Below are 115,343 nucleotides of genomic sequence, written 5' to 3' on the forward strand. Positions count from 1 at the left end.
CAACCCCTTCGTATCATGCAGATTGAAAACGATTTTATGCTTGGTGTCGCTGCGCGACTTCCTGAATTAACTAGTCAAGACTTGGAGATGATGCGGTCCGTCGGCATTCGCTGGTTACGCTTTGGGGACTTTCAATTTGATGCAGCTGCATTTATGAAGAATGCGCCACAGTCTTCAGGTTTTGAGGAAGCTTGTCAGCGGGTGCAGGATTTGAGAGATTCGGGTTTTCAATTAATGGGGCTGTCACCCGGGCCGCGCGAGATGGCTAAGCTTGGACTGACTCCCGGTAGTGATGAATATTATGAGGCTTATGCGGCGGTGAGTCGTTTTTTTGCTCTGAAGTTTGAAGGTTTAATCGAGTGGTGGCAGGTCGCGAATGAATTGGATATCTGGATCTTTCGCGATAACCTGGACATGGATCAATCGGTCGAGTTTCTGAAGGTAGGGATTCGTGCGATGAAGGAGGCAGTTCCCTCGTTGAAGGTGGGCATCAATATCACTTTGTTTCCTTCTTTACCCGGTGAGGTCGACGGGAATACAGATGCGCATGAGGGCTTGATTCTAGCGAAAGGCATTTATGGGGACCCCTCTTTGCCAGTCGATTATGCGGGTTTTGATAGTTATCCGGGCACTTGGCGCAAAGGCGGTCCGGAAAGCTGGCACGAATATTTGGACGGATTTTACGCACTCACAGGCAAGCCGATTTTTATTCAAGAGTTTGGCTATGCCTCAGCGGGTGGAAATATGACCCCAGCGAACATTGATGCAGGTGCCTATCCTTGCGATGTGAAGCGTTGGAAGTTCAACTGGAGAGGCGAGCATAGTGAGGCGGTGCAAGCTGAGTATATCAAGGAGTCGATGAAGATATTTATCGAGAAGCCCTTTGTGATTGGAGCAACCTACTATAATTGGCGGGATGCTGCGAATTGCTGGCAATGTCAGGAGCCGGATTGCCCCGCAGAGACCGCCTGGGGGCTGCTTAATCAGCAGGGATTACCCAAGCCTTCATTTTATGCATTGGAATCCTGCGCGCGAGCGATTGAGTTGACTTAATCGCTTTGCAGGCGCGTCGCAATCTTTGATATGATTGATTGTCAAAGCGTGTGCAATAGATTGCGCTTAAGGGTTGATTTCTCACTGAAGTGAGTCAGTATTGGGCATGTTCATACCCTCATTATAATTCGTGGTAATTTATACCGCACACCTCGGATTCAACCCTTAGAATATTTTGCCTGTGTCGACTTCAACTAAGCATTCAATGGACGGTGGTCGCGTGACGATGAAGGAAGTGGCGGAGGCGGCTGGTGTGTCTGCGTCCACCGTCTGTCGCGCTTTAAATTCGAATCCACAAATCCCCGAAGCGACCCGTCAGCGTATTCAGGCAGTTGCGGATCAGTTAGGATATCGGCCCGATCCCTTGCTTTCTGCTTTTGCGGCACGTCGTCGTGGTAGCTCAACAGGTTCTAGTGTTACGACGATCGCCTATATAACCAATTTTAAGAGCCGTGACATCTGGCTGAAGAATCCGTTTTATCTGCGTTGCTATGAAGGGGCGAAAAGGAGATTGGAGGGGCAGGGGTATAAATTAGAGCACTTTTGGTTGGGGGAACCCAACATGACGCCGGGGCGCCTCAGTCGAATACTATATGCCCGAGGTATTTTGGGTCTCTTTCTTGCGCCGACGCCGAATGTGCATAAACCACTCGATTTAGATTGGGATAAGTTCAGTTGTGCGACGGTCGGGTACTCACACATGTCGCCTATATTGCATCGTAGCACGCCGCACCATTTTCACGCGATGCAGGAAGCGCTTAAACGTTTGTATTCCTTGGGGTACAAACGTGTGGGCTTGTGTGTGTTTACAGATACCAGTCGACGGGTGGATGAATTGTGGTTGTCCGCAGTGCTCTTGGCACAGTATGATCGGTTGAAGGGCATTGGTAAAAAGGATAGAGAGTTTAATATTAGCACTTTTCTATTTAACGATACGACATTGAAGGACACGCCAGCCTGGTGTCGTAAAGAAAAGTTGGATGTGGTGATTAGCGACAATTTGGAAGTGATGGAAGAGCTGACTGGTGCAGGTATCCATATGCCCGGTGAAGTAGACTTTGTCAGTTTAGGCTGGTTCGATGGGCAGTCTGATATTGCAGGAGTGGATCAACGCCCTTCCGATATCGGCGCGGCCGCGACGGACTTGATTGTGGGGGCCTTGCAGCGTGGGGAACGCGGGGTGCCGGCCGTTCCTTTGACCACCATGGTGGAAGGTGTGTGGGTGGATGGTCCGAGCCTGACTCGAACGATGCCTGTCGCATCATCACCTGTGAATTCGCATTGAGTTCCTGTTTGGGTGAAGACGGGGACGTGTGGCTTATCTGTCATGGCTAGGCTCGGTGCCAGGGGTCCAATTTGCCCACGAAGCTGTTGTCTCGTGCGCTATCCGCTTTTTAGTTAAGTTACGCAATGATTGCGTGGTTGGTTGCTTGTTTTGTGCGGTGATACTCTACTTACTGAAGTCGTTTGGATTTCTTATAGGCACTGGCAGCGCTCCATGTCTCTAATTTCTCGAAATACCATTGTTTAAGATTGTCTATCCATATCATATGAAACGCCTCACTCTAGTTTTACTCTCCTTGGTCTTTGTTCAAATTTTAACGGCTCAATCCGCTTCCATTGAATTGGAATCCGATGCCGTGGGCACCATTGACTGGGTGGCCGAAGTGCTTAAAGGCGGGGCGACTTCGATCGTCTTGTTGCTGGTGGGCTTCGTTGGACTGGTCTTTTTTATTGAGCGTATGATCGTGGTGCGGCGTGCGAACTTTATTCCCAAGGACTTGGAGCGGCAATTGAGGGAGTGCGCGGAGCGCTCGGATTTTGATGGAATGAGCGCTGCCTGTCAGGAAAATATGAGTGTGCTTTCATCGGTGGGAAACTACATTGCCTCGCACAAACATATACCCTTTGAGATCTTGGCGTTAGGGGGATCTGATCTGATTTCCAGAGCGGTCAGTCGCCAGCAGTTGCGTAATTATCCTCTGGCAGTTGTTGCGACGATTTCGCCTTTGCTGGGCTTGTTGGGGACGATTATCGGGATGATTGAGTCTTTTCAAAAAGTGGCGCTGATGGGGGATACGGGGGATGCTTCGGTCTTGGCTGATTCGATTGGTAAAGCACTGATTACGACCGCGCTGGGCTTGATTATTGCGATACCCTCGCTGGCTTCCTACCATTTCTTTAAGTCTAAAATCAACAGCTTCGGCATACGCATGGAAGAGACTATGGATAGCCTGATGTCGCCCTGGTTACATTCGGAGGATGCGCAAACCCCAGAGTCGAAAGAATGATCGAATGCTTAACGTGTCATTCGTTGCCCAATTCTGATGTCTTCTAAAACCCCAAAGCTGAGCCTGACAGTTTCCTCCACATCCCGGGTGGCGGTGATGCGGCGCCTGCGTAATCGGCATCGAAAGGATGATAATGTGGAGGTCGATTTGTCGCCTTTGATCGATTGTGTGTTTTTGCTACTGATTTTCTTTTTGGTAACCACTATGTTGAAGAAGTTGGAAAAGCAGATCCCGGTGGTTTTGCCGGATTATACTTCCGCGCTGGCGCCGATTGCGGAATCGGAGGTGATTATTTATGCGATGGATGATCGTGGACAAATTGAGCGCGCCAATGGAGCATCACGCACCATACAAGGGCTCAGTTATAGTCCGGTGGCGTCCTTTGTTGAGGATCTTAAGTCGGTTGCGCAAACGCATGGAACCGGTGTCGGAATCCGTCTGGATGCGGACAGCGAAGTGCCTGTGCAGCGTGTGATCGATGCCCTGGATACTTTGGCCCTGCAGGGCTTTGAGCAAGTGGGCGTGCGTTTGCGGTATCACGGCTCGGAGGATTTTGAAATGAAGGGCTATCGGAAATGAGTCGCCGCCCCTATGAAGAGGAAGACGAGGATGTGGCACTCAGCATGTCGCCCTTAATTGACTGTGTCTTCTTGCTGCTAATTTTCTTTCTGGTCACTACGATGTTGAAAAAGGACCTTAAAGAGGTGGAGCATCTTAACTTACCGATTTCACGTTCGTCGCTGGAGGTGCCGCCGGATGACAGCGTCGTGGCGATCGCAATCGATGCCGAGGGCAAAATTTATTATGAGGGAGAGTCGGTGACAATCATGGTATTGCTAGACGAGCTGCGGAGCATTGAACAGGAGGACGCTGAACGTCGTATTCGCTTGGATACGGATGAGAATACACCTTTCTATCGTTTCGTCGAAGTTCTCGATGCGCTGAGCTTTCGAAATTTACGTAATGTCGGGGTGCGCACCTATCACGAGAAATACGATAAATGATACACTTGATACAGAAGTTCCCATTGCTGGCTGCGCTGCTACTTTCATTGCTGCTGGCTGCTGCGGTGTCACTAGCGCTGTATTTCAACGACGATTGGCGGCAGACCACCTTTGCCATGCTCGAGACGGAAGTCGATGAAGCGGGCGAGATCGTCAAGAAGGTCAAAGTCGAGCGGCCTGAGCCAAACCGGGAACAAGTGCGTGAAATCGCGCGTAACCAGGAACTAAAGAAACGGGAAAAACTAAAGGAAAATGCCAGCAAATTGCGCAAGACCGTCTTATCGCTGGAAGAGGTCGTTGAAGCCCGAAAGGAATCTCTGAGCACGCCTGATATTTGGGATGAGCTGGCTGCTCGTGCCAGTCGTCTGATACAGCAGGCAGAAGAACTTCGATATTGGCAGAGCAAGAGCCGTTTTCTTACACAGCAAAAAGATGTCGCGAAAAGTCTGATACGATTGAGGGATTTAACCGATGCGCATGCTAAACAGATGCGGGTGCTCGCCTTGCAGCATGAGGTGGAGGATGAGGCGGCATGGTCGGCTTTGGAACAAGCGAGGGGAGCGGTCGAAGCGATGGCTCCAGTGCAGGCGTTGATCATGGCCGCCTATGATGTTGCGGTGGCCATGCCCGTGGATCGAGATCAGGAGAAAATTGTGCGCTTTATGACTGAGCGTGTGGAGGCTTCGAATCAATTGGCCGGGGAGGCAGTTGCTTATTTGAAAGATTTTGAAAGCCTTTTGATGCCAGACCAAGCAAGGTCGTCCTTGCCGCCGGTGGATGCGCTAGCGGAAATTTCGGCTGAAACTGGGGAGGGAGTGGTGGATTCAGAGCCAGCCGAATTGGATACTAAAGCGATGGATTTGGCTGTAAAAGATCCCGTTCCCAGTGAAGCTGATTTTGAAGAGATGGAGACCGCGGAACTCTATGAAACGATCCAAAAAATGACCGAGCGGTTGGACGAAGTGTTTGCGGAAAACAAAGCGGCGGAACTCGCTGAGTTTAAGCAGATCCCACTGGATCAGGCGAAAGAGCAAGTCTATGCACCCAAGACGGATCGGGGGCCGGATTTGGCAGAGTCATTGAAGCATAATCAGCCAAATAGTAGTGAAGAATTTCAATCCTTCAACGAAGCCCTCAATCAAGCTGTGCAGTCGAGTGAGCGTATTGCACGTCAAGCCGAGAGCCGCTTGAGTTCGGCCAGTGGGGCTGAGTCATCGGAGGGCAAAGCTTCCCAGACCGCGGATCAATTGAAGCAGGCATTGAGTCAAACGGCGACAGTCAAAGCGAAAATGGCTATGGCTGGTTCCAATATGGGGCGTGCGGATGGTAACATACAGGACCTGCGCAGTTTGATGCAGCAAAGCTATGCTAATGAATCCCGATTAGGTGGTAGTGATGATCGGGGGCGGGCGGGGCTGAACACTTCGTATGACAGTGCTTCCTTTTCCGGGCCCGATGGCAGTCAAAACAACCCTTCAGGTATTCGTTTGGACAGTCGTAAAACCTTCGCTCAGGCCTTGCCAGGACGGCGCTTTGATCGGGACTCCAGTCGCAAAGGATGGATATTTGTGGATACATGGTATATCATCGGGCCGTGGGATTTACCGCGGGGGCGGGAGTTTGAGCAGTCATTCCCCCCGGAAACAATGGTGGATCTGGATGCGACTTATGAGGGAAAGCAGCACCCCGCGACCAAGCAAGCCATGCATTTACGCTGGCGCTTTGTGCAGTCAGGCAGCCTGCGGATCAAGCCACCCGATGAGTTGAGTTCGACCGTCTATTATGCCTACACAGAAGTTTTCTGTGAGAGCGCCATGGATGTTGTGGTTGCGGTGGCCAGTGATGATCGGGCCAAGCTGTGGATTAACGATTTGGTGGTCTTTCAAGATGTGGGCCTTTCGGGCTGGCAATTGGATGAAGGCTTCCGCCGTGTGTGGTTGAAGCCGGGGTATAATACTTTGCTTTTGCGTCTGGAGAATGGTCCGGCTGTCGCTAATTTCTCGGTGCTGATGTGTCCTGCCGATGAGGTTTTAACTGCCAAGTAGGCTTCGATTGTCGGGCTTAGTTACTGTGCGTATTTCGGCGTATGCGCAACTAGTTGCATGCTGTACTTATTGCCGTTAAGTAGCTGTAGTATCATTGATATGTTCTCGTAGTAACTATAACCCACACAACATATGTATAGCAAATACCCATCGAAACGTTATTTTTCACTCTTAATCTTAATGCCTACGAGTGCGCTGCTCGCGGCGACGAGCTATTGGGATTCCAATGGTGTGACTTCTGGCCTGGGAGGCGCTGGCACCTGGCAGGATACTACAGGTAATTGGAGTTCGGATCTCGCAGGTGAAACGACCACAGTCTGGACGAACGCCGCTCGCGATACGGCGGATTTTCGCGGGACCGCGGGTGCGGTTACTTTGAGTGGAACGGTTAGCGCGGGACAGCTACTCTTTAACTCTGGAGGCTATTCACTATCGGGGGGAGGGCTGACTATCGGGCGGAGCAGCGGTAGCGGAAACTTTACTCTGATCGATGTGCAATCTGGAACCGGAACGACTACGCTGAATTCTGGCATCACAATTGATGATGCGGGCTCAGTGGCTTCGAATGCCATCTACACGATTAATGTGTCTGCGGCTTCCAGTGGCTTGATTTTGGACGGGGACCTTACTTTGGACCATGCATCCGGAACGCCAGGAGGGACCAAGACGTTCAGTTTTCTGACAGAGTCCAATACGGCTTCGATCTATGTGAACGGAGCGATTCTTGGTGGTGCGAATAGTGGGACGATGGCATTTGAATTTGGCTCTGGAGGAGCCAACCAATCGCAGGCGCTCGCATTGAACGGAACGTTCTACGTCAATGGTGATAATTCGGATGTAACGGGGAATTCCCGGATCCATGGAGGCACTGTCTATCTGGGGCATGACAACGCTTTGGGGAGTAGCGCACTTTCATTTGGATCTTCGGGGTCGCGCGGCGATATGAAGCTACTGACAAATGGTGCAGTTACCATTTCAAATGCCCTGAGCATGTCTGGTGGTGCGACTTCGCAAACTTACATTGGTGGTGTCACCGCCGAAGACTCGACCTTTAGTGGTGATTTTAATATGAATGCATTTGGTAGTAATGGCAGTCCTGGTACGATATCGACACCGAATGCGATTTTTACTGCGGCGGCAGGTGGACGTGTCAATTTTAGTGGTAACCTGAGGACGACCGCTCAAATTCCTCGTGGCCTGAAAGTCGAAGGTGATGGAGTGATTGCTTTCACTCGCGCGGCTGGAAACGAATACAAAGGGGTGACTGAAATTAACTCCGGCACGCTTTTACTCATGAATACCAGTGGCTCGGCGACTGGGGATGCTTCGCAGCTGGGAGTCGGTGAGTCCGGCGTGTTTATTGCCAGCGGTGCACGATTGGGCGGAACTGGTATCACGACAGTATTGGTTGAGGCCAATGCGGCAGGAAGTATAATTTCAGCAGGTGATATGACTAAAGAAGGCACACGTTCGATCGGCACCTTGCATCTCGACGGTGGTATGAAAGCAACTGTGGGTGCCACCTTTGAAGTGGATATCAATGGCGCTTCAATCGACGTGGTTGATTTTGGCGCGGCTGATGTGGATTTGGATGGTTTGTTGACCTTCGATTTCGAAAGCCTGGGCACTGTCAACGTGGGCATGGCCTATAGTCTTTTTGCCGGTAGCGGTGATTGGACGGGCAGCGATGCCACATTTGCATTTAATGGCCCTGATGGATATGTTCTGGATACTGGCTACGGCAGTGGTGAGGGGTATATTTGGGATGCTGCGGGTAACTCTTTGACTGTTCAGTTTGCCGCGATACCGGAGCCGGGGGCCTATGCACTCTTAGCTGGTTGGCTTGGTTTGATTGCGGTGATGCTTCGCCGCCGTGGCTAATTAATTCAAGCGATTCCTACGCTTCTTCATTCTGCCCGACGCCGCAATGGCGTCGGGCATTTTTCTTTCTGAATGGAGTCTCAGTTGGAGACGGCTGTCATGTGTAAGCATAACTAGGCAGAGCTCATATTTGAATTATTCAGACAAAGGCGAGACACCTTAATCCGTGAACAGTTCATTGAGTCAGTTCCTGTGGCAGAGCATGGAATCCGTGGATTGTTCTAGTCTCCTGATGTTGCGCAACTTATTGCGTAACGTGGTGCTTGTCAGTATAGTAACATTGAGCTTAGTTGAATACTAGTTACTTCAACTACTAACCCCTCCTCAAAATGAATATGAAAATGCTGAAAATCTCATCTACAATCAGTGCTACCTCAATTGTGTTGTGTGGCGCATTACACGCCCAAGTTTATTGGGATATTAACGGCACCAACGCAGGTGCAACGAATTCCACAGATGCATCTGGCACTTGGGATATCGCGACGACTTCCAATTGGAATACCGCATCCGATGGCACCGCGGCGGTGACGACTTTTACGGATACGGATAGTGTGGTCTTTTCAGCGGGAAATAACGTGTCGACAGCTGCAATTACGGCAACTGGCACACCTACCGCGACCAATCTGACCATAGAGGAAGGGACTTATACTTTCGATGGAAATTTAAAACTAGGCGCTGCGGCGACTTACACGGTATCCAGTGGGGCTTCGGCGACTTTTAATGATGCCGTATCACTTACAGATAACGCCGACTTCGTCATCGAGGGGGCATCTTCCATCAAGCTCTCGGGGGCTGGTAAAACATTTACGAAGACGGGGAGCGGTACTCTGACGCTAATCGATTCGGCGAATAGCGATTATGCTATCAACGTGAATGAAGGTTTGGTCGTTATCAATCGCACTGCGACCAAACTGCTTAAAAGTATCGTCGTAGGGGCTTCTGGAACATTGCAACTGTCTACCAGTGACCAGCTCAATCCTTTAACTGTAAACGGTCTCTTCATTATGGACTCGGGCGTTTCCGATTCGCTGGGGCAACTCTATGGCACTGGTAGCATTCAAGCCGGAGATAACACTTCGCTTAATATTGATAAGGGCAATTTTTCAGGGGATATTAGCGGTGATTTGGATATCTCCATTAGTAAGACCAACGGTTTTACATTTAATGATGGTTCCTCCGTTGAGTTTATCATCGGGGCAGATGGCGTGAGTAATTCCATCACCAGTGGCGATGCGAACATGAGCGAATTGAATCTGAATGGTGAATTAACATTCGACCTCACCGGTGCGGATCTGACCGAGGGGAATTCTTGGTTGATTGTTGATGTCAGTGCATTGAGCGTCACCTATGGAGCCACTTTCAGCATTGCGGACTTTAGTGAGTCAGGTGGCACTTGGACCTATGATTCTAACGCCTTGCTCCAGTTTTCGGAAACGACTGGTTATTTGACCGTGGTTCCAGAGTCGTCCAGCTATGCTTTGCTTGCTGGTTGCTTGGGCTTGACTTTCGTCATGCAGCGACGCCGGAAGTAAGCGTTTGTGAGATTGCTCAAAATATTTCAAATCCCGGCACTGTAGTGGCGGGATTTTTTGTGTGAACTAATCAGTCTTTGTTACTGTCGGTGATGATCGGGAAATATTAATATGAAACGAGAAGAATTATTAGCGCTCCCCAGTGCTTGCGTCCGTGCGGTCTTGGATACGGACGCTTACAATGAAATTGATGATCAGTTTGCGATTGTCTATGCCATGCTGGCGCCGGAGCGTATCGAACTTGAAGCGATCTACGCAGCACCCTTTCTCAATAAACGCTCGTCCAGTGCGGCAGATGGCATGGAGAAAAGCTATGACGAAATTCAGCGTGTGCTTGGCTTGCTGTGTGCGGCTGATCAGGTGCCGACCTTTCGTGGGGCTGAAGCGTTTTTAGTGGATCACCCTGCACCGCTTGCGACTGACGCGACTGAGGATTTGATTACCCGTGCGCGCCAGCGGGACAAAGGACCTTTGTATGTGATGGCGATTGCTGCGATTACTAACGTCGCGACTGCCATACTACTGGCACCGGACATTATTGATAATATTGTGGTGGTCTGGCTGGGGGGGCATGCTGACTATTGGGCACATAATGGAGAATTCAATTTTCAGCAGGACGTGCCCGCGGTCAAAGCAGTGCTTGAATCCGGGGTAGTCATATTTCGTATGCCCTGCGTGCCAGTTGCCGACCACTTGCAATTGACGATCTATGAGCTGGAGCATTACTTATCGGGTAAAGGGCCCCTGGCGGATTATCTCTGTCAAATCTTCCGAAATTATCGTGAGCATGAGGGCGCTTGGACTAAGGTCATCTGGGACATTGCTGTCGTGGCATGGCTGGTCAACCACGATTGGGTGCCTAGTAAGCTGGCACCTGCTCCATTTATGCAGGCAGACAATAGCTGGTCGATTTCTTCCATAAATTCTATTATTCGTACCGCTATACAAGTCTACAGAGATCCAGTTTACACGGATTTATTTAAGCGGATTATAACGTATTCAGCTCGTTGAGTAGAATCAAAATAAAAACATTAGTTTTTTCTGTAACTTTATGCAGATTAGGATGCAGTATAGGTTTATATATGTCTTCAAAAACTGTAAAACTCCTTTTGGTCGGTATTGGTGGCTATGGCCATTTCTATATTGATGGAATCGAAGCACTCGCAGATCAAGTCGAGCTTGTTGCGATTGTGGATCCATTTCCTGCTCAGGCTCTTGATTGGCCTACTCTCCAAGCACAGGATATTCCATGCTTTGATACTTTGGATGCGTTTTTGGCAACTGGTATAACAGTGGATCTGGCTGTGTTGGCTTCGCCAATTTCATTTCATGCAGATCAAAGTTGTGCTTTGATGGAGGCGGGAGTCCATGTCCTGTGTGAGAAACCAATTGCTGCGACGATTCCAGAAGTTGAGCGCATGCGCGAAGTGCGTGATAGCACGGGTAAATTTTTGGAAATCGGATATCAATGGTCTTTCAGTGAGGCGGTCCAAAATCTGAAGACAGATATTCTGAGCGGTCATTATGGAATGGCGCAGTGTCTCTCTACACATGTGGCATGGCCGCGAACCAGTGCTTACTATGCGCGCAATAGTTGGGCTGGTAAAATCCATAATGCTCAAGGGGCTCCTGTGTATGATAGCCCTGTGGCTAATGCAACTGCTCATTTTTTACATAATATGCTCTTCGTTTTGGGAGAGACTCAGCAATCGTCTGCGTTGCCGCGGAAAATTCGTGCAGAATGTTACCGAGTGAATCCGATCGAAAATTATGACACTGCGTGTCTTGAGGTGGAGACTGAGAAAGGTGATCGTATTTTGTTTTATACTACACACGCCGCTGACGCGAATGATGGTCCAAGTTTCTTGTATCGCTTTGAAGGGGCGGAGATTCGCTATGAGATCGGCGGTGATATCGTGGCCTATCTAGCTGATGGATCGATCAAGAATTACGGTAACCCCGAGGGCACTCACATGCGTAAGCTGGATGTATGTGTGGCTAAGGTATTGGATGCTGACGGGGCGACTACTCCCATTTGCAGTATTGAGGCGGCCAGCTCGCATACATATTGTGTGAATGCACTGCAGCAGATACCAGTTTATACGGTTGACCCAGCGTATCTGCAAGTGAAGGAGATTAAGCCCGGGGAGCAGCTAACTTTTATTCCTAATATGGGTGTGCACTTAAGGGAGGCGTTTGAACAACAAAAGCTTTTTTCTGAAATGAATTTTCCGTGGGCGACACCGATGGGGGCGGCTGTAGTTGTTTGCCCGATTCATTCGTAGAGAGCACGATCTTAGGGATTTCTTAGCAGGCGGGTTTTCGGGCATCAGTCGGAATTCACCGCGTGGTTTAAAACACACACACGGCTGAATGTCCGAGTGCCTATCGACTTGCGCACTCAAGTGTAAGCCGTGATTAGTCGCGTGGTTTGTAGGCTTTGGCGACTAAATGTTGTAGGCGCTCGATTTCTGCACTGGATGTTTTTGCGATAAATCCGCGTGCGTGCGTGAAGTGAACGTCATCTTCGGTGTCGAGTTGAGTGAATTCCATGCGAGTGTCGTCGTTAAAGCGGCGCATACCATAGCCGGTGCCCCGACTGTCGGGGTAAATGAGTGCGAGGACTTCCTCTTGTAAGCCGAGCTTTTCCACATGATAGCCTAGGCCCGCGGAAGCTTCGTCTGGCATCGGATCGGTGCGTGGCATGAAGAGTGCCTTGTAACCGTCGAATTCCCAGATTTCAGCATGCTCTGCCACGAAGTCTAGCCGGCTGCGCAAATTTGTAATATAATCGACCGTATCTTGACCGATCATGCGCATGATTTCCCAGATCGGCTCACCAGGCTTATGCTCAGTCTTACTGGCGAAGCGACGTAGAATTGTGATGTCGAGCGGAGAATTGAGCTTGCCGAGGGTGTCGCGATCCATGCCTAACCATTCGGCAGTATCGACTGGGCCGCGGCAATCGAACCACTCTGCGACTTCGAGCCAGCTACAAAACTCGCGTGCATCTTCGTAAATTCCCAAATGTTGGAGTACCAGCGAGAGGGCGCAGGTGGGCACATGATCGCGGGGGAATTGGTGGTGGTCGAAATTATGTAGCTTCGAATTATTTTGGTGCCCGATATCGAGCACCGCCACGGACGGGTCGTTGAGGTCGGCCTCTGTCGGGTCACGACGCTCGATGGTGACGGGGGCTTGCGTGAGTAATACTGCGCAGGCTAAAAAGTCGTCTTTGTGGGCACCGCCCGGATGTGTGATAATCTTTGATAACATGCGCGGAGGTTTTCAGTTCCAGCTCAGGTGTCGAACGTAAATGTCGTGTGCACTTGTGAATCGCGAGTTGGGTGTGCTTCGTGACCGTGTGTGTGGCCGCGCATAACTTCGGCTGCGGGAATCTGAGAGAAAGGGGCCCGGGTTATGAGAGCCGAAGATACCGCGTGCTTTTTATGCTCGGTATGATCTAATGCAGCTCGAGAATGAAGGATACGATAGCAACTATATTAATTAAATGCACTCAGGCGCGCGAAGTGAAAGCGATGGGTGTTTTGCAAAAACTATGGAGCGGTTATGGCTCGATTGTGCGCTATCGCTTAGTGGGGGCTGAGCTTTCGAGTGTGATTGTAAAACATGTGTCGCCTCCAACTGCATCTGCGCATCCACGCGGCTGGAATACTGATATCTCGCATCAACGTAAATTGAGGTCCTATGCGGTGGAAACGGCCTGGTATCGAGATTTTGCCGATCAGTGTGATGTGAACTGTCGGGTGCCCCGTTGCCTCGACCTCTTTTGCGCCGGTGAAGAGGTGGTGATGGTGCTGGAAGATTTGGATGCGGCGGGCTTTCCGATCCGCAAGCAGTCGGTTTCAGGCACAGAGCTTGTTGCATGTTTATCGTGGTTGGCTCATTTTCACGCGACCTTTTTGGGCGTATCGGAGGCTGGTCTGTGGCCGAGTGGGTGCTATTGGCATTTGGAAACTCGACCTGATGAATTGCAGGTGTTGGCACGCGAAGATCCTGCTTTGTATGCAGCCGCGCAAGCAATTGACTTAAAGCTCAAAGCGAGTCGGTATCAAACTTTGGTCCATGGGGATGCGAAGTTAGCGAATTTTTGCTTTTCAGAGGATGGTCGTTCGGTCGCAGCAGTGGATTTTCAATACGTGGGGCGTGGTTGCGGGATGAAGGATGTGGTTTATTTTATAGGAAGTTGCTTGTCCGAAGATGAGTGTGAACGCGAGGAAGCGCCACTGTTAGAGCAGTATTTTGAGGCGCTGCGTCGGGCCTTCGTTAGTCAGGGCAAGGATGTGGATGTCGACGCCTTAGAGGCTGATTGGCGTGCTTTGTATCCGGTCGCGTGGACCGATTTTCATCGTTTCCTCAAAGGCTGGAGCCCCGGGCATTGGAAAATTAACACATATAGCGAACAGTTAGCCGCTTCGGTGTTAGCTGAGATACAATTGGAGGGTCGATGCAAATAGATACGAACAAATTCAACACACTAGCGGATGTCGCGTGTGAGGCAGCACTACGCGCGGGGGCATTGATACGCACTTTCACTGCTGGTGAGGTGACGGTCTTTCGTAAAGAGGGTGGGGATAGTCTCGCCTCGCAAGTTGTGACTGAGGTTGATGAGCGCAGTCAATCAGTGATTCTCGGGCATTTAGAGTCCACTTTCTTGAAATACGATCTGGCCTTGTTGAGTGAGGAGCGAAGTGATGATGGGAGTCGCTTTGATAAAGAATATTTTTGGTGCATTGATCCGCTGGACGGGACGCTACCTTTCACGCAAGGTAAGGCTGGTTATGCAGTCTCGATTGCTTTGGTGCGCCGTGATGGCTTGCCGGTGATCGGAGTGGTTTACGATCCCGTGCAGGATCGTTTATATCGTGCTGTTGCGGGACTAGGGCTGTGTATCAACGGGCAGCCTTATCAAGCTGCCCGTGTGGTCCGCACTGGAGAGACACGGCTTAAGTTTTGTATGGATTGCACCTTTGAGAGTGATCCGCGCCGTGAGGCTCTGAGTCTGCGTATGCATGCCTTAGCGCAACGAGCGGGGTATTCCGAGGCGGTGATTGATATGCATGGAGGGGCTGTATGTAATGCTTGTTATGTGTTAGAGCATCCACAGGCGGTTTATCTCAAAGAGCCCAAAACCGAATTGGGAGGCGGCTCCTTTTGGGATTTCGCTGCGACTGCGTGCATCTTTGAAGAAGCCGGGGGCTCGGTGAGTGATTACTTTGGTCAGCGGCTAGATTTGAATAGTTCGACGCATACGTTTTTTAATCACTGTGGCGTGTTTTTTTGTTCGGATCCTGCGTTGGCAGAATTACTGCAGGCTGCGCGAGAATTAGGGTAATTGAAGATTCGTCTCTCACCCATTCAGGATACCAAGTTCGCTTTAATGTAATCGAAGCTCAACTTGAGTGAATCAAAAGGATCGCCCGGGCAGGTGTCTTGTTCGACAATGTACCATTCACAGCCGGATTCTTCCGCAGCTGCGATGATGGACTTGAAGTCAAGGTTGCCATAACCGATCTCGTGCATGATGGGCTCGTTGCCTTTACGCACACCCACATCTTTGAGGTGAAGTAGAGGCATGCGTCCTTGCAGTAGTTTGCACCAATCTACTGGATTATAGCCGCCGAGTTGCACCCAGTAGGTGTCTGGCTCGAAAAGCAGGTTTTCGGGGGAGGTTTGCTCGATCAGGTGCTGGAGAGCTGGCTTACCATCCCATTTATAGAATTCGTTGGCGTGATTGTGATAAGTCAGTACCAGGCCTGCTTCACGTAGCACGGAACCCGCGTGGTCAAGTTGCTGAATCAATTTTTCGCGTGACTGTGCATTGGAGAAGTCAACGTCACTGGGAAATGGATACGCAGTATATTTTGTGCCTAGCTGCTGGAGACGTTCAACCACCTTCTCCGGTTCGTTCAGAATCATGAGGCTGGGCTCGTGTGTCGCGCAAATGGTGAGTCCATTTTCCGCGCAGACCGCGGCTATCTCTGTGGCTGGCATCACATCGTGGGGCATGCCTGAAATCTGCACTGCCTGATAGCCAATCTCGGCGATTTTCTGCATGCTCTGCCGGAAGTCATCCGGAGTCTGGATGAAGTCTCGAATGGTGTATGTAATGAGAGCGACTTGTTCGATTTTCATAAGAGTATAAAGTTTTTGAGATATTTAGCGTGCTTGATCGGCAAGGGCTTGGGCTTGTAGGGAGAGACGCGATGCCGCGAAGGCATGTTCTTGAGTCATCGCGTTTTCAGTGCGGTTGAGACAATCAAGGATCAGCTGACCGAAGAAAGGAAAGCCCACTTGGCCCTTAACCTTTAATACTTGTTCGCCTTCATGATTCGCCAGGATGATGGTGTCGGAGTCGTTGCTTCGCCCGAAATCGAAGTATTTACGAATCTCTATCGTGCCTTTGGTGCCTGTGATAAAGCTGCGGCCATCGCCCCAGCCACGCATGCCGTCGGGGGTAAACCAGTTGACGCGTGAGAAACATTGGACGCCGTTTTCCAGAATCATAACAGCTTGACCGACGTCTTCGAGACCCGGTTTGTCTGGATTGGCGCGATTGTCGACGGCGGCGTGAGCGATGGTGCCTTGGCTGCAACGTGTATAATGCAGGAATTGATCGAATTGGTGCGATGCGATATCGGTGAGGATGCCCCCATATTGCTCTTTATCGAAGAACCAGTCCGGACGTCCCGCTTTACCTAAACGGTGTGGCCCAAAGATCTCCATATGCACGATGTCGCCGATGACGCCGTCTTGGATTAGTTGGTCGACGTACCATGCGGACTCTACGTGGACACGTTCAGAGTAGTAAACCATGTATTTTTGTCCTGTCGCTGCGACCACATTTTCCGCTTCTTGCAATTGCTCCAGACTCGTCAACGGACATTTGTCGGTGAAGTAATCCTTGCCTGCTTGCATCACTTGGCAACCGATGGGCCCGCGTCGATTCGGGATCGCAGCCGCGGCGACCATTTGAACGTCGGAGGCCAGCACCTCTTCGAAACTTTGTGCGATCGCGACGCCCGGAAATTTTTCTTTCAGGGCTGCAAGCCGCTCGGCGTTAGGGTCAAAAATCATTGCGAGCTCTGCACCGGCTTCCCTTAGGCCATTGATCATTCCGTATAGATGACCATGATCGAAGAAAGCAGCTGCAAATTTGAACTGACCTGGTTCGACGACTGGCTGCGGTTTAGCGGCTGTCGGTGCGTAGTTCATTCCGTCGTTAGCGTTTGTCATAAGAGTGTATTTTGCTGAGTGGGGGATTGGAGGGGGGGAGTGTTTTGTCGTTTACCAAGTGAGGTCCTCGACTTTGCCGGTTTTAACTTCAGGTTTCACATAGGTGGATTGCTCAATTTTAGTTTGCAGCACGCTGGCGTATGCGGCGCCATCCAATGGTAATTCGACGGGACGGTTTTCGAAGGCAGAAAAGAGCATTGCATTTGCTAGTTCGACAGAGTGAATGCCTTCGCCGGCAGGAGCAATGAGTGTTTCGCCTGTTAAAATCGCATTGGTGAAGTTTTTGAGAATTCCATTGTGCTGTTCCCCATTCCCATCGGGAAGCGGTACTTCGATGTTCCAAACAGGAGGCTTTTCGAAACCAGTATTTGCGGTTTTGCTGTGCTCGCTGACCAGTTGCTCTGTGCGTGTAAAGTTGAGTTTGCCCTTTTCAACGACGATCTTACCGCGTTCACATGCGACCTCGAGCCGGTTGGTGCCAGGCGCCTCTCCGGTGGTGGTGATGAAGACTCCAGTTGCACCGTTGGGGTATTCTAACATGGCAGTGACGGCGTCTTCGACTTCAATATTATGGAAACGACCAAATTGGCAATTGGCTGTGATCTTGGAGGGCATGCCGAAAATCCACTGTAGCAAGTCCAGATTATGAGGGCATTGGTTGAGCAAGACACCGCCACCTTCACCGCCCCATGTGGCACGCCATCCGCCGGATGCGTAATAGTTTTCGGTGCGGTACCAGTCGGTGATGATCCAGTTGATGCGTTGTATCGCCCCGAGTTCACCGGATTCGATGAGTGACTTGACCTTGCGGTAGGCGGGGTCGGTGCGTTGATTAAACATGGCACTAAAGACCAGGTTTTCATCCTTCCAAGCGGCGATTAGGCGCTCGCAATCTTCCTTATGCACGGAAATCGGCTTCTCCACCAGAGTGTGGAGGCCCGCTTCTAGCGAGGCGATTCCAAGGGTGGTATGTGAGTAGTGTGGGGTGGCAATCAGCACGGCATCGACTGTGCCGGACTGGATCAAGTCAATGCCTTCATTGAAGTGTGTGACTTCCTGAAATTTCTCCAGGCGTTCCGGCATCTGATCTGCAATTGCAGCGAGTTCCAAATTCGGGATTTTCCCTGCGAGGATACTCTTTGCATGGATCGTGCCCATGTTTCCCATACCAATGATTCCGAGGCGAACAGTCTTGTTTGTAGTCATGCCGTATAATACTAATTGGCGATCCATTTTTCAATGGACTCATGAAGCAAATATTTGCACTATTGAAACATCTATGGAATTCCCCGATTTACATGATCGATCAATTGGCATTGTTTCGTTGCCCTTTGTTTATGAGACCGAAGATGGGTGGAGTTGGCAGGCGAATTCGGAGGGTTATTGGAACATTTGGATTTGCCTTGAAGGGAATGCGATCGTTGAGTGTGACGGTATTGAGTATGCTGTGCAGCCGTGGACGGCCTTTCTTTTCAGTGATGATTCGAAGATTGTAGGGCATTCGAGGGCCGATACCAAGCGGATGCGTAACTTCGGCATGCATATCAGCCTCGGGGCAAAGAATGCTCAATTGCTGAGAGGGCGTTTGCTTGGGATACAGTTGCACGAAGTGGATGTTGTGAATAGCTGTATTAATTCAGCGATACGTCTCTCGACTTATCGTGATACATTTGCGGAATTGCAATTACAGGCTCTAACGGTGAATATGCTGGGGCTATTATGGCGCGAGTCGATTCAGCCGGTTCAGACAGATGCAGCATGGTTGATCTATCGCCAATTGGACCGAATACACTCTGGGCAAGATATGTTTCGCACAGTTGAGGAGCTTGCTGCGGAGGCGAATCTATCACGTATTCACTACGGGCGTTGTTTCCGGGAGTTGACCAATGAGTCGCCAAATCGCTATTTGATTTTGAAGCGAGTGGAGCGGGCTTGTGTGTTGTTAGCGCAAACGGATTGGGCTGTGGATGCGGTGGCACAATCGATCGGCTATAACGACATCTACTTTTTTAGTCGGCAATTCCGTAAAGTGATGGGCTGTACGCCTACCCAATACCGTGAGCACAGGTGTCAGGCTGACTAGTATATGCGCGCTCTGACTCGCTCATTTGAGTCAGAGGATCACTTATTGGTGGTCGCGCTGGCGCTGGCGGCACTCTTGATTTCGTTCAAGCCGCGAATGATTCGGTATTTGCCATCGAAGAAGCGAGTGTAGTCTTTGAGAGCGTCTTCTTTATCTTTGGAGAATTTTTCGTCGCCGGCTAGGAATAATACGACGTTGATGGATGGGGGAGTGCTACCTTGGTCATCGTATAAAACTTTGGTTAGTTCGCGGAAGTAGCGCCGGATTTTGTCTCCATCGATGTGGTAGACTGGTTGTCGTCCGGGGTGTCTGTTTTCCATCCTAATCTTCATGTGGCCGACAATATCGCCGCCGTCCAGGATACGCGGTGGTAGGCCTTTCTTTTTTCTTTCAGCATTCTCTTTGGCTAGAGCTTCCTGAGCCTTTTTTACAGCTTGTGGACGCTCTTCCTTATACTTAGCTAGAGCTTTTTGGTAGCCTGCCTTCGAAGTGTGACGTGCCCATTCCTCGTTCTCGCGTTGTGTGGGCGAACGGCGTATACTTTGGAATCCGGTGTGGCGCCCTGTGATGATGAAAATTGCATCGATGGACTGCTCTAGAAATACTTGTGCGAGATAAGCGTTCTCATTGCCAGAGTGCCATTGGTGGCGGGGAATTTGATCTTGGATCAAATTATCTTCCGGAAATGTCGTCAATTTTTGACTTTTGGCACCGGGGAGTCCCAATTTGTTAAAATCCGCATTGATGGGAGCGATCCATGTAATGAGTTCCTGAGTGACTTCGTCACCTGCGGGGACTGGGCGTGGCTTGAAAAACTTTAGTTTACCATCATTAAAGAAAACGACATTAAACAGGGTGCCAGTGGATAAGTTACTGACCATAGTGGAGATTTCATCTTTGATGACCCGATAGCTATTGAGGCCGCCCTTGGCATCCGTGAGCATGGTCTTACTGGCATCGATTGCGAAGAGGATTCTTTCGGCGCGAGTTTTGAGTCCGAAGATGCTGACGTCTGACATGCCAATGCCAATGGAGCCACGGGTGCCGCCAAGCAGGGAGCCACCGCCGAGGCTACCTAGACCGGCACTGACAGTGAAAGATTCTTCCATCGAGGGGAGGTCGACGTCAATGTTGGCTACCGAGATATTGCCCACCTGCTTCATCCGCAGTTTATTGAGCGGTTGATTTTGAGGCGCTGCTTGTTGTTTGATCTCTACTTTAACCTCTTTGGGAGGTTCGACTTGTTCCACGACTGCTGGTTCTTCGAACTGTGCTTCATCGGGAATTATGTATTTATACACTGTAATAGAGCCTAGAATAAAGAGTGCGACCGCATGAACCCCACCGCTGATGAGCAGCACGTTCAGCAGCATTGGGTTCATTTTACGTTTTTTAGGCTTAGAAATCATGTGGGATCTTACAGGTTGAGCGAAATAGATAGAAATTTCGCGTGTATTTTGCCTAACCCAAGTGAGAAAGCACGGTTTGGCCAGCGTTTCTTTTTCTGTAAATAAAAAAGAGCCGTTGCTGGCGTGTGCAAGGCACGGTGCTAGAGAGCCTTCGTCCTGATCTGGACGAAGGGGACACGCATAAATCCGCGGCTGTTGCAGTGAATTAGCGCTCTAGGGAGACCTTAAATTCTTGTAGGTAAAGAATTTTGGGCTGTTTCGAACGTTTTGTCGTATCGATCGCGACTAGCGAGATGAAGTTCTCGTCGAGTTCCACTGTCTGATCATCCAGGATGAGCATGTCGTCGATTGTGATAGAGGCTGTATTGTCTGGACGTAAATCGATCACAACTCGACTGCCTTCGTCGATTGTAGTGGGTAGATTGCCCGAAGTGTCTTTGTCGTCGACGCTAAAGCTGCAAGAGGTGTCCCCATAAATGAGAGAGAGAGCGTAATCGCCTTCATAGTCTTTGCGGGATCGTGCGCTGGCACCAAATCTAAAGCGGCAGAGTACGCCAGGAGTTGATTTCCCAAATGTGTAGCTAAAGCGGAGCGTTCTTCCGTTTGTTGCAACGTTGGCCCAGTCACCATTGTAGCTCAACCAGAGCTTTGAGGTTTCGTCAGAATCAGGGCGGTCCCATTCTCCTGTTTTGAGTGCGATCTTAAGTGCGCCGTTCTGATTTTGAAGAACGCTTCGCCATTCGTTTTGCTGATGGCTGACACTGCTAGTAAAATCGCTGGGTTCTAAATTGCTGTTGAAGCGTTTCAGTTGAAAGCTGTTCTCTTCTACTTTGTGAGGCTTGATACCTGGTATGCTCATTTCGCTGGCATGTGCACTTGTGACAATCAGGTTGAGGCACAGCAGAAGAAAGCAGGCGAGCTTAGGGGTGTGGCGTTTCATATTTGCGAGATATAGCATGTTTGAATTACAATTTATAGTTCAATTTTGGATACTATCTTTAGATGGGGGATCCTTGATTCGTCAACTAGTATACATCCGAAGTCGAATTTGAAGAACAATTTTACTTCGTTTTATGGAGCGATGAGTTGGTTTTACTGTTATTAGGATACGTTATTTGTGGAATTAATTACGCATTTCTTATATTTTTTTTACCATGTTCAGTGTCGTCATTTTTAGTCGATAAACATAATCATATTTAACCCTAGCACTGGGGCTATTTATGATGAATTACATTCCCTCTCTACTGCGTCGTTTTTTCTCAAAATCATCAATTTCGACCGGAATCGTGTTTTCTGGTATCTTACTGACATCTTGTATGCAGGCAGATGAGCTTCTTTTGTGGAATGGGGAGATCGCATCAGAGATCGATGAGGCACATTTGGTTTACGGTGCCGCGGCCGCGGCAGAGGCACCTGAGACGGGATGGTATTTCAAAGGGACTCCGGATCTTTGGCACGCGCCGGGGATTCAACTACAGGATGAAGTTTGGAGAGTGGACCTCTCTGAGTTTGATGAGATACGTTTTTGGGTGCGTACGTCGGTCGCTGGGTATTCGCATGGGTTTTCAGTGCATGGTTGGCATATGGGCGGTAGTGTGACGGTGCCGATTGAGGACTATGTCGCTGGGGGTGTGTTGGATACCGAGTGGCGTGAAGCGGTGATTCCCACTGCAGATTTGATGGCTAATGGCTGTTCACTCGGCTCTGTGGAGTATTTGTATTTTGGTACCAGCGAGTCGAACCACACTATAGATATTGATGAAGTGTGGGCGGTAACTTCGGATGCGTCGGGAGCTGGGGATGCCTTGAGTCTAATCGGTGAAGTGTTGTGGGATGGATCACGGGCCGGCGAAACCGACCTCGCTCATGTGAAGTATGGAATTACAGTCGCGGATAGCAGTCTGGCAAGTGGCTGGTATTTTGAAGGTTCTCCCGATCCCTGGCATTCGCCCGGCATTGAATTGCAAGGCGATTATTGGCGGACGGATTTATCGAATGCGGAGGAGATACGATTTTGGGTGCGCTCCTCATTGGCCGGTGTGGAGCATAGCTTCTCGGCCTATGGCTGGCATATGGGGGGCAGCGCTTCGGTGCCGATTGCCAATTATGTGAGTGGGGGAGTGATCGGCACTGAGTGGACTGAAGCCGTGGTGCCAGTTGCAGATTTAAAGGCCAATGGTTGTTTACTGGATGCGGTAGAATATTTGTATCTTGGCAAAGGAGCGTCCGACCACACCATCGAGATCGCGAATGTGCGTGTGGTGGAAGCAGGTTGGGTGCCGCCAGTGGATGACGGTGGTTCCGACAATGGTGGTTCCACTGAACCGCCCGTCCCCTATACTTCGGAGGCTTGGTTGCAAGATTTGGAAGGGAATGCGCCGATTGAGCGTCCTCTTTTCAGTGGCGTGGAGCAGTTGTTGGTGCTTTCCAATAAGTGGGTGATTGTGGTGGTGGACCCCTTTGAGGATTTTGTAGCCCAGATGGACCTGTTAACCCAAGGAGACTATTCGGAAACCATGGCTGAGGTCGACGATGCCATCGCACGTGAGCATCAGACGGATGTTTGGGTGCATCGTGCGACTTTAGAACAAATGCGCTGGGAGCACCTGGTCACCGCACGCCAAAACAGCAGCGAGTCACTGATGGCAAATGCGGATTTTTATAGCGTATCCAGTTTGGATGATAGTGCGTATGCGTCCGATTTGGAGCCCAGTCGCGTGACGACGGCTTTGATCTCGAATGATGATGGAGTGAGTGCCGGCTATGATGCGGTGCGTTATGGTATTTATGCCTATATCGAAATGCCTGTAGCGATGGAGGATGGTAAGTCCTATACCATTAGTCTGGATGATGGGAAGTATGTCAGTTTCGTATTCGACGACGATGCCACTGTGGCGCGCAGTATTAAGATCAATCAGGTGGGTTACCAAGAGGGAAAATCAACGAATTATGCGTATGTCGGTGCTTATTTGCAGGAGTTTGGCCCATTGCCACTGGAGCAACTTACGAGCTTCGATGTCGTCGATTCGGGGACTGGTGCGGTCGTATATCAAGGCAGTTTGGCTGATGGCAAGATCACACTACGTGATGATGCTTCACTGATGGATGGCGAGGTGGCTGATGGAGACGATCCACGCCCTTCCATGAACGGTGAGAAACTCTATCAACTTGACTTGAGTGGTCTGAATACCCCGGGAAACTATTACATCCGCGTGCCAGGCGTCGGGCGCTCATGGCCATTCCGCATCAACGATGATGTGTATGGGGAGGCCTTCTATACTGCCATGCGCGGACTTTACCACCAGCGTGCATCCTTTGCATTGGAAGCGCAATACACCGCCTGGACGCGGCCACGCTATCATACGGCACCGATTTACGAGTCTCAAATGTTGCCTTATTGGGCGGACATGACCCGGGCTGTGCTCGATAGCACGCAGAAAGAGGTCGCCTGGCCACGATTCGATATCATTGGGGCCACCACGGTGACCAGCCAAGCCACGACCGAAGTCGATGGTGGTTGGTATGATGCCGCTGATTATGACCGCAATCTGTATCATTACGTTTTGATTTTTGACCTGCTCAAACTCTACGAATTTGCCCCTGCGAAATACACCGACGGGCAACTCAACATACCTGAATCTGGAAATGGCATCCCCGATTTGCTGGACGAGGTTGAATATGGCCTTCGTATTTGGAAGCATAGTCAGCGTGCGGATGGCGGGGTCTCAGGAATGGTGGAAACATGGACGCATCCTGGAATTACCGACCAGACTATGCTGTGGAGCTTTGCTCAGCGCACTCGTTGGTCCAGTTTGATCTATGCTGCCGCGGCGGCTGAGTTGGCCCGTGCTCTGGAGCCCTTTGATGCGGTGCTCGCTCAGACTTATGCGAGCTCTGCACTCGCTGCCTATGCGTTTGGCGTCGATCCAGCAAATACATTGACTAACTTGAGTATCGATGCCGCCAGCAATCGCGGGGCAGGCGATGCTTACTCGCTGACGTTTACCGAGCAAGCGAACTTTAACGATAAGTTTGAGCTCATGGCTCGGGTGCAACTCTATTTGCTGACCGAAGATGTCTACTATCTGGACGGAGTGGAGGCCTTGTATGCAAATTCACCCGCGCCTTACTCCTGGCCCTACACGGACCGCGACTTTTCACCCTGGCTCTATTTCGATCTCGCCTACAATCCACTGGTGACCGCGCAAACCGCTTATGTGTCTGAAGCCACGCAAGCAGACGTTGTCGCTAATTTAATGAGTGCGGCCAATCGCTATGCGGCGATGAATGACAGCATGCCCTATCGGATGTCCTGGCCACGTCACCAGGATTATTGGATGAGCTGGGGAGCGAGTGATATGACCAATCGCGCGAAAGTCATGTTGATCGGAAATCAACTGGCTCCCAATAGCAGCTTGGTGGAGTCATCTGAATTGAACCTCGCATATATGTTGGGTGCCAACCCGATGGGCATGAGCTGGACGACAGGTATCGGATTTGCCTATCCGGTCGCCATTCAGCATGAGAGTAGCATGAATGATGACATTCTCGACCCATATCCGGGAATTACTATCTATGGCAACACCTCCTCGCACGTATTTCCTGAATTGAGGAACCGTGTTTGGAACTATCCGACTGCTAAAGATAGTGGTGGCAAGCCGCTCTTCAACAGCGGGGATGCGACAGACTTTGCGAATTTCTATGAAATGCCGGAGCAATACCCTGTCTTTCGTCGTTGGTCGGCGCATCCATCGCTGAATGTCACTCAAAACGAGTTTACCATCCACGAGACCAATAGTTCGACGATCTTCGTGCTCGGTATGTTGATGGAGGAGGGCTGGATGCCCAGTGAAAGTCTCAAGCAGCGCGGACCGCGCAACGAAGAAGATCTCTTCGGGTATTGGTATCTGCCTTAGTATTCACCCGATGAGCATCCGCCAAATTTGATGTCTCACTGCGTCTTGTTGGCCTTTCTGTTTTCTGAACTCTGACTTCTGAATTAAGGTTCATTCGCACTTTTCTCTTTCTATTTGCGTCGCATGAGAAAGGCGAGGATACCATGGTATGACTTTCCTGTGAAGTGTGTGGAATAAATCGCTGCGCTTTGCATTCGTAGTTCTATGTCCAGCATTACACAGTCCATTCCAGATTTTCAAGAGACGCTTGCAGCTAATCGGCTCAAGCTGACTCGTCAGGCACCACGTGTTCTACAGATTAATACTGGTAAAATGTGTAATTTGACCTGCGTGCATTGTCACGTCAATGCGGGGCCGCACCGTAAGGAGATCATGAGCTTGGATACGGTCGAGCGCATTCTGGATTGGTTACAGCATACTGAGATTGAAATCATCGATTTGACTGGAGGCACGCCTGAGATGATGCCGCACTTTCGCTATTTAGTGGAGCGCCTACGCGGTATGGGGCGTGAGGTGATGGATCGTTGCAACTTAACGATTCTCAATGAGCCGGGCTATGAATGGGTGGCTGATTTCCATGCAAAGCATGGGGTGCATATCGTGGCATCGATGCCGTGTTATTGTCCGGATAATGTCAATGCACAGCGAGGTGATGGCGTGTTTGATTCCAGCATTCAAGCCTTGCAAACATTGAACGCACTCGGTTATGGCTCCGATCCCAATTTGATTTTGGACTTAGTGTTTAATCCAGTTGGGGCGAGTTTGCCACCGGAGCAAGCGGACTTGGAAGCTGATTATAAACGTGAGTTAAAGACCCACTTCGGCATAGTTTTCGATCAGCTCTATGCGATTACCAATATGCCGATCGCACGGTTTACGTCCTATTTGAAACGACAGGGTCGCTATCAAGAATATATGCAATTGCTGTTGGATCATTTCAATCCTGCTTCGATCGATGGACTGATGTGTCGTGACACCATTAGCGTGGGGTGGCAGGGGGAGCTGTATGATTGTGATTTTAATCAGCAACTGGGGATGCGACATGGTGATTTGGCCGTTCCAGAGCGTGTCTGGGAGCTGGATCTCTGTGATTGGCAGGGGCGGCCGATTCAAATGGGGCAGCACTGTTATGGTTGCACCGCAGGTCAGGGCTCCAGTTGTGGCGGTGCTACGGTGTGAGTGCGCGATTGATGAAGTTTGAAGGGGTTGTGATGCGATTGGCAGGATAGACGAGTTGACCTGTTGCTTTGGGTTGTGTAAGTTGTCGTTTGTGTTGAAAAACGAAGTGCAGGAAATTCAGGGACTTTATGGGCCGTTTAGTCTTTCGGAGCGGGTCTTGCAAAAGATTTGGTTGCGAGGTGATTTTGATGCCCATGGCTTGAGAACAGTGTCGGGGAAGTCTTTGCGGGTGATCGATCCCGGGCGCTGGAACTTGCTCGAAGGGCCAGACTTTTTGGAGGCGCAACTGGAGCTGGACGGCGAATTGATTGTCGGCGATGTTGAGGTGCATTTTCACGCGTCGGACTGGCAGCTACATGCGCATGATTCGAATCCAAATTTTAACGATGTGCGTCTGCATGTGGTGCTGTATGCCGATGAGTCACCAGTTCAGGTGACGACGAACTTGGGCAGGCAACCAGAGTTAATGTATTTATTGCCGTTGTTGGAGCGCGATCTGGAAGATTTTGCGGTGGATGATGCGCTGCTGGAATTAGAACAGGTGGAAGATACCGAGTGGATGTTAAAGTTTATGCAGCAATCGCTGGAGCGGCGGCGTGAGATCCTGAATGCGGGTGCTGAGGCGCGTTGGTCACGCAAGTTGGGCTTTGCGGAGAAGCGCTTGGCCGGGGCCAGTTGGGCCGAGGTGTGTCATCAGTATTGTTTAGAGGTGTTGGGCTATGCGCGTAATCGTGCGCCGATGTCACGCTTGGCGCTGAGTCATTCGATCGAGGATTTTGCGACCGGTCGAGTCGAGGCAGAGGGACTTTTTGAAGAAGAGCGTGACTGCTGGCGCCTCAGTGGTCTGCGTCCGGCGAATCATCCGAAGCATCGCTTGGCGCAGTATGTGGGGATTTGCCAAGCACAGCCAGACTGGCCGGAAGGCTTACGACAGGTCTTGGGCACCTGCACGACGAGTGATGGCGACTGCTCGGGCTTGGCTTTTCGCAAAGCGCAAAATGTGCCGCGTTTGGTTGCGCGGATCTCGGATGAAGTGTTTTCTGATACGATCAGTGCGAAGCGGCTGAATACTTTGATTTGTGATGCCTTGCTACCGCTGGCGCATGCGGCAGGCGTAGCGGATCTGGCAGCTTATTGGATGCATTGGCCTGCGGGCGATGCGCCGGATGCCTTATATCGATTTTTAAAACAGGCACAAGTGATCGACCGTGCACAACCCTTTTCTAATGGGCAACTGCAAGGTGGTTTGCATTGGTTGATCCGCCGCGCTTATGATTAGGGATCAACGTGTACGGTGGTGCCGACTTCGACCAAGCCGATGAGTGTCTGTGCGTTCCAGTTGGCCAGTCGGAAGCAGCCGCTGGATTCGGTGCGTCCCACCTTTTCCGGTTCGGGAGTGCCATGGATGCCGTAGCTGGGCAGGTTGAGGCCGATCCAAATGCTGCCGACCGGGTTGTTGGGGCCGGGTTGTATGACAAACTTTTGACTGATGCCCTCACGCGCGGCCGCGCTGCTGAGGATCGCAGGATTGAAGGTGTAATTGGGGTTTTCGACACGGACTTCGACGCGTAGGGCGCCACTGGGACGTTTGTCCACGCGTCGCGCGATACTGACGGGGCAATGAAAGACAATGCGACCGTGAGGACTGATGGCTTGTAGCGTGCGGGCGGACAGTGAGATTTGTAGATGGCTGACCGGGTGATGCAGTCGCACTGGGGGCATATGCGGAACCACGACCACTTGCCCCGGTTGTAAGCTATTGAAATCGAGCTCAGGGTTGAGTTGTTGAATGAGGTCGGGATCACTCATACAGGTTTCTGCCAGCATTTCCAAGATCGAGTGGTAGGCCATGCGGGTACGATTGCCGCGTTCTCGCCAGCTGACGGGGGGCGGGTCGATGGCGGCGAAGTCGGATGCTGTGAGTGTGACTCTTGCATAAATGGGCTCTGTGATTTTGAGTGTCGCCTGTGTCGCGTGGTCAAACTCGCCACTCGGGTGGAGCTGGTGGGCCAATTGATAGGCACTGAGAGCTTGGCGTGTTTGCGTGCCGATGGAGCCATCAATGGAGCCAGGGGAGAAGCCAGGGCGGGCCAATGCCATTTGCAGCTCCAGCGTATTGACGATGGGGCGGCCAACTGGCTGCTCGGGGCTGTGGTGCACCGTCTTGGTTGGTGCGAGCTTTGTCGCTGAAATCTCCTGAGCTTTGGCGGAGCTATCCGGGGCGCTGGCTGCGGGCTCGGCAGGTAGCTGTGTGTGTGCTGCAGTGGATGCGCTGGCTGCTGCAGGCCAGGCGGGTAGCCAGCGATAGGCGGCGTAGCCTAAGATGGCGAGGCAGCTAAGGCTAAGCAGCAGCCGAAGCACAGAGTGTAAGGCGTGGCGAGATGTGCTCAGAGTGATGTTGAGTCGTTGGGGTGCAGGTTCAGTGGCGGTTTCCGTCGCATCGGGCCAGGCGCGCTATATATGATACTCTGTCAGTGGCTCGGGATCCACGATTGTGCTCTCAGGCATACGTGCAGTCAGCTCTTGTGAAAACCAGTCGCGGGCGTTCTGGTCACCGTGGGTGAGCACGATGGCTCTGGCAACGGATTGTTCGGCGTAGGCGAGTAGTTCGCTGCGGTCGGCGTGACCGCTGAGGTCGAACTGGTCGATGCTGGCGCGTATGGGTGCGTTGTAATCCAGTGCATCGAAAAAGAAAGTCGCTTCGTCGCGTGCGGCTAACAATTGGCCGCCGGGCGAGTCGGGGTCGCAGTAGCCGACGAAGCAGAGTCCATTATTAGGATGGGGCAATAATGACGCCGCGACTTTATAAGAGGGCGTGTGCTCGACCATCATGCCGCTGCTGACCAGGTAGATGCCCTTGCGCGGAAGGTCGCGGCCAGGGCGCATGTTTAAGTCAATATTACGTACATCCATGGTTTCCAGCATCTTGATGTCAAAATCGACCAGCTGTGTCTGCTTACGAATTTTATCGAAGTATTCACAGATGGCCATGCCGAGACCGGCTGCATGAATGGGGCTTTGGGGAAGACGGCCTGATTGGCGTGCTTCATAAATGATGCGAAATAGCTCTTGCATGCGGCCGAGAGCAAAGACGGGGATCAGGCAACTACCGCCACGCTCCAGGATCGCAGCAATCTGGTCAATTAGGCGTTCGATTTCCTCATTGCGGCTGTTTTTTAATTCGCGGCCTTGGGCCCCGCGGGTGGTTTCGAGGACCAGCGTGTCGACGGGCCCTGTGGGAAGTTCTGCACCGGGGAGCGTGCGTTGTGCATCGAAGAGTACATCGCCGGAAAATACGACCCGGCGATCTTGGTGGATGAGTTCGACCGCGGCCGCTCCGGCGACGTGTCCGGAGCAGTGTAGGACGACTTCGACCTTGTCTTTGCCCTTGGTGTAGATCTCTCCGCGACCATAGCGTTGGATTGTCAGCTGCTTGGTGAATTGTGCGACATCTCGATGGAGAAAGAGTGGATACTCGGCGATGCCATGCTCTTCGCGCTGACGCTTCATCACGTTGATCGAGTTGCGTAGCATACGCGGTGCCAGTGTGACGTTGGGGGCGGCTGTGATGACGGGAGTCTTAGGATTATGCGCGGTCACGATGGGCATGGAGCCGAGGTGATCGAGGTGGCAATGAGTGAGTACAATCAGATCGAGGTGGAGGTTCTCGATGGGCTCGAAATCGGGCAGGGCATCGTAACCAAGCTTTTTGGGGTGCAAGCCGGAGTCGATCAAAATATTGAAGTCACCCAATTGCACAAACATCGAGTTCGCGCCAATCTCGCCGTGTCGGTTTAGGTCGGTCAACTTCATGATTCGTTGGAAGGCGTTATTTTCATATCAAATTCAGGTATGCGGCAATGAATGGCTCGTCCCTCGCTGTCAACCCCATGGAAGGAGCCCTGAGCGCTGCAGTCGCAATGTGTCATGTGGTAACTGTTATAGCTGAAGCTCTCGCCGGGGGCAAGTGTGGGCTCTTTACCTATAATGCCTTCACCTTCGATCACCTGTTGATGGCCGCTGACCTCGCGCAAAATCCATCTTCGTCCGCGTAAGGAGACTTTGAAGTCGGAGAGATTCGTGATGGTTATAAAATAAATGAAGGCGTGCGGGGCATCGCTGGGCAGTTGCGCGCTGTCGTTGTAGTAAACCAGTCGATCAAGCTTGGCTCGTAGGCCGGGCAGTTCGAGGCTATTGGGAATATTGTTATTCTTTAAATTATCGGAATTATCAGGCATGGGACTGGAGAACGAACACTGCTTTATGTTGGTGTTCGATATACATTGATCCAATGTTAAGAACATCCATTAACTTTCAGGGTAACAAATAAACTGTAATCTCCAAGAGCGAAAATTCTGATGTCAAAACGCAGCTCAGCTACGAAAATCACCTGGATCGGCCTGTTGCTGAATCTGTTGCTCGGCTGTGTCAAAGTCGCTGGCGGCTGGATCTTGCAGTCGAAAGCCTTGTTGGCCGACGGGGCGCATAGTTTACTGGACTTGTTGACCGATGTCGCAGTGCTGGTGGGGCTTTCGCTGGCGAGTAAGCCGGAGGATGCCAATCATCTCTATGGGCATCACAAGTTTGCCAGTTTCGCCAAGTTCTGCGTGGGAGGTATGTTGCTGCTGTTCTCGCTGGGCTTGGTGGTGACGGCCCTATTTGATTATCGTAGTGGCGGTGGCCGAGGGCCGCAGGCAGGGGAAGCCGTGGTGCTGGCCCTGATATCGCTGGTGCTTAAGGAGGCGCTCTTTTGGTGGACTCGTGGGGTGGCGCGGCGCTTGAAGTCCGATCTATTGATGGCCAATGCCTGGCATCACCGCATGGACAGTATTTCCTCGCTGGGTGTGGCGGCGGCCTTGGTGGGCGTCTGGCTGGGGGGCGAAAGCTGGGCCTTTCTCGATGGGGTAGTCACACTGGTGCTTGGTTGCTATTTAATTTTTGAGTCGACGAAGATTTTTCTACGCGCTTGTTCAGATCTCTTGGATGCGGCCCCTGAGCGGGAGATTATTGAAGATTTGCGTGAGCACATTCTGCCGACTCCCGGAGCGGTTGCCTATCATGACTTTAGAGTGCGTCGCGTGGGGGATCTGTATGAGGTCGATCTGCATTTACAGGTCGATCCAGAGATTACAGTCGAGGCGGGACATGCCATTGCGCGGGCGGTTAAGCGCCGATTACTAGAAAAACATCCAGAGGTTTCAAAGGTTTTGGTGCATGTGGAACCCGCGAATAGAGAACATATTATGAATCGTGGTCTCTCAGGTTTGGACGGTTCGGAACATAAAAGCACGCAGGTTTGGGAAATATAGCTTGTCTGTGCATGCGTAACCGAATTGAAACTTAGCCCTCGCCAACCTCTCAACAAGCCACTTTTAGCGACTGTCTTTTTTCCTCTTATGAGCGATTTTTTGAAGCACGAATGCGGGATCGCAATGATCCGCCTTTTGAAGCCTATTTCTTATTACCAAGAGAAATATAACACATCTCTCTACGGTTTTAATCAGCTGTTTTTGTTGATGGAGAAGCAGCACAATCGCGGCCAAGACGGCGCTGGGATTGGCTGTGTGAAGCTCGATGTCGCTCCAGGCCAGCAGTATATGGCTCGTGATCGCACGATTAAGCAAAATTCCTTGGCACGCATTTTTAAGGGACAATTGAAGGCCTATCAAAAAATGGTCGATAAGGGCGTGATTCACCCCGAATTTCCGCAAACGGTAAAAGACAATTTTGATTATGGGGGTGAAATTCTGCTGGGTCACCTACGATATGGCACTTCTGGGGTGTATTCATCGAATAGTTGCCATCCGTATGTGCGCCAGTCGAACTGGCCGACTAAGAATTTGATGTTGGCCGGTAATTTCACCATTACCAATGAAAAGGACCTCAATGCAGATCTGATCAACCGCGGCCAGCATCCGATCTTCGGTACTGATACACAGGCTGTGTTGGAGGAGATCGGTTTCCACCTCGACGAAGCGCATGATGCCATCTACCACAAGATGCGTGATCAAAATGTCGAAGGCACCCAGATTCCGAGCATTATTAGCGAGCAACTGGACCCGATCCGTATCTTAAGAAATGCCGCGTCCAACTGGGATGGTGGCTATGCGATCGCAGGGCTCATTGGTAATGGCGACAGTTTCGTGATGCGTGACCCACAGGGCATCCGCCCCTGCTTCTATTTCCAGAACGACGAAGTCATCGCGTTCGCTTCGGAGCGGGTCGCGTTGATGACGATTTTTGATCAACCGATCGAGAATGTGTGCGAAGTCGAGCCCGGCTGTGCGATCGTGGTTAAAAATGATGGCAAGATTTATAGCGAGCGCTTCACCGAGCCACGCCCGATCACACCTTGTTCCTTCGAGCGCATTTATTTCTCACGCGGCAACGATGCGGATATCTATTCTGAACGTAAAGCCTTGGGGGGCGCGCTATTGGAGCAAGTTGTCAAAGCAATCGATAATAATTTTGCAGACAGCGTGTTTAGCTTTGTTCCCAACACGGCCGAGGTTGCGTATTACGGTTTGCTGGATGCGGTCCGTTTGCATCGCCGTAAAGAAGTGCGCGATGCGCTGTTGGCTGCACAATCGAGTGGTACCTTGGATGCCGCACTGATCGATGAGTTAATCATGGGCAATTGGCCACGAGGCGAGAAAATTGCGCACAAGGACATCAAGCTGCGCACCTTCATTTCGCAAGAAGAAGGACGTGCTAAGCTGGTCTCACACGTTTACGACATCACTTATGGCATCGTTAAAGAGCAGGATTGTCTCGTCTGTATCGACGATTCGATCGTGCGTGGCACGACCCTCAAAGAGTCGATTCTGAAAATTCTAAGTCGTACCAACCCACGCAAGATCGTCGTCGCGTCCACGGCACCGCAGATTCGCTACCCAGACTGCTACGGTATCGATATGTCCGAACTGGGGAAGTTTATCGCGTTCAAGGCGACAGTCGAATTACTAAAAGACGAGGGATGCTCCTATTTACTGCAAGAGGTGTATGTCGATTGCTTGGCTCAGGCCGACAAACCATCCCGCGAAATGGTCAATCACGTGAAACGCATCTATGACCGCTATAGCGACGAACAAATCTCAGCGAAGATCGCAGAACTAGTGTATCCGAAGAATGTGCCTTGGCAGGGGGAGCTTGAAATCGTCTTTTTGCCGGTGGATAAAATGCGCGAAGCACTGCCCAATAACAATGGGGATTGGTATTTTACCGGCGACTATCCGACTCCTGGGGGCACGGCGACCGTGAATAAAGCATTTATTAACTACTTCGAAAACAAATCTGGCCGCGCTTACTAAGGATCAACTGCAGATTTGGTATACCTGGCGCAGAGCCTCCCAGTCGGGATCGTCCTGCACGTGTAATTCGATCGGCAACTTTGGCATGGATTTGAGTGCTTGATTGATGCGCAGGGCGACTTCGTCGGTGTCGGACAGATAGAAGTTCCACTCTCTCAGGCCAGTGGTCGTGTATACGAAGGCGAGAATTGCTAAACGGTCTGAGTCTAGCACATCCAGTAGTAATTCTTCAAAGTCCTTCATATCGGCGCTTTGGGTGTCGGTCGGCATGCCGCTGTCGTCTGCAGGGGCAAATTTCCAGATGATCGTGAGTTTGCGCGGGTAGTTTTCATCCGCTAGAAATTTCTGTAAGCTGGGGCGATAGCGTAACACAGTCGGTTGCTGCGGATTTTTGCTTTTGGCGATGTTCCAAGCGTCGGAATTGGCGGCTGCAATTTTCATAAAATGATAGAAGTTCTACGGTTTCGTTTGAATGCGATTCGATCAATGAGTGGATCGTTTTGAATGGTGCGTGACAAGATTTTGAATCTATTTATCAGTCATTTGGATGATGAACGCTGATATTAAAATCATATTTCAAGATGTAGATGGTTGTCTGAATCCAGAGGACGGTGAAGCGTTCGGGGTCGCGGTTGATTGGGAGCCGTCGTCGGCTCAGGTGACGATGCTAGAGGCGATTGATGCGGCAGTGGATGCGTCGACACTCGAGCATTTCGTAATCAATACGGGGCGGCCTTGGCCTCTGGTGCGAAATTTGGTGAAGCACTTCAAATCGCCCAAGTTGCGTTACCTGTTACTGGAACACGCCTGCGTGCTCTACGATCGAGAGCAAGATCTCTTCGTCAATTGCGCGGAACTGGCGGAGCATTATGGATTATCCGAGCTATCCACTCGTTATCGTCAGATTGAAGTGATTCAGACTCTTTTTGACTGGTATCAAAGTCGTGGGCAGGCGCAACTGGAAGCACATTACGCTACCGACCTCACGCCAGTGGAGAAGCTCGGGAATTTATCGATTGTGATTCCTGAAGGTGTCGATGGCGAAGAAATGCTAGCACGCATCGAGGCGCTGGCACGAGCGCAGTTGGATGAGCGTGAGATGGATCAATTAGATTTTTTACGTTCAGATCGATACCTCGATATCTTGCCAGGCATCCACAAATTAGATGGCATTCACCTGCTGAGCGCTCATTTTGGCTTAAGTTTGGATGCAGCCATGGCGGTGGGGGATTATCTCAACGATCTCTCAGTTTTTGAATCCTTTAGTCGTGTGATGTGCCCTGCAAATGCCCATCCAGAGATTAAAGAGCTGGCGCAATCGAAAGCTGAGTCTGGGCATGTGAGTCACTTGTCCTACGGAGCGGCCTTGCTGGAGTTGCTCGGGGCTGGCTGTGTGGACGCGGGATAACCCTGAAAGTGTGTCCCCTCACGTATACTGTGGATACACAATGGGGTATCGAGCTGCTATATTAGGAATCTGCTTTGCATCAACGACAAGCTGTTGAGCTGGCACTCCAATTCTTCCCAAGACTCGGGCACATCTGCGCGCTGGTGTCTAAAAAGCATAAAGTTATGAAATCTAAGCATTTGATTCTATGTCTGTGCGGCCTTTGGCTCGCGCTTTTGACGACAACGCTAACTGCCGCGCCGCGGCCTAATATCATCATCTTTTATGTGGATGACCTGGGCTGGCAGGATGTGCAGCTCAATGATGTGGATGACCCTTGCGCTTTTGAAACGCCCAATATTGTGAAGCTGGCTGAAGCCGGTATGAACTTCACGCAGGGTTATTCGCCCGCACCGACTTGTTCGCCCTCGCGTGCGGGGATTATTACTGGACAGCATCCCGCTAAGATTGGTCTGACGCATGTCAGCTTGGGCGCATTAACCAGCGGTAAAAAGAGCGATCCCTTGCTGGAGCCTTATCTGCAGGGGCATTTGGACCTCAACATTTTAACTTTGGCGGACGCATTGAAGGCCAACGGCTACCGCACGGGGCACTCCGGCAAATGGCACGTCGGACTGAACGCTGCCAGCTACGGCTTTGATGTGGTCAATCAGGACCGTGGTCCCCATCGCGGCATGGGGGATCGCACCAAGGATTTTGCGACGGCCAAGGATAAGCAGTATCCACTCAGCAAGGAGAAATATCCCCCGTTCAGTGATAAGAAGCCCGAAGGCATTTCCTATCCCTACGATGAAGTAACCGAGTCGGCCTTAAAATTCATCGACGAGAGCGGCGAGCAACCATTCTTCCTGAATCTCTGCCATTGGATGGTTCACTGGCCGGTCTTAACCCGCAACGGTGAGCTGCTCGAATATTACTGCGACAAATTTGGTCAGCCCTTTCCGCCCAAACCCGGTGACATGACCTTGCCAGGGCAGCAGAACCCTTATTTCGCCGCCATGGTGACCACAGTCGACTGGAGTCTCGGGCGTATCGTGGACTACCTCGAAAAGACTGACGATCCTCGCAATCCAGGAAAGAAGTTGATCGAGACGACATATATCTTTTTCTCGTCGGATAATGGTGGCGTGGAAACGCACGGCAAAGAAATTATTTCTGATAACGCGCCCTTGAAATATGGTAAAAAGCATTCCGAAGAGGGCGGCGTGCGGGTGCCCATGGTGATTGCCGGGCCCGGGATTCCACAAGGCAGTCAATTTGACGGCCTCATCAATCAACTCGATTATTTCCCCACCATCCTGAATTTGACGGATGCAAAAATCGCAGCAAAAGACGCGAAAGAACTCAGCGGGCTCGATATTACGCCGGTCCTGCAAGGCAAATCCAGGCAGGTGCTCGATGCATCGGGGAAGGCGCGCGATTATTTGTTCTGGCACTTCCCGCACAACAGCATGAGGAGCATGAAATCTGCGATTCGCAGCGGTGATTTTAAATTGTATAAGCGGTATTTCACCAACGACTACGAGCTGTATCAATTAGAGGAAAATGGTCAGCGCAAGGACTACGAAGAGATGAACGATCTGGCGCAGAATCCGGAATACAGTTCAGTCGTCGAGCGTCTGGGGGCCATCTTGGAAGTCGAACTCGCTGCCAATCATGCGGAGGGGCCTTATTTGAATCCGGATTACACAGATAAAAAGACGCCCTCTGCGGACTTAGGGGATTCCAAATTTGACCGTGGTAGTCGTCAAGCGACACTCTCAACCAAGTCTTCCGGGCCAGCCATTGAAAAAGCCTATGTGATATATCGGCCGGAAAATCCGGGGCAGAAGCATCGGGACCGGAATTTCGAAAGTAAGCCCAGCGATATCGAACTTCCAGGTATGCGCGAACCCGCCAGCATCAGTGCCGACGGCTACAGCGTGCGTGCGAATATTCCTGAGGGGATCAAGGCTTACTGCTTTATGATCATCGATGTGAATGGCTATTTGCACTACAGTCCAACCGTGGCTGTTAAATAGTTGTTCTACTTTGTAAATTGATGAACATAAAATCTACAATAGTTCGGACTCTGTCCTTTGTATCCCTTTTGCTCGTTGCTCAGGCTGAGGAGACAAAGCCAAACGTCCTGTTTATTTTTTCAGACGATCAAGTGTATGAGGCGATCGGAGCCTATGGTCTGATTGATATCGATACGCCGAATCTGGATCGCCTGGCAAATGAGGGCACGAGCTTTAGCAAGGCCTACAATATGGGTGCCTGGACGGGCGCCATCTGTCGCGCCAGTCGCTCATCCATGAATTCAGGTCGATTTATTTGGCAGGCAGAAGCGGCCAGCCAAGCCATTGGGAAGGGAGAGCTTCAAAGCTGGTCTCAGCTGATGGCTGAACGAGGCTACGAAACCTACATGTCGGGCAAGTGGCATGTGCCGGAGGTGAGTGTGCCGAAGGTCTTTGATCACACAGGCACTGTGCGCGCTGGTATGCCGAAGCAAACCCCCAGCGGTTATAACCGCCCTAAGAATGCCGCGGATTATGAGCAGGGCTGGAAGCCTTGGGATACCAGCAAGGGTGGCTATTGGCAGGGGGGCAAGCACTGGAGCGAGGTCTTGGCGGATGAAGGTGTCGGTTTCATCGAAATGGCAGCCAAGAAAGAGCGTCCGTTCTTTATGTATTTGGCCTTTAATGCGCCGCATGATCCGCGCCAAGCACCGAAGGAATATATCGAGCGCTACCCATTGGAACGGATCCAAGTGCCCGAGAACTTTGTGCCTCAATATGCGGATCAAGGTAATAAGGGAGTGCCAATTATTCGTGACGAGAAATTGATGCCCTTTCCGCGAACGGAGTATGCGGTGAAAGTGAATCGTCAGGAGTATTATGCGCTGATTACGCATATGGATGAGCAGATCGGGCGAATTCTTGCTGCGCTGGATGCATCCGGTAAGGCGGATAATACCTGGATTATCTTTACATCAGACCATGGACTGTCGCTGGGCCATCATGGCCTGGTGGGGAAGCAGAACATGTATGAGGATGCCATGGCCGCACCGTTTATCGTGTGGGGGCCGGGGGTGAAATCCGGTCAAAAATTGGACACCCCCATTTACATACAGGATGCGATGGCGACTGCCTTAGACATCGGCGGAGAGGTGCCCGAAGATATCGATTTCAAGAGCGTGCTTCCCTTGTTGGATGGTAGCGTCGAACAAATTCACGATTCGATCTACGGTGCTTACATTGATACCCAACGCATGTTGCTGCAGGATGACTGGAAGCTGATTGCCTATCCTAAGTTGAAGAAGGTGAAACTCTTCAATCTAGAGAAAGATCCGCAGGAGATGCATGATTTGTCTCAGAATCCTGAATACGCTGAACAACTGCAGATGATGATTCAATCACTCGAGGATCGCATGGACAGCCTAGGCGATCCGATGGAGTCACTTTCAAAGGCAAACTACCCTAAAAAGCTGAAGAAGAAGGTCGAGGACCATTAGTTATTTTGCCAACTAGGGGGAAATGAAGAGCGAAGAACTGACCTTGGCGGAACTGTTGCAGCAATTGGATTTGACCACGTATCAGTATAAATTGTATAGCCAAAATGCTGGGGCGACCTGGGAGTTGTAGAACCTTCTGAATGGGGTTTCGATGAAGCTTAAGTCAGAGGTCAGAAAACGGAAAACGGAAGCCAGTCAGTGTTAATCAGTTAGTTATGAAAATCACGGCATCCGTCATTTTGACGAGGCACATTCTTTGGTCGCGATGTGACGTTAGTCACGTCTGTCGTCGACGGGCTTCGAGCTTTGGTGGACCTTGCTAGCGCAAGTTCGCTACGATTTATGTTCTCTTGTAGCGATGTGACGCTGGTCACGTCTGTCGTCGACGGGCTTCGAGCTTTGGTGGACCTTGCTGGCGCAAGTTCGCTACGATTTAGATTCTCTGGTAGCGATGTGACGCCAGTCACGTCTGTCGTCGACGGGCTTCGAGCTTTGGTGGACCTTGCTAGCGCAAGTTCGCTACGATTTATGTTCTCTTGTAGCGATGTGACGCTGGTCACGTCTGTCGTCGACGGGCTTCGAGCTTTGGTGGACCTTGCTGGCGCAAGTTCGCTACGATTTAGATTCTCTGGTAGCGATGTGACGCCAGTCACGTCTGTCGTCGACGGGCTTCGAGCTTTGGTGGACCTTGCTAGCGCAAGTTCGCTACGATTTATGTTCTCTTGTAGCGATGTGACGCTGGTCACGTCTGTCGTCGATGGCTACGGGCTTCGGTGGACCTTGCTAGCGCAAGTTCGCTACGATTCATATTCTCTTGTAGCGATGTGACGCCAGTCACGTCTGTCGTCGACGGGCTCCGAGCTTCGGTGGACCTTGCTGGCGCAGGTTCGCTACGATTCATGTTCTCTAGTCACGGCGTGTCTTGGCGTAGTCTTCACACACGTCTTCGAACCAGGCGAGTAGCTCGGATTCCATTTTTTGCACGCGTTGGGGGCGGTAGAAGGCGAGGTTGTTTGCTTCGTTGGGATCGTCTTTTAAATTGTAGAGCTCGACCGGGGGCGGCGTGGGGAGGGCGACCTCGGGATCGGGATCGGTGATGATGCCGTTTTTAATAAAGTGCTCGGGCTCATACATGGAGACGTTGAGCCATTTGATGTCGGGCACTTCGAAGGCTTCGGGCACGAAGGGGCGCACGAGTTTCCAGTCGCCGTCGCGGATGGCGGCATTGTATTCGATGAGCGGGGTGTAACGGTTCCACTGCCAGCAACGTTGAGGATTGTGGGCGGGCACTTCGCCACGCAGCACGGCGCTTTGATCGACGCCGTCGAGTTTGACGCCTTTGGGATTGTCGATTCCGGCCAGGCTCAGGATGGTCGGCAGCCAATCCGTCATGTGGAAAAAGGCGTCGCCGCAGGTTTCTTTGGGATCGAGTCCGGCGGGCCAGCGCATGATGGCGGGCACGCGAATGCCGCCTTCGTAGGTGGAGCCTTTGGAGCCGTGGAGCTGGCAATTGAAGCGGTCCAACGAGCTGCCGGCTTCGTTGCCGAATTGCGGGCCGTTGTCGCTGGAAAAAATGATGAGGGTGTTTTCACGCAGCCCGAGCTTGTCGACATTTTCCAGCAGTCGCCCGATGTTGCGGTCGAGACGGCGGATCATGGCGTAGAGCGTTTTGACCGCTTCGCTGAGGTCGTTGCGGTCGCGGAAAACGGCCATGTCTTCCTCTGGCGCCTGCAGGGGAGTGTGCGGCGCGTTGTAGGTGAGGTGTAAGTAAAAGGGATCGTTCTTGGGGGCGCGTTGGAGAAAGTCGACGGCCTCGTCGGTCCAGTAATCGGTCAAATAGCGACCGTCGGTGCGGATGACGCGGTTGCCGGATTCGAGGCGCCAGTCGTAGTAGTCGTGCATGCCACCACGGAAGCAGATGGCTTCGTCGAAGCCGCGCTTTTCCGGCTTGTAGCGCGGGTCGAATGCGCCGAGGTGCCATTTCCCGATCAGGCCAGTGCGGTAGCCGGCATTGCGCAACATGTCGGCGATGGTGACTTCATTGAGGTCGAGCCGTTCCAGGCCGCGCCATTCCAGCGTGTCAATCGAGCCCGTGCGGTGCGGGTAGCGACCGGTGAGCAGGGAGGCCCGCGAGGGATTGCAGACTGGGGAGCTGGTATAGTGCTGCGTGAGGCAGAGGCTCTCTTGCAGGAATTGATCCAGGAAAGGGGTCTCGCTGAGGCCTTTGTTGAAGAAGCTGAAGTCGCCGTAGCCGAGGTCGTCGACCAGGATGTGAATGATGTTTGGGCGTGTCATGACTTAAAGGGAATCGAGATATTCAACACTGACATAGAAGGCACCATGCGCAGGGCGCTTGTTGCCGGCGTATTCGAAGAGACTTTCCAGTGTGGTGATGCCTGCCTCGATGGGGAGTTCAAAGTGGACCGCGCGTTGACCGGCGGGAATCGCTTGTGTCCATGTTTGCTCGCCCAGTTGCAGCGTCGCTTGATTGGCCAGAATGCGTGCTTCACTGGCCGGCGCTTCGGGAGGCAGATTGCGCAAAGTGATACGATAGTTACCCGAACGCAGGAACTGCAGCTGCCAAGCGCCGACGGGCGTGATGTTTTTCAACGGCTCCGCGGCAAGAATGCTGCGAACGTAGCCCTGATTCCAGGGGGGATAATAACCGTGGCTGTCTTTAAGTCGAGAGGCGCCCCAGTCCATGCAGGTCAAATCAGCGACTGGCTGCTCGGGACTGCCGACCATGATCGGGGGCACGGTTTCCAGCTCGGATTGCAGGGAGTCCCACCATTGGTCATACTGTTTTTGCAGGGGGGCATACACCTCCGGATACTCTTTGGAGACGTCGTTTTCTTGGCCACGGTCGTTTTCCAGATCGTAGAGCGCCCGGCCCTCAACCAGCGCAAAGCGTTCATTGCGGATGGCGCTGCCGGGATATTTGCACTCGTCGAGTGGGCTGTGGTTGGCCCAGCGACCGACGTGGGTGACGATGCTGCGGTCGGGCCAATTCTTGAGTGACTTGTTTTGCAACAAGGGCTGAAGAGAGCGTCCGTCGACTGCGGTGCTGTCCGGCAGCGGGAAGCCTGTCAGCTCAGCCAGGGTGGGGAAGAGATCGCTGATACCCGTTAATTGCTCCACCGCGCGACCACCCTCGATGCCACCAGCGGGCCAGCGAATGAAACAGGGCACGCGCACGCCGCCTTGGTAGGGGCTCGCCTTGGTGCCGCGTAAACCGGCGTTGTATTCCATCTCTTGCGGGCGACCACCTTTGGCGCTGCCGTTGTCGCCCATGAAGATGACGATGGTATTATCTGCCAAGCCCTCGTCGTCCAATTTCTGCAGCAGTTCGCCGACCTCGCGGTCGAGGTCATCGATCATGGCGTAGAAACGCGCCTGGGATTCGGGCAGCCCTTTATCCAGATATTTTTGGGCCAGCTCTTCGTGGATTTGTAGTGGTGTGTGTGGTGCATTGTAGGCGATGTATGCAAACCAAGGCTCTGGCTCGGATGACTGGATCCACTGCCAGGCGGCGTTGGTAAAGATGCCCGTGCAGTAGCCTGTTGTCGGCACCCACTTGCCATTGTGTTGGATCATGGGGTCGAAGTATTGATTGCCCCAATAATCCGGGGTTTGTCCGATGCCGCCACCTAGGTGGATAAAGACTTCATCAAAGCCGCGGTCTTCGGGGCGACTGGGAAAGGTTTCTCCCAGATGCCATTTTCCAAAGATTCCTGTGCGATAGCCGGATGCTTGCAGGTGAGCGGACAGTGTGGGCACGTCAGGCTTGAGCAGGCTGCGGCCGCTGATGGTGTGGGTGATCCCGACTTTAAATTCGTGTTGTCCGCTCATCAATGCCGCCCGGGTCGGGGAGCAAGTCGGCGAGGCCATGAAGTCCTCCAAGCGCACGCTACTGTGCGCAAAGGCGTCCAAGTTTGGCGTTTCGAGGGAGGGATTGCCATAGAAGCCCAGGTCCGAGAGGCCTTGGTCGTCGGTCAGAATAATGAGCACATTGGGGGCTTGTCTCAGGGGGGCGGATTCGACGGCTCGCTTGACCGTCGCGTTGCCGAGAGCTGGGCCGCTTGCGGCGAATAGGAACACAAGGGCACTGAGTGCGGTCTTTAGTTTGAAGTCGATGTGCATGAATAAGCAGAGGTTCTGTCTTGACTGTATGAATTGCAAGTTGATAGTATTAACATTTATCCCGTATTTTCAAATGAAATTTATGTCATCCAAAAGAATACTTCTGGCGACCGCCTTTTTATTAACTCTGTGTGCACGCGTCACGGTCTTTGCTGCTAGTGAGGCACCGAAAAGCCCGAACATCATATTTATCCTGACCGATGATCAGGGCTATGGTGACTTGCAGCGTCACGGGCATCCGTATTTACAAACGCCAAATACCAATCGTTTGCATGATGAAAGTGTGCGCTTTGATCGTTTTTATGTGAGTCCTTCCTGTTCGCCGACACGTGCGGCCTTGATGACTGGGATGCATGAGTTTCGTAATGGTGTGACGCATACACTGATCCCGCGTGAGCATTTGAATATTGAAGCGACGACCTTGCCGCAGCTTTTGAAGACGGCGGGTTACAAGACCGGGTTTATCGGTAAATGGCACTTGGGGGGGAGTCGGGGCTATGCGCCCGATGCGCGTGGTTTTGACTGGACGGCGACCAATCCGATGGGGCCGCGCAAGCACTTCGATCCCGAGATCATTCGCAACGGCGAGCGCACGCAGCGCGAAGGCTTCCGCGAGGATATCTTTTTCGATGAGGCGATGACCTTTATCGAGGAGAGTGGGGATCAGCCCTTCTTCTGCTACTTGGCAACCTATTCGCCGCACACTCCATTGGGCGCGCCTGAGAAATTTATCGCCCCTTTTCGTGAGCAAGGTCTGAGTGAGAAGCATGCGACCTATCTTGCGATGATTGAGAACGTGGACTATAATGTCGGCCGACTGCTGGCCTTCATGGAAGAGCGCGGCTTGGATGAGAACACCATTGTGATTTTCATGAACGACAACGGCGTGACTGAGGGTCTGGATGTTTACAATGCAGGTATGCGCGGCTGCAAAGCGACGACCTGGGAGGGGGGCTCGCGTGCGATGTCTTTCTGGCGCTGGCCGAATCATTGGAAGCCACAAACACATGACAATTTGACTGCGCACGTGGATGTCTTGCCGACGCTTTGTGAGCTGGCCGGGGTGGACGTGCCTGAGGATTTACAGTCTGAGTTGGAAGGCTACAGCTTGCTGCCATTACTGGAGTCGGACGAGGCGATGAGCTGGCATGATGACCGCAGCCTGTTTCACCATGTCGGTCGCTGGCCCAGTGGCCTCGCGGAGTCGCACAAATATGCGATGGTGAGTGTGCACAAGGGAGACTATTTACTGGTGCGTAGCGCGCCTTGTGGCGATCCCGCTTGTGAGGATTTCCAGAGCCAGTGCACGACGATGCGTGCGGTTTATAATGGGCTGACCAAGACGACTTATGCCGACGGCACCGCGCAAATGCACTGGGGCACCACGCCGATGGGGCATTGGGCTTTGTATAACGTAGTGGAAGACCCTGCCTGTCAGAACGACCTTTCGCGCACACACCCGGAGCTCGTCGCGAGCATGGCTGCATCTTACGATGTCTGGTGGGATGAGCTCTATCCGACCATGATTGAACGTGGTGGTGATTTGGGCGATCCATTGGCGAGTGCGCATGCTTCCGCCCGTGCGAAGCAGTGGAAAGGTCCGACTTCGGATGCTCAGTTGAAGGGCCAGGCGGCCGCGACAGCAGCGGCGGATTCGATGTCACGCTTTGATCGTATCGATGCCAATGGTGATAGCAAAATTACACTGGCAGAATATGTCGGCCCCTTTTTGAAGCAGATGTCCATAAAGGATGCGAATCATGATGGCATGCTGAGTGTCGCAGAGTTCGATGTGCCACACTTTAAGTCGGTGGATACGGATAAAAACGGTCAACTTTCCGAGGCCGAGATTCGTCAATTTTATGCGGAGCAATTCGAGCAGATCGATCGCGACCAGAGCGGTTCGATTAGCGCCGACGAAATGTAAAATCGCACCCCAATGATACCCCTTTTGAGATTCTGCCTAGCGGCCACGTTTGTCGGCTTTTTGTCGGCAAATGCGGCCTCGGGGGATGCGCATGTAAAGAAGTTACATCAGCGCTTGGACGTCAATCAGGACGGCTTGATTTCGCCGCAGGAATATCAGAACTACTGGAAGGAGCGTTTTCAGCGGCGCGATAAAGACAAGAATGGTCTGATTAATGACGCCGAGTTAGGTCGTGGTAGTATCAAGCCCTTGGATCGTAATCGGGACGGGGTGATATCGCTTGCGGAGGAGGTTCATTTTAGACAGAAGCTTTTTGACCTTATGGATAAAGACCGAGATGCCTTGCTGACTCTGTCCGAAATGAACGATCGTAGTCAGTCGGAATCTGCGTCTGAAAACTCGAATGCAGTGCCGAGCGCTCCGCTTGATTTTGTGGCACTACGCGCAAGCGTGGAGGCATTGTCTGAGTTGACGGATACGCCAAAAATGTGGCTGGCAGAAGGCTTCGATTCTACAGACGATTTAGCGGCCGTGTATTTCGATGCCTTGGATTGGAAAGGTCAGGCGACCAAAGTATTTGCCTGGCTTGGCTTTCCCAAGGAGCGCAAGGAGAAGATGCCAGCGATTGTGCTGGTGCATGGAGGCGGAGGCACCGCTTTTAAAGAATGGGTGGAGCTTTGGAATGCCCGTGGGTACGTTGCCATCTCGATTGGGGTCGAGGGGCAAACGAGTCGTCGGGCTGGGAAAGGATGGGCTCCGCACGAGTGGGCGGGACCTCAGCGTCAGGGCATCTATGGCGACTCGTCTGAAGCGCTGACGGATCAGTGGATGTATCATGCTGTGGCGGATACGATACTGGCGCATTCACTGCTGCGTTCTTTGCCGGAAGTGGATACCGACCAGGTAGGCATTATGGGCATCTCCTGGGGCGGCGTGATTACCAGCACTGTGATCGGTATCGATGCTCGTTTTGTCTTTGCCATACCAACCTATGGCTGTGGCGGTTTGGCTACTGCGGCGAACCAATACGGGCGGGCATTGGGAAATAATCAGGTTTATCAGCAAGTTTGGGATCCGATCTTGCGCTTGAATCAGGCCTCAATGCCGACCTTGTGGTATTCATGGCCGGGCGATCAGCATTTTCCGCTGGATATACAGGCTGCCAATTATGCGGCGACTCCCGGGCCTTATATGGTTTCGCTGGTTCCGAATATGGGGCATAGTCATAATGCCGCATGGGATCGACCCGAGAGTTATGCCTTCGCCGATAGTGTGACGCGTGAGGGCGGTATGTGGTGTCGACAAGTGAAGAGTTCGTTACGTAAAGATACATGTCGGGCGACTTTTAGGTCGAGTAAGCCGCTGGATGCGGCTGTGTTGGTTTCCACTGTGGATGGAGGCGTTACGGGAGATCGGCAATGGGTGGAAACGCCCCTAGCGCGCCCGGAGCCACGTGGTGTGAACTGGATCGTGCAGGCAGAAGTCCCCGAGGGCAGCACCGCATGGTTTATTAACGTCAAGTCTGGCGATTTGGTCGCTAGTTCAGGCTTCTTTGAGGCAGAGTAAGCTGTAAATTTACTTCGAATTCTAGTTCTTGTATCATTCGTCTCGGTTCGGAGTGACGGCTTTAGCCCAATGTCTTTAAGGATTGGTGACTTCTATAGTTTTAACAACTCGTTTTGACTGGGCAACTTTAGTTTTTGGCCAGTCTTTTGTGGGTTGTCGTAGGGTTCTGGGGCAAGTTCTAGGTCTTCGTTTTTTAATAACGGCATCATATATAAGATCATCTAAGAGTCGCTGTATCCACTGAGCCAGCGCTTGCGGGGTGATCAAGTCTGCACCGACTTGCAGTAGCTCGCACAGTGCGGCTGTCTTGTGCAAAACCTTGGCAAAGCTGATGCGCAAGGGCTCAACGCCTGCGGCAGAAGCGACGCTTTGGCGCTGCTTGGCGATCAGCGCGGCCGCTAAGAGCATCGCGAGCACTTCTTGGGCGGCGGTTTGCGGAGTGAGTGCGTCAAGTAGTTCTCCGCGGGCGTGCAGGTGGCTTTTGAGTTCTCGGAAGAATAACTCTTCCTCCCAGCGTGCGGCGTAAAGGGCGATCAGTTCTGTGGCTGGGCTGGTGGTGTCATCGAGCAGACTCGTCCACAAGCGTATTTGAAGACACGAACGGTGACCATTCTGGTCTTCATAGCAGACTCGACCATAGATCTCACGTAGTTCGAGGACCCCCACCTTCTTGCGTGTGGATGGATCAACCGCTTTGACTTCGACTAGCCATGAACCATCCGCGAGTTGCCGCGTGCGCTTGGCTTTGAGATTAGACTTTATCCGAACCAGAACGTAACTGTGTGTGCGCCGGAGCATTGACCAGAGTCCCCAGATCAGCGAAGGATAACCGAACAGTCGGTCGGCTAAAAGCAGACTGCGCTCGGGCAGATCCTGAGCCGCAAACAGTTGCCGCGCGAGTGTCAACTCGCCCTCGCCTTGCCAGCCTAAACGGGTGCCCAAAGGTTGGTGCATACCCAATTCCACCAGGACAACTGCCAGCAAATGCGCGAAAGCAGGTTCACCGCTACCGCGGTTGCAAGCCACTTTTGAAGCCTGTTCATTAATGGTTCCGGTATTACGTAAATTGAAACGAGTCCCGTCGATGGCCACCAACCGATATGCATGATAAAAGGCCTGCACATCTCGCTCACGGTCGGCTAACGGACGTAGTGCGATAGGCAGTATCTCTTCGATCAGCTTCTCGCCAATCGACAAGGCCCGCTGGCTGAGCGCGCTGTCCGAGATGCGCACTCCGGATACCGCCTTGGTATTAGACGAGAAAGTACCCGAACGTGCCAACTCATGGTAGACCCTGGACATCAACCATTCCCAGCCATTTAACTTGGCTTGGCCACCACCGCGAGGACCGTGCTGCGCGAAAATCAGAGCGCAACTCTCACGGCTAAATAGCTCCTCAAAGGCAGCTGGAAAATTAGAAAACAACGGTAAACACAAAGAGGTGGATGCGCTCATTCATACAAAAGAAGCAATTGTCCTAAAAGTACGAGTCTTAAATGATTACGCTAACTAAAATCCAATCCTTAAAGGCGGGACTCCAAACTGAGTATATAGGAAACGCATCTTGGTCCGTATTTGTTTAGGAAATCGCCTCACAAATCCGAGACCTGATCCGGCGCATTTGCCTACGAATAAATTCTTGCGATTTGTGTCGACCGCGGTCTTTTTGTTTAGTATTAACATTTTGTCTTATTATTATGTATTCCCTTGAACTCCTAGACTATCTTGTAATCGGTGCGATCTTGCTTTCTTTGATCGGTGTCGGTTTGTATTTCACGAAGAAGGGGGGCGAAGATATGGACTCTTTCTTCGTTTCCGGTCGCTCCTTGCCCTGGTATATTGGTGGCACTTCGATGATCGCGACGAGTTTTGCTGCGGATACGCCGCTGTGGGTGAGTGCCTTGGTGCGCAGCCACGGGGTGCATTACATTTGGCAGTTTTGGGCGCCTTTGATCGGCTCCACTCTGGCAGTGGTGTATTTCGGGCGCAAGTGGCGTCGCATGGCCTTTGTCACCGATATCGAATTCATGGAGGCCCGGTATGAAGGCGCTCCCGCAAAGGCCTTGCGCGGCTGGTCGGGCGCTTGGGGGGCGATTGTGATTTGCCCCTTGATTTCGGCTTGGGTGATCAAAGCAATGGAAACCATTGGCCGCGAAGCGATGGGCTTGCCGCCGGAATCACAGTTGGCGGTAACGATTGGCGTGGTGACTGTGGCGATTTTGATGTGCGGACTTTCCGGTCTGTTCGGGGTGGTCTATACCGACTTTATTCAATTCATCTTGGCGACAGTGGGCACACTTTTACTGGCTGTGCTTTCGGTGCGCGCGGTGGGCGGGCTTGATTCAATGGTGGAGCAACTCACTGCGATGAAAGACTGGGGCGGCAACCAGCTCAGCATTGCGCCGCAGATTGGTAGTGGGGAAGGCCAGATGTCGATGTGGAATGCGATCGGGTATTTTGGTTTCCTTTGGATCGGTGTGGGCTTGAGTGGCGGCTACCAAGCGCAGCGTCTGCTGGCGAGTAAGGACTCCAAGCATGCGAGTTATGCGCAGTTGCTACACACGGTGGTCTATTTCTGCTTCATGGCTTGGCCGTGGGTCTTGGTCGCTCTGTGCTCGATGATTTTATTGCCCGATCTCGATGTCGCGGATCAGAGTGCAGCCTATCCGCGGATGATCGTGATGATTCTTCCGGTCGGCTTGCGCGGTCTACTGGTTGCGGCACTGCTGGCAGCCTTTATTTCGACGATCAGCACCTTGTTTAACTGGGGCTCTTCTTACTTGGTAAACGATATCTATCGTCGCTTCCTAAATCCGAATGCGACCGAGAAAAACTACGTAACGATCGCACGTGTTGCGACTGTGTTGATGGCGATTGCGGGGGCCTATATCTCATTTCAAGCAGAGAATATTCAGCAACTCTTGACTTTGGCCTACGTGCTGGGGTCGGCAGGCGTGGTGCCTGGTGTCTTGCGCTGGCTGTGGTGGCGGACGACGGGTAAAGCCGAGCTCGCCGCGCTGGGTGTGGGCTGGATCATGACGATTTTGTTGATCTTCGTGAAGGCCTTTGATGCGCCGGCTGTTAAGTTGTTCGGATTGGATGAAGGGGTGGCTTTGAGCAGTGATCCCAATCTAGTCGGTGCCCGGATGTTTTTGATGGTCTTCGTGGTTGGCTTGACTGCGGTGGTGGCATCTTTGCTCACTAAGCCAGAGGACATGGATCAATTGAAGCGCTTTGCAATGCGTGCCCGTCCCTTTGCCTTTGGATGGCGTCCTGTGATCAAAGAGATGACAGTTGTCTATGTCGAGCCAGAGCCGATCGGTCGGACGCTAGTTTCATGGGCGATCTCATTGGTCGGTGTGATCTCACTGCTGGTGGGCACGGGGAAACTGTTACTCGGCTCGCCCATGTTGGGCTTGGCGCTTTTAGCCATTGGGGTCATTGGCATCGTGATGACGGTTTTGCGCGCACGTAAGGATTGTGCCGGGGATGTCGACGAGGGGGATTTCCTCAAAGAGTCCGCTTAAGTCTGTCTGAAACGCATGCATATTCTAAATGAGTTTCTGCTAACATTTAAATGATAATACTATCTTATTGGGATGGCTTTAAAAAATTATAACAAAGAATGGAATGAGCGGAAGTCGCTCTTGAAAATGGCGCAGCCTGCGGGCTGGTGGCGCGATGCCTTTCCATTGGGAAATGGTCATCTCGGCGCAATGCCTTACGGGCGTTTGTGCGAAGAGCGAATTCTGATCAATCACGAGCGTCTGTGGTATGGCGGCATTGTCCCAGATCTGCCGGATATTTCCGGCTTGCTCGAAGAATGCCGTCGTTTGATGGCCCAAGGTGAAGACTTGGCGGCCAATGAACTCTACTGGGATGCCTTGAAGAAAGAGGGCAAAGAAGGGCGCTGTGCGGTCTATCATCCTGCGGCCGATATTTGCTTTAGCAGTATTTCGCAGGCGCGGTTCAAGAACTACCAGCGCTATCTGGATCTCGCGAAGGCGGAATCGATGACGTATTGGGAGTGGCAGGAGCAGCCACAGATGCGCCGCAGTTTCGTCTCGCGTGCCGATGACTGTATTGTCGTCGAGCAACAGGGCTCAGGACTCTCTTCGAATCTTTGGGAGCTTCGGCTGGAGATGCATGAATTGTTGGATGCGATTCGCTTTGGCGGCGAGTTGTTCGAGCCGGAAATTGATTTCACCGTCAGTGTCGAGGGAGAATGGATCATCGCAAAGGGCCGTTATACCGATCCCAATTACGATGGCGCGGAATACGGCGTGGTGGCACGGGTGCAGACTGATGGGGACTTGGCTGTTGCTGAGTCCGGTCAAGGGCTCGTGGTCTCGTCGGCCCAACAAGTGCTGATCGTTGCCAAAGTCTATGTTTACGAAGCCGCGGAGGCCGCGATCGAGCGATTGCAACAGGAGATTACGCAACTGGGAGGTGATTATGAAGCCCTTTTGGAAGCACATGTGGCCTTGCACCGTCCACGTTTCGAGTCCTGCCGTGTGGAGTTTGATGGGGCCGATGAAGGGCAGACCAACGAAAGCTTACTTTTGGAAGCATACAGTGGTTCGATGCCGGTGGAGTTGCTGCAAAAGATGACCGATTACGGTCGCTACCTCTTGATCAATAGCTCCGACGAGTCTTCCGTGCCTTCAAACTTGCAGGGCATATGGAATGGTGACTATGCACCGCCCTGGGATTGCTTCTTTATGATCAACGAGAACTTGCTGATGAATTATTGGCAAGCCTTGCCCGGCGGTATGAATGAGGAGGCCTTGGGGGTCTTTAACTTCTACGAGTCGAACCTGGAGGACTACCGGGAGAATGCACGCAAGCTTTACGGTTGCCGCGGTATTTTTATCCCCGCGCTGACGTCGCCGGAGACCGGTCTTTCGACTCACGGAGGCTCTTGGATTGTCAACTGGATTTCCGGAGCGGGCTGGTTGTGTCAGCTGTTTTACGACTACTATTTATTTACCAACGACGAGGCCTTTCTGAAAGAGCGTTTGCTTCCGTTCATGCGGGAAGTCGCGCTGTTCTATGAAGACTATTTCAGCTTCGATGCCGCGGGCAAAGTCATCATTGCGCCCTCGACCTCGCCGGAGAACTGGCCGAAGGAATCGTGTGCGATTGAGTCGCCGACATCGATCCACCCTCGCTTAACGGTGAACGCGACGATGGACGTGGCGATTGCCCGTGAGTTATTAGGAAATCTGCTGAAAGGCGCCCGCAACTATGCCTTGTATGACAAACAATGGGAACGTTGGGAGTGTATCTTGGAAGGGCTGCCGGAGTATGAAGTCAACGAAGACGGCGCCATCCGCGAATGGTTGGATCACCGTTATTCGGACAACTACGAACACCGCCACCTGTCGCAAATCTATCCGGTCTTTCCCGGCTACGAAGTGACCAAGGAGTCGCACCCGATGCTATTTCCGGCATTTGAGAAAGCAGTCGATATGCGTGGCACCGTCGGCTTGAAAGATCAGACCGGATGGTCGCTCGCACACATGGCCAACATCCGTGCACGAATGGGGGATGGTGCCAGTGCTTTTGACTGTTTGGAAACAATTGCGCAGACCTGCGTCGGCAAAAACTTTTTTACCTATCACAATGATTACCGTGGTTCAGGCATTTCAGTGGATTGGTATTTTGGACGGTCTACGCCCTTTCAAATTGATGCCAACATGGGGTTGACCGCGGCGGTTTATGAAATGCTGGTTCAGTCCGGACCTGATTTTATCAAGCTGCTACCTGCTTTGCCCGAGGAACTGGGTTCCGGGAAGGTCTTTGGTATGCGGACCCGTGCTGCCGTGGATGTGGACTTGGAGTGGCAACAAGAGCCCTTTCAAGTGAAGGCCACATTCCGTTCGCACCGCGATCAGACTGTTCGCTTATACTTGCCTAATTCTGAAACGTTTGTTGAGCTTGCGCTGGAAGCGGGCAATGCTTTGACACATCGTTGGGTGATGCAGAGCAGCCAGTTAGTTGAAGCCAATTAGCTATAGATATGACTAAAGATTTTCAGACTGTTGTAAGCGGGTACCTGTGTACTTCGGCGATTGGGACTGCTGGCGGCAGTCGTCGTCGCCAGCGCGTTCATCTCTGCATGTAATGTGAAATCAAATGCGGACAGCGCATCGACGGATTCGATGGGGCAGTGGCAGATGCCGCAGCAGGCCGATGAGATTCATCTCTCGTGGGTGGCGGGGCCGCCGCAGATGCAAGTCTTCCGCTCCTTCGATCTCTATTTGGAAGGCTTCCGAGAGGAAGCGGCTAGCTTGGCTTTTCGCAGTCAGCAGTGGGGCATGTTGCTCGATCCACGTCGTTTGACGATTGAGCAACTCACCTTGACGCAGGTTGGGGATCCGATTGCGGACACCTTGGACTATTCGTCGCTGGCCCAGCGTTGGTCGTCGAGTGAGTTGGCGCTGAATGTTGAAGTCGACGGCCAGATCTATCGCGCGGTCGGTGGACCACTGCCAGATCCGGCCGATAATTATAATTATTCACCGATCCATATCGTAGAGAGCGGTCCCTGGTTTCAGCATGTCGCGATTTATGATTTGGATTTAATCAATGCAGATGGGGCCAAACTGCCGGCGAAAACATGGCTGGAGATTCGCGCGTGGGGCGATCGCTGCACCTTTGAATGGTTTGTGGAACCTGAAAGTCAGCAAGCGCTGGACTTGTCCATACGCTTGAAAGCAGATGCGCTCACTGTCGATCAAAGCGCAAAGGTGAAATCGAATCGTGTCTTCTTAGCACTGTCTTTTGCGGATGAAAGCGCACAGCCGATCAATGATCCCGATCCGGTGCATATCACGGTAGCTGCCCAGAATGATTACACGCTGAGTGAACCGAGCGTGGCTTATTCGGAACTGACGGACGCTTGGGAGCTCACGATTCCGAAGCAAAATTGGGAGAATGATACCGGTGCCGCTTTTAACGAAGCTTACTTGGATCGAATGTCGCGCTTTGATTTGAAATTGGAAAATCCTACCAGTGAGCCGCTTGATTTGTCGCTACGCTTCATCCACGACTACCATCCGATTGCCGGATATGTGCCGATGCTTTTGGATGCCGATGGACAGCAGACTGGGATTCCGATTCAGAACAGTAAAAACTGGCATTCGCTGCCCAAACAGCCTTTCCCTTACGAGGGCACATGGATCAATCAAACCGCGCGTTTGACCCTCGCACCGCATACTGAAGTGGATCTGCAATATGTCGTCGTCCATGCGCAGTGGCAGGGCGTGCCCGCTTCTTCCGCGGCCCAATTGAGCTTAGTCGGCTGGGGCTATAATGGTTTTTGGACTCAAATGGCGCTTGGATCATGGGGCGAGACTTTATGCCTACAGCCCGGACGCACGATGCGCCGTGCTTTTATCACTGACGTGCGTCCATTTGAAATGCTTTCGAATCAAGGCAAGAAATACGATTGGACCACCAATGTCGGCGGTGGCGATATCGCCAAGATCGTGGATGCGGATGGCAAATACATCACTTGGGAAGGGACCGTTCGCGAGTTTGAGATGATCGGGCCCAACTTGTCGCATGTGCGTGTTAAGGAACGTTCCAGAGACGAGCGGATGCAGCTGCAAATCGATACTTATTTGCCGCGCAGTAATTCGATCAATCGTTCCTACTTTAAGGTGCAGTTGGACGTGCTCGAAGATCTTGCCTTCAATGAGCTCGCCTTGTTCCAGCTCGGCAGCGATTATTATAACGAAGTCGAGTCGCGAAAAATCGCCTGGGGGAACGCGTTGGGCATGAGCGAAGTCGCCAGCCCGAAAGCTGCCGAGTGGGGGCGCGTGATGGAAGCCGTGCCTTTGACTGGTGAGCAGCCTTGGGTGAGTCTGATCGATATGGAGCCCGAGACCAATCGCCGCGGTCGTGGCACACGCGGTATGGTGGTGCGTGATTTCACCGCAAACTTATCGGGGAAGACGATTAGCAAGCCTTGGCTGGTCGCCGAGCGCACCATGACTTTTCTCAACGCAGAGCTCTCACTAGACCCGAAAGTCAAAACACTCAAAGCCGGCGACCGAATCGAGTTTACAGTGGAGTTGGACGTCTTTCCGCTCACCGCCGACTCGTATTATGGAGCGAATGCTGACTTGAAACAGCGCCTTGAAACGCATGCCGACAGTTGGGAGTTGAGCGCCTTCGAGGCGCAGAATCAACAGCTTCAGCTCGACGGCGAGGCGCAGGTGTTTCCCGCGACGTATCCCGTCAAAGCGACTGCGGCGACGCAGCAGTTTACCGTGGAGAGTCGTTCCTCGATGGATATCGTGTGCATTACCGGTTTGTCGCAGCCCGGCACTTGGCAATTGACAGAGTTAATCGATGGCGAGCCTGTGGAACTCGGCGCGCGCTTCACGGTCGAAAAAGATCCGCAGGTGAACTACGATGTCGCCACACAGAGCTGGACCGCCGTGCTTTCGCTCGTCTTTCCAGAGGAGGCCTCGCGGCGCACTTTTTCTCTGAAACAACAGTAGTGACACGCTTCCAGCTTGTCGTGCGTGATCTACCACAAACTGGAAGTTAGTGACTATCTTTTTCGTCCCAACAACCACCCCGTTAATATGATACTAGTTAAACCTTTCTACCCGTTGACTACAATTGTTTCGCTGCTGTTCGCGTGCGTGTCGAATGTGGGGGCCTCCACAGACGTCCATAGCAGAGGTACACCGACCGATATCGAGCTTTCTGAGCGACCGAACATCATTTTCATCTTTGCCGACGACTGGGGCTATGGCGACCTCGGCATTCACGGCAGTAGTTTTTGTGAGACGCCCCGTCTCGATCAAATGGCGGAGGAGGGGATCGACTTTCAGAATTTCACGGTGAACCATTCAGTCTGTTCGCCGAGTCGCACCGCAGTGATGACAGGGCAATTTCCTGCGCGTCACAGCGTGCATCAGCACTTTGCGACGGTTGAACATCATCAGCGTGCGGGGATGCCGGATTGGCTCGACCCCGAAGCGCCGATGTTGCCACGCATGTTGAAAGAAGCCGGGTATGCGACGGCTCACTTTGGTAAGTGGCACCTTTCCAACGACCAGGTCTCCGATGCACCATTGCCGTCGGCGTATGGCTATGATGAATACGGCGCCTTCAATCTGCCGAGCAATGCCGGGGAACAAATGCCGACCACGTCGACCTGTCCGCGGGCGGTCGACTTCATCCGTCGCCATCAGGACCAGCCCTTCTTTATCAATCTGTGGATACACGAAACACACACACCGCACTATCCGCTGCCGGAGTATTTGAAGCAGTTCGAAAGCCTCGAGGAACAGCAACAAGTCTATGCCGCGGTTGTGGCGGAAGGCGATGCCGGTGTCGGATTGATTTTGGACACTCTGAAAGAACTCGGACTCGACGAGAACACCCTGGTGATTTTCTCCTCCGACAATGGTCCGGAGTGGACGGGGCAAAAACGTGAGACTGACGATGCCTCGACTGGCCCCGGACTCGGCTCTTATTTCTCTGTGGGCGAGAGCGGTGGTTTAAAAGGTAAAAAGCGCTCGCTCTATGCCGGCGGCATTCGGGTGCCGTTTATCGCACGCTGGCCGGGCGTCATCCCTGCGGGTGGAGTGGACCGCGACTCGGCCATCACCGCGGTGGATCTATTGCCGACCTTTTTATCGCTCGCCGGGGTGGAGGCCCCCGAAGACTATCAAGCGGATGGTGTAGACATCACTGCTGCATTGAAAGGTGAGGCATTCAAGCGCAACAAACCGATCTTCTGGGAGTGGGCACCGGCCCGCGAGCATCCCATTCTATGGCCGCATCGCGGCATCCGCTACGGAAAGTGGAAATTACTGTTCAACGAGAAGCTGGGCAAAGCGGAGCTCTACAACATTGAAGCCGACTGGGCGGAAGCGAACGACGTCGCCGCGGAACATCCGGAGCTGGTGGACCTGTTGTCGCAGCAGATACAAAGCTGGGCCGCAACACTCCCGACTGATCCGCCGGCTTCTTGTTTCTCTCAATCCCGACAGCCTGCCAATTAATGCTAGTACGGTTCAAATCGCCGAGTTTAAGTTACGTTCTCTGTATCGTATCCAGCTCCCGTTGAGCTCCAATTACCCTCAATTATCTCATGAAAAAGTGTCATTTGTTCAGCCTTGCTTGTGTTTTGTTGCTTTCTGCGTTTTCAGCGCGACTCAACGCCGAGTCCTCAGTCGATTTCGAGTCCTTTCTAGGACAGCACGATATGACCTGGGACCGCGTTCCGAACCGTTGGGAGGTGGCACCATACACGGGCAACGGCAACGTCGGCTTTTTGTTTTATCAAGCGCAAGGTGAGGCCAAGAATGTGATTTCAATCTACGCGGGGCGTCATGATTACTACGATCATCGGGAACCCTATGAAGGGCAGGACTTGCTGTGGATATATCGCGGGCGCTTGCCGCTCGGGCATTTCAATCTGAAGTCCGAGGGCGACATCATCGACGCCGACTTGCGGCTTGATTTGTGGAATGCGGAAATGACGGGTGTGATTACCACCACTGAGGGATCCTATCGTGTGCGTGGCCTGAGTCATGCGGAGACCGATGTGATCTATTTTGAAACCGATGCCACCGATGAATCGATTGAAATCAGCTGGCATCCTGAGGAGCCTTTTTCGTCCGTGCGCAAGACCTTGGATGCCGGTGGTGGGCCGAAGGCTGCAGGCATTTGGAAAGCCATGCGCGAGGCACCGTATCCGCCTACGCCAGAGCCGCAGTGGAGCGAATCAGATGGCATGCAATTTTGTCTGCAGCCCCTGTATCAACATCGGGGAGAAACCACGACCGGATGGGAGGTGCGTGGTGTGGCGGATGCGCGTCAAATCATGATTGCGAGCATTCATCACAGCTACCCCGAACGTAATAGTCTGGAGACTGTGAAGCAGAACTTATTGACCGCGCGCGAGTGGCTCGCCGCGCAAACATTTTTCGCGGATCATCAGCAGTGGTGGCATGCCTATTATCCGCAGAGTTTTCTCACGATCAACGATGCGGAGAAGGAAGCATTTTATTGGATACAGATGTATAAGCTCGGCTCGGCCATGCGTGAGAATGGCCCGATTCTGGACCTGATGGGACCATGGTATCACAGCACATTCTGGCCAATGGTCTGGGGCGATTTGAATGTGCAGCTGATTTATTGGACGCACCTGACTGCGAACCGTATGTCGGTGGGAGAGTCCTTGGGCAATAATATCGACAAGTATGCGGGCAATTTGGCGAGTAATGGTCCCGCTGCTTGGACTGATAGTGCCAATGTCGCGACTTTATTCCCCCAGGACATGAATGCCCAGATTAGCAAAGTGGTGCCTGATATGTTGGTTTGGATCATGCACAATTACTGGCTGCATTGCGAGTTTGCCGGAGACCGTGAGCGGATGCGTGATGGGGTGTTTCCCGTTTTGCGGCAGGCGGTGAACAGCTATTTTCATTACTTGCGTGAATTCCCTGTCGTGGGCGAGGATGGCACCATTCACATCAAGCACAGTTGGTCTCCCGAGTATCCGGGAGGGCGCGGGCAGGATATCAATTTTACGATCGGTTTGATTCGTTGGAGTTGCCAAACCTTACTTGATATCAATACCGAGCACGGTTTGAACGATCCTTTGGCTCCGCAGTGGCAACATTTGCTGGATAATTTGGTGGATTATCAAATCGATGAAAACGGTCTGCGCATTAGTAAAGACATTCCATTCGACAAGCCACATCGTCATTATTCGCACTTGCTCCCATTTTACCCGCTCAATGAGTTGAATATGGGCGATCCTGAAAACAAGCAACTCTTTCGTAAGAGTTTAGATCATTGGCTCTACGTGACTTTAAATAAGGAGAAGAAAGATGAAGCGATGTCCGTAACAGGTTACACTGCGACGGGAGCGGCCTCGATGTATGCTTGTTTGGGGGATGCGGTGCAGGCCTATTACTATCTGGATTTTCTAATTAAGCATAACCGCGTGTCACCGACCACAATGTATGCTGAGGGCAATCCCGTGATTGAAAGCCCACTGTCATTTGCGACGAGTATCCACGATATGCTGCTACAGAGTTGGGGTAGTCAGATTCGCGTTTTCCCGGCAACGCCTGATATCTGGCCAGATGCTGCATTTCGGGATTTACGAACTCAAGGTGCTTTTTTAGTCAGCGCTAAGAAGCAGGGCGGGGTGACTCAGTTCGTCACCGTTGAAAGTTTGATGGGTGCTCCCTGTTTCGTGCAAACGGATATACCAAATCCGCAAGTCTCGATCGATGGTGTCGCTGCTTCGTCCAAACAGGCGCGCCTTACTCAAGACGGCTTTTACGAAATCGATTTGAAAAAAGGGCAGATCGCCACGTTGACTGAGGGCTCACTAGCGGAGGCAGATTTCGCGATTGAGCCAATTCCAGTGAAGGCCGGGGAGCGCAATTTGTTTGGTCTCAATAAGAAGACCGAACGCCTGCCTGGCCATCAGCATTACTATAAAAAATAAGATCGCCCATTCGCTCTTTATGATCCCCCTACATCGCCTCAAATACCTTAGGCTTTCCTTTGTCGCGTTTTGTTCCGCGCTGACGATTCATGCGCATGCCGCTGAGCCGGAGACACTAGCGCCCTTGGTGGATCGTGTGGCTCCTGCCAGTGTGGCGTCACTGTGGGCGGGTTATGATCCGCGAGCCGAGTCGCTGGAGGTTGAAATTCTCAAAGAGTGGGAAGAGGCGGGCGTCGTCTTACAAATCGTTCGCTTTCGCGTAGGTGTTTTCAAGGGCGAGAAGGCGATGCTGGCGGGCGTGTTTGGTTATCCGAAGGGCGCACAGAATCTGCCGGGGCTGTTGAACATTCATGGTGGGGGGCAATACGCGGATTATAAATCAGTGCTGACCAATGCGAAGCGCGGCTATGCGACGATCTCGATCGCCTGGGCCGGACGCATCGCTGCGCCGGACTATCGGGTGAACGCTGAGGTCGTGAAAATGTATTGGGAGGGCGAGACCGAGAACCCAAACTATCGCGTGACCACGGATTGGGGCGCTGTGGATGGCTATCATGCGCCCTCCAAAAACCGAGGCACGGCCTTTCCTTCGGCCAAGGCACATCCTTGGACGCTGGATCGCGTCGAGTCGCCACGCAATAGTGGATGGTTTTTAGCCACGATGGGCGCGCGCCGTGCCTTGACCTTTTTGGAGCAACAGCCGCAAGTCGATGCCGATCGCCTCGGTGTGTATGGGCACTCCATGGGCGGAAAACTGACCGTGTTGACCACGGGCTCGGATGATCGAGTGAAAGCCGCTGTGCCGTCTTGTGGCGGGATCAGTGATCGTGACAATGACAGCGCGTTGTTTCGCGCGACCCTCGGCGACGACGCGTATTTGTCGAACATCGATTGCCCGATCTTGTTTCAAAGTCCGTCGAACGACTTTCATGGTCGCATCGACGACCTGCCGCAGGCGCTTCGCGAAATTCAATCCAAAGACTGGCGGATTGCGTCGGCGCCGCATCACAACCACCAGGACAGCGCCGAATTTGTCGTGTCGAGTCAGCTGTGGTTTGATCAATATTTGAAGGGTGAGTTCAGCTTCCCGCAGACTCCGGAACTGAAGGTGCAGCTCAAGACGAAGGACGGGAGGCCGGTGGCCGCTGTTCAGGTGGATGCGTCGAAGCCGATTCGAAGTGTGGATATTTATTACACCCAACAAGGGCAAATCGATGGGCAGAAGGACCAGCGTGATAATACGGTGAATCGTTTTTGGCGTCATGCCAAGGCCGAGCTCGCGGGGCAATCCTGGCGCGCGGCCTTGCCCTTGTTTGCGACGGATCAACCACTTTGGGTCTATGCCAATGTGAATTACGAATTGGAAACAGCGGTGACGGCAGCCAACTATTATTACCAAGTCGTGAGCTCTGATCATTTCGAGCTGTCGTCAGCGCCGCAGTTGTTCACGCCCGCTCAGTTGCAAGCCGCTGGAGCGACCGCCAGTTTGGAGCCCTCCCTGATGATCGAGAGCTTTGAGGCAGGTTGGCAAGAAGCGTGGTTTAGTTACACCCCGCAGGCCTGGGCCCGCAGCACGCATAAAGTGTATGATCCACAGTGGCAGGCGCCGGCAGGAGCAAAACTGGCACTGCAGGTTTCCGCGGTCGAAGCGAATAAGCTCGTGGTCGGCCTGGATGACTTTGCGGCCGAGGTTCAGTTGGACGGCGGTTCCGCCTGGGAGGCGATTGAACTGGCGCCTGCTGATTTTAAGAATGCTGAGGGCGCGTCGCTCGAAGATTTTTCGCAGATTCGTGAACTCAGTCTGAGCCCGTCCAAGACTTTGAAAGGCGGGCGCGGTTCCTCCGCTCGGGTTCAGTTGGGCGGTCCATGGAAAGGAGCCGATCCGGTCTTCAACGACCTGCACTGGAGCGTCCCGAATACATCCGCAATGACATCCGCAATGGCAGCGCCCGGTGAGGCCGGCGCGGCGGTTTCGCTGCAGCGTCGTCAGCCCGACACGATGTGGACTTATAAGGAAGTCGACGGCAAGGCGCTGCAACTCTCTGTCTTCTTGCCCGAAGGCTACGAAGAGGCGAAAGGTCGCTTTCCGACCTTTGTGGTGTATCATGGCGGCAGTTGGAAAACCGGCGAGGCGAGCTGGCATTATCCCGACTGCGCCTATTGGAGTGATCGCGGTATGATTGCCGTGTCGGTTGATTATCGACTCAGTTTACGCGATGGGGTTGAGGTGCCACTGGAGTGTGTGAAAGATGCCAAGTCTGCGGTGCGGTTTTTACGCAAGCATGCCAGCGAGCTAAAAGTGGATCCCGATAAAATGGTGATCGCAGGCGGCTCCGCGGGTGGTCAACTTGCGGCTGCCATGGCGACATTGACCAGTCCCGAAACGAACGATGAGTGCTATGATCTGTCGATTTCCTGCGTGCCGAATGCGGTTGTGGCTTACAATCCCTATTACAAGTGTCCGCCTTCACTTTCACCGCCGAATTTTGTGACCGAAGGTCTGCCGCCCTTTATTACTTTTCTGGGAGATCAAGACCCTGCCATCACTGTTGAGAGTCTGGTGGAGTTTCATAAAGACCTCATCTCAAAGGGGAACGTTTCGGAGTTTTACGTGGGGAAGGGCGGCAAGCATGGGCTTTGCAACGGCCGCAATCCACGCAATCCATTTTTCTATTGGTCGCTGTACTTGATCGATCAGTTTCTAGTGGAGCAAGGCATTCTGACAGGCAGCTCCCAGGTGGTGCGTCCAGAGGGCGTGGCCGAGCTTCAATTCGGGAGCGATTATCACGCTTATCGGGAATAGAACTTCTGGGTCGTTTTCTGTGCGGAGCCCGCTGACTTCATGGCAAGCGATGGTAGGGTGCGCAGTGCAGGACGGATGAGGAATATCCCTGAATACAGTCGACTGCATATGACGTAAACGTGGTAGTATTAACATTTGAGCTTGTGCTATCATCGTTTGGTGGCTTTAATGGCTGCACTTTAATCGACTGTTATCTCTGAATTTAATGAATACCTTTAGTCTTTCCTCCACGTTCGTTCTGGCGGTGGCGCTCTTTAGCAGTGCCGTGCCTTCGTTGGCATCCGCTGCACCTCGTCCTGAGCAGCCCAACGTTATTTTATTACTGACGGATGACCTCGGCTGGCAGGATGTGAAATGCTACGACATCGACGAGCCTTCGCCGATGGAAACGCCCAACATGGACGGTCTCGCGAAGGAGGGTGTTCTGTTTTGGCAGGCGTATTCGCCAGCGCCGACTTGCGCGCCGACACGTTGTGCGATCATGAGTGGCAATCACCCGGCACGTGCGCAAAAGACGCATGTGGTTGGTGGTGGGCCTCCCACTCCCTACAATAAGGAAGTACACCGCATGATGGAGCCTTGGTACAGTGGTCGCATGCCGGAGGGGGAGATGACACTGGCACGTGTGCTCCAGCAAAATGGCTATGTGACAGGTCATTGTGGCAAGTGGCACATGGCGATCAATCATCACGCCTACCCGCAGCCGGAAGACCAGGGCTTTGACTGGACGCGTCATAATCTCGGCGTGACTGAGCGTATGCGTCCCCATCGTTTGACCGGCTTTGCGACCGCTGAGGAGGGGGATCGTTTTAAGTTGGATGAGAACGGGATGCCCACTCATAAGAACAGCGAAGATGCTTTGGAGTTTATCGCCGGGCATGCTAATCAACCGTTTTTCCTCTATTATGCCACCTGGCTGGTGCACACTCCGATTCAGACGCGCAACGAAGCATTGCTGCAGAAATATGTGAAAAAGCTGGGTGTCGAGCTGCCGGAAAATCCCAATGAGTGGAGTGGGGAGGGGCAAACCAATCCATTCTATTGTGCCATGGTGGAGGAGTTGGATTATCACATCGGCCGCTTGTTGGCCTATTTGGATACGACCGAAGATCCGCGTTGGCCGGGACATACGCTGCGTGAGAATACGTATATTATTTTTACCTCTGACAATGGCGGTATGGAGCGCCACCCCGGTGAAATTATTACCGACAACTATCCGCTCGACCGCGGTAAAATTTCCGCCATGGAAGGCGGCACCCGCGTGCCTTTGATTATTCGGGGCCCCGGAATTGCTGCGGATGTGCAGTCGGATGTGATGGTGAATGGATTGGATTTCTATCCGACCATTCTATCGCTGACGGGAGTGTCGAAACCGTCGGATAAGCATTTGGACGGGGCAGACTTGAGCGCCTTGCTCTTGCAAGACCCGACCGATCCCAGCCTGGTGCGCGATGCCGACGGTAGTGTGCGCGATACCATGATGTGGCACTTTCCGAATAGCATCGCATTGGAGAGCACGATTCGCATCGGCGATTGGAAACTGGTGCGTAATTATGACCATGTGAACAATCCACATTCTCCTGAACTGGAGCTCTTCCGTCTCTATGAAACAAAGGACGGGCAGCAACATCGAGGCGATATCGAGGAGGCCAATAATTTGGTGGATGCTTTCCCTGAGAAGGCTCAGCAAATGAATGCCAAGTTGACGGAAATGCTGACGGAAATGAATGCCAGCTATCCGTATTATAATCCGAATTGCAAGTGGCCGCTTCCCCATAAGGAAAAGGTTTGCGAAGTGCTCTCGCATCAACGCCAGGGCGACCAAGTGACGTTTACCTATCGTGAAAATGGCGCCAAGGTTGTGCGTGCAAATTTGATCTACACTTTGAATGGCGGTGCGCGCTACGAAGAGTGGTTCCGTCAGCCTGCAACATTAGGGGGCGATTCGACTGTGTCCGCTCAATTGCCCGCGGGAACGACGCATTACATCATCAATCTCATCGACGAAAATAATTTCCTCGAAAGTTATCCTGAAGTCATGGACATGATGGAGCATACCAAGAAGAAGATCCCCTACTCATCACTCGCGATATCTGTCGATTAGTGTTCTAATTCATCCTCGAAAACCATGTTATCCTCTCGAACACATCAGAATCAATTGCCTATCCGATCGAACCAGGGCTTCGCACTCGTCATCGCCTTAGGTCTTATGGCCTTTGTGGTTATGTTGTTGCTAACGGTAAGCACACTAGTGAAAGTCGAAACGCAGAGTTCAGTCAATCAGCAGCAAAAAATAGAAGCCCAGCAGGCGGCTTTGCTCAGTCTTAATATCGCAATCGGTGAGTTGCAAAAAGCAGCTGGACCGGATCAGCGAATCACGGCCACTGCGGAAATTATAAATGATCCCGCGAGTTTATATACGCCCGGGGGAACCACTCCTCTGGCAGGGCAAGCTTCGTGGACTGGTGTTTGGAAGTCGGATACTGTTGCTAACGGCACTGCGAGTTATAGTCCTAAAGAACCGAATACGCGTGAGTTTGTTGGCTGGTTAGTTTCGCGTGCAAGCGCCAGCGACGAAACCGCACTGGAATTGCCGACAACGTTGGAGGCGATTGAGACGACCCCGTCCGCTAATATTGATCTTGCGACAGATTCGGACGGGATTTCATATGCCACGGTTGGTAAGGTGAAGGTGGAAACTCAAACCGCGAATGATACTTATTATGCCTTCATGGTAGAGGATGAGAGCGTGAAAGCTGACTTGTCTTGGAGTGAGCATTTGCCAAGCAGCCTTAGTTCCGCGCGCTATCAAGCTTCGCGTCTCGCGGCTGCGCCTGGGCCTGATTTCGGTGTGCTCAATGATTTGTCGGCGGGCGATGCATTTGGCACTGTCAGCTATCCGCTGACGATTGACGGGAATACACTGTTAACAGATACGATTCTCAAGATGGGTGCGACTTCCGACGTCACAACGTCGATGACAGATCGTGACACGGCCCTTGATTGGCTTAAAGACACTCGTGGCGACGTCACTTGGGGCAGTCGTGGTGTGATGGCCGATGTGAAGTGGGGCGGTTTACGCCGTGACCTGAGCCTAGCCTTTGAAATGGATGGTGATGCCGATGTGACGGCCTCCGAGCAGCCGACCAAGTTTAATCAGCAAATCGGCGAGTTTGTGGGAGGATCCGATCGCTATGCGGCCCCCGTTGCATCACCTGGCATGGGCGGGAATGTCGCGCGTCACTTGTATCGTGATTTTAGTGGTTCCGGTAGTTTGTTCGATGATAGCTTTGCTAGTTCGTCAAGTGTGATTCGCGGGCCAACCTGGTGGGCGGTGCGAGATTATGCGAATTTATATAAGCGCTTATCTCTAAGTGGAAACAAGTTCTCACTCGATGCCAGAGCCTACTACCCGAATCGGAGTGGGGGCGCGACGGAAATTACCGATCTTTATCCAGTTGGAGCTGGAGGCGGTGTTTGGCACTGGGAATACAAGAATGGAGATACCAGTAAAGACTATATCTATCGACCTGCTCGTGCCAATTATTCGCCTGTTTATTTGGGGATGACTACCTTGATTGGTATCAAGGTCATTGGCTCCGAAGTCGCATTAAGCCTCGATCCTATTTTTCACTTTTGGAATCCATACAATGTCGATCTGAATTTTGATAATATCGCGATCACAATGGATGTATATGCATTCGCTGGAAATATTACGATCTGGACGAAGAAGAGCGGTGAATCCACCGAGACAAAAACTGAATTTAAGCTTACTGAGGTGGTGAATAATAATGATAGTATCAATACAGAGACCTCTTTCTTGCTTCAAAATACGGGTGGTGGTGCGGTCACGATGACAGCCGGTGAGGTGATGGTTTTTTCGGCGACGCCGGTTACCTCCGTATCACCCAGTAAAATAAAAGGCACTGCAGAGCCTGGATACTTTGATGGAGGGTTTAATGATACGGGCATCATTGTTACGAACTTGCCCGGTGTGCCCGATGTCGAGGCTGGTGATGAGATAGGCTTTGTGTATCGGAGAGGCATCTCCGGCGATGGCAGTAATCGCAGCAAATTACAGACAAGTTTGCCTCCAATTGGTGCCAATGAGTCGAACGTGTTCGATAATCCCGGTGAAGATATGCAGGGCTATATATTAAACTTAGCACCTTTTGATAAAGGGTATAATGAATATGTCAGTTCATTAGCAGATGTGAAGCCCGAGGATGCTAAATCGGTTTCACAGGCAGGGACTTCTCTTAATGCGAATGTGCCAATAGAAGACTTGGAATTTAAACGATTCTTTGGACTTTATTCGCTCTTATCTAAACCTGCCTTTTTTACGGCCAATCCCGATGACGGATCTTCTGTGGAATCCAATCCTGTTGAGATATATTCACGTTTTAATCCGCTTTATTATACTACTAATGAGGAAATCTGGCATTCGGTCCCACCGAATATGCTTTTTAATGTAGTCAGCTCTTTTGACCCGAATGATTTAATCAATAATTATGGGATGCAATTATCGACCAGTGGTAGAAATGCCTTCTGGGGCGCTGGTTTCGATTCCTCGGGCTCCACATCGATCCCGATGTTGGACATTCCAACGTCTCCGTTAATTTCCCTGGTGTCCTTCTCCAATGCGAACCTCTCTGTCATGGCCACTGAGCCGATGCGGGCAGTGGGCAACTCCTTGTCTAATCCATTCTTCCAGCCCACGGCACCTTATGGGGGCATCCGTTGGCATCCTAATCAGGCGATCAATGAGACTGGCGGCGATACTTCATGGTTGATCAATGACTCACTATTTGATCGTTATTATCTGTCAGGCTTCGCTCCTGCGTTTACCATAGGGTCCGGGGGATACTCGGTGACGGGAACGATGGAAGCGACGCTCTCAGCTTTTTTCTCGAACGATTACTCTGCCGCGAATGCTAACCCCGTTCTGCGACCATATCTCCCCGCGAACAAAACAGTGGCCGAAGTCGTTGCAGAGTTAAAAGCCGATGACGGCTACTTGAAGACAGCCGCTTACAGCTTAATCGATGGGCAATTTAATGTAAATTCGACCTCCGTTGCCGCGTGGGAAGCATTGCTTCGTGCCAATCGGGACCTTGCCGTTACCTATGCTCAGGATTCGGCCAGCGATTCTCCTTCCAGCGATACGCCTTTTCCTAATGGCACTCGCCCCAGTAATCCTTCGGCCCCTGGAGGCTTAGAGACGAAGCCCGAGTGGGCTGGTTTATCCCGACTGACGGATAGTCAAATTGAAGATTTGGCTGAGAAGATTGTGGATCAAGTGAAATTGCGCGGTCCATTCATGAGTCTCTCGGACTTTGTCAATCACCGTGTCGGCCCGTTGAATACCTCGACATCTTACTCTGGAGCCATTCAAGCAGCCTTGGATCTGGCGACGGCCTCGAGCAATATCAATAGTGGGAGTCGCTCGGCTTTAGGTAGTGTTGATCCGGACTATTCTAGTGGCTTTTATGAGGGGGGGGCACCGGCCTCAATGAAGACGACTGCAGGGATTGCAACTGACATCACTCAAGCCAATGTCTTGCTGCCTCTTGCGCCACGTCTCAGTGCTCGTTCAGATACTTTTCGTATTCGTGCCTATGGTGAAGTGAAGGCAACTGTAGGATCGGGGACAGTCACGGCAGTATGTGAAGCCGTTGTGCAGCGTTTACCAGAATACGTGGACTCTATATCGGACGATCCTTGGGACGAAGCCATCGACCCGCTGAATGCTTCAGGTTCTTCACAACTCAGTGATCTAAATCAGCGTTTCGGGCGACAATATCAAATCGTCAGTTTTAGGTGGCTGTCGGAGAATGAAATCTAAATAGTCTATTATGCCATTATTCAAAAAAAATACCGCGCGCCCCCCTTACTTCATTACTGTTGTCCTGTTGCTTGTGTTATTCTTTGCTCGCACTGAGATGTCTGCTCAGACCGCAAAGGAGAAGCCATCAGTCGTGAACTTCACTTGTGTGTCATGGGATAAGTTGTCTTATGACGAACTCTACTACCGACAAGGTAAGGAGTATATTCCGCTTGAAGTGATTCCTTATCGACGTTCGACCGCGTATAAAGTAAAGGGCATGTCACATTTAGAGCTTTTTATCAAAGGTGTGGATGCAAAGGGAAAGCCGAATTATCAGTTGGTTGGCCAAGCCGCAATGCTTCCGGACACTAGGCGTATGCTTTTTTTCTTGGTAGAGAGGCCTGATCAGCCTGAAATGCCAATTCAGATAGTGGGGATGGATGACTCGCTTAAAGCTTTTCCGCGGGGTGCATTTCGTTTCTTCAATATGTCTAATGCAGCGTTAACGATCGGCTTCGGAGACCAGATTGAACTGATACCTGCGAGGGCGACTCGGATGCTTGAGCCGGAAATTGAAGCCAATGGTTCATTTATTCCATTTATTGTGGCGAATGACGAGAACGAGAAAATTTATGAAACGCGCTTAATCGGGCAGACTACAGGTCGCATGATGGTGTTTATTATGCCTCCGACAGCCTCTTATGATCGCGTCTCCGTGAAGTTTATTTCTCAAACTGTCCCTCGTAAACGCCAAGTGGATGATGAGTAGAAGCACTTCCTTCTACCTGCCGATGGGCTGATGAATACTAGCGAATTGTCCCCTCAGCCTGTCGTATAAAAAAACGTCAGCTATCACCAATTTGAGGGATAGGAAAGGGCTGAGACGTCGTCTAAAATTATACAAAATATCTTATTCAATTATATGCTTATATCTACCACTCTTAAAACGACTGCTCTTTCGCTGTCTTTATCTTTAATTGCCGCAACTCTGGCTACCGCAGAGACTTCCATGGACGAAATGTGGGGCGACAGCGTCGTCAAGCTACGGGCGCAAGACGCGGAACGTGGGCAATTGTTTAACGATGGGAATTACGCGATGTTTGTTCATTGGGGCTTGTATTCGACTCTGGCGAATAAAGTGGATGGTAAAACATACTATGGCATTGGCGAATGGATCATGAATCCTCGTATGGCGGACATTCCGGTGGAAGCGTATATGCAACTGCCCGCTTCGTTTAACCCGACTGAATTTGATGCGAAGGCTCTTGTGCAACTGGCCAAAGATGCGGGCATGAAGTATATCGTCATTACGGCCAAGCACCATGAAGGCTTTGCTATGTATGATTCCGCCTGTAGCGATTTCGATATCGTGGATGCGACACCTTACGGTCAAGATCCGCTGAAAGCGCTGTCGCTTGCGTGTGAGGAAGCGGGCATTGGCTTGGGTGTCTATTATTCTCACTTTCAAGACTGGACCGCACCCGGTGGTGGACGCGGGCCTAAGGTGGATGCCGAGGGAAATGCTGTCAGTTTTGAGGACTATTTTGTGAATAAATGCCTGCCGCAGATCGATGAACTCACCTCGAATTATGGTCCACTGGAACTGATCTGGTTTGATACACCGGCATCGATTTCGAAAGAGCACGTCGAGCAATTGATCGCCGTTGTCCGCAAGAACCAGCCAAAAGCATTGATCAATGGCCGGGCCGGACATGGCCTCGGAGATTATCAGGGGCTCGGCGACATGGAAGTGCCCTTGCGCAATGTCCCCGGTATGTGGGAGAGTGTGGATACCATTAACGATTCATGGGCCTATGCCTGGTATGATGAGAATTGGAAAAGCCCTAAAGAGATTCTGCGTCGATTGATCGGCACCGTGGCTCGTGGCGGCACCTATATGCTGAATGTCGGACCTCGTGGCGATGGCTCAGTTCCGGAACGTTCGGCGCGCACGCTGCGCAGCTCGGGCGAGTGGATTCAGGAATACCCACAGGTCGTGTATGATGTGGATGCCTCGCCTTGGGAGCACGCCTTGCCATGGGGCGACGCCACCGTAAAGGGGAATAAACTCTTACTCTCAGTCTTTGAGTGGCCCGACTCCGGCACGCTGTATGTGCCGGGCCTACTCACGGAAGTGAAGGGCGCGCGCTTACTGAACGGCGCAGCAAACGAGGCGATTTCATTTGCTCGCGAAGGCAATACGCTGCTTTTGGACTTGCCCGCTCAAGCGCCGGATTCGTTAGTTTCAGTGATTGAATTGGAGCTGGCCTCAACACCCAAGGCGGATCCGACCTGGGCTTTGGATCCCACCACCAAAACCACGATCGAAGCTGAATTTTGCAGCACCGAAGGTGCGACCTTGAGCAATATACGCTGGATGGAAAAATTTGGCGAATGGAAGCACATGAAACAGGTCACGGACTGGAAGCCGGGCTCTGCGGCCACTTGGGAGGTCGATGTTCTGGTGCCAGGGGATTACCAAGTCGACTTGAGTTATAAGGGGGAAGATCGTCTCGTTTGGGAGGTCGAAGTTGAAGGAGGCGAGAAGATCCGCAATCAGCAAGCCTCCTCTGAAATCTACCAAGCCCATCCGATGGGGTGGCTACATTTCCCCGAGGCGGGACGCTATCGTATCCATGTCCGCTTGCTGGAAGGGGACGTCAAAAGCTCTAGCTTGTCGGCGATCCACTTTGGACTCGTGCTGGCCGATTGAGCGACTGTAAGCGTTGGCCCCCGTCTCGTTCCTCAAAGTTATGTTTTGGGGGAGGAGGTGCGAACGGAATCTCCTTGAGTGATTGATCGTGACCTAGCGCCCGAGAGCTGGACTGAAGATAATCGAAACCTGGCTCACGTCAAGGTTCCGCAGCTCAACTCACATTTAAGGCCAAGGCATGGATATTTTGATTTTATTTATGTTCATACTAACATTCCTGCTTGGCAAGTGGCTAAAGCTAGTGTAGATTATGATACTGTTGTCTTCAGTGTTGTGTGCCTCCTCATTGCCTGAGGAAGATGGCAGGCCCATGAAAATCTGCACTGATCTAAGAATTAGAAAACACCCCAAGGAGCGCTACTTAATGAAACAAATATTATCAAAGTCCCCATTCATACAGCAAAGGACACGAAGAGCCGCATTCACTCTAATTGAATTGCTGGTTGTCTTGGCTATTATTGGAATCTTGGCTGCTATAATAATTCCAGCGGTTGGTAATGTTCGTGAACGTTCGCATGAAGCTCAATGTGTAAATAACTTAAGGCAACTGGTGATCGCAGCAAATTTATATGCGAGCGATAACCATGGCGATTATCCGGCGCTGAATGGTGAGACTGATGAAAAAAGCCAGGTGCCATGGTTCCAGCAATTGCGACCTTATATTCACGTCGAGGGTTCGAACGAGCCGATTGAGCTGATCAATTGTCCATCTTCAGAATACTATATGGAGGTGGATGGTAATAAGAAGGTCACGCATGCTTATGGTTGGCACGCTAAGTTGATTCCTGATACGCGCACCAAGTCGGATGGTTCCAAGCCTAACCCCTATAAAGCATTTAAGGTGCAGCGTCCCAGTGAGACGATTTTGCTCGCGGATGCGGGGCAACGGTATCCCAGTGGTTGGGGCTTCGGTTATTATGCGATCAGTGGGACTTATACGGCTGCAACGGCTGAACAAGCACTGGGTATATCGAGCTTTACTGGCTATGGTGCATCTGCTGACAATCTCAGTTTCAGCACGCGGCATAACGGTCGTGGGAATGCTGCCTTTGTGGATGGCCACGTAGAGTCTTTTGCTATGGGGGAAATTAAGCAAAAGCACGTCTATATTGAAGATTAATTGATGGCTGGCCTAGTCGTTTTATTTGAAATTTAAAACGTTTAGGTCGTTGGGTATCGGTGTGTTGCAACCGAGCGTGGGCTGCAGTGATCTATGGCTAAGAGGGGGCCGTTCATCGGAGCGGATCACAATTACACCGTCGCTAGTGGCAAAGTGTCGGCATTGTGCGTTTTTTTGATTCCATCCTCGGGAACAATCACGAAGATTAAATTCATTCATTTCTGCGCGTCCGAGTTCCCTTTATGCGCAAGCTCATTTACCTTCTTCGTATGTTGTATTCAATCCCCGCGTCGCTTCTATGATTCAGAGTCGTTTACTTTTACTCATTGCTTTGTCTTTGTCCGGCTCAGTTGTCGGTGAAGCCGTGGACTTGTCCGACTCAGCAAGCGCTACTTTGATTGGCGAGCGCGATTACTCATTCGGATACTGGCTCAACGGGATGCGGAAGCATGCGAGCGATCATTCGGCCGACATCCTGTGCTTGGAATCCGGATACTACGGATTTTCTTTGGATTTGGCCGATCTCACTCAGGCACGACTGGGACGCTATACCGAGAGCTTGTCCTATGAGGAGGCCCTGGAAGCGGGGGCCTCGCGACTGGAGCAATTGGCGCCGGTTGATTTCGTAATTGAATTGGAATCAAAAGGGACGGTTTTCCGTGCGCGTAGTTCTTGGGCGGGGGAGGCCTCCCATCGAGACGCCCGTCACTTACAGGATGCCTGGATGTGGGAATCAGGCAAAGTCGCCCAGCACTATGAATTGCATGGTTTACAGTTTGAGGATTCACATGGCCGTCGATTGGGCGTGGACGGCTCTTTGAGTCTTGTTGCCTGGCCGCAGACGCTGAGCATGACGGCCGAGATTGCCCCCAGCCTGATTTATGCGGATGGTTGGCATGAGGGTGTGTTGGGAAATGGGCTGTGTGTGGTGGAAAAGCCATGGCAGGTGCCGCATGATCCACGCTTGGAAGCTTCTGAGATGACGGTCGAATGCTGGGTTAAGATTCCGACTAGTTTGGCCAGCACTTCGTCTGGCTATCTTCTCGCCAAGAATGGGCATGAAGGCAAAGCAGGCCACTACAGTTTTAAAATCCGTCAAGGGCGTGTGACCGCAAGCATGAACCTTGGACCCGGTGCAGAGAAGCGCCTGGCGGTTGAGCAACGGGGCAAGAGTTTTAAGGAAAATGCCTGGAACCACTTAGCGATGACCTACGATGGGCAAGCCATGCGTTTTTATATGAATGGGGCCCTACAAGGCACGAAGCCTTTGGTAGCGGAGCGTAGTTTCGGGGATGGGGCTTTGATGTTGGGGCAGCGTGCGGATGGCAATGGAGGGGTGACTTCGGCCGTTTTTGATCAGGTGCGCATCTGGGAGCGTGCCTTATCGGCAAGGGAACTGAAGGCGCATGCGGAAGCACCTGAAAGCCTCGTTCATACGGATGGTATCAATTACAATGAAACCTTCGATACCTATGGCGCAGCTGAAGTTCGAATCCCCGTGTGGAGCGATGTGACCGTGCGTCTCCGCTTGGGTGAGGCTTTACTAGAAGAGCAGGTTGCCGGCGTCTGGGCGATTGATGAGAAGCGTCGTTTCAGTTTGGCGGCGCCTCAGGTATCCACGGCGGATTGGCCGAAAGAGGGGCTGTCGATTCAGGTGCATGCCGATGGAGAGGGAGCCTTTCCGGTGGAATACGATCCGAGCTATAACGCCTATGTGGCCGAAGTGCGTCGTGAGAAGCGTGGCTGGAAAGGGAGTGAGGTGGCGAACTACGATGAGTTTGATTTGATCGTGGAAAACTCCGGTCAAGACGGGGCAGCGATTCCCTTTTTGTTTTATTTGCGCAATCCCGCACAGATTACCGGACTGTGTCCAATCTTATGCGATGCCGAAGGCGTGCCGACCGGGCTGCCCGTGCAGTTGAGTAAAAATTGGCACTATCCCAAATTGGGGGCCTACTTGCGGGGCTATATGTTACTGCCCGCTAAGGCCGGTCGCACGACTTACAAGTTACGGATCGCCTATGGCTTCTATGGCAGCCTGCCTTCGGCCAGCCATGCGCAGCTTTCCTTAGTCGGCTATGGCGGTCATGGGCGCTGGGATCAGCTCGCCATCGGTAGCTGGGGGGAAACGTTCTGTTTTGATATGGATATGAGTCTGGTGGACGTGGCGATCACGGATGTGCGCATGTTAATGGCACGCAAGGGCAAGGATGGTAAGAAATGGGGCTGGACCGACGCGGGCTGGGGCGGCGATTGGCTCTCTGTGAACGATGATGCGGGCAAAAAATTATATTTCAGCGAGATGAAGACGGCGTATTTGGCGCATGGCCCCTGCCTGAGCGAGGTGCGCTATGATGGCAACTATGGGAGCGCTCGCGAGGTCGGGCTCGAAGCAAAGGTGCAAACTTTGCGCACGGATGACTTTGCCCGCACCTTTCAGACTTTACGCTATACCTTCGACCAAAAACTCTCGGCCGAGGATGGCTGGCTCTTTAAAATGGGGCGCTCCGGGAAGTCTGTGTCGCCTCAGATCGCCTATGGTAATGCCGGGGGCTTAGTGCGTGAAGAAGCCGTTCCGGATCACTTGCGTAAGGGCGAGCTCTATCTGGACCGCGTCGCGCTGGAAGGTGCAGCCCCTTGGTGGGTGGGATTTCCCGGTGGCTATTTAAGCGAAGACCGGGATTGGGGCACGGGGAGTCGCGCGTGGATTATTCGCTCCTATCGTGCCAGTTTGGGCGGGAAGGTTTATACGCAGCCCACGATTTCTATGCCGGTGTATCAAGTGGATCGAGCCGGGCGGGTAAATCTCGATTTGCTACTGACGCCCCCTGCCGGGGTGACGGAGTTTCTGCCCGGTGATACGATTGAAATGGAGATCGAATGGATGACATTTCACCGTGAAGCCGATGATTACTATGGTCTGAATGAAGCCTATCGCCAACATTTGGTGGAAAACCCACGCTCTTGGAAAACGATCTATCGCGAAGCCAAGGGGAATGATTTAAAGGTTCAAGTGCAAGGGGGCACACTGCTGCACAGCTATCCCATCATTGTCCAAGCGGATGCCGATGCGGTGCGCGTTAAGATCGAAGGAGGGATCGGCTATGTGCCGATTCGTTTCGAAGGTTTGGAATCGGCGACCGGCTATACCCTGTATCAAATCGTCGATGGTCGGAAGATTGCCTTGGATCAGTCTATGCATGGGAACGATTTCTGGCAGACCGATTATGACGTGGCCTCGAATACGTATAAGATCACCTATAATCTACCACTTGATTTGAAGAAGACCTCCGATTGGCTCCTGCAGCGGGATGACTGAGTGGATTCAGTCTCCGCTTTGCTATAAAAGGACTCGCATCTGCCCCATCTATTAAGAAAGACTGGTGAACCACTAGCTGCAAACGATGAGGTGCCCAGGTAGTTTGTAGATAGTCAGCTAGAACTTTGGTTGTGGCTCCTTCACTTCATCAGTTTAGTATGGATACGCCTTGACGGCCATTTCACAATTTCTGAACTCCGTCTGCCTGATTACACGAGATCTAGGTCTTTCTAGTGCGTTTAACAAGGTGGATCCGTCTTCGCTGAAGATCGGCCGAGATTGAAAATGAACTTTAGGATGAAACTTTCGCTTATGTATTTTTCTTTTGTGAAGAGGCGGAGGTTTATGACTTGTCATAAACTTTCAAAATTTACAGTAGTTCTCGATGTCATTACCTTGCCACAACGGAGACAATAAAGTCACTGCCCGCTCTAAGTTCTTTGCATCATTGCAACCGGGGCAGTTGCTGGAATCTCTTTTTGATGCCATTCCAGGCGTTTCTTATTTTGTTAAAGATAGGGAATGTCGCTTCATGGGCGGGAGTTTGAGTTTTGCCAAGGCAATGGGGGAGTCAACCGTTGAGGCATTAATTGGAAACACTGACTATAATTATAGTCCGGACTTTCTAGCGGATGCCTTCTACGCTGATGACCAATTGGTGATGAGCGAGGGAAAGGCTATCTTTGGAAAGGTTGAGCTGGTGCCGTCCGCCGATGGTTCTTTAGATTGGCTCTGCACCACAAAAATCCCTTTATTTGATATCGAGGGAGCCGTGGTTGGACTCGCTGGAGTTTCGCACATTATCCGTGACTCTGATACAGTATATTCGGACCATCCGGAGATTCGCCGCATCGTTGACTTTGTACGTAAGCACTACAGAAATAAGTTATCAATTTCAGATATGGCGAATGAAGGGGGGATTTCTGTCAGCACCCAGGAGCGTTTATTTCGTAAATTGTTTGGGTTGACGCCGCTCATGTATTTGCAGAAAACGCGTTTGAATGCTGCTTGCGTGATGCTGCGTAAGACAGATATCGGCTTGGCTCGTATCGCGGTGGAATGTGGATTTAATGATCAAACCAGTATGACGCGTCTTTTTCGCCTAGAACTAAAAATTACTCCGTTAAAATACCGTCGCCGCTTTAGTTCTGCAAAGTTGTCGCACCGTAAAAGCAGTAAGAACATTTACAATAGTTAACATCTTAACTCTCTACTATGCCGTTCGTGGATTCTTCGAAGAAACGCACCGAACTATGGAGGCCTTTGAGCGATTTTAATCGAGGAGTCAGTAGAGCAGCTGTAGAGTAAGCATCTGCTTTAGCGGCACTGGAATGGATCACCCAAACGCGGGGCCGAGAGTAATTGAGAAAGTTCGGATCGAGGGAGACGATGTGGGAGCCTTGAATCGCAGTGCCGGATGAGCTCAGTGCTTGATTTTTCAATTGAATTGTAAGCGTGCTGTTGTCGCCCCCCAGCGCAATGTCCCAGGTTCGCTCGCCAAAGGCTAGCTGCGTGCTGGCACCCGCAGCAAGTAGGGCGCATTTGATTCCTAGCTCATTCAGTGTGATTTGCAATTGGTCTAGCGCGTAGCCTTTACCAATACCGCCCAGGTCGATTTCACGGCCACGTTCAATACAGTGTACCGCTGGGCGATTAGGATCGAGCATTAGCTGCCCGCTTAGTTTGGGGCGCTCACCCGGTTGGGCCTGCTTAGTATGTTCAATCAGGCGGCCGAGGCTGCAGTCGAAGAGGCCCTGGGTTTCTTGGCCCGCTTCAAGCGCTAAGCGCAAGCAGGCGTGACAGTCTTCGCTTACAAAGAGTGACTGATCACTCTCCATTTGGTTAATTTGCCAGATGTCGCTGCCTTCAATGTAGCGGCTGAGAGAGGCTTCGATGGCATCGATCCGCGCGATACAGGCACTGGCGGCGCTGTTGGCTAGGGCTGGATCGTTTGAGATTAGACGAAGTGAGAATGTCGTCTTCATCGCTTCGTGTGTATATGTGTGTAATAGACTCATGGCTGAGGGGCTTGCTGCCATTGTTGCCATAGGTCCTTGCGGAGGTAAAGAATAACAGGAACGTTGGCCCGTAGACTGCGTGGGAGTTCGGTGTGTGTGGCTTGAAGTTGGGTCTGTGTGGCGAGCTGCTGTTCGGGCATCGCTAAGACGACTGGAAATGTTGTCATCTCCGGAATGGGTGTGGGCCAATAGCCGATCTGGCTGCCAAGCTGTTTGAGGTACCAGGGAAGTGGCCAATATTCTTTACCCACGACTGCGAGAGTGCCGAGCGGGTGCATCGCATCGAGTTGCTGTAGCCAGTGTGCGAGCTTAGGTGCATCGGCACTGGTCGGCACATAGGCATATGGGTTGCGCGTCGAGTTTGCGAGGCGACCGTTGATCAAGAGGCATTGGTTGGTCTGATGGCCGAGCCCGATAGTAAAGAGCAACAGCAGTATGCTCTTAAGTGCTTTGCCTGAGGGCTTAATTGACTGGAGTGCGAAGCCTGCCAACAGACAAACATGTGCCCATGGCAATAGCATGAGCCAAGGGGTTTTATATTGAATGCAGCTGTAGATCAGTAGGTGCACGAGAGCGCTGAGGCCAAGAAACCAGCAACATGTTGGACTTTTGCATTGTATGATGCAGCGCACGAGGCAGGTTGTTGCTAAAATTAAAATCAGGCCCTCCGGCCAGGCGATGCCTGCTTCGCGCTGGGGCCATACCAGCAGTTTTAAATAATACCCGAAGGCTTTCTCATGCCCTGCGGTTGTCTGGTATTCAAAGAATGTGCGGAAGGCATCGATGAACTGGGCGGGATTGCGTAGGTAATTGCTATAAAAAAGTCCCGCGCTGGCGAGGGCGACTAGCGTGATGATGGCGTAGCTGCGCAAGTAGGTGTGATAGGAGTGCGCGGGTGTGCCTAGGGATGTGGAGTATCTTTGAAGGATGTAGAGTAGGATCACTGCGGGGGCCCAACTGAGTATGGAGATGGCGAAAGTCTCTTTAGTGGCAAACATCAAGCCGATCGAGAGTCCTGCGGCGATGGCTCGTAGAGTATTTGGTTTGAGCGTGACTTGATAAAGACTGGCGCATGCGAGCATACCGAAGAGCGTGAGCCAGCTTTCATGAATATACATCCGACTGTAATAAACTAGTAGCGGCGACGTGGCGAGTAAGGCTGCTGCGCCCAATGCGCCCCATTTGCCCATGAATCGAAGCCATAAAAGGGGAGTGAATACGAGAAGAATGCCGGCAATAACGGTGCTGCTGCGTAAGGTTTGCGCGTTGAGCTGCGTCCATTCATGCTCGCCGCGAAGCGCTGCAATCGGCCGAGTGATTTGCGTCAGTATCGGTCCGTGAAAGTGCTGCGGATCGAAAACATAGTCATCACCTTCCAATTGCTGTGCCAGTATCCGTGCGCCCGTAGCTTCATCCGCATGCATGGGGCGCGTGCCTAAGTCATCTGTGCGTAGCCATACCGCAAAGATCAACACGACGAGCCATGCGAGGTAGATGAGTGGATCTTTCTTCATGCGCTAAGTATGCCTTGGCTTGGTGGATTGTTGCTTCCCTTTTGTTGCTTTGCTATTGAATGGCTCACTGGGCAGATTATCATCTATAAGCTAATGGTGACTTCAATACAAAGTATCGTCCTGGTGACGCCAGTGTGGAACGATTCAGCGCGACTTGAAGTCTTTGGACATGAGTTGGCCCAGACTTTCGCAGCTGCAGCGATGCCGATACGTTGGATTATAGCTGATGATGGTTCGAAGGCATCCGAGCGTATGCGCTACTCGAAGTTGCTGCGCCGTTTTCAAGCGATTTATCCGAACATCGAGCTTATGCATTTTTCGCCTAGGTCTTGTAAGGGGGGCGCGGTTTACGGCGCTTGGAATCAATGTCCAAATTCGGACTATTTGGCTTTTGTCGATGGAGATGGTGCGGTTTGCCCCGATGCCGTTATTCGCTTGTTACGTCGCGTTGTCGAAGCGGGGGGGAGCTCTGGTGTCATCGGGGTGCGTGCGCATGGTGGCCGTTTGGCTGTTCGTCGAACTCTATTGCGGGCACTTTCGTATTATTTATTTCGATTTTTAGTGCGTAAAATCGTCAAGCTAGACAGTTCGGATACACAGTGTGGTGCGAAGGCATTCCCAGCGCGGCAATATCGTGAAATTTCGGATCGGCTCTTTGAACAGGGTTTTGTCTTTGATGTTGAGTTGCTGCTGGCTTTTCAGCAGGCAGGCGTGGACATTCAGGAAATGGATATTCCATGGCAAGAGATCGCCGGGAGTCGGGTGAATCTGATGCGTGATTCGCGGCAAATGTTGGCGGGGCTATTCCGGATTCGTCGACGTTCCAAATCCGGTGTTTACGATCATGTGTGATTCGCAGGTGATCTAAAATAGGTTTGTTTTCGAGATTGGCTTCAGGTAGGTATGTATAGATGGAGCAAGCACGGCGAGAGTTTTTGAAATTGTCCGCTTTAGGCGCGGTTGGTGCATCGATGTTAGGACTTGTCTCACCCACTCATGGACAAGCACAGATGGCTCCCGCGACGAAGCGAAAGTATGGTGTCGCACTGGTTGGTTTGGGGCGCTATGCGACTGGTCAGTTGATGCCTGCGTTGCAACACACGCAAAACTGTCAGCTGGTGGCATTGGTTACTGGGACGAAGTCGAAAGCTGCGTTATATGGCGGGAGGTATCAGATTCCGGATACGCACATTTATAACTATGATAACTTCGACCGAATCGTGGAGAATGAAGATGTTGATATCGTTTACATCGTGCTTCCGAATTCAATGCATGCCGAATATTCCATACGCGCGGCCAATGCGGGCAAGCATGTGATTTGTGAAAAGCCAATGGCCCTCAGCGTGGCGGAGAGTCAGGCAATGATCGCAGCCGGCGAGGCGAATCAGGTGACGCTGAATATCGGTTATCGTTTGCATTTTCATCAGGCGCACCGGGTGGCGATCCAAGTGGGGCGCGAGCAACCCGAGGGCGCAGTTAAATACATGCAAGCCGAGTTGGCCTTTAAGGTGACGGATCCATCTGAATGGCGATTAAATAAGGCGCTCGCCGGGGGCGGGGCTCTTTATGATTTAGGCATTTACTGCATTCAAGCTGCGCGCTACAGCACCGGACAGTCACCTGTCTCGGTGATTGCTCGAGAGTATAAGACAGATGCTGAATTGTTTTCCCAGGTTGATGAGACTGTAAACTTTCAGTTGGAGTTTGCGGACGGCGCGGTGATGAGTGCCACGACTTCTTATAATTTTAAGGCAGATCGTCACTTCGTTGCTTATGCGAACAATCAATCCACCTTGGAGATTCGTGATGCCTTTAATTATAGTGGGCAGCAGTTGTTCATGAATGGTCGCCGCGTCGCATTGTCGCGTGTGGTCATGCAGAGCTTACAAATGGATGCGGTCTGTCGCAGTTTGGAAAGTGGTGCAGATACCGGCATCTCTGGTGCCGAAGGGCTCAAAGATATGTGTATCTTGGATGCGATTTATCGCTCTATTGCAGCAGATGGTCGCCGTGTCGTGATTGATTACAGCTAGCCGAAGTCTGCGTCAGAGCTTATTTTCCGTATACTTCGACTTCGATGTAGTGGTTCATGTCGTTGGCAGTGTTGCCGTTGCTGTAGAGCCGCACGTATTGTGCGTTGGTGCCCTTGGCGTCGATAAGTTTACCGTAGCGAGAGTCGACGTAAGGTTTATCGGAGCCTTTGCCGAGTCCTACGGAGTTATCGTAGTCGTTATTGAAGAGTGTGGTGACACCGCTTGCGAAGTCGGGGTCATTGGAGACTTGGACGATAACATCGTGATAGGCGCGTGCCTGCGAGTGGTAGTGCCAGACCCAGATGGCGGATAGGTCTGCAGCAGCTTCGAGGTCGATCTGGACCCATTGGGGACCGTCCATGAGTTCGACGAAGTAACCTTCGCCGGCTTCTTTGTCGCCATCGGTGATGTATGCGAGCTCACCGATGATGGGGAAGTCGTCGCTGCCGGTGACGGCTTTGCCGGCGGACAGAAGTGTGGTGCCTTCAGGGACCATCAAGAGCGGGGCGCTGCTGGGCGCAGGCACGAGATTGGGGACTTTGATGGGCTGTGGTGTGCCTTCGATCAGTTCCGGTGGGATCTCTGTGGTGAGTGCAGTCATGCCGGCTGAAGCGGGCTTGTTGTCGGTCGATGCGTCTTTTGAGGGCGCGCTCTTGTCGCCGCAGGCGGTGAAGATCAATGCGCTGGAAGCGAGTGAAAAGAGTAGGAGGTGTTTCATAATATTATGTGTGTAGATGTTCTTCGGTGAAGTTGATGATTTGCTTGGAGTTTGCGGCGGGGTTGACCCAGTAGATGGGGGCTTCGGATTCGAGGGCATGGCGGGCGTCGCAGGTTAATTTAGCTTCGCCGCGCACGGCCGCGTAGAAGTTCTCGATGTGCGGGGTGTGCGGCTGTTTGCTGAGGCCGCCTGGGAGTGCATACTCATCGGGTGGGGCGGACTCGTAGGAGGCGATGGCATCGGCGCCGCCTGCGGCCACGCCCGCGGCTTGTTTTTTGAGCAGGCCACGCTGGACGAGCTTGTCCCACTTCGCGTTGTCGGCGCCGGACTCTTTGAAGATTTTTGTATAGGCTTCGCGCTCGGAGATGTTGATGGTGCCTTCGGTGCCCATGAAGGACTCGTAGTAGCCACCGCCCGAGCTGGTGGTGGTCAGCACCTGGTAGAATGCGCGTGCATTGCCCTGCGGTGTATCGTAATCGAAGATACACATGACGTTGTCAAAGTGCTCACGGTCTTTGAAATAGCTGCGTCCTCCGGAGGCCATGACGGATTTGGGCTGTGCGCCGAGGAACCAGTTGAAAATATCGATCTGGTGTGCGCCGAGGTCGGAGATCGGTCCTCCGGACAGGGATGTGTAAAAGCGCCAGTTGAGGAACCGGTGGCGCAGTTCTTCTTCGGAGAGCTTATGGTCGGCGCCTGCGTTGAAACCGAACTCGCGCAGGACGTCGGCCTTTGGAAGGATGGATGGCTTGGATACGATGTCCTGCGAGGCGCTGAGGGCGCGGTTCCACTGGCCGTTGACGTTGATGATCTGCCCGCAGAGATTTTCCTTTTGGATTAACTCGTTGAGGGCGTAGCGGTAGCGTGGATTACTGCGGCGCTGATGGCCGATCTGGCAGAGTTTTCCGGTGCGATCCATCGCGTCGACCATACTGCGGGCCCCTTCGATGGAGTTAGACATCATTTTTTCGCAATACACGTGGCAGCCCGCTTCGAGTGCCATGATGGTGTGGGGAGCGTGCCAGAAGTCTGGAGTGGCGACAAATACGGCGTCGAGCTCTTCCTTGTCCAGCATCTCCTGGGCATTGAGATAGCGCTCGATGCCGTAGTCGAAACGCGATTTGATCGCGGAGTAGGTGCGGCCGACGCGTGCCTTCATGATGTCGCAGGCCGCGACATAGCGAATGCCGGGTATATTGACCATGGCGTTGAACAACACTTCGTGCTGCTTGCCACAGCCGATAAAGCCGACACGTATGTCGTCGGCCGGCGCGCCGGCGGCTTTTGCCTTTAAAATCGAAGGCGCGCCGAGCACGAGTCCTGCGCCCAGGGTGGACTTGGTGAGGAAGTCTCTGCGCGAGAGTTTGGGGAGGTCGAAGTTCATGGCTGACGGTTCGGGCTTACCACTTGTGGAGAATAGCAAATTTATTGTATTTCGCAAGCGCGAGGCCCATGACGATCATGACGATGTGTATGCCCAGCCATGCGACGCCCGCGTCCTGTTTGATTAAGATCAGGCCGAAGGTGAGGCTGGTGTAGACCAGCCCCATGAGGAAGAGAGAAAAGCGTGTCGCGAGTCCCAGTAGTAAAGTCAGCCCGAGGATAATGAGCACCGGCCCTAGGATGGCGTCGTAAATGCCGAGCCCCCAACCGGGGATGAGTGGCTCATTGGCAAATTTATCCATCAAAGGAGCGGGGACGCCATGATAATTGCTCAGGGCATAGACCTTGCCGGCAGTGGCCTCTGTGAGACCATAGCTGTTGGGCGCGCCGTCGATTACGACGGTTGAATCGATCGACTTCTCGCCTGCGAACTTTTCGATGCCAGTTTGGATCGCGCGGATCGCCAGCCAGAGGCGCAGAGTGAGCATGCCGAGCGTCAGCCCGAGGTCGTTGGGGTCTTTGTCGTTGGAATACATCTTAACAATGGGGTGTTGAGTCTTTTGTAAATGATATGTGTTTAGATTTAAAACCTGTAATATGCAAATATATTCTCAATAGTTGATGCCTTTTTTTTACTTTCTGATTTTCGTTTTTCTAGACTTATATTTTGTAAATTGCTTATGTGAGCATGTTTTTGCTTGTGCGTGGTATTTTTTTAGTGCAATTATCCTGAATAGATTAAATTTAATTTATTGACAAATATCATCATTTTTTACGATTCTCTTGTATTTGTGATGCGCTACTTGTCGTAGTGTATTTTTCATTAGGTAAAGCGTCTGTGCGAGCTGATCCAATTTACCCCATTCTATAACGAGATACCTCTTTGTAGGCATCTTACACCCCTGAAAGCAGAAGAGTTCTCAACGCGTGAAATGTACTAAAAATGATAAAATTGTATTCTGGGGCGCATTCATCGCCCTGATTACCACTTCAATGGCATTTATAATTCGCGCCATTTTGATTAATAGTGGTGTATGGCCTGAGCAATTTGGCTTGGATAAAGTGCAGAGTGGCGTCCTTTTCGGGGCTGGGATCTGGCCGTTTGCGATTAGTATTATCTTATTTAGTTTAGTGATTGATCGGGTCGGTTACAAGTTCGCAATGTTTTTCAGCTTTGCCTGTTATGCGACTTTTGGTGCTTTGGCATTGATTGCCTACTCCTCTGTCAACGGTCAGGTTACGGATCTGGCCATGGCGCAGGCCAAAGCATGGAACTATCTTTACTGGGGCTCTGTGATTCTCGGTTTGGGGAATGGCACGGTTGAAGCGTTTATCAATCCGGTAGTCGCCACACTTTTTAAGGATGAGAAATCGAAATGGTTGAACATGTTGCACGCAGGATGGCCCGGAGGGCTGGTGCTTGGTGGTATTTTGGCAATAGGGCTTGCTGGAATTGTCGCCGAAGACTGGCGCATTCTGGTCGCTCTGATGTTCCTGCCTGCCTTGATCTACTTGATTATGCTGGCGCGGGTTGAGTTTCCTGTGAATGAGCGGGTGGCTGCCGGCTCCAGTTATCGTGAAATGCTGGCGCAGTTAGGCACTGCTGGTGCGTTCATCGCATTTTATTTAATCTTTGCTCAGCTCGGGAGTGTGTTTGACTGGGCGACACCAGTTACCTGGGGACTCATTGCGGTTTCGGTGATCAGTTATGCCTTATATAGTCGCTCCTTTGGTAATCCTTTACTGTTGATTCTCGTGATCATTATGATGCCGCTCGCGACGACAGAGCTTGGCACGGATGGTTGGATTTCAGCGCTCATGGAGAAGCCGATGCACGCCGCGGGCTGGGATCCTACCTGGGTGTTGGTCTACACCTCTGCGATTATGATGGTGCTACGCTTTAACGCTGGTCCGGTGATTCAGAAATTTGGTCCGCTCGGCTTATTGGCTATGTGTTCTGGCTTGGCGATCCTTGGATTGTATCTGCTCTCGTTTGCGAGTGCGGTCGTTTTCATCTTCGTAGCGGCCACGGTTTATGGAGTCGCGAAGACTTACTTTTGGCCAACCATGTTGGGAGTGGTTGCCGAGCAGACGCCGAAGGGCGGGGCACTGACGCTGAATGCAATCGCGGGTATCGGTATGTTGACTGTCGGGATTCTTGGCGGCCCCTTTATCGGCTATTTACAAGAGAGCTCGGTCACTTCCGGAATTAAGCAGGAGTTGCCCGCCGTCTATGAAACCGTGACTCAGGAGAGTGATTATCTACTGGGGCATTACACCGCTTTGAATCAGGTGGCCCTCGGAGCGCAGCCGGAGGCGGTTCAAGAGCAGGTAGTCGAAATTCAAGAGCGTGAAACTCAAGGCGCACTTGCCAAGATGGCGATGTTTCCGGCATTCATGTTGGTCTGCTACATTGGCCTGATTCTTTTCTTTAAAAGCAAGGGTGGCTACCGTCCAAAAGTTTTGGGTGGCGCACATGCTGATTAAGCAAATTTCATTTTAATAACTGAGATACATGACTTCCCCAAGAACACTTAATGTTGGCCTCATCGGTGGTGGTGGCGGTGCGTTTTTTGCGCATCCTCATCAGAAAGCGATTCACTTTGATGGAACACGTCGTGTCGTCGCGGCAGCTTTGCGCAGTCGCCCGGAAGCGGCGATCGAAGATGCTGCGAACTGGGCATATCCAATTAAAGGATACGCGAGTTTCGATGAGATGATTGATGCGCAGAAAGACCTGCCTGAGACTGAGCGCTTGGATTACGTGGTCGTAGTGACTCCAAATCATGCGCATTTCAAACCTTCGTTGAAAGCTATCCGGGCAGGAATACCTGTTTTTTGTGAAAAGCCCTTAACGCTCAATCATGCCGAGGCAAAAGAACTGGCAAGCGCTGTTGAGAAGTCAAAAGTTCCGTTTGCCGTGGCGCATACCTACCTGGGGCACTGGAGCACCCGTTTGGCGCGGCATATTGTGCGGAGTGGTTTGATCGGCGATGTGCGTTGGGTTGATTCCGCTTATATACAAGGTTGGCTTGCCGGCAAAACGGAAGAAACCGGTGTGCAACAAGCCGAGTGGCGGACCGATCCGAAGAAGAGCGGTGCGTCTAATTGTGGTGGTGATATCGGCACACATGCCTTGATGCAATTGCGCTATATCACAGGCCTGGAAATCGCAAAACTATCTGCGCGTCTCGAAGTCTTCGTGGAAGGCCGTTCGCTGGACGATCACTTTACCAGCTATTGCGAGCTGTCTAATGGGGCCAAAGCTCTGGTGCGTGCGTCGCAAATTTGTATCGGCCACAAGAACGACATGAGCATCGAAGTCAATGGGAGCCTGGGCACTTTGGTTTGGCGCCAGGAAGACGCGGAAGCCGTCAAAGTCATGTTGCCGGGGCAACCGGATCGTGTTTATTGGCGTGGCGAAGTGGCCGCGAATGATGGCTTTCTCGGTGATCTTCCAGACGACTTAATGGGGCAACCCAAGCTGCCATCGGGGCATGTTGAAGGCTTTCACGATGCACTGGCACGGCTCCATCGGGATTTTGAAGTCGATGTTCGGGCCTATCTGGCCGGAGAAGCATTTACTTGCGATGGTTCTAAGTATGCCAACGTCGAAGACGGTCGTATCGGGCTCGCCTTTATTGAAGCAGCGGTTGCATCTAGTGCGCAGGATGGAGGATGGGCTGAACTCGATTAATCCCATGTTACGCTACTTAAAAGTCGCTTTCTGTTTACTCGCCATTGTCTTTACCGAAGTCGATGGGGCGAAGTATTCCACGATTGATGAGGCCATCGCACGCGGCGATTTGGTGGATGTGCAGTTGCAACTTACGGCCAATCCCAAGCTTGCTAACCAGGGGGCGCATCCAAAACTCACTCCGCTAAGTCAGGCCATCTTACGTAAGCAAGGAGCGATCGCCATACTTTTGATGAATTCAGGAGCGGATGTAAATGCCGTTGATGCGAGTCAGCGCACGCCATTGCATCTCTGTGTGGAGCGGGATCAACCAGTCATAGCCCAGGCATTGCTTTCGGCCGAGGCCAAGCCGAATCAACTGGATCAAGTCGGTTGGACGCCGCTGCATCATGCTGCGGCCAAAAATCGGCTCGCAGTCGCAGAAGTTCTGCTTGCTGGAGGTGCCAACTCGAAAGCATTGAGTGCGTGCGGTGGCACGCCCTTACATGAAGCTGCGGTCAGTGCTAGTGCGGCAATGATACAATTTTTACTCAATAACGGAGTGGATCCATCGATCGCCGCCAAAAATGGATCAACCGCGCTTTCAATTGCTCGAGCCAATCACAATGAAGCCGCCATCATTTTAATTAACGCAAATAACTAACGATCAACAACTCAAAAATATGCCACGCCCCGTTACACTCTTCACCGGCCAATGGGCCGATCTTTCACTTTCCGAACTCGCACCCAAGGTCAAAGAGATGGGCTTCGATGGTGTCGAGCTTGCTTGCTGGGGCGATCATTTCGATGTGCAGGCAGCGTTGAATGAGCCTGACTATATTGCAAAAAAATGGGCGCTACTCGAAGCGAATGGGCTTACATGCTACTCGATTTCCAGCCATCTCGTCGGACAAGCAGTTTGCGATAATATTGATGCGCGCCATGCGGCTATTCTTTCACCTGAAATTTATGGTGACGGAGAACCAGACGCGGTGCGTCAGCGTGCAGCCAAGGAAATGCAAGACACTGCGCGTGCGGCTCGCAAGTTTTTCAACGCAAGGCCTGGCGGGGCTCCCGATCGAGTGGTTGTGAATGGTTTTACTGGTTCCTCTATCTGGCATTTATTATATTCCTTTCCCCCGGTGGTGCCCGGTCAAATCGAAGCGGGCTTTCTGGACTTTGCCGACCGTTGGAAACCGATATTAGAAGTTTTTGAGGCTGAAGATGTCTATTTTGCCCTTGAAGTGCATCCGACTGAAATCGCCTTCGACATCGCGAGTGCCAGAAAAGCACTCGAAGCCATCGATTATCATCCGCGCTTCGGATTTAATTATGATCCCAGCCACCTCGGCTATCAAGGGGTCGATTATGTGAAATTCATTCGCGAGTTCGGTGACCGGATTTTCCATGCGCACGTTAAGGATGCTTGGTGGGGGCACGGCAATGGCGACGTTGGCGTATTCGGCGGTCACACCGATTTCGGTGATGCGCGCCGCTACTGGGATTTCCGATCGCCGGGGCGTGGCGATGTGAACTTTGAAGAGGTGATTGTCGCTCTGAATGATGTGAAATATAACGGTCCGCTCTCCGTTGAATGGGAAGATTCCCGAATGGATCGCTTTCATGGTGGCGCCGAAGCCTGCAGCTTTACGCGCAGTTTGGACTTTGCGCCAAGCAACGTGGCCTTTGATGCTGCCTTTGAGAAGGGGAAGCACTAAAATGTTTCATACTCACCTGTGCATGCGTATAAACGACTGAATGATGGATATTTTTTAGGAATAACAAATACAAAAAAGTAATTATTATGAAAATTCCCCTAATCTCTTTTTCTCTCTTGTTGGCTGGCTCGCTCAGTGCGGCTTCCAGTTGGGTGCCGACCTTCGATGACCGGGCTGTGCCTGCGGCACGTGTTCAGGCAATCGAAGCCGCGCTTCCGATTACGGCATTTGTTGCTCCTGAAACCGCTCGACGTGTGCTGCTTTTCAGTGCTACCGCAGGCTATCGTCATGCTTCGATTCCGACGGGCAAAGTCGCACTGGGAAAACTCGGAAGCGCAACCGGCGCCTACGAAGCAGTGGTGAGCGACGATCCTGCTAACTTCGAAGCGGACGCATTGAAAGGCTTTGATGCGGTGGTCTTACTCAGCCCTACGCAGGATTTTTTTATGCCGTCTGGCAAGCAGCGGGCGGATTTCTCAAAACAAGATTGGGCGTGGTTGCAGGCTCGGCACAATCGCTTGGTGGACAATCTACTCGCATACGTGGCGCAGGGCGGGGGACTGGTCGGCATTCATTCGGCTACGGATGCTTGTTACAATCACAAGGCCTACGGTGACGCGATGGGTGCATATTTTAACGGCCACCCATGGACGGCTCGCCATACGGTGACCATCAATGTCGAAGATCCGGAGCATGCCCTGTTGCAGCCGGTCTTTGGTGAACAAACGGATTTTCTAATCAAAGATGAAATCTACCAGTTTAAGGACGAGCCGTATTCACGCGAGAAACTGCGTATCTTGTTGAGCTTGAATGTGGCACGCAGTGACCCGCCGCATGAGAAATCGCCCATGAAAAGGACTGACGGCGACTATGCGGTCTCTTGGGTGCAGGGCGTCGGTAAAGGGCGTGTATTTTACTCCAGCCTTGGGCACAATCATGAGATCTACTCCAATCCACTCATGTTGAAGCACTACCTCGCCGGCATTCAGTTTGCCTGTGGCGATCTCAAAGCCGATGTCACTCCGAGCGCCCAATTAAAGCTGCCGAATGTCGCTGCTTGTTGCGCTCATACTGAGTAAAGGAATCAACTCAGCCAGCTGTTGTATCATCGTGTCACTTGCGATCTTTTATAGTCGCGAAGATGCCGTCTTTGTAGGCTATGGCGACGGCTGCGGAACAATTACGATACTTTAGCTCGGCATTCATTCCCAGAATTTGATGTTTGCGGGAGTTGTATTTCACAGGGGACTCTCAACGTGATCGGGACTGGTTCTACACTCACAGGATCTGGGAATTTCACCATGAATGAAAATGCGGATCTCGGATTTACTTTTGGAGCACCCCTGTATCGGTTAGCAGCGGCGATCTCGTGTTTAGCGTCATCCCCGAGCCTGGCACTTATGCATTACTCGCAGACCTCGCTGGTTTGGCTATTGTGATGGTGCGCCGTCGCGGCCCGTAGCTGTCCCTTGATCGAGGAAATCGGCGGCATGATGTTAATACTTTACAATTAGGCTAAATGTATTCACGCTAATTCCATTCTTTCTGTCGTTTCTGTCGTTGTTCTTTCTTTGCAACTATGAGCGACCACTACCCCAAAAAAACTCCATATTATAATGAAGAAAAATACTCCAATGATGAAAATGTTTTCCGCCTCGCTGTTCTGCGGTTTGGCGATTCCTGCTATCAGCTCAGCTGTCACCGTTACGCCTACAAACGTTGCCGGCACCACTGGCGACTGGTTGCAGAGCTGGAATAATGCGACCACGCTTGAAGGTGGTTTTGCTGTGCCTGATGGTTCATTGTCTGACGTTGCCGTCATCAATCAAGAGAGGGTGATCCAAGTGAACAGCGTCGTTTCAACTGTGGCTGGGACTGTGGTCCTCAATAACACGACTGACAGTGCTAGGCCGGCGGCTTTTCTGGAAGTCAACAGCGGTGGTTCGTTGACCACGGGCTCCATGATTGTGTCACAGAACAAGGACGCGGGTGATCTGAAAGTCCAGGGGGGCGCTCTGACGACTGGAGCGCTTGATGTGAAGGACAACGGCACAGTGACGGTGAGTTCAGGAACGCTAACATCGAGTTCAATTACAGTCGATGCGTTCAGGACTGTGGCTACCGGTGTGTTCAACATTAATGGCACAGGCTTCGTTACGTCCAATGGCGCGTTTACCAACTCAGGCACGACAAATGTCACTGGTGGAACACTCGCAATGGGATCGAATCAAATTTCGGTGACTGGCGGTAACTTCAACGTGAACGGCGGTGCCGTCACAGTGACTGGTGGGGCGAATGCAACGAATGGTGCCCTGAAGGCAGATGGGGGCGATATCAATCTGACTTCCGGTAGTATCACAGTTACCGATGACTCCGCAGGCGGTGGGACGACTAATGTGACAAGCACAGGTACACTCAACATCGCGGGTGGTAATTTTATCGTGACAGGGCAGACCGGAGCCTCTGATACTGTCGCATTTAACGGCGAAGTGACGATCAGTAGTGGAAGTTTTTCAGTCGCTGCGGGGCAAGTGATCACTAATAGTACGGCTGTTTTTAACATTGTAGGTGATGCAGCCACTTCGATCGAGATGAATAATCTAAATCTCGTTGGTAGTCGTACCGCGACGTTTAACTTCATTTTTGATGATGATGGTGTTGAAACGGTTACGAATGCAGGGTTTATGGGGCTGTCATCGCTGACTCTGAATGTGGATGGCTCTGCTTACGCGGGCGGGATCGCTTCCTTCGATCTATTTACTTCAACTAATCTAACATCAGGCATCGAAGCTGGAAATATCACAGTGACTGGTTTGGGGGAAGAGGGGGTCGATTGGGAAATCCTTCAGGGCCTTGGAACTGGAGGCGATGATAAAATAACCCTGAACATTTTGACTGTCCCAGAGCCAAGTGCCTACGCGCTGCTTGGTGGTCTTCTCGCTCTCGGACACGTGATGGTTCGCCGCCGTCGCTAGTCGGACTTTTGCTCAAATAAATTTATTATCAAGGCCGCGCCTCAGGGCGTGGCCTTTTGTACTTACAAGTTCTACGAGAAATGATCAGTCTCCTCCGTTTTAAATCGCAGATAAGAATTCAATGAAAGCATACATTATCCTAAGCCTCGCCTTGTCCCTTACACTGGCCAATGTGGCCGACGCTGGACTTAAAATCTATTACATCCGTCATGCTGAAGGCGGCCACAATGTGAAGAAAGCATGGGAAGCCAAGGGCATCCCAGAGTCTGAATGGCCTGCCTACGTGGGCGATCCAAATGCCTTCACGCCTAAAGGTTTAACTCAGGTCGTCAGCGCAACTGAAAAGCTGCAGAACTATCATTTCGATTTCGTCGCCACCAGCCCGATGTGGCGCGTCCATAACACGATCGCGCCCTATCTGAAACTGACGGGGCAAAAGGCTGAAGTCTGGCCGGAATTACGAGAAGGGCCGGGGATGGTGACAATTCTTTCGGAGGACATTCCAGAGGTGCACGAAGACATCTTGAATAAAGGCGAGGCCATTGTGCTGACCGAAGAAGAGTCTGCCTATTTGAAGCTGCGTCCGGGGGCAGAGAACAACTACTCAAGGTATCCGAGAGGTAGCAGCGAGAACGAGAAGGTCGCGTATATGAAGCATGTCTCTTTGCATGCGATCGACCTGATCGAGGAGCAGTTCGGTGATTCCGATAAGTCCATTCTGCTTGCTGGACATAATAGTGCCGGGGTGTCGCTCTTGAAGCTACTGCTGCAGGAAGCACCGAGCGGAGAAGCCAGACGCGGCTTGGATAATACCGGTATCTGGATGGTCGAGCGGCAAGAGGATGGTTCTTACAAGTTGATGCTGTATAACGATAAGCCCTATCAGGAGTAATTCCTAAGAATGGTCATCCGACGATTGTTGCCGAGGGTCTTTTGGCGTTGTGGGCGTGTCGCCCAGCGCGCGGTTAAGGGACTGTGACCTTTAAGCGGCCGCAATGGTGGGCATCCGCACCTCCGCTGATGGTCAACGAAGGCCTGCCCAAGGTAAAAGAACATCTATTGCATCATCGCTATGATCTGTAGAAAAAGGAAGAGGGCATCCCGGACTGGAAACCGGCTGAGCTCTAGCAGGTGGAGCGAATCAAATCTCCCCATTTCTACGTCGAGCCCGATCAGCCAGAGTCGCTCCCTGTGCGCTTCACTACGGCAGAGCGTCGACATCTCGGCCAGTGCATCGCCTTGGCAGCTCTAAGCTGTCAAGGCGGATTGGCACAATGCTGACTACTCCAGCATCGTAACGGTCCCGCACACGTTGCTTTTTACGATTTGTGAAATGCAGTTCCTGCTGTGCTCTTCAGGTGTTGTAGGGCTTTGCTTTTAAGTGCCTTATTGTCAGCTTTTTAAGGGGATTCTTCTCTTGGTTTGAATGCGATATCTGGGTTGAATGTTGACATTAACATGCTTTTGCGCTGAGTTTGCTCTTCTGTAAAGATTTCTACTCCACCCCTAATTATAACTGAAATTTCGAACTTATTTTATCCCTATGAGTCATCACACGATTAAATTTATCGCAAGCGCGGCTGTCTTACTCGCGTTCACGCAAACTACCCAAGCGGCTAATTTTAATTGGACCGGCGGTGCTGCCACAGATGACTGGAATGAGGACGCCAATTTTGGTGGAGCAGATATCTCGGCGATTACAACTGCGGATCAACTTGTTTTCGCTGGAGCGGGAGATAGTAATGCGCCAACGGCAGACTTCGTGTTTAACGCAGAGGCCGATGTGACTGCGCGCGACAATGTGGTTATTACGATTGGAACAGGTGTAAATATCAGTGGTTTTAATCAATTTCGGCTGGCAGCCAATAGTGGTCTTGATGGCGCCACATTAACAATGACGGGAGGGTCTTTATCTGGGGCGAGCATGACTGTTGCATCGAGCCCAAGCGCTACTTCCGATTCTTTCTTTAATGTTTCAGGAGGTGCTTTAGCAACCACTGGTGCCTTTCTTGTTCGTGGTTTGGGAAATGTGAATTTGAATGGCGATGACGCGAGTTTGAGTGTTGGTAGCGTGGAGTTTCAAAATGACAGTGTTTTGAATGCGACTTTCGATTCGTCTGGTATCAGCACGATTGCATCTGCGGGTGACGTTTCAATTGGAGCAAGCGCGTTATTGAATTTTGACTTTTCATCGTTTGCAGAAACTGGAGTGTTTGAATTGTTTACTGGCACAATAGTGAGCAGTTATGATCTTGCGAATGTCACAGGTCTTGGTGCCCTTTCAGGCGGTCGCACTGCTACGCTCGGCTCTGACGCTGACAGCATATTTGTGACTATTGCTGTTCCAGAGCCAAGCGCTTACGCCTTATTGGTCAGCCTAGCAGGTCTAGTCTTTGTGATGGTTCGCCGTCGCGCTTAATTCGCAGATAATTCAATTTTTCAAAAGCCCTCGGATCACTGATCCGAGGGCTTTTTTATTTTTTTTGCCAGAGGAACACATTCTTTGTCTACCCCTAAAATATTGGGATTGACGGGCTCTGCTTTATATTGTTATATATTAACATTGCTGTTCGCCTGAGATAGTAATGCCACTGAATATTAACAATAAATCTAACCTACTATTATCCCTATGAGTAATCGCACTATCAAACCATTTATATGGCTCGCAGCAGCTGGCCTCTTTTCTACTTCCGCGCAAGCAGCAACAGTCGCGGCAGGCGTCAATTGGGAGGCGGTTGACCTTGGAGCTTCTGGTGAGACGAGTCAGTTTACAGTTACGGTGGAGGCAGACGGTAACGACTGGCTCTACACATGGACCAAGACTGGCGATCTGGATGGACTTGGCACCTCTAATGATACTTTAACTTTTAAGCTTCGCAGTGCAGCTTTTACTGGTTCCAGCTATTCCTCTGAGACTGGAGCTGTCACTCTCGGGACGGCATTTGATTATAGTGTCGGTGACACAGTAACAACGCCTACGGATCAGCATTTTGGCCCAGCTTACGATCTCGATAATAATCAATCTTTTCAGCTGAGTATTGAGGAGATAGTCTTTACGCAAGGTGAAGACCTTGGCTGGGCGGCCACCTTTGATGGGTTCTCTGCCATCAGTAGATATATAGGACAAGACGATGAAACATTTTACTTTGGGACGATTGGCGCCGAAGTAGTTACGACTCCTGCTACGGAATCTGTTGCTGATATTCCCTTTTCAGGCCCCGTTCAGGTGCTGACGGTGACGGCGACGGATAATAACAACCGTTTTCGTGATCTTGATTTTTCCTTCACTGTCGCGGTTCCTGAGCCTGGCAGTTATGCATTGCTTGCAGGCTTTACGGGTATGGCTCTAGTGATGCTGCGCCGCCGCAACTAATTTTTTAGGGTTATATAGGGAAAGGCCGTCTGCACTTGTTGCAGACGGCCTTTATTGTTTTTATTAAATACGGTCAGGTGAGTCGGTATGGGAAGCCCCAAGTTTCATTTACTCGAAGAATGCTTAAGCCAGCGTGCTTGGGTGTCATAAAACTACGAGGAAACGTAGCTGGGTGCTTTAGCCCCAGTCAGGGTTTACGAGCGCTCGGGTGAATACTGTCACGGGGGGACGGCGTCTAAAGAACGCCGCTACAAAGAGAACACTCCCCGCTGTGGTTAATCACGCCCCGCGTGCTTTATCCCGTATTTGTGGGATATACTAGGGGAACTTGGATGGGTATAATTGTGTTAAGGGCTGCCTGATTACTAATGCCCACATGACCCTGATTATGATGAAATTGAAATACCTATTATCTGCCGTGCTGGCCTTGGGTTTGTTGTCCCAAGCTGCCGCGGGTGTGGAAGAGTCCAAGTTTGTAAAGTCCCTGACACCCGGGCCGTTTATTTTGCCGTCCGAGCCGGGGACATGGACATGGGGCATGGCGCCGATTTATGATGAAGCTGGCAAGGTGCACATCTTTAATTCCATCATCGATAAGAAGGGGAAATGGACGACGCATAGTAAGATTGCACACTGGGTGGCCGACCAACCGGAGGGGCCTTACACTTTGCTGGGTGATGTATTCGTGAGTGACATTGCCAGTTATCATAATCCACAAGTATCCAAAGTGGGGGGTAGCTATGTTCTAGTCTTTTTACTGAACCGTCACCAGGATGCCAATGGCTCGAAGCAAGAAGTCGGCATCGCCACGGCACAGTCGTTGATGGGGCCGTGGACCGAGAGTCCGCACAATCCGATTCTGAAAGCGACTGCGCAAAACGGCGAGCATGCCTCGAACCCGACTTTCGTCGTCGCACCGGATGGACAATACCGGATCTATTATAAAACCATGACGCAGCGTGAGGGGAAGATCTACCGTGAAATTTCTCTGGCAACGAGCGATCGAATCGAAGGGCCCTACGAGGTCTATGAGGCGAACCCTTTGATTTCTTATGCGGATCAGCAGGTTGATATCGAAGATCCCTATGCCTTTTACTACAATGGCATGTATTACATGATCCTTGAGGATCGTCAGAATGTGAAAGGCCTACTGGAAGGCACGCATACGGGCAATCCACGTCCAGGTGGTATGCGCCCGGGCCTCATCTATCAATCCCGAGATGGGATCGACTGGGGCATTCCAAAGGTCGGTTATCAGACCAACGAATTCTACTTTGGGCACAAATTGGCGCGTAGTGAGCGGCCGCATATTCTGTGGAAGGACGGTCAGCCGGACTACCTCTACCTCGCTTGTCATGACGATGATTCAACCGCCGGTTACATCCTGAAAATTAATGGCTGGGAAGGCGAGTCAGACGAGAGCGAAGACAGCGCGGCGCTCGTAGATCTAGGTACACATTAGTATGATTCAATATTTGAATGTCTATACCCCAACTTATGCCCCTCAAATTATTTAAACTTAGCAGTATTCTGACGGCCCTATGGGGGGCCTCTGTGCTGTATGCTCAGGCGCTGGATAAATCGAACCTGTATGCGAGTCATTGGGACCATGTGCCGGTCAATTTTCACTTTGGCAAAACCAAAGGCGTTTTGAGCGATGCAGAGATCGATTTTCTCGCCTCGTATAATGGTTGGATCGTTTTGGAGAAGCGGCATGGCCTGCTGGCGCACGGCAGCACGGAAGCGGGGATCGCCGCGACGGCGAAGCGCTTGAAGCGGAGTAACCGCGGTGTTAAGGTGCTTTTTTATCTGAATGCCTTTATCAATTGGCCCGGCTATGAGGCCTATGAGACCTATCAGCCTGAGTGGGATTTGCGGGACGCCAGTGGAAATATCGTTTACAAATCGACCGATGTTGCCCGGCCCGATCCGTCGAATCCGGAGTTTCGTGTGTGGTGGTCCGAGGTCATAGCGGAGCAAATGAAGGACGGCTTGATCGACGGTGTCTTCGTGGACGCTTTGCCACAAGTGCTGCATAAGCGGTTGGGCGCGCAAGTCGGCGCCGAAAAAGCGCAAGCCATCGTCGCGGGCGTGCGTGAAATGATTGCATTGACCAAGCAGAAGATTGGCCCGGATAAGTATATTCTGGCGAATGGGACGCGCGGTGAGGATTACCGTGAAATTCTGGATTGGTCGGGCCTGGATGGGGTGATGATTGAGCACTTTGATGCGTTTAACAGCCACGACCCTGCCACCGTTAAGGCAGACCTCGAGACCATTCAGCTTGCGGCGGATAAGGGTAAATTTGTGGTGATTAAGGCATGGCCCGGTTTTGCCTGGAATGATTCGGAGATGATGCAATTACCCCATGAGGAATTGCTGAAAATGGCCCGCGAGCGGATCACTTTTCCCTTGGCTTGCTTTCTGGTCGCTGCCCGTGCGGATTCACAATTTTGCTATTCGTGGGGCTATCGTGAAAAGCACGGATTTTTGGATACCTATCCCGAGTTTGAAAAACCACTGGGGCCGCCTGAGGCGGACGCCGTCTGGGATGGGATGACGGCGACCCGTAAGTTTAAACACGCATCTGTGTGGGTAGATCTCGTGTCTAAAGAGGCGCGGATCAACTGGCACTGAATGTTGATACTATTCTAAGAAATAACTATCCCATGAAGAAACTGCACATTATCTACGCTCTCTTCTTTGCTGCGCATACATGGGCAGCCGAGTTGAATGTCACGACGCCTCTAGTCGAGATGCTAGATCGTCGCGTGACTCAGGCGCCGAAGATGCACCGCTTACCCGAGTTAGATCAGGGAGCGGTTCAGGCGATTCAATATGAGACGCTGCCTGCGGAAATCGATGCAGACACACAGTTGGTTTCGGCCGACCTGCCGGAAAGTTACCAGACGTATTATGTGAACCTCAAAGATTCCCGAGGCTATCTCATCTCTTCAGTTCTAGTGGAACTGGACCTGTAATTATATTCCAGAAACGAGTTATGATTCAAAATAGATTTCAATTTAAACGTGCTCGGATGCTCGCCTGCGTGGTTCTATCTGTAGCATCCTCATTGGCCGCTGCGACCAAACAACGGCCAAATATCGTGATCGTGATCACCGATGACCAGGGAATGGGAGATTTGGCCTGCATGGGAAATCCTATTGTTCAGACGCCCAATATCGATCGCTTTTATAACGAGTCCGTTCGATTGACCGACTTCCACGTGTCCACGACCTGTGCGCCGAGTCGGGGCTCTCTGATGACCGGTCGTCACAGCAATCGGCTCAATGTATTTCATACCATTAACGGGCGCTCGCTTCTGTTTGAGGATGAGCTTTTGCTGCCCGAGGTATTGGCGCAAAACGGCTATACGAACGGTATGTTTGGCAAGTGGCACCTCGGAGACAATTATCCGTTTCGCCCCATGGATCGCGGTTTTCATGAGGTCGTGCGTCATGGTGGTGGTGGTATCACTCAGGGGCCAGACTACTGGGGAAATGATTATTTTGACGACACTTATTGGCACAATGGCGAGATGCAGGCTTATCAGGGCTATTGCACGGATGTCTTCTTTTCCGAGGCCCTTCAGTTTATTGAGGATAATCAGGACCGTCCATTCTTCTGCTACATTTCAACCAATGCACCGCATGGGCCTTACAATGTCCCGGTGGATTATTTGAATTTGTATAAAGATGTGCCGGATTTGCCTGAGCGCTTTCAGCGTTTTTATGGGATGATCACGAACATTGATGATAACTTTAAGCGGCTGAATGAGAAACTCGATGCCTTGGGCTTAACTGATAATACAATTGTCATATTCATGACGGATAATGGCACGGCCGGCGGCAACAAGATCTACGACGCAGGACTTAAGGGCTCAAAGGGGAGCGAATATGAAGGCGGTCACCGTGTGCCGTTCTTCATTCGTTGGCCTAATGGTCAGCTGACCGGCGGCAAGGACATCGACCATTTGCTGGCGCATTACGATGTGTTGCCGACATTTGTGGATTTGCTCGGGCTCGAGTTTGAGCCCGCGAAGCCTCTGGATGGTATGAGCTTTAAGCCGCTGTTGACTGAGTCGAATCCGACTTGGCCGAATCGTATTCTGTATATGGATACGCAGCGTCTTCAGAATCTGGTCAAGTATCGCAAGTATACGGTGATGGATGAGAATTGGCGCTTGGTGAATGGTGACGAGCTCTATGATATGCGCGAGGACCGCAGTCAGACGAACAACGTGCTGGATGCGCATCCTGAAGTCGCGGCACGTCTCGCTAAAGGCTATGAGCAGTGGTGGAATTCATTTGTGGAGGAGGGTGTGAACGAGCGCTACGCATATATCAAGGTCGGTTCTCCACAGGAAAACCCGAGCCGTATTTCAGCCCACGATATGCTGACGGGTAAGCATGGCCAGTCATGGCATCAGATCGGAGCGGCCGTGGCATCTCAGGCCAGTGGTCGTTGGAAAATCGAATTTGTCGAGGATGGCGAGTATACGATTACCCTGCGCCGTTTCCCTCTGGAAAGTGGCTTGGCGATCAACGCCACCTTTCCGGCTCAGGAGAAGCGGATCGAGTTGGATCGGCTTCTGCCCGCGAGTGTGAAGTCGGATTTCACCTCGGCTTACCTCTATGTCGCCAATGTCGTGAAGTCAGAAAAGATCGCGCAGGATCAAGCAGAGGTGACGTTCAAGGCGACCATTCCCGCTGGGAGATACGACATGGAAGCTCAACTCATCGACAGTGAAAAACGCATCCATCCCGCGTATTATGTCTACATTGAAAAACTTTAATCGAGATCGAGACGAAGGGAATTTTATGAAGTTACAATCGACACTTTTAATACTGCTGGGCTGTGCCTCGATGGCTACGGGGCAGACTGCAGTGAAGCCGACGGCGATTGATTATGTGACCGAGACCGATGGCAAAGTCGATTTCGGCAAGACGGATGTTTCTGCCTATACGCCTGAAGTCCGGGCGAACATGAAGCAACTGTATCATGATAAGTTTGGTCTCTTCGTGCACTTTGGACCGTATGCTCAGTTGGGCGGTGTTTGGCAGGGCGAGGAAATCACGGCTGAGTGGATTATGCGTCGTGGTGAGATCCCGATCAAAGATTACGAGGAACAGGCCGCAGGTTTGTTTAAGCCCGAAAAGTTCGATGCCGCGGAGTGGGTGGACATCGCGGAACAGGCTGGCATGAAGTTCATCGTCGTGACTGCCAAGCATCATGATGGCTTTGCCATGTATGATTCGGCGCACCCCTATAACCTCGTGGACTTCGCCGGCTTTGGGCGGGATTTATTTAAGGAGCTGTCGGTCGAGTGCGCGGAGCGGGAGATGAATTTGGGATTCTACTATTCGCAGAGTCAGGATTGGCATGAGCCGGGTGGCTTTGGCAATAGTTGGGATTTTGACGGGCCGATCAAGCCGCAGGAAGAGTTCGACGCTTACTTTCAGGAAAAGGCCGTGGCTCAGGTGGAAGAGCTGACGCAGAACTATGGCGACATTTTCATGGTTTGGTTTGATACCCCTGTGCAGATGGATGATGCCAAATGTCAGCAGATGATGGACATCGTTCGCGAGAATCAACCCGGGGCTTTGGTAAATTCAAGGTTGGGGCAGGGCTATGGTCATTTTGATGTATCGATCGATAATGGGACCACACCAAGCGTCAGCACGGCGACCTGGTTGCCAGATCTGAAGGTGCCTTGGCAGACCCACGAATCGGTGACCGAGCGCGGCTGGGGCTATACGGTCTATGGTGGTGAGACGGATCGTTCGGAGGACTATGCGGATTTCATCTACAGCTTGAGCCGCATCGTTTGTTATGGTGGTGTCTACCTGCTCAATGTGGGGCCGCGTCCGGATGGCACGATTCCCGAGTCGCAGTTGAATAGTTTGCGTGCGATCGGCGAGTGGTTGGAAGTCAATGGCGAGGCGATTTATGGCGCGGATCCAAGCCCGCTGAAATTCCCGCCCTATGCGATTACCAGCAAGCCGGGCAAACTGTATTTACACCTCAAAGAATTAGAGCAAGCGGAGGTGATCTTGGAAGGGATACTCTCTGAAGTGACGAATGCTTATTGCCTCGCAGACCCCGCGCAGCAGCCCTTGTCCGTGGAGCAGGAAGGTTCTGAGATTCGTATTCGCGTCCCTGAAGAGCTCCGCCAACCGCGTGTGACGGTGGTCGTCTTGGAGATGGCGGAGAACGTGGTAAGTGTGGTCGACGAAACCATCCAGCAAGCGGCGGATGGAGTCATTCAGTTGCCTGTTTCCCGATGTGAATTTGCGATTCGTCGCATCAGTTATGACTATGATCATGAGGTGACTCACCGATGGGGAGAAAATACCAAGCAGGGTTTGATCTGGACAGTGAATGTCACCGAGCCGGGAGAATTTGCTATCTTCAGTGAAGACACGAGCGACAATAAGTTCGTCTACGAGTTGATCACTGCAACGGATCAAAAGCCGCTCAGCGCAGCGGGAGAGGTCGGTGTTTTAAAGAAGAAACAGCATGCGGAAACGATCCGAATTGATCAGGCCGGAGTTCAAGAGATCCGGGTCTATCCCAAACGGACTATCGGTATGGGCAGTGGCTTTGAGTTTAAAGGTTTGGAACTTGTTCCTGTTGAGGCGGCGAGTGAAGGCGCTCGATAATCGTATCAATTAGAATAGACCTTAGATGACCCCAAAACTAACTAGCAAAAAATTGAAACGCGTTGCCTGTGCGCTATTGCTTTCGCTGCAGGTATCCACCGCGACCGAACTCTATGTCTCTGTTGACGGAGGCTCGAATGCGGATGGTAGTCTTGCAATGCCCTATGCGAACCTGCCTGATGCGGTGGAGGCGTTGAGAGCCTTACGCCAAGCTGGCAATGTTGAGCCCGCGACGATCTATCTGCGTGAAGGGCGTCATTCTCTCAATCAGACTTTGGTCCTAGGCTTGGAGGATGGCCGTCCGACTGGGGCGGAGGTTCCGACCATTGAACAATACGGCGCGGGTGAAACGACCGAGCCGGCCTATTTGACGATCGCGGCCTATCCAGGTGAGCGCGCTGTGTTGAGTGCCGGTGTGCCGATCACCGGATGGGCGCGTCTCGATGTCGCGCCGGAGGGGCTTCCTGCAAATGCCGTGGCCCATGTGTGGGTGGCTGACATGCCGGATGGTTTGGATCGCTTTTATACGCTCTATGATGAACAAGGGCGTTTGAACCGCGCGCGCGATGGCGGTTTTGCGCCAACCAAGACCGGCGACAAGAAGACGCTGCACTTTCCTGCTGGCTCGCTAAAGAATTGGGAGAACATTCAGGATGTGGAGATTCAGGTCCGGCCCTATCGGCCTTGGGTGATCAATATGCTTCCGCTAGCTGTGGTGGATGAAGTTTCGAACGTAGCGACGACGGCGGTGTCCGCGACTTACGAGATGGGGGCCTTGCCTGCTTGGGTGCATAATCCAACGGGATCCTCTGTCTGGGTTGAGAATGTGCTCGAATCCTTGGATGAACCCGGTGAATGGGTGGTCAATACGCAGACGCGAAAAGTCTATTTGTGGCCCTCTGATCCTGCTGGGGATGGCTCGCCGCGTGGCATCTTGGCGCCGACGACCAGTGAATTGATACGTGTCGAGGGAGTGATCGATTATGATGGCGCGCAGGACACACCCGTTGTGGGGATTGCCTTCGAAGGATTGACCTTCACGCATGGAGACCGCTGGGCGTGGACAACGGATGAGACACGGCTAGGCTGGGGCTTGCAGCATGATTGGGAGATGTTTGATCGGCCCACGGCGCTGTTGCGCTTTCGTGGCGCGGAAGCCTGCCGCGTGACTCAATGCCGCTTTATCGATTCTGGCGGCACTGGTCTGCGACTTGATTTACATGCACAGCGCAATCGTATTGAAGACAGCGAATTTGCGAATTTGGGCGAAGCGGGCATCTTGCTCGCAGGCTATGGCCCCGGGACGAAGGATGTGAACCACCACAATGTGATTCTCAATAATCACATCCATCACTTCAGTCAGATTACCTGGCATTCGCCCGGGATTTGGGCCTGGCAAAGTGGGCATAATCACATCGCGCATAACTTGATCCAGAACAGTGGCTACACTGCTGTGATGATTACCAATCGGGTGGAGCCGGATCGACCTTTGACCGGGGAGGGCGGACAGACGATCCGTCAGAATGAAATCCCCGATTCGGTTAAAGCCAATGTCACCGAGACTTATGAACATTGGAAAGTTCGTGAGAAATATAATCACGCACGTCACAATCTTTTAGAATACAATGAGATCACCCACTCGGTGCAGTTGCTCTCCGACGGCAATGCAATCTATGTCTCCGGGGCGGGCACGGGGAATATCGTGCGTTATAATTATATTCACGATAATCTGGAGCATTCACTGCCAGCGGCGATTCGCTGTGATGACGATCAGCATGAGACGCTTATCTTTGGCAATGTGCTTTATAACAACTACGGATTCGCCGCGGGAATTGCCTCCAAAGGCGTGAACGATATCATCAATAACTTTATCGTTGGGCCGTTAACGGCACCGAAGCGCGGTTACATCAGTTTCGAATGGGTGCGCGTCACAGGATCCGAAGTTCGCCATAACATTGTGATATCACATCCAGAGGGCGGAAAGGCCTACGGCGAGTCGCCAATTCAAAAAACGGAAGATGGGGATCCGAAGGTGGAGCAAACGGATATGGACTCGAATCTTTATTACCATCCCGCGGATCCTGAATGGGTGAAGGCGCATTTATTGAGGATGCAGGCAGTCGGTAAGGAAACGCGCAGCGTTTTCGCAGACCCTCTCTTTGTCGATTCTGCTTCAGGCGATTTCAGCTTTCAGCCCGGCAGCGCGGCCCGACTGCTTGGAATCGAAGCGCTCGATGTTTCACGAATGGGACTCGGGCCGCGTTGACTCTTCTTTATTACTTCCCGATTGGGAAATACCTGTTTCGAGTGATAGAGAGGGTGCTTTAACTCGGGTATTATCGTCGTAAAGCCGATTTGTTTGAGTTCATTGCACAGCTGCCTATGAATTTGGGATGAAAGCAAAGTGCTGGAAGCAGGCGTCACCTACGATGTGACGCTTTATGAAGATGCGCCGGATGCTCATTTCGGAAAGATCCCTGCCTTATAAGCTTTATTGATGGCAGCGGGTGCGTTTTGGACTTCGAGTTTTTCGTATGTATGGACGATGTGTCTAGCCACCGTGTTGATACTGATGCCCAGTTTTTCGGCGATTTCTTTCTTTAGTAAGCCCTCGCTCAGCATATGAAGGATTTCCAGCTCCCGATCGGAGAGTGGCTTTGCCACCTTGAGATTGGGTTGCTTGTCCTGAAGATGTTTGAGGATGTATTTGGCGATTTGTGGGTCGAGTGTTGAGCCTCCGTCTGCAACGGAGCGGATCGATGCGATCAGTTGATCGATTTGGGAGGATTTTAACAGGTAGCCTGTGGCACCAAGTTGGATAGCGCTGACCACTTCCGACTCTTTGTCCGACTGGCTGAGGACGATGATCTTGCTGTTGGGGACATATTCTTTCAGCCATGGGATGGCTTCGAGTCCGGAAATGCCCGGCAGGTTGAGATCCAGCAGGATGATGTCAGGTTTTGCTTCGTTTTTGGGGTTTTCCAGTATTCTGAGGGCTCGTTCGGCGGACCCATAGGTGCCGATCAATTCCAGGTCTGCCTCACTGGCCAGGGCCAAGCCGACAACCTCACGAAATTCGGGGTGGTCTTCTATCAGTGTAATTTTGATGACTCTGTTCATTGATCTAATGTTTGTGGGAGAAAAACTGGCGGCGGAGTTTGCGGGTCAATTGAACCGAGGTGCCACCTTCGGTATTCGGAGTTACGGTGACTTTGGCACGTAGTAGGCGGGCTCGACGTTTGAGGGAATGCGGGACCTGATAGCCGTCTATTTCTTTTAACCCGCGCCCGTTATCCTTCACGGTGAGGCAGAGTTGGCGTGACGTGGCCGACAGGTCGATATGGCATTCGCTGGCTTGGGAGTGGCGGCTGATGTTGACGAGGCATTCCTTGAAGAAAAGAAATAGATCCGCTCGGGTGCGGGGGGGCAGGGCGAGCAGGTAGTTTTCACCTTCGAAGGTGAAGGTGTAGTCGATGTCGGCGAGGATGCGCCTGGTGAATCGTTGCATGTCCTCTATGAGATGATCGTAAAGTCCTTTAGCTTCCAGCATGTTGGTGCAGTAGCGGACGGCCTGACTGGTTCGTTCCGTCATTTCACAAATTCGATCATGCAGTTTGTGCAGCGTGTCGGCCGAGTTTGCGCTGCGTTGGGCGAGGTTGCCGAGCATGCCGATGACGTGCAGGTTGGCTCCCAACTCATCATGTAGATCCGCGGCGAAGCGTGTGCGCAGCCTTTCTACTGCACGTCGATGTAGCAGGCGCTCGATGAGGATGAACAATCCGACTCCAAGGACGAGGATGACGGCGAGCCAGCTCATTTGTCGTAGTCTAATCTTTTGTGCGGTGTATCGCTGCTGGAGGGCGGTAGAAACGAGGGGGCGCTCGACTTCCAATGCATGGCGCTGGGCGAGCGCTTCCAGCCAAGTGCGAACCGGGAGAATGGTTCCGTAGAGATTGTTGCCGTCGGTCAGCGCGCTCACCGGGCGATGGACTCTCCGATCGACGGCGCTATTATTGAATTGCTTTCCTAAAGCTATGTTTCGCCCCTGCGAGAAAAGTTCAATTTCGGCAAAGCCGAACTCAGCAGGGGAATCCTGACCGTGGGCGTCCCCAGATTTCTTGGCTATGATCCGGATGTAGCGGCAGGTCGTCTCACGGATCGGCCACATCATGATCGGCCCGATGTCGAGCAGTGACAGTTCTAATACTTCCAAGAGCGGAACGGCGTCGCTGAAATCGGAGCGGTTGGCTCCTAGGATTTTGAGGGGGGTGAGTATCCCGATATCGCCAGCCAGCGCCTGCGGCACGGTATCGCTTTGCTCCACGGTGTGCAGGTGGATACGGGAGAGCGGGTAGGATTTGCCGAGATCCAGCGTGAGGATATGTTCTGTGGCTGGGCGAGTCAGGTAGGCTAGGCTCGAGTGGCCGCCCGCGGCATCCATTAGATAGGGCACCAAGCCATCCGTCAGATACTGTGGGTTCCACGCTTTGCCCCGGCTGGGGCTCACCGAGGAGGTGGTGACCGGACGGCGCAGCGCCACGTTTTCGGACCCGCTGAAGACCAGCATTTCCGATAGTTGGAGCACGTAGTTCTTGTCGCTCGCTCGCTGTGGCAGCTCGGAGGTCTCGAGTCGCACCCAGGACGCTGTTGTTTGCTCAATGGGAATGACCCAGGGCGCATTCCCAATCGGGATTGCGCCGTGAGAGGAAGATTGTGCGACCACCGTGCCGCTGCGGTCGTTTGCCAGCCCGGCCCGGATCACGAAGTCCTGAGGAAATGCGTCCGCGCGAAAGCCGCCTTTCGAATCGCGCCAGACGATCGGAGTCAGAATAATCTCATCGATCGGGAATTCCCCGCCTAGATCGATTTCGATCCATTCGCGATGCACCGCGTCCTCGTGCCACTGTGAGCGGTAACCGATGGAGCCGATTCCGCTGCGCATGCTCGGGTTGGGCAGTGTGGCCAGTTCGGCGTCGATCGCTTTCAGCCGAGCCTCCAATTCCGGCAGCGAAGCATTGGCGGGTAATGCCTGCGCGCAAGCGATACTTGGCAAAAGAATTACCAGTAGCAGCAAGGGACGTTGGAAATGAGTAGGCAAGAGGACGCTTAATCGCTTGTGGGAGATGGAGCCCTCCTCGGGGAAGCCAGACTTTTAGAAGGTGGACATACTTCTTGGCAGTGGTTTTCACGGGGACGGCATCGGAAGAAGCCAAAGCATAGCGTAACGGAGCACTTTGTGCCATCATATAAACGTATGATAGGCATGTTTCGAAAGAGTGGTATTATCAGTGGCGAGACTGGGATCGCCTCCGATCCCCCCAAAAAAAATAACCCATAGATAACAGAAACAATACCATGAGAAAAAATAAACGACTGCTCTTCGCCACTGCCGCCGCGTCGCTTGCGCTGGCTTCCACATCATCTGCCTCTGTCATTACTTTTGCTGACTTCAATAATTTGGGAGGAGGTAGCAGTTTTGCGAACTCTGTTACCGAGGACGGTTCCGGATCTGTCACAAGCATCACGCAGTCGACGGTTGATACCGACAATACCAACTTTTTCGTTGAATACACAGATGCAGACGGAACTTTGACTTTCAATTTGCTGGTCGAGGGATTTACGGGCGGTAGTGCCACCTCTTCCATTTCTCCAGTCGGGGCTATGAGCGAAGGCACCGGGGGATCCGCGACTCTCGGCACAACCTCTGCCGCAGTTGGTACGGTGGCGACTGCTACGGGAGACGCATTCGGTGTCGGATCCGGAATGGCCACCGGGTCAAGCCTGAGGTTCTCCATCGTTAGTATGGATTATACTGGCGGGAGTGTTGTATTTAACAGTTTCACAAGCACAACATTCCAGGAGACAGGTGGCGCCAATCACCAGTTCGTCTTGGGGGTGGGGGATTCCGGTCTGCCTGATGGCGGCTGGGACGGGCCTGATGCGTATTCTATAACCACCGGGAATCCAACTGTTCTTATTGTTAATTCCGCGGCCGAAGGCAACACCGCGACCTGGGGTGTCAATGACATCGGTTTCCAATTCACCACGACTATCCCTGAGCCCGGCACCTACGCGCTGCTCGCTGGTCTCTCCGGTCTGGTCTTCGTCATGCTTCGCCGCTGTCGCGACTAGCCTGCTATAAATTAAGTTTTTAGGGATAGCACCGAGGTCTTTTCATCCTTGGTGTTTGGCGGAGTCTTCATAGGGGAAGGCTCCGCCATTTTCAATTCACCCATGAGACGCTTCGGATTTCGTTTGAACGAAGTCTTTGTGACGCGGCGCTCTTTAATATTGTATAATTGATTATGGAAAAATGTCTACCAGTGACCATTGCCGGCCTTCTTTTGGCCAGCTCACTTTGGGCGCAGCCGCTGCAAACTGCCTCGGAGCCCACCGGCTTAATCGTCGAAAAGAACGTAAGCCTGACCGCCAATGAGAACGATGATAGCTTATCCGGTGAGCTTAAGCTTCCTATGCGGGCCGCGGAGCAAATTCCCGCAGCTGATGCAGGCGATCAAGAACGCATGCAGTGGTGGCGTGAGGCTAAATACGGCATGTTCATTCACTGGGGATTGTATGCCGAGCCGGCGCGTGGCGAATGGGTCATGATCGATGAGGAGTGGCCTGTCGCAGACTATGCGGCGCTGGCTAAAGATTTTAATCCGACTGCGTTTGATGCGACCGAGTGGGTCAACGTCGCCAAAGAAGCAGGCATGAAATACATGGTGATTACTGCGAAGCATCATGACGGCTTCGCGATGTATGATTCGGAGGTGAGCCCATTCAATATTGTCGATGCGACTCCTTATAAAAAGGATCCGTTGAAAGCACTTTCCGAAGCGTGCGAGCAGGCGGGCATTCAGTTTGGTATCTATTATTCGCAGGCCTTTGACTGGTATCATCCGGGGGGTAAGATCCCGCGTGGTGGCGCATGGGATCCCGCTCAGGAAGGAAGCTTCGATGATTACTTTAACGAGATAGCGATTCCACAAATTCAGGAAATCATCAAAGGATATAATCCCCACGTGATCTGGTTTGATATGCCTGCAGGCATGACAGATGAAAAGTGTCGGCAGATGATGGATGTCATTCGCGGCCTCAAGCCGGGAATGATTGTGAACAGCCGCCTAAAATTCACTGGCCCCAAGACTTCGGTGCTTCAACCGGATGAGCTAACGCTCCTTCGTGAGCTTGGTGTCGACTACCTGACCTACCGCGACCGTGAGATACCCGAAACAACGCTCTGGCGTGATTGGGAGACCTGCATGACCTTGAATCACTCCTGGGGCTTTACCGAGGGCGATGAAGACTGGAAGGATGCCAAAACCATTATCGAAATGCTGGGTCGCGTCGTGAACATGGACGGTAATTTTTTGCTGAATTTTGGTCCAACAGCTGAGGGCCGGTTACCTACCGAAGCGGTCAAAAGTGTCAAAGAAGCCGGTGCATGGCTCAAGGTGAATGGAGAAGCGGTGTATGGTGTGCGTGCCAGCGAATTAAAAGATTTCGATATCCCTAAAGCGACCCGTGCACCGAATGGTCGCTTGCGCTCCGTGACGCCAAAAGTGAAATGGCTGGCAACGGCTCGACCCGCTGACGCAGCGATGGGAGCTCCCGCTAAACTCTATATACAAATATTCGAGTGGCCGGGGTCGACCTTGGAGATTACAGGCATTGAAGGTAAAGTGAAGCGTGCTTACTTCCTCGCGGATGCCACTCAATCACCGCTTACCTTCCAACAAAAGGGGGAGCTTTTCTCGGTTGAGTTACCTCAAACTGCACCCGATCCAATCGCGACCGTGGTCTGCCTCGAACTCGCTGAGTAAGCAGCTCTTATTTGAGAAACATAATTAAAATGAAACGAGCGCTAATTACAGCATTCGCCATTAACCTATAGCCATAGATGTTAAAAATGAATCCAATGAAGACCTTCGTATATGTCGCCTGCACATGCGCCCTTTTCTTGACAGCGCAGCTAGATGCAAAATCGCTGGCAGGGAGTCGCCCAAACATCATTCTTGTGATTTCGGATGACCAAGGCATGGGAGATCTTTCCTGTATGGGCAACGAGCTGGTGAGAACGCCGAATATTGATCGTTTCTACGAAGGCGCCACGCGTTTCACAGACTTTCAGGTTAGCCCGACCTGTGCGCCGACACGGGCGGCACTGATGAGTGGTCGTTTTCCGTTCAAAGTAGGGGTCACGCATACGATTCAGCAGCGTGAGCGCATGGCTTTGGATGTATTCACCATGCCACAGGTTTTGCAGTCTGCGGGCTATGCCACGGGTCTATTTGGTAAGTGGCACTTGGGAGATGAGTCGGAATATTTACCACAGTCGCGCGGTTTTGATGAGGTGCTCATGCATGGAGCAGGCGGGATCGGACAGACAAAGTATGGCGACTTTCCTGCGAATGAAACGAATCCTTATTTCGATAACGTGCTCTTGCACAATGATACCGTCGTTCAAACGAAAGGCTTTTGCACGGAGATCTTCTTCGATGCTGGTTTGGCTTGGATTAAAGAGCAACATGCAGCTGAGGTCCCTTACTTTGCTTATATTGCACTTAACGCACCCCACGGCCCATTCATCGCTCCGGATGCGAACAAAGAGCGTTTGCTCGTCTTGGGTTGTGACGAAACGTCGGCTGCCCGCTTGGGGATGGTCGAAAACATTGATGAGAATTTCGGAAAATTGATGTCCAAGCTCGAAGAGTGGGGCGCGTTGGAAAACACGATCGTGATATTCATGACCGATAACGGAGCCGTGAGAAAAGGGAGGACGAAGGAAACTCCATACTTCAACGCCGGACTAAAGGGCGGGAAAAACTCGCCCAACGAGGGAGGCACACACGTGCCGTTCTTCGTGCAGTGGCAGGGCGTGACGCAAGCTGGCACCGACATCGGTGCATTAGCGGCTCATATTGATCTCTATAAGACCTTCAGTGAGCTAGCTGGTGCGACGCTACCGGCTGAGATGCAGGACTTGGACGGTCGCTCGCTCGTGCCACTACTTGAAGACCCAGAAGCTGATTGGGAAGACCGTGAATTATTTATTCACTGCGGCCGTTGGAGGGCAGGGGAACAGGAAAAACATAAGTATGCAAAGTGCGCGGTGCGGACTCAGCGTTGGCGCTTGGTCAATAATCAGGAGCTCTATGATATCTCGCGTGATCCCGGCGAAAAGAAGGATGTGGCTCAACAGTATCCAGAAGTCGTTGAGCAACTGCGTAAGTCATACGATGCGTGGTGGGATTCCGCTCTGCCATTGATGGTCAACGAAGGTTTACCCGTTATCGCGCCCAAAGATCAGCCCTTTGCGATACTCTATGACAAGCAACTCAAAGAAAAGGGTATCCCTGATTGGGCGCCTGCTGAGTTATAGTCACTTAGTGCGCATCAAACTTCACACAGCTATGAAACTAATACGATCTATCCCGAAAATCATCTCTTGTTTGATCTTACCTGTGCTCGTGCTACAGGCAGAATCAAAACCACAACCCAATGTTGTCGTTTTTCTTGCCGATGATATGGGCTGGGGGGACGCCGCCTGTTATGGAAATGAAAAGGTGCAGACTCCGAATATTGATAAACTGGCTTCGCAGGGCATTCGCTTCACCCAGGGCTATTCGGCTTCAGGTGTCTGTTCACCATCACGGTCGGCTATTTTAACAGGGAGAACACCTTATCGAAATGGCGTTTGGAATCATTTGTCCGGCCTTGGGCAGACTCATTTGAGGGAGAGAGAAATTACTTACCCAAAGCTGCTTCAGCAAGCAGGCTATGAAACCTGTCATGTCGGCAAATGGCATTTGCTGAGTCGGAATCAATTTGAAGATTACGAGTATCCACATCCTGATACGCATGGATACGACTACTGGATGGCCACCCAAAACAATGCCATGCCGAGTCATGAGAATCCGGTTAATTTTGTTCGCAACAGAGAAAAGGTGGGAGAGATGGAGGGGTTCTCCGCGCCACTTGTTGCCGCCGAGGGCATACATTGGTTGAAGGATCTGCGTAATAAGGAAAAACCATTTGTTCTCTCCGTATGGGTGCATGAACCTCATTTACCGATTGCGACAGACGAGCAGTTCAGCGATCTTTACCCGGGCCTGCCGGATCAGACTTATCTCGGTAATGTCACGCAGCTTGATTACGCACTCGGTATGGTTATGGATGCACTCGATGCAGAGGGCGTCAGCGATAATACGCTGATTGTCTTTACCTCAGATAATGGGCCGGAAGGTGGAGATACCCCTAGGAACGGCTCAACGGGTGGCTTGAAAGGACGTAAGCGCGCATGTTATGAAGGCGGTATTCGTGTGCCGATGGTGGTGCGCTGGCCTGGAATGATTGAACCGGGGCTCGTCAGTGAAGAGCCGGTGATTGGCTCAGATATTTTTTCAACGGTTCTCGATGCCACCGGGATCACGCTTCCGAGTGATCGCACGATTGATGGAGTGAGTATGATACCTGCGTTTCGCGGCGAGGCTCTAGAGCGCAAGCAGCCACTCTTCTGGCGCACGCCGGTTTCCTTCGGCGATTCGCGGCTTGCGATGCGGGTCGGGGACTGGAAAATCGTTTCGAACGATACGCTTGATGTGTTGCAGTTATATCACATTTCCGAAGACCCCGAGGAGACGAACAATCTCGCATCGGCTATGCCTGAAAAACTTGCACAGATGAAGCATCAACTGCTTGCAACATGGAACGCTATCGAGACCGAGGGGCCCAGTGAATGGTGGATCAACGCAACGGGCCGTCCTAAAAAAGGTGCAACATTAAACTACTAATTTCTTCTGAGTTAGATCGATCGCTCTGTGTCTACATTTAGCGCGAAAGAACAAAAATATGAAAACAATAAACAAGCTGTTTTGCTCGATCCTGTTGCTCATGACACTCCAGCCTTGGTGTGCGTATTCGGCGACTGTGAACGACCATTCCACAACATCTGGAGCGACTTCCTATGTGCTCAAAGGCACGGTCATGGACACCTCGGACAATTGGCTGAACGTAGCCCTCATTAGTCTGGCACCCCTTGGTGCTAAGACTCGGAGCGATGCAAATGGCGAGTTTACACTTGAATTTGAAATCGAAACGCCGCTTCAGCCGAACAAGCGCAAGCAGCTCGCGCGACTGATCGTCGAGCGTGAGGGACATGTCACTAAGAAGATTCCAATTAAGTCGATGGACTATTTTACGGCTGAAAAACCCATCGAAATTAAGCTTGAGCCCTTGCCGGTAGACTCGAGTCTGCTTGGTTTTAGCGTTGAGATGGAATCACCAGAGGGGCGCAAAGGGACGGAGGCCCAGTTTCATGTGTATATCCCGGAATCGATCGAAAAAGTTCGCGCCGCATTTTATATTTCGCGGCATGGTATGGGCGATCTTACGAAGTCAGTGCTACGGGCCTTTGCTGAAGAAGAGGGCGTCGCGCTCGTTGGCATGTATGGCGATCCCGTGCAGCGCGGGGTGGACGATGTCGCGATCCTCGACCAGCACTTGCAACGCTTGGCTGAGCTGTCTGGGCACCCGGAGCTGCCGCATGTGCCGATCATGACTTTTGGACACTCCAACGGCACGGGGTTCGCTGCCAGTTGGCCACGTGATCGTCCGGAGCAGGTCATCGCTTGGGTGGCTTTTCATCCCGGGTTTTCTAACTACTTACAGTATCCGAATACAGAGACTGTGCCGGCCATGGTGATGTGTGGCACGGCGGATAAATATCTCCTCAGAAGCCGACAGGATGAAGTGGTGGCCAAGATGCGCCAGACCCGAGATGCAGCCATGTGCGTGATGATGGAGGGCGGCGTGGGGCATGGTCCGGCCGATGCGGACGCGACTTGGGAGTTTATCACTGAATACTTAAAAGCCGCCATGCGCATCCGCCTTGCGGAAGACGGGACATTGAAACCTGTCGACATCGAAGCCGGCTGGTTGGGAGCTGTGTATGATTTTGAAGCTGGCGGGCGTCAGGCATTGGACGTCGCACCTTATACTAAATTTAAAGGCGATCGATCAACCGCCAATTGGTTGCCGGATGGAGCGTTTGCCGAAGCCTGGCAGAGCTATGGCAAATAGGAACCGGCGCAGTAAGACAAGCTACCACCTCAGTCGCCTCGTCAAAATGGTCTTTGCAAAGGTGAGCTTATACGCTTTGAATATGCACCATGAATAGCGTCTTTTCCCTTTCTTGTCTTCTGTTGGCTGGCTCGCTCAGTGCGGCATCCAGTTGGGTGCCGACCTTCGATGACCCACCTGTGCCTGCGGCACGTGTTCAGGCAATCGAAGCCGCGCTGCCGAGCACGTCGATTGTGGCTCCTGAAGCTGCGCGACGTGTGCTGGTCTTCAGCGCCACTGCGGGCTATCGTCATGGTTCCATTCCGACGGGCAAGCTGGCGCTGGAAAAGCTCGGCGTCGCGACCGGTGCCTACGAGGCAGTTGTGAGCGACGATCCTGCCAACTTCGAAGCGGATGCATTGAAAGGCTTTGATGCGGTGGTCTTACTCAGCCCTACGCGGGATTTCTTTATGCCCTCGGGGAAGCAACGGGCGGATTTTTCAAAGGAGGACTGGGCGTGGCTACAGGCTCGGCATGATCGCCTGGTGGACAATCTGCTCGCATACGTGGCGCAGGGCGGGGGACTGGTTGGCATTCATTCGGCCACGGATGCTTGTTACAATCACAAGGCTTACGGTGAGGCGATGGGCGCTTATTTTAACGGGCACCCATGGATGGCGCGTCACACTGTGACCATCAATGTCGAAGATCCGGAGCATGCCCTGTTACAGCCGGTTTTTGGTGAACAAACGGATTTTCGAATCAGAGATGAAATCTACCAGTTTAAGGATCAGCCGTATTCGCGGGAGAAACTGCGTATCCTGTTGAGCTTGGATGTGGTACGCAGTGACCCGCCGCATGAGAAATCGCCCATGAAAAGAACGGACGGCGACTATGCGGTCTCTTGGGTGCAAGGTGTCGGCAAGGGCCGCGTATTTTACTCCAGCCTGGGGCACAATCATGAGATCTACTCTAATCCACTCATGTTGAAGCACTATCTCGCCGGCATTCAATTTGCCTGTGGTGATCTCAAAGCTGATGTCACTCCGAGCGCCCAATTAAAGCTGCCAAATGTCGCTGCTTGCTGCGCTCATACTGAGTAAAAGTTCACTCCATTGGGCAAAACGCAGCTGGCAGCGGTGTCGGCTAAACTACAGGAGCTCGAGTATCGCTTTGATTTTATTGCGTCGAGCCCCGCGTGGCGTTCATACAATACGAATATGACATTCCAGATGCCTACGAAGATGATTCGGAAGTAGAGGCCGCGGCGGCGGAATGACAGTTCAGTTCGATGGCTTCGATGGCTTCGAGGGTTTCTATGGATCGGATGATACGTATCTCTTCGGTGTAGGCTTTATGCATGGCTGCTATCACTAGTTTGGCTAACGGTGAAAGAAACCGCGCTCATGTGCGCGATTCACCGCTGCGGGCGCGTTCGTGACATCGAGCTTTTCATAGATTTTTTCGACGTGGGCGGCTACGGTGCGTGGGCTGATCCTCAGTTGCTGAGCGACTTCCTTCTTCTGTAAGCCTTCGCTGATGAGGGTGAGCACTTCCATTTCCCGCTCACTCAAAGGGTTCTCGTGAGAGATGGAGGGTGTATTTTTCTTCATTGTGCCAATGATGTATTTGGCAACTGTGGGGTCGAGTGAGGCGCCGCCATTCATAACGGTGCGAATGCCTTCTGTGAGTTGGTCGAGTGTATTGCTTTTGAGTAAATAGCCCGCAGCTCCCTTTGAAATCGCATGTAAGATGTCGGCTTCCTGATTAGATTGTGTGAGGATAATGGTTTTCGTTTTTGGAGTATACTCATTGATCCAATGGAGGGCATCGAGACCGTTCATGCCTGGTAGATTCAGATCGAGTAAAATGATATCCGGAGCATCATGGGATCTGTCTTGCAAGTTCCGCAGTGCAATTTCCGCTGTGCCATATTGTTGGATCAATGTAATGTCGGGTTCACCTTCGAGCGTGCGCTTAATTACATTCCGATAGGCGGGGCTGTCTTCGATCAGTATGAGCTTAATTTGTTTTTCCATTGTCGGGTGATTAGTGAATTAATTTCGATGTAAACCGGTGGCGTCTGCGGGGGTGTAATTGTAGTGTGATTTGTAATCCGCCGGTGGTGAGGTTCTCCGCGCTCACACGCCCTCCGAGTAGGCGGGCTCGGCGTCGCAGGGATTTGGGGATGTCCCGATCAATCAGGCCTTGGCCATTGTCACGGATGTTTAGGGTGATATTTTTGTTGTTGGCTGTCAATTGAGTGGAGACGTGGGAGGCACTGGAGTGACGCAGTATGTTTGTAAGACATTCCTTGTAGAACAGGAAAAGGTCAATGCGTCTGCGAGGCTTTAACTCCTGTAGACTGTTTTCGTCGTCAGGAAAATCGATATGATAGCTGAGGTCGGTGAGCAGACGGTCGGCGGTTCGCTTCA

85 protein-coding genes (1 of these 85 cut by a window edge) are annotated in these 115,343 nt (G+C 52.0%); 61 read left to right on the forward strand and 24 right to left on the reverse strand.

Features of this window, described 5'->3' with window-relative positions; genetic code table 11:
• Nucleotides 1-15 precede the first annotated feature (15 nt).
• From SH580_RS00420 to SH580_RS00465, 10 genes are all read left to right on the forward strand, one after another.
• Nucleotides 16-1,053, forward strand: a complete 1,038-nt coding sequence (locus SH580_RS00420; protein ID WP_319833027.1) for a hypothetical protein — start codon at nucleotides 16-18, stop codon at nucleotides 1,051-1,053.
• A gap of 181 nt (nucleotides 1,054-1,234) precedes the next feature.
• The gene (locus SH580_RS00425; RefSeq protein WP_319833028.1) at nucleotides 1,235-2,338 is read left to right on the forward strand and encodes a LacI family DNA-binding transcriptional regulator; all 1,104 of its coding nucleotides are present in this window, start codon (nucleotides 1,235-1,237) and stop codon (nucleotides 2,336-2,338) included.
• Between the two features lie 265 nt (nucleotides 2,339-2,603).
• A complete protein-coding gene (locus SH580_RS00430) occupies nucleotides 2,604-3,344 on the forward strand; it encodes a MotA/TolQ/ExbB proton channel family protein (RefSeq protein WP_319833029.1) in 741 nt (246 codons plus the stop codon).
• Between the two features lie 36 nt (nucleotides 3,345-3,380).
• A complete protein-coding gene (locus SH580_RS00435; RefSeq protein WP_319833030.1) occupies nucleotides 3,381-3,923 on the forward strand; it encodes an ExbD/TolR family protein in 543 nt (180 codons plus the stop codon).
• Complete coding sequence (locus SH580_RS00440) at nucleotides 3,920-4,348, forward strand: ExbD/TolR family protein (RefSeq protein WP_319833031.1); 429 nt, start codon at nucleotides 3,920-3,922, stop codon at nucleotides 4,346-4,348. The genes SH580_RS00435 and SH580_RS00440 overlap by 4 nt, the downstream gene beginning before the upstream one ends.
• Nucleotides 4,345-6,393: a hypothetical protein gene (locus SH580_RS00445; protein ID WP_319833032.1), complete on the forward strand. Its 2,049-nt coding sequence runs from the start codon at nucleotides 4,345-4,347 to the stop codon at nucleotides 6,391-6,393. The genes SH580_RS00440 and SH580_RS00445 overlap by 4 nt, the downstream gene beginning before the upstream one ends.
• Before the next feature lie 132 nt (nucleotides 6,394-6,525).
• Nucleotides 6,526-8,274 carry a hypothetical protein gene (locus SH580_RS00450; RefSeq protein WP_319833033.1) on the forward strand — a complete coding sequence of 583 codons (1,749 nt, stop codon included), beginning with the start codon at nucleotides 6,526-6,528 and terminating at the stop codon, nucleotides 8,272-8,274.
• A gap of 329 nt (nucleotides 8,275-8,603) precedes the next feature.
• Nucleotides 8,604-9,806: a hypothetical protein gene (locus SH580_RS00455; protein WP_319833034.1), complete on the forward strand. Its 1,203-nt coding sequence runs from the start codon at nucleotides 8,604-8,606 to the stop codon at nucleotides 9,804-9,806.
• Nucleotides 9,807-9,917: 111 nt separating this feature from the next.
• Complete coding sequence (locus SH580_RS00460; protein WP_319833035.1) at nucleotides 9,918-10,817, forward strand: nucleoside hydrolase; 900 nt, start codon at nucleotides 9,918-9,920, stop codon at nucleotides 10,815-10,817.
• Nucleotides 10,818-10,888: 71 nt separating this feature from the next.
• Nucleotides 10,889-12,091 (forward strand): Gfo/Idh/MocA family protein, encoded by a 1,203-nt coding sequence (locus SH580_RS00465; RefSeq protein ID WP_319833036.1) that lies wholly within the window; start codon nucleotides 10,889-10,891, stop codon nucleotides 12,089-12,091.
• A gap of 133 nt (nucleotides 12,092-12,224) precedes the next feature.
• On the opposite strand, the gene SH580_RS00470 is transcribed toward SH580_RS00465, so the two are convergent.
• Nucleotides 12,225-13,082: an MYG1 family protein gene (locus SH580_RS00470; RefSeq protein WP_319833037.1), complete on the reverse strand. Its 858-nt coding sequence runs from the start codon at nucleotides 13,080-13,082 to the stop codon at nucleotides 12,225-12,227.
• A 203-nt stretch (nucleotides 13,083-13,285) separates the two neighbouring features.
• Here SH580_RS00470 and SH580_RS00475 point away from each other — a divergent pair, with 203 nt between their 5' ends.
• Together SH580_RS00475 and SH580_RS00480 are read left to right on the forward strand one after the other, a co-directional pair.
• On the forward strand, nucleotides 13,286-14,284 hold the full coding sequence (locus SH580_RS00475; protein ID WP_319833038.1) for an aminoglycoside phosphotransferase family protein: 999 nt from the start codon (nucleotides 13,286-13,288) through the stop codon (nucleotides 14,282-14,284).
• The gene (locus SH580_RS00480) at nucleotides 14,275-15,162 is read left to right on the forward strand and encodes a 3'(2'),5'-bisphosphate nucleotidase CysQ family protein (RefSeq protein ID WP_319833039.1); all 888 of its coding nucleotides are present in this window, start codon (nucleotides 14,275-14,277) and stop codon (nucleotides 15,160-15,162) included. The genes SH580_RS00475 and SH580_RS00480 overlap by 10 nt, the downstream gene beginning before the upstream one ends.
• Before the next feature lie 23 nt (nucleotides 15,163-15,185).
• Here SH580_RS00480 and SH580_RS00485 read toward each other — a convergent pair whose 3' ends face one another.
• Genes SH580_RS00485 through SH580_RS00495 form a run of 3 tightly spaced genes read right to left on the reverse strand, consistent with a single transcriptional unit; the run spans nucleotide 15,186 to nucleotide 18,269 of the window.
• Complete coding sequence (locus SH580_RS00485) at nucleotides 15,186-15,962, reverse strand: sugar phosphate isomerase/epimerase family protein (RefSeq protein WP_319833040.1); 777 nt, start codon at nucleotides 15,960-15,962, stop codon at nucleotides 15,186-15,188.
• Nucleotides 15,963-15,986: 24 nt separating this feature from the next.
• Complete coding sequence (locus SH580_RS00490; protein ID WP_319833041.1) at nucleotides 15,987-17,063, reverse strand: Gfo/Idh/MocA family protein; 1,077 nt, start codon at nucleotides 17,061-17,063, stop codon at nucleotides 15,987-15,989.
• A gap of 51 nt (nucleotides 17,064-17,114) precedes the next feature.
• Nucleotides 17,115-18,269: a Gfo/Idh/MocA family protein gene (locus SH580_RS00495; RefSeq protein WP_319833042.1), complete on the reverse strand. Its 1,155-nt coding sequence runs from the start codon at nucleotides 18,267-18,269 to the stop codon at nucleotides 17,115-17,117.
• 73 nt (nucleotides 18,270-18,342) lie between these two features.
• Here SH580_RS00495 and SH580_RS00500 point away from each other — a divergent pair, with 73 nt between their 5' ends.
• Nucleotides 18,343-19,146 (forward strand): helix-turn-helix domain-containing protein, encoded by an 804-nt coding sequence (locus SH580_RS00500; RefSeq protein WP_319833043.1) that lies wholly within the window; start codon nucleotides 18,343-18,345, stop codon nucleotides 19,144-19,146.
• A 38-nt stretch (nucleotides 19,147-19,184) separates the two neighbouring features.
• Here the strand turns inward: SH580_RS00500 and SH580_RS00505 are convergent, their stop codons facing one another.
• Together SH580_RS00505 and SH580_RS00510 are read right to left on the reverse strand one after the other, a co-directional pair.
• Complete coding sequence (locus tag SH580_RS00505; protein WP_319833044.1) at nucleotides 19,185-20,555, reverse strand: vWA domain-containing protein; 1,371 nt, start codon at nucleotides 20,553-20,555, stop codon at nucleotides 19,185-19,187.
• Nucleotides 20,556-20,760: 205 nt separating this feature from the next.
• A complete protein-coding gene (locus tag SH580_RS00510) occupies nucleotides 20,761-21,495 on the reverse strand; it encodes a hypothetical protein (protein ID WP_319833045.1) in 735 nt (244 codons plus the stop codon).
• Nucleotides 21,496-21,775: 280 nt separating this feature from the next.
• Here SH580_RS00510 and SH580_RS00515 point away from each other — a divergent pair, with 280 nt between their 5' ends.
• The 3 genes from SH580_RS00515 (at nucleotide 21,776) to SH580_RS00525 (ending at nucleotide 27,929) form a co-directional block, all read left to right on the forward strand.
• Entirely contained in the window at nucleotides 21,776-25,471 is a 3,696-nt protein-coding gene (locus SH580_RS00515; protein ID WP_319833046.1) for a glycoside hydrolase family 9 protein, read from the forward strand.
• Between the two features lie 204 nt (nucleotides 25,472-25,675).
• Nucleotides 25,676-26,650: an arsenosugar biosynthesis radical SAM (seleno)protein ArsS gene (gene arsS, locus SH580_RS00520; RefSeq protein WP_319833047.1), complete on the forward strand. Its 975-nt coding sequence runs from the start codon at nucleotides 25,676-25,678 to the stop codon at nucleotides 26,648-26,650.
• Between the two features lie 91 nt (nucleotides 26,651-26,741).
• Entirely contained in the window at nucleotides 26,742-27,929 is a 1,188-nt protein-coding gene (locus SH580_RS00525; protein WP_319833048.1) for a DUF2851 family protein, read from the forward strand.
• On the opposite strand, the gene SH580_RS00530 is transcribed toward SH580_RS00525, so the two are convergent.
• The 3 genes from SH580_RS00530 to SH580_RS00540 all read right to left on the reverse strand — a co-directional run bounded on the left by SH580_RS00530 (nucleotide 27,926) and on the right by SH580_RS00540 (nucleotide 30,888).
• Nucleotides 27,926-29,011: a L,D-transpeptidase family protein gene (locus SH580_RS00530; RefSeq protein ID WP_319833049.1), complete on the reverse strand. Its 1,086-nt coding sequence runs from the start codon at nucleotides 29,009-29,011 to the stop codon at nucleotides 27,926-27,928. The two genes, SH580_RS00525 and SH580_RS00530, sit on opposite strands and share 4 nt — an antisense overlap.
• A gap of 93 nt (nucleotides 29,012-29,104) precedes the next feature.
• Nucleotides 29,105-30,463: an MBL fold metallo-hydrolase gene (locus tag SH580_RS00535; protein WP_319833050.1), complete on the reverse strand. Its 1,359-nt coding sequence runs from the start codon at nucleotides 30,461-30,463 to the stop codon at nucleotides 29,105-29,107.
• The gene (locus tag SH580_RS00540) at nucleotides 30,460-30,888 is read right to left on the reverse strand and encodes a Co(2+)/Mg(2+) efflux protein ApaG (protein WP_319833051.1); all 429 of its coding nucleotides are present in this window, start codon (nucleotides 30,886-30,888) and stop codon (nucleotides 30,460-30,462) included. The genes SH580_RS00535 and SH580_RS00540 overlap by 4 nt, the downstream gene beginning before the upstream one ends.
• 120 nt (nucleotides 30,889-31,008) lie before the next feature.
• Here SH580_RS00540 and SH580_RS00545 point away from each other — a divergent pair, with 120 nt between their 5' ends.
• Both SH580_RS00545 and SH580_RS00550 read left to right on the forward strand, forming a co-directional pair.
• Complete coding sequence (locus tag SH580_RS00545) at nucleotides 31,009-31,959, forward strand: cation diffusion facilitator family transporter (protein ID WP_319833052.1); 951 nt, start codon at nucleotides 31,009-31,011, stop codon at nucleotides 31,957-31,959.
• Between the two features lie 87 nt (nucleotides 31,960-32,046).
• Nucleotides 32,047-33,960: an amidophosphoribosyltransferase gene (locus SH580_RS00550; RefSeq protein ID WP_319833053.1), complete on the forward strand. Its 1,914-nt coding sequence runs from the start codon at nucleotides 32,047-32,049 to the stop codon at nucleotides 33,958-33,960.
• A 3-nt stretch (nucleotides 33,961-33,963) separates the two neighbouring features.
• Here SH580_RS00550 and SH580_RS00555 read toward each other — a convergent pair whose 3' ends face one another.
• Nucleotides 33,964-34,401, reverse strand: coding sequence for a DUF695 domain-containing protein (locus SH580_RS00555; RefSeq protein WP_319833054.1), 438 nt, complete (start codon nucleotides 34,399-34,401; stop codon nucleotides 33,964-33,966).
• Nucleotides 34,402-34,507: 106 nt separating this feature from the next.
• Here SH580_RS00555 and SH580_RS00560 point away from each other — a divergent pair, with 106 nt between their 5' ends.
• The 4 genes from SH580_RS00560 to SH580_RS00575 all read left to right on the forward strand — a co-directional run bounded on the left by SH580_RS00560 (nucleotide 34,508) and on the right by SH580_RS00575 (nucleotide 39,692).
• Nucleotides 34,508-35,368, forward strand: a complete 861-nt coding sequence (locus SH580_RS00560; RefSeq protein WP_319833055.1) for an HAD family hydrolase — start codon at nucleotides 34,508-34,510, stop codon at nucleotides 35,366-35,368.
• Nucleotides 35,369-35,532: 164 nt separating this feature from the next.
• Nucleotides 35,533-37,389, forward strand: a complete 1,857-nt coding sequence (locus SH580_RS00565) for a sulfatase (protein WP_319833056.1) — start codon at nucleotides 35,533-35,535, stop codon at nucleotides 37,387-37,389.
• 20 nt (nucleotides 37,390-37,409) lie between these two features.
• On the forward strand, nucleotides 37,410-38,864 hold the full coding sequence (locus SH580_RS00570; RefSeq protein WP_319833057.1) for a sulfatase family protein: 1,455 nt from the start codon (nucleotides 37,410-37,412) through the stop codon (nucleotides 38,862-38,864).
• Between the two features lie 342 nt (nucleotides 38,865-39,206).
• Nucleotides 39,207-39,692 (forward strand): hypothetical protein, encoded by a 486-nt coding sequence (locus SH580_RS00575; protein WP_319833058.1) that lies wholly within the window; start codon nucleotides 39,207-39,209, stop codon nucleotides 39,690-39,692.
• Between the two features lie 78 nt (nucleotides 39,693-39,770).
• Here SH580_RS00575 and SH580_RS00580 read toward each other — a convergent pair whose 3' ends face one another.
• A complete protein-coding gene (locus tag SH580_RS00580) occupies nucleotides 39,771-41,159 on the reverse strand; it encodes a sulfatase-like hydrolase/transferase (protein WP_319833059.1) in 1,389 nt (462 codons plus the stop codon).
• 3 nt (nucleotides 41,160-41,162) lie between these two features.
• Nucleotides 41,163-43,004, reverse strand: coding sequence for an arylsulfatase (locus SH580_RS00585; protein ID WP_319833060.1), 1,842 nt, complete (start codon nucleotides 43,002-43,004; stop codon nucleotides 41,163-41,165).
• An 82-nt stretch (nucleotides 43,005-43,086) separates the two neighbouring features.
• On the opposite strand from SH580_RS00585, the gene SH580_RS00590 reads away from it, so the two are divergent.
• Together SH580_RS00590 and SH580_RS00595 are read left to right on the forward strand one after the other, a co-directional pair.
• Entirely contained in the window at nucleotides 43,087-44,931 is a 1,845-nt protein-coding gene (locus SH580_RS00590) for a sulfatase-like hydrolase/transferase (protein ID WP_319833061.1), read from the forward strand.
• Nucleotides 44,932-44,955: 24 nt separating this feature from the next.
• The gene (locus SH580_RS00595; protein WP_319833062.1) at nucleotides 44,956-46,497 is read left to right on the forward strand and encodes an acetylxylan esterase; all 1,542 of its coding nucleotides are present in this window, start codon (nucleotides 44,956-44,958) and stop codon (nucleotides 46,495-46,497) included.
• 75 nt (nucleotides 46,498-46,572) lie between these two features.
• Here the strand turns inward: SH580_RS00595 and SH580_RS00600 are convergent, their stop codons facing one another.
• On the reverse strand, nucleotides 46,573-47,952 hold the full coding sequence (locus SH580_RS00600; RefSeq protein WP_319831254.1) for an IS4 family transposase: 1,380 nt from the start codon (nucleotides 47,950-47,952) through the stop codon (nucleotides 46,573-46,575).
• 242 nt (nucleotides 47,953-48,194) lie between these two features.
• Between SH580_RS00600 and SH580_RS00605 the strand changes: the two genes are divergently transcribed.
• From SH580_RS00605 to SH580_RS00665, 13 genes are all read left to right on the forward strand, one after another.
• A complete protein-coding gene (locus SH580_RS00605) occupies nucleotides 48,195-50,024 on the forward strand; it encodes a sodium:solute symporter family transporter (protein ID WP_319833063.1) in 1,830 nt (609 codons plus the stop codon).
• A gap of 72 nt (nucleotides 50,025-50,096) precedes the next feature.
• Nucleotides 50,097-52,511, forward strand: coding sequence for a glycosyl hydrolase family 95 catalytic domain-containing protein (locus SH580_RS00610; RefSeq protein WP_319833064.1), 2,415 nt, complete (start codon nucleotides 50,097-50,099; stop codon nucleotides 52,509-52,511).
• A gap of 114 nt (nucleotides 52,512-52,625) precedes the next feature.
• Nucleotides 52,626-55,010, forward strand: a complete 2,385-nt coding sequence (locus SH580_RS00615) for a hypothetical protein (RefSeq protein WP_319833065.1) — start codon at nucleotides 52,626-52,628, stop codon at nucleotides 55,008-55,010.
• 87 nt (nucleotides 55,011-55,097) lie between these two features.
• Nucleotides 55,098-56,528, forward strand: coding sequence for a sulfatase-like hydrolase/transferase (locus SH580_RS00620; RefSeq protein ID WP_319833066.1), 1,431 nt, complete (start codon nucleotides 55,098-55,100; stop codon nucleotides 56,526-56,528).
• A gap of 89 nt (nucleotides 56,529-56,617) precedes the next feature.
• On the forward strand, nucleotides 56,618-58,993 hold the full coding sequence (locus SH580_RS00625; RefSeq protein ID WP_319833067.1) for a glycosyl hydrolase family 95 catalytic domain-containing protein: 2,376 nt from the start codon (nucleotides 56,618-56,620) through the stop codon (nucleotides 58,991-58,993).
• Nucleotides 58,994-59,012: 19 nt separating this feature from the next.
• A complete protein-coding gene (locus SH580_RS00630; RefSeq protein ID WP_319833068.1) occupies nucleotides 59,013-61,796 on the forward strand; it encodes an alpha/beta hydrolase fold domain-containing protein in 2,784 nt (927 codons plus the stop codon).
• Nucleotides 61,797-62,001: 205 nt separating this feature from the next.
• The gene (locus SH580_RS00635; protein ID WP_319833069.1) at nucleotides 62,002-63,900 is read left to right on the forward strand and encodes a sulfatase; all 1,899 of its coding nucleotides are present in this window, start codon (nucleotides 62,002-62,004) and stop codon (nucleotides 63,898-63,900) included.
• 24 nt (nucleotides 63,901-63,924) lie between these two features.
• Nucleotides 63,925-67,641 carry a hypothetical protein gene (locus tag SH580_RS00640; protein WP_319833070.1) on the forward strand — a complete coding sequence of 1,239 codons (3,717 nt, stop codon included), beginning with the start codon at nucleotides 63,925-63,927 and terminating at the stop codon, nucleotides 67,639-67,641.
• Nucleotides 67,642-67,651: 10 nt separating this feature from the next.
• The gene (locus tag SH580_RS00645) at nucleotides 67,652-68,392 is read left to right on the forward strand and encodes a hypothetical protein (protein ID WP_319833071.1); all 741 of its coding nucleotides are present in this window, start codon (nucleotides 67,652-67,654) and stop codon (nucleotides 68,390-68,392) included.
• Nucleotides 68,393-68,545: 153 nt separating this feature from the next.
• On the forward strand, nucleotides 68,546-70,336 hold the full coding sequence (locus tag SH580_RS00650; RefSeq protein ID WP_319833072.1) for an alpha-L-fucosidase: 1,791 nt from the start codon (nucleotides 68,546-68,548) through the stop codon (nucleotides 70,334-70,336).
• A gap of 364 nt (nucleotides 70,337-70,700) precedes the next feature.
• Complete coding sequence (locus SH580_RS00655; RefSeq protein ID WP_319833073.1) at nucleotides 70,701-71,456, forward strand: DUF1559 family PulG-like putative transporter; 756 nt, start codon at nucleotides 70,701-70,703, stop codon at nucleotides 71,454-71,456.
• Between the two features lie 298 nt (nucleotides 71,457-71,754).
• The gene (locus SH580_RS00660; protein WP_319833074.1) at nucleotides 71,755-74,775 is read left to right on the forward strand and encodes a LamG domain-containing protein; all 3,021 of its coding nucleotides are present in this window, start codon (nucleotides 71,755-71,757) and stop codon (nucleotides 74,773-74,775) included.
• 385 nt (nucleotides 74,776-75,160) lie between these two features.
• Nucleotides 75,161-75,973 (forward strand): AraC family transcriptional regulator, encoded by an 813-nt coding sequence (locus SH580_RS00665; protein ID WP_319833075.1) that lies wholly within the window; start codon nucleotides 75,161-75,163, stop codon nucleotides 75,971-75,973.
• Nucleotides 75,974-75,977: 4 nt separating this feature from the next.
• Here the strand turns inward: SH580_RS00665 and SH580_RS00670 are convergent, their stop codons facing one another.
• Entirely contained in the window at nucleotides 75,978-76,793 is an 816-nt protein-coding gene (locus SH580_RS00670; protein WP_319833076.1) for an FAD:protein FMN transferase, read from the reverse strand.
• The gene (locus SH580_RS00675) at nucleotides 76,790-78,307 is read right to left on the reverse strand and encodes a flippase activity-associated protein Agl23 (RefSeq protein WP_319833077.1); all 1,518 of its coding nucleotides are present in this window, start codon (nucleotides 78,305-78,307) and stop codon (nucleotides 76,790-76,792) included. Before SH580_RS00675 ends, SH580_RS00670 begins: the two co-directional genes overlap by 4 nt.
• 93 nt (nucleotides 78,308-78,400) lie before the next feature.
• Here SH580_RS00675 and SH580_RS00680 point away from each other — a divergent pair, with 93 nt between their 5' ends.
• Together SH580_RS00680 and SH580_RS00685 are read left to right on the forward strand one after the other, a co-directional pair.
• Nucleotides 78,401-79,159 (forward strand): glycosyltransferase, encoded by a 759-nt coding sequence (locus SH580_RS00680; protein WP_319833078.1) that lies wholly within the window; start codon nucleotides 78,401-78,403, stop codon nucleotides 79,157-79,159.
• Nucleotides 79,160-79,317: 158 nt separating this feature from the next.
• The gene (locus SH580_RS00685; RefSeq protein ID WP_319833079.1) at nucleotides 79,318-80,340 is read left to right on the forward strand and encodes a Gfo/Idh/MocA family protein; all 1,023 of its coding nucleotides are present in this window, start codon (nucleotides 79,318-79,320) and stop codon (nucleotides 80,338-80,340) included.
• A 19-nt stretch (nucleotides 80,341-80,359) separates the two neighbouring features.
• Here the strand turns inward: SH580_RS00685 and SH580_RS00690 are convergent, their stop codons facing one another.
• The 3 genes from SH580_RS00690 to SH580_RS00700 are packed head-to-tail and all read right to left on the reverse strand — an operon-like array spanning nucleotide 80,360 to nucleotide 82,977.
• Nucleotides 80,360-81,058: a galactose-binding domain-containing protein gene (locus tag SH580_RS00690; RefSeq protein ID WP_319833080.1), complete on the reverse strand. Its 699-nt coding sequence runs from the start codon at nucleotides 81,056-81,058 to the stop codon at nucleotides 80,360-80,362.
• A gap of 4 nt (nucleotides 81,059-81,062) precedes the next feature.
• Nucleotides 81,063-82,481 carry a Gfo/Idh/MocA family oxidoreductase gene (locus tag SH580_RS00695; RefSeq protein WP_319833081.1) on the reverse strand — a complete coding sequence of 473 codons (1,419 nt, stop codon included), beginning with the start codon at nucleotides 82,479-82,481 and terminating at the stop codon, nucleotides 81,063-81,065.
• On the reverse strand, nucleotides 82,459-82,977 hold the full coding sequence (locus SH580_RS00700; RefSeq protein WP_319833082.1) for a hypothetical protein: 519 nt from the start codon (nucleotides 82,975-82,977) through the stop codon (nucleotides 82,459-82,461). Before SH580_RS00700 ends, SH580_RS00695 begins: the two co-directional genes overlap by 23 nt.
• Before the next feature lie 391 nt (nucleotides 82,978-83,368).
• Here SH580_RS00700 and SH580_RS00705 point away from each other — a divergent pair, with 391 nt between their 5' ends.
• The 5 genes from SH580_RS00705 to SH580_RS00725 all read left to right on the forward strand — a co-directional run bounded on the left by SH580_RS00705 (nucleotide 83,369) and on the right by SH580_RS00725 (nucleotide 88,914).
• Nucleotides 83,369-84,928 carry an MFS transporter gene (locus SH580_RS00705; RefSeq protein WP_319833083.1) on the forward strand — a complete coding sequence of 520 codons (1,560 nt, stop codon included), beginning with the start codon at nucleotides 83,369-83,371 and terminating at the stop codon, nucleotides 84,926-84,928.
• 28 nt (nucleotides 84,929-84,956) lie between these two features.
• Complete coding sequence (locus tag SH580_RS00710; RefSeq protein WP_319833084.1) at nucleotides 84,957-86,138, forward strand: Gfo/Idh/MocA family protein; 1,182 nt, start codon at nucleotides 84,957-84,959, stop codon at nucleotides 86,136-86,138.
• A 4-nt stretch (nucleotides 86,139-86,142) separates the two neighbouring features.
• Nucleotides 86,143-86,781 carry an ankyrin repeat domain-containing protein gene (locus SH580_RS00715; protein WP_319833085.1) on the forward strand — a complete coding sequence of 213 codons (639 nt, stop codon included), beginning with the start codon at nucleotides 86,143-86,145 and terminating at the stop codon, nucleotides 86,779-86,781.
• A gap of 19 nt (nucleotides 86,782-86,800) precedes the next feature.
• A complete protein-coding gene (locus SH580_RS00720; protein ID WP_319833086.1) occupies nucleotides 86,801-87,835 on the forward strand; it encodes a sugar phosphate isomerase/epimerase family protein in 1,035 nt (344 codons plus the stop codon).
• An 86-nt stretch (nucleotides 87,836-87,921) separates the two neighbouring features.
• Nucleotides 87,922-88,914 (forward strand): ThuA domain-containing protein, encoded by a 993-nt coding sequence (locus SH580_RS00725; RefSeq protein ID WP_319833087.1) that lies wholly within the window; start codon nucleotides 87,922-87,924, stop codon nucleotides 88,912-88,914.
• A gap of 34 nt (nucleotides 88,915-88,948) precedes the next feature.
• Here the strand turns inward: SH580_RS00725 and SH580_RS00730 are convergent, their stop codons facing one another.
• A complete protein-coding gene (locus tag SH580_RS00730; RefSeq protein WP_319833088.1) occupies nucleotides 88,949-89,077 on the reverse strand; it encodes a hypothetical protein in 129 nt (42 codons plus the stop codon).
• A 127-nt stretch (nucleotides 89,078-89,204) separates the two neighbouring features.
• Between SH580_RS00730 and SH580_RS22105 the strand changes: the two genes are divergently transcribed.
• The 11 genes from SH580_RS22105 (at nucleotide 89,205) to SH580_RS00780 (ending at nucleotide 103,111) form a co-directional block, all read left to right on the forward strand.
• The gene (locus SH580_RS22105) at nucleotides 89,205-89,297 is read left to right on the forward strand and encodes a PEP-CTERM sorting domain-containing protein (RefSeq protein ID WP_425607107.1); all 93 of its coding nucleotides are present in this window, start codon (nucleotides 89,205-89,207) and stop codon (nucleotides 89,295-89,297) included.
• Between the two features lie 154 nt (nucleotides 89,298-89,451).
• Nucleotides 89,452-90,810, forward strand: coding sequence for a beta strand repeat-containing protein (locus tag SH580_RS00735; RefSeq protein ID WP_319833089.1), 1,359 nt, complete (start codon nucleotides 89,452-89,454; stop codon nucleotides 90,808-90,810).
• A 121-nt stretch (nucleotides 90,811-90,931) separates the two neighbouring features.
• Nucleotides 90,932-91,702, forward strand: a complete 771-nt coding sequence (locus tag SH580_RS00740; protein WP_319833090.1) for a histidine phosphatase family protein — start codon at nucleotides 90,932-90,934, stop codon at nucleotides 91,700-91,702.
• A 651-nt stretch (nucleotides 91,703-92,353) separates the two neighbouring features.
• Nucleotides 92,354-93,229 (forward strand): PEP-CTERM sorting domain-containing protein, encoded by an 876-nt coding sequence (locus tag SH580_RS00745; RefSeq protein WP_319833091.1) that lies wholly within the window; start codon nucleotides 92,354-92,356, stop codon nucleotides 93,227-93,229.
• Between the two features lie 210 nt (nucleotides 93,230-93,439).
• Nucleotides 93,440-94,183: a PEP-CTERM sorting domain-containing protein gene (locus SH580_RS00750; protein WP_319833092.1), complete on the forward strand. Its 744-nt coding sequence runs from the start codon at nucleotides 93,440-93,442 to the stop codon at nucleotides 94,181-94,183.
• Nucleotides 94,184-94,571: 388 nt separating this feature from the next.
• A complete protein-coding gene (locus SH580_RS00755; protein ID WP_319833093.1) occupies nucleotides 94,572-95,645 on the forward strand; it encodes a glycoside hydrolase family protein in 1,074 nt (357 codons plus the stop codon).
• A gap of 35 nt (nucleotides 95,646-95,680) precedes the next feature.
• Complete coding sequence (locus SH580_RS00760; protein WP_319833094.1) at nucleotides 95,681-96,820, forward strand: putative glycoside hydrolase; 1,140 nt, start codon at nucleotides 95,681-95,683, stop codon at nucleotides 96,818-96,820.
• A 32-nt stretch (nucleotides 96,821-96,852) separates the two neighbouring features.
• Complete coding sequence (locus SH580_RS00765) at nucleotides 96,853-97,164, forward strand: hypothetical protein (RefSeq protein ID WP_319833095.1); 312 nt, start codon at nucleotides 96,853-96,855, stop codon at nucleotides 97,162-97,164.
• A 20-nt stretch (nucleotides 97,165-97,184) separates the two neighbouring features.
• Nucleotides 97,185-98,978, forward strand: coding sequence for an arylsulfatase (locus SH580_RS00770; protein ID WP_319833096.1), 1,794 nt, complete (start codon nucleotides 97,185-97,187; stop codon nucleotides 98,976-98,978).
• Nucleotides 98,956-100,845 carry an alpha-L-fucosidase gene (locus SH580_RS00775; protein ID WP_319833097.1) on the forward strand — a complete coding sequence of 630 codons (1,890 nt, stop codon included), beginning with the start codon at nucleotides 98,956-98,958 and terminating at the stop codon, nucleotides 100,843-100,845. The genes SH580_RS00770 and SH580_RS00775 overlap by 23 nt, the downstream gene beginning before the upstream one ends.
• 25 nt (nucleotides 100,846-100,870) lie before the next feature.
• On the forward strand, nucleotides 100,871-103,111 hold the full coding sequence (locus tag SH580_RS00780) for a right-handed parallel beta-helix repeat-containing protein (protein WP_319833098.1): 2,241 nt from the start codon (nucleotides 100,871-100,873) through the stop codon (nucleotides 103,109-103,111).
• A 194-nt stretch (nucleotides 103,112-103,305) separates the two neighbouring features.
• Here SH580_RS00780 and SH580_RS00785 read toward each other — a convergent pair whose 3' ends face one another.
• Nucleotides 103,306-103,965 carry a response regulator gene (locus SH580_RS00785; protein WP_319833099.1) on the reverse strand — a complete coding sequence of 220 codons (660 nt, stop codon included), beginning with the start codon at nucleotides 103,963-103,965 and terminating at the stop codon, nucleotides 103,306-103,308.
• Nucleotides 103,966-103,969: 4 nt separating this feature from the next.
• Nucleotides 103,970-105,898 (reverse strand): histidine kinase, encoded by a 1,929-nt coding sequence (locus tag SH580_RS00790; RefSeq protein ID WP_319833100.1) that lies wholly within the window; start codon nucleotides 105,896-105,898, stop codon nucleotides 103,970-103,972.
• A 302-nt stretch (nucleotides 105,899-106,200) separates the two neighbouring features.
• Between SH580_RS00790 and SH580_RS00795 the strand changes: the two genes are divergently transcribed.
• The 6 genes from SH580_RS00795 to SH580_RS00820 all read left to right on the forward strand — a co-directional run bounded on the left by SH580_RS00795 (nucleotide 106,201) and on the right by SH580_RS00820 (nucleotide 114,011).
• Complete coding sequence (locus SH580_RS00795) at nucleotides 106,201-106,977, forward strand: PEP-CTERM sorting domain-containing protein (RefSeq protein WP_319833101.1); 777 nt, start codon at nucleotides 106,201-106,203, stop codon at nucleotides 106,975-106,977.
• 173 nt (nucleotides 106,978-107,150) lie between these two features.
• The gene (locus SH580_RS00800; RefSeq protein WP_319833102.1) at nucleotides 107,151-108,671 is read left to right on the forward strand and encodes an alpha-L-fucosidase; all 1,521 of its coding nucleotides are present in this window, start codon (nucleotides 107,151-107,153) and stop codon (nucleotides 108,669-108,671) included.
• A gap of 95 nt (nucleotides 108,672-108,766) precedes the next feature.
• A complete protein-coding gene (locus SH580_RS00805) occupies nucleotides 108,767-110,230 on the forward strand; it encodes an arylsulfatase (RefSeq protein WP_319833103.1) in 1,464 nt (487 codons plus the stop codon).
• Between the two features lie 31 nt (nucleotides 110,231-110,261).
• Nucleotides 110,262-111,641, forward strand: coding sequence for a sulfatase family protein (locus SH580_RS00810; protein ID WP_319833104.1), 1,380 nt, complete (start codon nucleotides 110,262-110,264; stop codon nucleotides 111,639-111,641).
• Nucleotides 111,642-111,699: 58 nt separating this feature from the next.
• A complete protein-coding gene (locus SH580_RS00815; protein ID WP_319833105.1) occupies nucleotides 111,700-112,929 on the forward strand; it encodes a dienelactone hydrolase family protein in 1,230 nt (409 codons plus the stop codon).
• Nucleotides 112,930-113,018: 89 nt separating this feature from the next.
• Nucleotides 113,019-114,011, forward strand: a complete 993-nt coding sequence (locus SH580_RS00820) for a ThuA domain-containing protein (RefSeq protein WP_319833106.1) — start codon at nucleotides 113,019-113,021, stop codon at nucleotides 114,009-114,011.
• Between the two features lie 133 nt (nucleotides 114,012-114,144).
• Here the strand turns inward: SH580_RS00820 and SH580_RS00825 are convergent, their stop codons facing one another.
• The 3 genes in view from SH580_RS00825 to SH580_RS00835 are tightly spaced (at most 20 nt apart) and all read right to left on the reverse strand, a layout consistent with a single transcriptional unit that may run on beyond the window.
• Nucleotides 114,145-114,270, reverse strand: a complete 126-nt coding sequence (locus SH580_RS00825; protein WP_319833107.1) for a hypothetical protein — start codon at nucleotides 114,268-114,270, stop codon at nucleotides 114,145-114,147.
• Between the two features lie 20 nt (nucleotides 114,271-114,290).
• Nucleotides 114,291-114,947, reverse strand: a complete 657-nt coding sequence (locus SH580_RS00830; RefSeq protein WP_319833108.1) for a response regulator — start codon at nucleotides 114,945-114,947, stop codon at nucleotides 114,291-114,293.
• A 10-nt stretch (nucleotides 114,948-114,957) separates the two neighbouring features.
• Nucleotides 114,958-115,343 carry the end of a sensor histidine kinase gene (locus tag SH580_RS00835; protein ID WP_319833109.1) on the reverse strand. 1,600 nt of this gene lie beyond the right edge of the window, so the window shows 386 of its 1,986 coding nt (coding positions 1,601-1,986); its start codon lies beyond the right edge, outside the window — the gene reads right to left on this strand; its stop codon occupies nucleotides 114,958-114,960.

It is taken from the genome of Coraliomargarita algicola (assembly GCF_033878955.1).
In the GTDB taxonomy this organism is placed as follows: domain Bacteria; phylum Verrucomicrobiota; class Verrucomicrobiia; order Opitutales; family Coraliomargaritaceae; genus Thalassobacterium; species Thalassobacterium algicola.

Bases quoted from the DNA above. Each gene is read 5' to 3' on its own strand.
- SH580_RS00720 (WP_319833086.1), top strand. From the start codon at position 86,801: ATGCCACGCCCCGTTACACTCTTCACCGGCCAATGGGCCGATCTTTCA.
- SH580_RS00775 (WP_319833097.1), top strand. From the start codon at position 98,956: ATGTCTACATTGAAAAACTTTAATCGAGATCGAGACGAAGGGAATTTT.
- SH580_RS00555 (WP_319833054.1), bottom strand. From the start codon at position 34,401: ATGAAAATTGCAGCCGCCAATTCCGACGCTTGGAACATCGCCAAAAGC.
- SH580_RS00820 (WP_319833106.1), top strand. From the start codon at position 113,019: ATGAATAGCGTCTTTTCCCTTTCTTGTCTTCTGTTGGCTGGCTCGCTC.
- SH580_RS00670 (WP_319833076.1), bottom strand. From the start codon at position 76,793: ATGAGTCTATTACACACATATACACACGAAGCGATGAAGACGACATTC.
- SH580_RS00755 (WP_319833093.1), top strand. From the start codon at position 94,572: ATGATGAAATTGAAATACCTATTATCTGCCGTGCTGGCCTTGGGTTTG.
- SH580_RS00610 (WP_319833064.1), top strand. From the start codon at position 50,097: ATGGCTTTAAAAAATTATAACAAAGAATGGAATGAGCGGAAGTCGCTC.
- SH580_RS00495 (WP_319833042.1), bottom strand. From the start codon at position 18,269: ATGACTACAAACAAGACTGTTCGCCTCGGAATCATTGGTATGGGAAAC.
- SH580_RS00815 (WP_319833105.1), top strand. From the start codon at position 111,700: ATGAAAACAATAAACAAGCTGTTTTGCTCGATCCTGTTGCTCATGACA.
- SH580_RS00700 (WP_319833082.1), bottom strand. From the start codon at position 82,977: ATGTATTCCAACGACAAAGACCCCAACGACCTCGGGCTGACGCTCGGC.
- SH580_RS00475 (WP_319833038.1), top strand. From the start codon at position 13,286: ATGAAGGATACGATAGCAACTATATTAATTAAATGCACTCAGGCGCGC.
- SH580_RS00665 (WP_319833075.1), top strand. From the start codon at position 75,161: ATGTCATTACCTTGCCACAACGGAGACAATAAAGTCACTGCCCGCTCT.
- SH580_RS00800 (WP_319833102.1), top strand. From the start codon at position 107,151: ATGGAAAAATGTCTACCAGTGACCATTGCCGGCCTTCTTTTGGCCAGC.
- SH580_RS00580 (WP_319833059.1), bottom strand. From the start codon at position 41,159: ATGACACGCCCAAACATCATTCACATCCTGGTCGACGACCTCGGCTAC.
- SH580_RS00585 (WP_319833060.1), bottom strand. From the start codon at position 43,004: ATGCACATCGACTTCAAACTAAAGACCGCACTCAGTGCCCTTGTGTTC.
- SH580_RS00540 (WP_319833051.1), bottom strand. From the start codon at position 30,888: ATGCCTGATAATTCCGATAATTTAAAGAATAACAATATTCCCAATAGC.
- SH580_RS00635 (WP_319833069.1), top strand. From the start codon at position 62,002: ATGAATACCTTTAGTCTTTCCTCCACGTTCGTTCTGGCGGTGGCGCTC.
- SH580_RS00675 (WP_319833077.1), bottom strand. From the start codon at position 78,307: ATGAAGAAAGATCCACTCATCTACCTCGCATGGCTCGTCGTGTTGATC.
- SH580_RS00480 (WP_319833039.1), top strand. From the start codon at position 14,275: ATGCAAATAGATACGAACAAATTCAACACACTAGCGGATGTCGCGTGT.
- SH580_RS00440 (WP_319833031.1), top strand. From the start codon at position 3,920: ATGAGTCGCCGCCCCTATGAAGAGGAAGACGAGGATGTGGCACTCAGC.
- SH580_RS00570 (WP_319833057.1), top strand. From the start codon at position 37,410: ATGAACATAAAATCTACAATAGTTCGGACTCTGTCCTTTGTATCCCTT.
- SH580_RS00510 (WP_319833045.1), bottom strand. From the start codon at position 21,495: ATGAAACGCCACACCCCTAAGCTCGCCTGCTTTCTTCTGCTGTGCCTC.
- SH580_RS00620 (WP_319833066.1), top strand. From the start codon at position 55,098: ATGATACTAGTTAAACCTTTCTACCCGTTGACTACAATTGTTTCGCTG.
- SH580_RS00650 (WP_319833072.1), top strand. From the start codon at position 68,546: ATGCTTATATCTACCACTCTTAAAACGACTGCTCTTTCGCTGTCTTTA.
- SH580_RS00545 (WP_319833052.1), top strand. From the start codon at position 31,009: ATGTCAAAACGCAGCTCAGCTACGAAAATCACCTGGATCGGCCTGTTG.
- SH580_RS00830 (WP_319833108.1), bottom strand. From the start codon at position 114,947: ATGGAAAAACAAATTAAGCTCATACTGATCGAAGACAGCCCCGCCTAT.
- SH580_RS00640 (WP_319833070.1), top strand. From the start codon at position 63,925: ATGTTATCCTCTCGAACACATCAGAATCAATTGCCTATCCGATCGAAC.
- SH580_RS00630 (WP_319833068.1), top strand. From the start codon at position 59,013: ATGATCCCCCTACATCGCCTCAAATACCTTAGGCTTTCCTTTGTCGCG.
- SH580_RS00690 (WP_319833080.1), bottom strand. From the start codon at position 81,058: ATGAAACACCTCCTACTCTTTTCACTCGCTTCCAGCGCATTGATCTTC.
- SH580_RS00560 (WP_319833055.1), top strand. From the start codon at position 34,508: ATGATGAACGCTGATATTAAAATCATATTTCAAGATGTAGATGGTTGT.
- SH580_RS00455 (WP_319833034.1), top strand. From the start codon at position 8,604: ATGAATATGAAAATGCTGAAAATCTCATCTACAATCAGTGCTACCTCA.
- SH580_RS00765 (WP_319833095.1), top strand. From the start codon at position 96,853: ATGAAGAAACTGCACATTATCTACGCTCTCTTCTTTGCTGCGCATACA.
- SH580_RS00780 (WP_319833098.1), top strand. From the start codon at position 100,871: ATGACCCCAAAACTAACTAGCAAAAAATTGAAACGCGTTGCCTGTGCG.
- SH580_RS00810 (WP_319833104.1), top strand. From the start codon at position 110,262: ATGAAACTAATACGATCTATCCCGAAAATCATCTCTTGTTTGATCTTA.
- SH580_RS00430 (WP_319833029.1), top strand. From the start codon at position 2,604: ATGAAACGCCTCACTCTAGTTTTACTCTCCTTGGTCTTTGTTCAAATT.
- SH580_RS00785 (WP_319833099.1), bottom strand. From the start codon at position 103,965: ATGAACAGAGTCATCAAAATTACACTGATAGAAGACCACCCCGAATTT.
- SH580_RS00805 (WP_319833103.1), top strand. From the start codon at position 108,767: ATGAAGACCTTCGTATATGTCGCCTGCACATGCGCCCTTTTCTTGACA.
- SH580_RS00465 (WP_319833036.1), top strand. From the start codon at position 10,889: ATGTCTTCAAAAACTGTAAAACTCCTTTTGGTCGGTATTGGTGGCTAT.
- SH580_RS00490 (WP_319833041.1), bottom strand. From the start codon at position 17,063: ATGACAAACGCTAACGACGGAATGAACTACGCACCGACAGCCGCTAAA.
- SH580_RS00725 (WP_319833087.1), top strand. From the start codon at position 87,922: ATGAAAATTCCCCTAATCTCTTTTTCTCTCTTGTTGGCTGGCTCGCTC.
- SH580_RS00420 (WP_319833027.1), top strand. From the start codon at position 16: ATGCAGATTGAAAACGATTTTATGCTTGGTGTCGCTGCGCGACTTCCT.
- SH580_RS00655 (WP_319833073.1), top strand. From the start codon at position 70,701: ATGAAACAAATATTATCAAAGTCCCCATTCATACAGCAAAGGACACGA.
- SH580_RS00735 (WP_319833089.1), top strand. From the start codon at position 89,452: ATGAAGAAAAATACTCCAATGATGAAAATGTTTTCCGCCTCGCTGTTC.
- SH580_RS00605 (WP_319833063.1), top strand. From the start codon at position 48,195: ATGTATTCCCTTGAACTCCTAGACTATCTTGTAATCGGTGCGATCTTG.
- SH580_RS00750 (WP_319833092.1), top strand. From the start codon at position 93,440: ATGAGTAATCGCACTATCAAACCATTTATATGGCTCGCAGCAGCTGGC.
- SH580_RS00825 (WP_319833107.1), bottom strand. From the start codon at position 114,270: ATGCATAAAGCCTACACCGAAGAGATACGTATCATCCGATCCATAGAA.
- arsS (WP_319833047.1), top strand. From the start codon at position 25,676: ATGTCCAGCATTACACAGTCCATTCCAGATTTTCAAGAGACGCTTGCA.
- SH580_RS00590 (WP_319833061.1), top strand. From the start codon at position 43,087: ATGTCATCCAAAAGAATACTTCTGGCGACCGCCTTTTTATTAACTCTG.
- SH580_RS00770 (WP_319833096.1), top strand. From the start codon at position 97,185: ATGATTCAAAATAGATTTCAATTTAAACGTGCTCGGATGCTCGCCTGC.
- SH580_RS00575 (WP_319833058.1), top strand. From the start codon at position 39,207: ATGTTCTCTTGTAGCGATGTGACGCTGGTCACGTCTGTCGTCGACGGG.
- SH580_RS00645 (WP_319833071.1), top strand. From the start codon at position 67,652: ATGCCATTATTCAAAAAAAATACCGCGCGCCCCCCTTACTTCATTACT.
- SH580_RS00680 (WP_319833078.1), top strand. From the start codon at position 78,401: ATGGTGACTTCAATACAAAGTATCGTCCTGGTGACGCCAGTGTGGAAC.
- SH580_RS00550 (WP_319833053.1), top strand. From the start codon at position 32,047: ATGAGCGATTTTTTGAAGCACGAATGCGGGATCGCAATGATCCGCCTT.
- SH580_RS00600 (WP_319831254.1), bottom strand. From the start codon at position 47,952: ATGAGCGCATCCACCTCTTTGTGTTTACCGTTGTTTTCTAATTTTCCA.
- SH580_RS00745 (WP_319833091.1), top strand. From the start codon at position 92,354: ATGAGTCATCACACGATTAAATTTATCGCAAGCGCGGCTGTCTTACTC.
- SH580_RS00500 (WP_319833043.1), top strand. From the start codon at position 18,343: ATGGAATTCCCCGATTTACATGATCGATCAATTGGCATTGTTTCGTTG.
- SH580_RS00485 (WP_319833040.1), bottom strand. From the start codon at position 15,962: ATGAAAATCGAACAAGTCGCTCTCATTACATACACCATTCGAGACTTC.
- SH580_RS00470 (WP_319833037.1), bottom strand. From the start codon at position 13,082: ATGTTATCAAAGATTATCACACATCCGGGCGGTGCCCACAAAGACGAC.
- SH580_RS00715 (WP_319833085.1), top strand. From the start codon at position 86,143: ATGTTACGCTACTTAAAAGTCGCTTTCTGTTTACTCGCCATTGTCTTT.
- SH580_RS00760 (WP_319833094.1), top strand. From the start codon at position 95,681: ATGCCCCTCAAATTATTTAAACTTAGCAGTATTCTGACGGCCCTATGG.
- SH580_RS00535 (WP_319833050.1), bottom strand. From the start codon at position 30,463: ATGAAGTTGACCGACCTAAACCGACACGGCGAGATTGGCGCGAACTCG.
- SH580_RS00710 (WP_319833084.1), top strand. From the start codon at position 84,957: ATGACTTCCCCAAGAACACTTAATGTTGGCCTCATCGGTGGTGGTGGC.
- SH580_RS00660 (WP_319833074.1), top strand. From the start codon at position 71,755: ATGATTCAGAGTCGTTTACTTTTACTCATTGCTTTGTCTTTGTCCGGC.
- SH580_RS00625 (WP_319833067.1), top strand. From the start codon at position 56,618: ATGAAAAAGTGTCATTTGTTCAGCCTTGCTTGTGTTTTGTTGCTTTCT.
- SH580_RS00445 (WP_319833032.1), top strand. From the start codon at position 4,345: ATGATACACTTGATACAGAAGTTCCCATTGCTGGCTGCGCTGCTACTT.
- SH580_RS00460 (WP_319833035.1), top strand. From the start codon at position 9,918: ATGAAACGAGAAGAATTATTAGCGCTCCCCAGTGCTTGCGTCCGTGCG.
- SH580_RS00505 (WP_319833044.1), bottom strand. From the start codon at position 20,555: ATGATTTCTAAGCCTAAAAAACGTAAAATGAACCCAATGCTGCTGAAC.
- SH580_RS00740 (WP_319833090.1), top strand. From the start codon at position 90,932: ATGAAAGCATACATTATCCTAAGCCTCGCCTTGTCCCTTACACTGGCC.
- SH580_RS00685 (WP_319833079.1), top strand. From the start codon at position 79,318: ATGGCTCCCGCGACGAAGCGAAAGTATGGTGTCGCACTGGTTGGTTTG.
- SH580_RS00565 (WP_319833056.1), top strand. From the start codon at position 35,533: ATGAAATCTAAGCATTTGATTCTATGTCTGTGCGGCCTTTGGCTCGCG.
- SH580_RS00515 (WP_319833046.1), top strand. From the start codon at position 21,776: ATGATGAATTACATTCCCTCTCTACTGCGTCGTTTTTTCTCAAAATCA.
- SH580_RS00795 (WP_319833101.1), top strand. From the start codon at position 106,201: ATGAGAAAAAATAAACGACTGCTCTTCGCCACTGCCGCCGCGTCGCTT.
- SH580_RS00435 (WP_319833030.1), top strand. From the start codon at position 3,381: ATGTCTTCTAAAACCCCAAAGCTGAGCCTGACAGTTTCCTCCACATCC.
- SH580_RS00450 (WP_319833033.1), top strand. From the start codon at position 6,526: ATGTATAGCAAATACCCATCGAAACGTTATTTTTCACTCTTAATCTTA.